This is a genomic window from Rubrobacter taiwanensis (assembly GCF_004337705.1).
GTDB lineage: Bacteria > Actinomycetota > Rubrobacteria > Rubrobacterales > Rubrobacteraceae > Rubrobacter_C > Rubrobacter_C taiwanensis.
In genome coordinates this window covers 1-106,909 of the sequence record NZ_SKBU01000031.1, presented here as the reverse complement: position 1 = coordinate 106,909, position 106,909 = coordinate 1, and the positions used below count along the sequence as shown (strand labels likewise).

The 106,909-nt window shown below is 67.8% G+C and carries 99 protein-coding genes and 1 pseudogene; 32 read left to right on the top strand and 68 right to left on the bottom strand.

What is annotated here, in order from left to right:
• The 6 genes from E0L93_RS14155 to msrB form a co-directional block, all read right to left on the bottom strand.
• Positions 1–1,281, bottom strand: a 1,281-nt coding sequence (locus E0L93_RS14155) for an MFS transporter (protein ID WP_165874388.1), incomplete at its 3' end; no start/stop codon positions are given.
• A 205-nt stretch (positions 1,282–1,486) separates the two neighbouring features.
• A complete protein-coding gene (locus E0L93_RS14150) occupies positions 1,487–2,752 on the bottom strand; it encodes an MFS transporter (RefSeq protein ID WP_165874387.1) in 1,266 nt (421 codons plus the stop codon).
• On the bottom strand, positions 2,749–3,315 hold the full coding sequence (locus tag E0L93_RS14145) for an ArsR/SmtB family transcription factor (RefSeq protein WP_132692724.1): 567 nt from the start codon (positions 3,313–3,315) through the stop codon (positions 2,749–2,751). Before E0L93_RS14145 ends, E0L93_RS14150 begins: the two co-directional genes overlap by 4 nt.
• Before the next feature lie 207 nt (positions 3,316–3,522).
• Positions 3,523–4,170 carry a DUF305 domain-containing protein gene (locus E0L93_RS14140; RefSeq protein ID WP_132692723.1) on the bottom strand — a complete coding sequence of 216 codons (648 nt, stop codon included), beginning with the start codon at positions 4,168–4,170 and terminating at the stop codon, positions 3,523–3,525.
• 7 nt (positions 4,171–4,177) lie between these two features.
• Positions 4,178–4,765 carry a DUF3105 domain-containing protein gene (locus tag E0L93_RS14135; RefSeq protein WP_207890522.1) on the bottom strand — a complete coding sequence of 196 codons (588 nt, stop codon included), beginning with the start codon at positions 4,763–4,765 and terminating at the stop codon, positions 4,178–4,180.
• A gap of 219 nt (positions 4,766–4,984) precedes the next feature.
• Positions 4,985–5,392, bottom strand: a complete 408-nt coding sequence (gene msrB, locus E0L93_RS14130) for a peptide-methionine (R)-S-oxide reductase MsrB (protein ID WP_132692722.1) — start codon at positions 5,390–5,392, stop codon at positions 4,985–4,987.
• 111 nt (positions 5,393–5,503) lie between these two features.
• Between msrB and E0L93_RS15935 the strand changes: the two genes are divergently transcribed.
• The 3 genes from E0L93_RS15935 to E0L93_RS14120 all read left to right on the top strand — a co-directional run bounded on the left by E0L93_RS15935 (position 5,504) and on the right by E0L93_RS14120 (position 7,469).
• Positions 5,504–5,659 carry a hypothetical protein gene (locus tag E0L93_RS15935; RefSeq protein ID WP_165874386.1) on the top strand — a complete coding sequence of 52 codons (156 nt, stop codon included), beginning with the start codon at positions 5,504–5,506 and terminating at the stop codon, positions 5,657–5,659.
• Between the two features lie 142 nt (positions 5,660–5,801).
• Entirely contained in the window at positions 5,802–6,911 is a 1,110-nt protein-coding gene (locus E0L93_RS14125; protein ID WP_132692721.1) for an ABC transporter permease, read from the top strand.
• A gap of 234 nt (positions 6,912–7,145) precedes the next feature.
• Positions 7,146–7,469 carry a calcium-binding protein gene (locus E0L93_RS14120; RefSeq protein ID WP_207890521.1) on the top strand — a complete coding sequence of 108 codons (324 nt, stop codon included), beginning with the start codon at positions 7,146–7,148 and terminating at the stop codon, positions 7,467–7,469.
• A gap of 18 nt (positions 7,470–7,487) precedes the next feature.
• Here the strand turns inward: E0L93_RS14120 and E0L93_RS14115 are convergent, their stop codons facing one another.
• On the bottom strand, positions 7,488–9,116 hold the full coding sequence (locus E0L93_RS14115; protein ID WP_132692719.1) for an IS1634 family transposase: 1,629 nt from the start codon (positions 9,114–9,116) through the stop codon (positions 7,488–7,490).
• 95 nt (positions 9,117–9,211) lie between these two features.
• On the opposite strand from E0L93_RS14115, the gene E0L93_RS14110 reads away from it, so the two are divergent.
• The gene (locus E0L93_RS14110) at positions 9,212–9,493 is read left to right on the top strand and encodes a hypothetical protein (RefSeq protein ID WP_132692718.1); all 282 of its coding nucleotides are present in this window, start codon (positions 9,212–9,214) and stop codon (positions 9,491–9,493) included.
• A 66-nt stretch (positions 9,494–9,559) separates the two neighbouring features.
• Entirely contained in the window at positions 9,560–9,793 is a 234-nt protein-coding gene (locus tag E0L93_RS14105; RefSeq protein WP_132692717.1) for a hypothetical protein, read from the top strand.
• Here E0L93_RS14105 and E0L93_RS14100 read toward each other — a convergent pair.
• The gene (locus E0L93_RS14100) at positions 9,790–10,728 is read right to left on the bottom strand and encodes a lipid kinase (RefSeq protein ID WP_132692716.1); all 939 of its coding nucleotides are present in this window, start codon (positions 10,726–10,728) and stop codon (positions 9,790–9,792) included. The two genes, E0L93_RS14105 and E0L93_RS14100, sit on opposite strands and share 4 nt — an antisense overlap.
• A gap of 68 nt (positions 10,729–10,796) precedes the next feature.
• On the opposite strand from E0L93_RS14100, the gene E0L93_RS14095 reads away from it, so the two are divergent.
• Positions 10,797–11,366 carry a metal-dependent hydrolase gene (locus E0L93_RS14095; protein WP_165874385.1) on the top strand — a complete coding sequence of 190 codons (570 nt, stop codon included), beginning with the start codon at positions 10,797–10,799 and terminating at the stop codon, positions 11,364–11,366.
• On the opposite strand, the gene E0L93_RS14090 is transcribed toward E0L93_RS14095, so the two are convergent.
• From E0L93_RS14090 to E0L93_RS13980, 24 genes are all read right to left on the bottom strand, one after another.
• Complete coding sequence (locus E0L93_RS14090; RefSeq protein ID WP_132692714.1) at positions 11,363–13,135, bottom strand: adenine deaminase C-terminal domain-containing protein; 1,773 nt, start codon at positions 13,133–13,135, stop codon at positions 11,363–11,365. The two genes, E0L93_RS14095 and E0L93_RS14090, sit on opposite strands and share 4 nt — an antisense overlap.
• On the bottom strand, positions 13,136–14,137 hold the full coding sequence (locus E0L93_RS14085; protein WP_132692713.1) for an MBL fold metallo-hydrolase: 1,002 nt from the start codon (positions 14,135–14,137) through the stop codon (positions 13,136–13,138).
• On the bottom strand, positions 14,130–14,756 hold the full coding sequence (locus tag E0L93_RS14080) for a TetR family transcriptional regulator (RefSeq protein ID WP_132692712.1): 627 nt from the start codon (positions 14,754–14,756) through the stop codon (positions 14,130–14,132). Before E0L93_RS14080 ends, E0L93_RS14085 begins: the two co-directional genes overlap by 8 nt.
• Positions 14,757–14,767: 11 nt before the next feature.
• Positions 14,768–15,544 (bottom strand): enoyl-CoA hydratase/isomerase family protein, encoded by a 777-nt coding sequence (locus E0L93_RS14075; protein ID WP_132692711.1) that lies wholly within the window; start codon positions 15,542–15,544, stop codon positions 14,768–14,770.
• An 18-nt stretch (positions 15,545–15,562) separates the two neighbouring features.
• On the bottom strand, positions 15,563–17,005 hold the full coding sequence (locus E0L93_RS14070; protein ID WP_132692710.1) for an aldehyde dehydrogenase family protein: 1,443 nt from the start codon (positions 17,003–17,005) through the stop codon (positions 15,563–15,565).
• Positions 17,006–17,015: 10 nt separating this feature from the next.
• Positions 17,016–17,537, bottom strand: coding sequence for a gamma carbonic anhydrase family protein (locus E0L93_RS14065; protein WP_132692709.1), 522 nt, complete (start codon positions 17,535–17,537; stop codon positions 17,016–17,018).
• Position 17,538: 1 nt separating this feature from the next.
• Positions 17,539–18,324: an enoyl-CoA hydratase/isomerase family protein gene (locus E0L93_RS14060; protein ID WP_132692708.1), complete on the bottom strand. Its 786-nt coding sequence runs from the start codon at positions 18,322–18,324 to the stop codon at positions 17,539–17,541.
• On the bottom strand, positions 18,321–18,530 hold the full coding sequence (locus E0L93_RS16665) for a PaaD-like zinc ribbon domain-containing protein (RefSeq protein WP_424511431.1): 210 nt from the start codon (positions 18,528–18,530) through the stop codon (positions 18,321–18,323). The genes E0L93_RS14060 and E0L93_RS16665 overlap by 4 nt, the downstream gene beginning before the upstream one ends.
• Positions 18,467–19,279 (bottom strand): Phenylacetic acid catabolic protein, encoded by an 813-nt coding sequence (locus E0L93_RS14055; RefSeq protein ID WP_132692707.1) that lies wholly within the window; start codon positions 19,277–19,279, stop codon positions 18,467–18,469. The genes E0L93_RS16665 and E0L93_RS14055 overlap by 64 nt, the downstream gene beginning before the upstream one ends.
• Positions 19,276–19,476, bottom strand: a complete 201-nt coding sequence (locus E0L93_RS14050; RefSeq protein WP_132692706.1) for a hypothetical protein — start codon at positions 19,474–19,476, stop codon at positions 19,276–19,278. The genes E0L93_RS14055 and E0L93_RS14050 overlap by 4 nt, the downstream gene beginning before the upstream one ends.
• A gap of 9 nt (positions 19,477–19,485) precedes the next feature.
• A complete protein-coding gene (locus tag E0L93_RS14045) occupies positions 19,486–19,698 on the bottom strand; it encodes a hypothetical protein (RefSeq protein WP_132692705.1) in 213 nt (70 codons plus the stop codon).
• Position 19,699: 1 nt separating this feature from the next.
• Positions 19,700–20,014, bottom strand: a complete 315-nt coding sequence (locus tag E0L93_RS14040) for a metal-sulfur cluster assembly factor (RefSeq protein WP_132692704.1) — start codon at positions 20,012–20,014, stop codon at positions 19,700–19,702.
• A gap of 4 nt (positions 20,015–20,018) precedes the next feature.
• Complete coding sequence (locus E0L93_RS14035) at positions 20,019–20,966, bottom strand: Phenylacetic acid catabolic protein (protein WP_132692703.1); 948 nt, start codon at positions 20,964–20,966, stop codon at positions 20,019–20,021.
• A 189-nt stretch (positions 20,967–21,155) separates the two neighbouring features.
• Positions 21,156–23,126 (bottom strand): TRAP transporter permease, encoded by a 1,971-nt coding sequence (locus tag E0L93_RS14030; protein ID WP_132692702.1) that lies wholly within the window; start codon positions 23,124–23,126, stop codon positions 21,156–21,158.
• Between the two features lies 1 nt (position 23,127).
• A complete protein-coding gene (locus E0L93_RS14025) occupies positions 23,128–23,628 on the bottom strand; it encodes a DUF1850 domain-containing protein (RefSeq protein ID WP_132692701.1) in 501 nt (166 codons plus the stop codon).
• 19 nt (positions 23,629–23,647) lie between these two features.
• On the bottom strand, positions 23,648–24,613 hold the full coding sequence (locus tag E0L93_RS14020; RefSeq protein ID WP_207890520.1) for a TAXI family TRAP transporter solute-binding subunit: 966 nt from the start codon (positions 24,611–24,613) through the stop codon (positions 23,648–23,650).
• Positions 24,614–24,697: 84 nt separating this feature from the next.
• Positions 24,698–25,789, bottom strand: coding sequence for a GGDEF domain-containing protein (locus tag E0L93_RS14015; protein ID WP_132692700.1), 1,092 nt, complete (start codon positions 25,787–25,789; stop codon positions 24,698–24,700).
• 60 nt (positions 25,790–25,849) lie between these two features.
• Positions 25,850–26,728 carry an amidohydrolase family protein gene (locus tag E0L93_RS14010; protein WP_132692699.1) on the bottom strand — a complete coding sequence of 293 codons (879 nt, stop codon included), beginning with the start codon at positions 26,726–26,728 and terminating at the stop codon, positions 25,850–25,852.
• A gap of 21 nt (positions 26,729–26,749) precedes the next feature.
• A complete protein-coding gene (locus tag E0L93_RS14005; protein WP_132692698.1) occupies positions 26,750–28,324 on the bottom strand; it encodes a benzoate-CoA ligase family protein in 1,575 nt (524 codons plus the stop codon).
• 48 nt (positions 28,325–28,372) lie between these two features.
• Positions 28,373–29,062 (bottom strand): ABC transporter ATP-binding protein, encoded by a 690-nt coding sequence (locus E0L93_RS14000; RefSeq protein ID WP_132692697.1) that lies wholly within the window; start codon positions 29,060–29,062, stop codon positions 28,373–28,375.
• Positions 29,055–29,813, bottom strand: coding sequence for an ABC transporter ATP-binding protein (locus E0L93_RS13995; protein WP_132692696.1), 759 nt, complete (start codon positions 29,811–29,813; stop codon positions 29,055–29,057). Before E0L93_RS13995 ends, E0L93_RS14000 begins: the two co-directional genes overlap by 8 nt.
• A complete protein-coding gene (locus tag E0L93_RS13990; RefSeq protein ID WP_132692695.1) occupies positions 29,794–30,786 on the bottom strand; it encodes a branched-chain amino acid ABC transporter permease in 993 nt (330 codons plus the stop codon). Before E0L93_RS13990 ends, E0L93_RS13995 begins: the two co-directional genes overlap by 20 nt.
• A 3-nt stretch (positions 30,787–30,789) precedes the next feature.
• On the bottom strand, positions 30,790–31,662 hold the full coding sequence (locus E0L93_RS13985; RefSeq protein ID WP_132692694.1) for a branched-chain amino acid ABC transporter permease: 873 nt from the start codon (positions 31,660–31,662) through the stop codon (positions 30,790–30,792).
• A 13-nt stretch (positions 31,663–31,675) separates the two neighbouring features.
• A complete protein-coding gene (locus tag E0L93_RS13980) occupies positions 31,676–32,866 on the bottom strand; it encodes an ABC transporter substrate-binding protein (RefSeq protein WP_132692693.1) in 1,191 nt (396 codons plus the stop codon).
• A 258-nt stretch (positions 32,867–33,124) separates the two neighbouring features.
• On the opposite strand from E0L93_RS13980, the gene E0L93_RS13975 reads away from it, so the two are divergent.
• The 8 genes from E0L93_RS13975 to E0L93_RS13940 all read left to right on the top strand — a co-directional run bounded on the left by E0L93_RS13975 (position 33,125) and on the right by E0L93_RS13940 (position 41,937).
• A complete protein-coding gene (locus tag E0L93_RS13975; RefSeq protein ID WP_132692692.1) occupies positions 33,125–35,413 on the top strand; it encodes a bifunctional salicylyl-CoA 5-hydroxylase/oxidoreductase in 2,289 nt (762 codons plus the stop codon).
• The gene (locus E0L93_RS13970) at positions 35,413–36,174 is read left to right on the top strand and encodes an SDR family NAD(P)-dependent oxidoreductase (RefSeq protein WP_132692691.1); all 762 of its coding nucleotides are present in this window, start codon (positions 35,413–35,415) and stop codon (positions 36,172–36,174) included. The genes E0L93_RS13975 and E0L93_RS13970 overlap by 1 nt, the downstream gene beginning before the upstream one ends.
• The gene (locus tag E0L93_RS13965) at positions 36,174–36,650 is read left to right on the top strand and encodes a MarR family winged helix-turn-helix transcriptional regulator (protein ID WP_207890519.1); all 477 of its coding nucleotides are present in this window, start codon (positions 36,174–36,176) and stop codon (positions 36,648–36,650) included. The genes E0L93_RS13970 and E0L93_RS13965 overlap by 1 nt, the downstream gene beginning before the upstream one ends.
• 11 nt (positions 36,651–36,661) lie before the next feature.
• Positions 36,662–37,465, top strand: a complete 804-nt coding sequence (locus E0L93_RS13960) for an enoyl-CoA hydratase family protein (protein ID WP_132692734.1) — start codon at positions 36,662–36,664, stop codon at positions 37,463–37,465.
• Between the two features lies 1 nt (position 37,466).
• Positions 37,467–38,660, top strand: coding sequence for an acyl-CoA dehydrogenase family protein (locus E0L93_RS13955; protein WP_132692690.1), 1,194 nt, complete (start codon positions 37,467–37,469; stop codon positions 38,658–38,660).
• 85 nt (positions 38,661–38,745) lie between these two features.
• Complete coding sequence (locus E0L93_RS13950) at positions 38,746–40,317, top strand: AMP-binding protein (RefSeq protein ID WP_132692733.1); 1,572 nt, start codon at positions 38,746–38,748, stop codon at positions 40,315–40,317.
• The gene (locus E0L93_RS13945; protein ID WP_132692689.1) at positions 40,318–40,722 is read left to right on the top strand and encodes a RidA family protein; all 405 of its coding nucleotides are present in this window, start codon (positions 40,318–40,320) and stop codon (positions 40,720–40,722) included.
• 30 nt (positions 40,723–40,752) lie between these two features.
• The gene (locus E0L93_RS13940; RefSeq protein WP_132692688.1) at positions 40,753–41,937 is read left to right on the top strand and encodes an acyl-CoA dehydrogenase family protein; all 1,185 of its coding nucleotides are present in this window, start codon (positions 40,753–40,755) and stop codon (positions 41,935–41,937) included.
• Between the two features lie 7 nt (positions 41,938–41,944).
• On the opposite strand, the gene E0L93_RS13935 is transcribed toward E0L93_RS13940, so the two are convergent.
• The 10 genes from E0L93_RS13935 to E0L93_RS13890 form a co-directional block, all read right to left on the bottom strand.
• Positions 41,945–42,712 carry an SDR family NAD(P)-dependent oxidoreductase gene (locus E0L93_RS13935; RefSeq protein WP_132692687.1) on the bottom strand — a complete coding sequence of 256 codons (768 nt, stop codon included), beginning with the start codon at positions 42,710–42,712 and terminating at the stop codon, positions 41,945–41,947.
• A 17-nt stretch (positions 42,713–42,729) separates the two neighbouring features.
• The gene (locus tag E0L93_RS13930) at positions 42,730–43,884 is read right to left on the bottom strand and encodes a thiolase family protein (RefSeq protein ID WP_132692686.1); all 1,155 of its coding nucleotides are present in this window, start codon (positions 43,882–43,884) and stop codon (positions 42,730–42,732) included.
• A gap of 21 nt (positions 43,885–43,905) precedes the next feature.
• The gene (locus E0L93_RS13925; protein WP_132692685.1) at positions 43,906–45,639 is read right to left on the bottom strand and encodes a CocE/NonD family hydrolase; all 1,734 of its coding nucleotides are present in this window, start codon (positions 45,637–45,639) and stop codon (positions 43,906–43,908) included.
• 24 nt (positions 45,640–45,663) lie between these two features.
• Positions 45,664–47,280, bottom strand: coding sequence for a long-chain fatty acid--CoA ligase (locus tag E0L93_RS13920; protein WP_132692684.1), 1,617 nt, complete (start codon positions 47,278–47,280; stop codon positions 45,664–45,666).
• 84 nt (positions 47,281–47,364) lie between these two features.
• On the bottom strand, positions 47,365–48,255 hold the full coding sequence (locus E0L93_RS13915; protein ID WP_132692683.1) for a GNAT family N-acetyltransferase: 891 nt from the start codon (positions 48,253–48,255) through the stop codon (positions 47,365–47,367).
• Positions 48,256–48,269: 14 nt separating this feature from the next.
• Positions 48,270–49,883 carry an HAL/PAL/TAL family ammonia-lyase gene (locus E0L93_RS13910; RefSeq protein ID WP_132692682.1) on the bottom strand — a complete coding sequence of 538 codons (1,614 nt, stop codon included), beginning with the start codon at positions 49,881–49,883 and terminating at the stop codon, positions 48,270–48,272.
• 57 nt (positions 49,884–49,940) lie between these two features.
• Entirely contained in the window at positions 49,941–51,377 is a 1,437-nt protein-coding gene (locus tag E0L93_RS13905) for an aldehyde dehydrogenase family protein (RefSeq protein WP_207890516.1), read from the bottom strand.
• A gap of 124 nt (positions 51,378–51,501) precedes the next feature.
• Positions 51,502–52,908, bottom strand: a complete 1,407-nt coding sequence (locus tag E0L93_RS13900) for a 3-hydroxyacyl-CoA dehydrogenase NAD-binding domain-containing protein (RefSeq protein ID WP_243638247.1) — start codon at positions 52,906–52,908, stop codon at positions 51,502–51,504.
• A gap of 39 nt (positions 52,909–52,947) precedes the next feature.
• Positions 52,948–54,441, bottom strand: a complete 1,494-nt coding sequence (locus tag E0L93_RS13895; protein ID WP_132692680.1) for a phospholipase D-like domain-containing protein — start codon at positions 54,439–54,441, stop codon at positions 52,948–52,950.
• 58 nt (positions 54,442–54,499) lie between these two features.
• Positions 54,500–55,690: an acyl-CoA dehydrogenase family protein gene (locus tag E0L93_RS13890; RefSeq protein WP_132692679.1), complete on the bottom strand. Its 1,191-nt coding sequence runs from the start codon at positions 55,688–55,690 to the stop codon at positions 54,500–54,502.
• A gap of 146 nt (positions 55,691–55,836) precedes the next feature.
• On the opposite strand from E0L93_RS13890, the gene E0L93_RS13885 reads away from it, so the two are divergent.
• Both E0L93_RS13885 and E0L93_RS13880 read left to right on the top strand, forming a co-directional pair.
• The gene (locus tag E0L93_RS13885; protein WP_132692678.1) at positions 55,837–57,642 is read left to right on the top strand and encodes an AMP-dependent synthetase/ligase; all 1,806 of its coding nucleotides are present in this window, start codon (positions 55,837–55,839) and stop codon (positions 57,640–57,642) included.
• Between the two features lie 54 nt (positions 57,643–57,696).
• The gene (locus tag E0L93_RS13880; RefSeq protein ID WP_132692677.1) at positions 57,697–59,241 is read left to right on the top strand and encodes a long-chain-fatty-acid--CoA ligase; all 1,545 of its coding nucleotides are present in this window, start codon (positions 57,697–57,699) and stop codon (positions 59,239–59,241) included.
• A gap of 101 nt (positions 59,242–59,342) precedes the next feature.
• Here E0L93_RS13880 and E0L93_RS13875 read toward each other — a convergent pair whose 3' ends face one another.
• The 7 genes from E0L93_RS13875 to E0L93_RS13845 form a co-directional block, all read right to left on the bottom strand.
• Complete coding sequence (locus E0L93_RS13875) at positions 59,343–60,068, bottom strand: sugar isomerase domain-containing protein (RefSeq protein ID WP_207890514.1); 726 nt, start codon at positions 60,066–60,068, stop codon at positions 59,343–59,345.
• Positions 60,055–60,495, bottom strand: a complete 441-nt coding sequence (locus E0L93_RS13870; protein WP_132692676.1) for a PTS sugar transporter subunit IIA — start codon at positions 60,493–60,495, stop codon at positions 60,055–60,057. The genes E0L93_RS13875 and E0L93_RS13870 overlap by 14 nt, the downstream gene beginning before the upstream one ends.
• The gene (locus E0L93_RS13865) at positions 60,486–60,785 is read right to left on the bottom strand and encodes a PTS sugar transporter subunit IIB (protein ID WP_132692675.1); all 300 of its coding nucleotides are present in this window, start codon (positions 60,783–60,785) and stop codon (positions 60,486–60,488) included. The genes E0L93_RS13870 and E0L93_RS13865 overlap by 10 nt, the downstream gene beginning before the upstream one ends.
• The gene (locus tag E0L93_RS13860) at positions 60,772–62,238 is read right to left on the bottom strand and encodes a PTS ascorbate transporter subunit IIC (protein WP_132692674.1); all 1,467 of its coding nucleotides are present in this window, start codon (positions 62,236–62,238) and stop codon (positions 60,772–60,774) included. Before E0L93_RS13860 ends, E0L93_RS13865 begins: the two co-directional genes overlap by 14 nt.
• 83 nt (positions 62,239–62,321) lie before the next feature.
• Complete coding sequence (locus E0L93_RS13855) at positions 62,322–63,065, bottom strand: metallophosphoesterase (protein WP_165874384.1); 744 nt, start codon at positions 63,063–63,065, stop codon at positions 62,322–62,324.
• A 10-nt stretch (positions 63,066–63,075) separates the two neighbouring features.
• On the bottom strand, positions 63,076–65,385 hold the full coding sequence (locus E0L93_RS13850) for a penicillin acylase family protein (protein WP_132692672.1): 2,310 nt from the start codon (positions 65,383–65,385) through the stop codon (positions 63,076–63,078).
• Positions 65,386–65,395: 10 nt separating this feature from the next.
• Entirely contained in the window at positions 65,396–66,043 is a 648-nt protein-coding gene (locus E0L93_RS13845) for an SDR family oxidoreductase (protein WP_132692671.1), read from the bottom strand.
• A 153-nt stretch (positions 66,044–66,196) separates the two neighbouring features.
• Here E0L93_RS13845 and E0L93_RS13840 point away from each other — a divergent pair, with 153 nt between their 5' ends.
• A complete protein-coding gene (locus E0L93_RS13840) occupies positions 66,197–67,450 on the top strand; it encodes a peptidase C39 family protein (protein WP_132692670.1) in 1,254 nt (417 codons plus the stop codon).
• 20 nt (positions 67,451–67,470) lie between these two features.
• Here E0L93_RS13840 and E0L93_RS13835 read toward each other — a convergent pair whose 3' ends face one another.
• The 3 genes from E0L93_RS13835 to trmB all read right to left on the bottom strand — a co-directional run bounded on the left by E0L93_RS13835 (position 67,471) and on the right by trmB (position 71,231).
• Complete coding sequence (locus E0L93_RS13835) at positions 67,471–68,796, bottom strand: SPFH domain-containing protein (RefSeq protein ID WP_132692669.1); 1,326 nt, start codon at positions 68,794–68,796, stop codon at positions 67,471–67,473.
• On the bottom strand, positions 68,793–70,400 hold the full coding sequence (locus E0L93_RS13830) for an SPFH domain-containing protein (RefSeq protein WP_132692668.1): 1,608 nt from the start codon (positions 70,398–70,400) through the stop codon (positions 68,793–68,795). The genes E0L93_RS13835 and E0L93_RS13830 overlap by 4 nt, the downstream gene beginning before the upstream one ends.
• A gap of 165 nt (positions 70,401–70,565) precedes the next feature.
• Positions 70,566–71,231 carry a tRNA (guanine(46)-N(7))-methyltransferase TrmB gene (trmB, locus tag E0L93_RS13825; RefSeq protein ID WP_132692667.1) on the bottom strand — a complete coding sequence of 222 codons (666 nt, stop codon included), beginning with the start codon at positions 71,229–71,231 and terminating at the stop codon, positions 70,566–70,568.
• A 122-nt stretch (positions 71,232–71,353) separates the two neighbouring features.
• Here trmB and E0L93_RS13820 point away from each other — a divergent pair, with 122 nt between their 5' ends.
• From E0L93_RS13820 to E0L93_RS13805, 4 genes are read left to right on the top strand one after another with little or no spacing between them, the layout of a single operon-like run.
• Positions 71,354–71,740 (top strand): PadR family transcriptional regulator, encoded by a 387-nt coding sequence (locus E0L93_RS13820; protein ID WP_165874383.1) that lies wholly within the window; start codon positions 71,354–71,356, stop codon positions 71,738–71,740.
• Entirely contained in the window at positions 71,733–72,233 is a 501-nt protein-coding gene (locus E0L93_RS13815; RefSeq protein WP_132692665.1) for a DUF4442 domain-containing protein, read from the top strand. The genes E0L93_RS13820 and E0L93_RS13815 overlap by 8 nt, the downstream gene beginning before the upstream one ends.
• A complete protein-coding gene (locus E0L93_RS13810; protein ID WP_132692664.1) occupies positions 72,230–74,614 on the top strand; it encodes a 3-hydroxyacyl-CoA dehydrogenase/enoyl-CoA hydratase family protein in 2,385 nt (794 codons plus the stop codon). The genes E0L93_RS13815 and E0L93_RS13810 overlap by 4 nt, the downstream gene beginning before the upstream one ends.
• A gap of 28 nt (positions 74,615–74,642) precedes the next feature.
• A complete protein-coding gene (locus tag E0L93_RS13805; RefSeq protein ID WP_132692663.1) occupies positions 74,643–75,830 on the top strand; it encodes a thiolase family protein in 1,188 nt (395 codons plus the stop codon).
• Between the two features lie 27 nt (positions 75,831–75,857).
• On the opposite strand, the gene speB is transcribed toward E0L93_RS13805, so the two are convergent.
• On the bottom strand, positions 75,858–76,811 hold the full coding sequence (gene speB / locus E0L93_RS13800) for an agmatinase (protein ID WP_132692662.1): 954 nt from the start codon (positions 76,809–76,811) through the stop codon (positions 75,858–75,860).
• Positions 76,812–76,942: 131 nt separating this feature from the next.
• On the opposite strand from speB, the gene msrA reads away from it, so the two are divergent.
• Complete coding sequence (msrA, locus tag E0L93_RS13795; protein ID WP_132692661.1) at positions 76,943–77,485, top strand: peptide-methionine (S)-S-oxide reductase MsrA; 543 nt, start codon at positions 76,943–76,945, stop codon at positions 77,483–77,485.
• Between the two features lie 73 nt (positions 77,486–77,558).
• Positions 77,559–79,313, top strand: a complete 1,755-nt coding sequence (locus E0L93_RS13790) for a GAF domain-containing SpoIIE family protein phosphatase (protein WP_132692660.1) — start codon at positions 77,559–77,561, stop codon at positions 79,311–79,313.
• Here E0L93_RS13790 and E0L93_RS13785 read toward each other — a convergent pair.
• From E0L93_RS13785 to E0L93_RS13745, 9 genes are all read right to left on the bottom strand, one after another.
• Complete coding sequence (locus E0L93_RS13785; RefSeq protein WP_132692659.1) at positions 79,310–80,746, bottom strand: gamma-aminobutyraldehyde dehydrogenase; 1,437 nt, start codon at positions 80,744–80,746, stop codon at positions 79,310–79,312. The genes E0L93_RS13790 and E0L93_RS13785 overlap by 4 nt on opposite strands.
• 30 nt (positions 80,747–80,776) lie before the next feature.
• The gene (locus E0L93_RS13780; protein ID WP_132692658.1) at positions 80,777–82,186 is read right to left on the bottom strand and encodes an aldehyde dehydrogenase family protein; all 1,410 of its coding nucleotides are present in this window, start codon (positions 82,184–82,186) and stop codon (positions 80,777–80,779) included.
• Positions 82,187–82,996: an ABC transporter permease gene (locus tag E0L93_RS13775; protein WP_132692657.1), complete on the bottom strand. Its 810-nt coding sequence runs from the start codon at positions 82,994–82,996 to the stop codon at positions 82,187–82,189. It lies immediately after the preceding gene.
• Position 82,997: 1 nt separating this feature from the next.
• A complete protein-coding gene (locus E0L93_RS13770) occupies positions 82,998–83,876 on the bottom strand; it encodes an ABC transporter permease (protein WP_243638246.1) in 879 nt (292 codons plus the stop codon).
• A 1-nt stretch (position 83,877) separates the two neighbouring features.
• Positions 83,878–84,981 carry an extracellular solute-binding protein gene (locus tag E0L93_RS13765; protein WP_132692729.1) on the bottom strand — a complete coding sequence of 368 codons (1,104 nt, stop codon included), beginning with the start codon at positions 84,979–84,981 and terminating at the stop codon, positions 83,878–83,880.
• Positions 84,982–84,983: 2 nt separating this feature from the next.
• Complete coding sequence (locus E0L93_RS13760; RefSeq protein WP_132692656.1) at positions 84,984–86,111, bottom strand: ABC transporter ATP-binding protein; 1,128 nt, start codon at positions 86,109–86,111, stop codon at positions 84,984–84,986.
• A gap of 19 nt (positions 86,112–86,130) precedes the next feature.
• Positions 86,131–87,468 (bottom strand): flavin monoamine oxidase family protein, encoded by a 1,338-nt coding sequence (locus E0L93_RS13755; protein ID WP_165874382.1) that lies wholly within the window; start codon positions 87,466–87,468, stop codon positions 86,131–86,133.
• 4 nt (positions 87,469–87,472) lie between these two features.
• The gene (locus E0L93_RS13750) at positions 87,473–88,837 is read right to left on the bottom strand and encodes an aspartate aminotransferase family protein (RefSeq protein ID WP_132692654.1); all 1,365 of its coding nucleotides are present in this window, start codon (positions 88,835–88,837) and stop codon (positions 87,473–87,475) included.
• 89 nt (positions 88,838–88,926) lie between these two features.
• Complete coding sequence (locus E0L93_RS13745; RefSeq protein ID WP_132692653.1) at positions 88,927–89,730, bottom strand: MerR family transcriptional regulator; 804 nt, start codon at positions 89,728–89,730, stop codon at positions 88,927–88,929.
• 187 nt (positions 89,731–89,917) lie between these two features.
• Here E0L93_RS13745 and ald point away from each other — a divergent pair, with 187 nt between their 5' ends.
• The 3 genes from ald (at position 89,918) to E0L93_RS13730 (ending at position 93,695) form a co-directional block, all read left to right on the top strand.
• Positions 89,918–91,036, top strand: coding sequence for an alanine dehydrogenase (ald, locus tag E0L93_RS13740; RefSeq protein ID WP_132692652.1), 1,119 nt, complete (start codon positions 89,918–89,920; stop codon positions 91,034–91,036).
• A 119-nt stretch (positions 91,037–91,155) separates the two neighbouring features.
• Positions 91,156–92,754 (top strand): phosphoenolpyruvate carboxykinase (ATP), encoded by a 1,599-nt coding sequence (gene pckA, locus E0L93_RS13735; RefSeq protein ID WP_132692651.1) that lies wholly within the window; start codon positions 91,156–91,158, stop codon positions 92,752–92,754.
• A gap of 41 nt (positions 92,755–92,795) precedes the next feature.
• Positions 92,796–93,695 (top strand): proline dehydrogenase family protein, encoded by a 900-nt coding sequence (locus E0L93_RS13730; RefSeq protein ID WP_132692650.1) that lies wholly within the window; start codon positions 92,796–92,798, stop codon positions 93,693–93,695.
• Positions 93,696–93,705: 10 nt separating this feature from the next.
• On the opposite strand, the gene E0L93_RS13725 is transcribed toward E0L93_RS13730, so the two are convergent.
• Positions 93,706–94,476, bottom strand: coding sequence for a DeoR/GlpR family DNA-binding transcription regulator (locus E0L93_RS13725; protein ID WP_207890513.1), 771 nt, complete (start codon positions 94,474–94,476; stop codon positions 93,706–93,708).
• 96 nt (positions 94,477–94,572) lie between these two features.
• Between E0L93_RS13725 and E0L93_RS13720 the strand changes: the two genes are divergently transcribed.
• The 3 genes from E0L93_RS13720 to E0L93_RS13710 all read left to right on the top strand — a co-directional run bounded on the left by E0L93_RS13720 (position 94,573) and on the right by E0L93_RS13710 (position 96,969).
• Positions 94,573–95,730 (top strand): alkaline phosphatase family protein, encoded by a 1,158-nt coding sequence (locus E0L93_RS13720; RefSeq protein WP_132692649.1) that lies wholly within the window; start codon positions 94,573–94,575, stop codon positions 95,728–95,730.
• Positions 95,731–95,836: 106 nt separating this feature from the next.
• A complete protein-coding gene (locus E0L93_RS13715; RefSeq protein WP_132692648.1) occupies positions 95,837–96,037 on the top strand; it encodes a hypothetical protein in 201 nt (66 codons plus the stop codon).
• On the top strand, positions 96,031–96,969 hold the full coding sequence (locus E0L93_RS13710; RefSeq protein ID WP_132692647.1) for a DNA-3-methyladenine glycosylase family protein: 939 nt from the start codon (positions 96,031–96,033) through the stop codon (positions 96,967–96,969). The genes E0L93_RS13715 and E0L93_RS13710 overlap by 7 nt, the downstream gene beginning before the upstream one ends.
• Here E0L93_RS13710 and E0L93_RS13705 read toward each other — a convergent pair.
• From E0L93_RS13705 to E0L93_RS13685, 5 genes are all read right to left on the bottom strand, one after another.
• Entirely contained in the window at positions 96,966–97,718 is a 753-nt protein-coding gene (locus E0L93_RS13705; protein WP_243638245.1) for a TVP38/TMEM64 family protein, read from the bottom strand. The genes E0L93_RS13710 and E0L93_RS13705 overlap by 4 nt on opposite strands.
• Before the next feature lie 133 nt (positions 97,719–97,851).
• Positions 97,852–98,766, bottom strand: a complete 915-nt coding sequence (locus E0L93_RS13700; protein WP_132692645.1) for an HpcH/HpaI aldolase/citrate lyase family protein — start codon at positions 98,764–98,766, stop codon at positions 97,852–97,854.
• A 30-nt stretch (positions 98,767–98,796) separates the two neighbouring features.
• Positions 98,797–100,146: a glycolate oxidase subunit GlcF gene (gene glcF, locus E0L93_RS13695; protein WP_132692728.1), complete on the bottom strand. Its 1,350-nt coding sequence runs from the start codon at positions 100,144–100,146 to the stop codon at positions 98,797–98,799.
• 158 nt (positions 100,147–100,304) lie between these two features.
• Entirely contained in the window at positions 100,305–101,576 is a 1,272-nt protein-coding gene (locus E0L93_RS13690; RefSeq protein WP_207890512.1) for an FAD-binding oxidoreductase, read from the bottom strand.
• On the bottom strand, positions 101,576–103,036 hold the full coding sequence (locus E0L93_RS13685) for an FAD-linked oxidase C-terminal domain-containing protein (RefSeq protein WP_132692644.1): 1,461 nt from the start codon (positions 103,034–103,036) through the stop codon (positions 101,576–101,578). The genes E0L93_RS13690 and E0L93_RS13685 overlap by 1 nt, the downstream gene beginning before the upstream one ends.
• 283 nt (positions 103,037–103,319) lie before the next feature.
• Between E0L93_RS13685 and E0L93_RS13680 the strand changes: the two genes are divergently transcribed.
• The 3 genes and pseudogenes from E0L93_RS13680 to E0L93_RS13670 form a co-directional block, all read left to right on the top strand.
• Positions 103,320–104,579: an allantoate amidohydrolase gene (locus E0L93_RS13680; RefSeq protein ID WP_132692643.1), complete on the top strand. Its 1,260-nt coding sequence runs from the start codon at positions 103,320–103,322 to the stop codon at positions 104,577–104,579.
• 281 nt (positions 104,580–104,860) lie between these two features.
• Positions 104,861–106,153, top strand: a complete 1,293-nt coding sequence (locus E0L93_RS13675) for a glycerate kinase type-2 family protein (protein ID WP_132692642.1) — start codon at positions 104,861–104,863, stop codon at positions 106,151–106,153.
• 106 nt (positions 106,154–106,259) lie between these two features.
• Positions 106,260–106,835: pseudogene (locus E0L93_RS13670) on the top strand (L-lactate permease); the annotation flags it as partial.
• Positions 106,836–106,909: the final 74 nt, after the last annotated feature.

The window sequence follows — 106,909 nt, the reverse complement described above, 5'->3', positions numbered from 1 at the left end:
CACACCCTCCGCGCCCCCCCCCCCCGGCGTCCCGGCCCCGCACCCCCGGCGCTCTTTTCTGGCCAGCAACGCCAACCCCAGAGCGGCCAGCGACACCGCTCCGAGCTGCAGCCACCAGATCAGGGCCGGCAGCGCCGCGTCCAGCAGCACGCCGGAGACGATGGGGCTCACCCCGTAGGCCACGCCCCAGCAGGTCCCGAAGAGCGCCATGTACGTCCCGCGCCATTTGGCCGGGGCGAGATCCGCTGCTGCAGCGGCTCCGGCCACCTCCAGCACCATCTCGGCCAGCGTGAAGAATCCGGCGAACGCCAGCAGGACCCCCCAGAAAGACTCCGTGAGGAGCAGGGTAACCGAGGACGCCGCGAACAGGGCGGCCGCCACGATCAGCGAGGCCACCTTCGACCTGTGGCGGTCCAGCGCGAGCGCTATCGGGAGCTGGAGCAGGATCACCATCACCCCGTTGCCGCTCAAGAACAGCCCGATCTGCCAGTCCGGGAGCCCGAGGAAGTTCTTGGAGTAGACCGGGAGCGCCTGCCAGTTCTGCGTAAAGACGTAGTAGAGCAGCACGCAGCAGCCTAAAAAGAGCACGAACGGCCAGTCCGCGAGCGCCGCCCGAAGCCCGGCGGCCGGCGCAGCCCTCATCGTAGCCGCATCCTCCGGCGCAGGCAGCGACTCCCGCACCAGCAGCGCGAGCGAGACCAGCACCACAGCCATCAGCCCGCCGGTCGCCAGGAAGAGCGCCCGGTAGACGCCGCCCGTGTCGTAAGCGGCCGCCACGAGCCCGGCGACCGCCGGTCCCAGAGCCCACCCGACGTTCGCCCCCACCCGGATGATCCCGTACGCCCGGGCGCGCAGGTGCGCCTCCGTCACATCGGCGACCATCGCGTTGCGCGCGGCGTCGAACATCCCGTGCCCCGCCAGCCCCGCCACGATGGAGACCAGCAGGTACCCGTAGAAGCCCTGCACGAAGGCGAACGCGCCGAAGGTGAACGCACTCCCGGAGAGAGCCACAACCATCAGCGGCTTGCGCCCGTAGCGGTCGGCGAGCGGTCCGGAGACGAACCCGGAGACCACCGCAGCGGCCGAGAGCGCGGCCAGCCCCACACCTACCAGCGAGAGCGGGATTCCCACCACATTGTGGAAGTAGATGGTGCTGAAGGGGTAGTAGAGCCCCTGCCCGAACCGGAAGGCCAGCATCGCCCCGAAGAGCAGCCACACCCGCCGGTCGAAACGCCCGAGCTCCCGCCGGAGCCGCCCCGCTCTGTCTCCCGAGCTCAGCACAACACCCCGCATGATACCCGCGGCCGGAGGCCGCAACCCGTGAGGCGTTCACAGAGCCGGGCCCGTATATATATGCCGTCCGCCGAACTTTCGGGCATCGCCGCGCTCAGGCCGCAACACTCATGAAGGGAGGGGAACGGCGCGCGCCAAAGGGGAGAAACCGGATCGTGAAGCCCGGCCGGGTCCGGGAGCACGGACCGGGAGACTAGCTCCCGATATCCCGGCCCGCGAACCTCTCCGGCTCCGCGGCGGCGCGGGCGTCGGCTATGGCCCGATTGCCGATGAAAAAGAAGATGGCCCCCGCAACCAGCGCCAGAACCCCGGCAGAGGCCCAGAACGGAGCGGTCAGCCCGAGCTCGCGCGCCAGGAAGCCGCCCAGCAGCGCGCCGAGCGGGATCCCGCCCCAGCCGAGCAGCCGGTAGACGCTGTTCACCCGCCCGAAGAGCCGCCCGGGGATTATGGCCTGCCGCAAGGAGACCGTGATGACGTTCCAGGTCACGACGGTGATACCCTCCAGAGCGAGCATCGCCCCGACGACGTACGGGCTGGCGGATGTCGCGATCACGGCCGAGCTCGCGGCGGAGAGCAGCGCGCATCCGAAGAGCGCCCGGCCGGACCCGAGGATGCCGACGACCTTGTCCGCCGTGAAGCTCCCGATCAGGCCCCCGACCGCTCCGGCGGTCATCAGAACGCCGAAACCGAAGCTGCCCAAGCCCAGGATGTCCTGCGCGAAGAGGACGAAGATGGCGGCCCCGGCCGAGAACATCATGTTGAAGACCCCGAGCATCACCGCCAGCAGCCGCAGCAGCCGGTGGCCGTAGAGCCACCGCAGCCCCTCCCCGATCTCAGAGAGGATGGTCGTCGGCGGCGCACCCTCCTCCTTCTCCGGACGGAAGCTGCCCTTGAGCGAGAAGATCGCGGCGATGGCGAACGCGTACGCCCCGGCCCCCAGTAGGAACGGCAGGGCCGCAGCCATCCCGAAGAGGAAGCCTCCCAACGGCGGCCCGGCGAGCTGGTTGTTGACCAGCTCGGCGGCGAAGAGCCGGCCGTTGGCCTTCTCCAGCTGCTCCCGCCGCACGACGGCCGGGATTATCGCCTGGGCCGCGTTGTCGTAGAAGGTCTCGTTCGCACCCAGCAGGAAGAAGATGGCATACATCAGGGGCAGGCTCACCCACCCGAGTAAGACCGAGACCCCCAGCACCCCGACCAGCGCCGCCCGGACGAGGTTGCACACCCCCATCGCCGTCCGGCGGTCGAACCGGTCCACTAGCGCGCCGGAGACGAGCGGGAAGAGCATCCAGGGCAAACCGAAAGCAACGCTCACCCCGGCCACCAGCGCCGGGTCGCGGGTCAGGGTCGCAGCCAGCAGCGGAGCCGCTACCAGATACACCCCGTCGCTCAGGTTGGAACACGCGCTGGCAGCCCAGACCCGCCAATACCGGGGCGGCAACCCGCCGAAGAGCGCCCTCACTCCTCTTCCTCTGGCAGCTCCGGCAGATCCGTCAGATACACGGCCGCCAGAAAACCGTAGACCCTCTCGCCCGGTACGCTCTCGTAGCTCGAGAACTCGTCGGCCAGCTCCAGTACCTTCCGGTTGAACTCCTCGGCCTTCGAGGCCGGTATCCGAGCGTGGCGCAGGGTGGAAGCGAGATCCGGACGCGGCTCCCCCGGCTCCGGACGATCCCACTCCCCCATCACCTCCCGAAAGATCCTGAAATCGTCCTCCGGATATACATCGTGCATGTCGCGGAAGTTGAAGAGCCGCGCCGTCCTCCCGTAGTACTTCTCCGTGATCGCGCGCACCTGCCGCGTCCTGACCACCCGCACCAGACCGGCCCGCTCCAGTACCTTCAGATGATGCCCGATGTTCCCCTTCGGCTGCCCCAGCGCCTCCGCAAGCTGGCTGGTCGTCGCCGCCCGCTCGGAGAGGAGGCTGATGATCCTGTGCCGGATCGGATCCCCGGCCGCCTTGAACTGCGCCGGATCCCGCACCTCTAGCACATCGTCCAGCTCATAGTCCGGCTTCCCGGCCATGACACCACCTCCCACGCCGCAAGAGATCCCGCCGCATCTCTGCCACCAACCTCCCCCCGCCGCCTCCGATCTACCAGGTCTGCATTTATCTATTAGTCTGTTTATGTTATATTGTCTGTAATTTCAGACCATGTGTCAAGGGCTTCGGGTGTGGGTGGCTCCGCAATCATCCCACATAACTCCTCTGGCCGGCTGAAATTCTAAGAGCTAGTGCCCGTGGTCTGAGCGGCCGGGGTGGTGTTCGTGCGGGGCGGGTTCATCTTCCAAGCGGTCCTCGCCCCGCTCTTCGAGCATCTGCTGCATGACCTCTATCTCGGCTGCCTGGGAGGCGGCGATACTCTCGGCGAGCCGGATCACCTCCGGGCGGCCGGTCCGCTCGATTATCGCTTCGGACATCGGGAGGGCGGCTTCGTGGTGCGGGATCATGAGCCGGAGGAAGAGGACGTCCGCTTCTTCCGGCGGCAGGGTGTGGAGGCGGTTGACCTCTTCCTGCGGGGCCATGCCGGGCATCCGGCCCTCTTCTACCGGGTGTCCCATCCAGGCCATCGGGGGCTCCGGCCCGGTGGCCGGGAGGCCCCACACGTCCAGCCAGCCCTGCATCTGGCCGATCTGGCCCTGCTGGGTGAGCAGGATGTCGGTGGCGAGGGCGCGGATGTGCTCGTCGTTGGTGCGGTCGCGGATGATGCCGGCCATCTCCACCGCCTGGTCGTGGTGGACCATCATGTCGCGGGCAAAGCTGGCCTCCGGCGAGTCGGTGGCGGGCGGCCGGGAGGTGTAGAGCAGGATCACGGACGCCACCGCCACGACCGTCGCGACAGCGGCTACCAGTGAAGCGAGCCGCGTGCCGGAGATCACCGCGGGCCTACGCCTCCGGCTCTCCGATACCGTTGGTGCAGGGTGCGCCGGGCTCCGGGGTCTGGGGTCCGAGCCGGAAGGCCTCGATGAACTCCTGCAGGCGCGGGTCGTCGGCCGAGTCGAGCTGTATCTGGTGATTCCACGCCGAGGCCACTACCGGCGAGGGCAGCCCTTCGTACGGGCTCACCAGGATGTAGGTCTGGCCGGTGGCTATGTTACGCAGCGTATCCACCTGCTCCTGAGGCAGGTCCGGGCTGTAGGTGATCCAGACCGCACCGTGCTCCAGGGAGTGCACCGCGTGCTCGTCTACCACCGGCTCGGAGTAGAAGCCGCAGTTCTGCCAGACGGGGTGGTGGGGCCCGCCGGCCGGGGGGGTCTGCTCGTAGTCCACCTCTCCCTGGGTGTGGGTGCGGTCCGTTATGTCGAAGGTCTCGGTGCCTTCGGGGGCCCCGGCGGCTGCCTGCTGGCCCTGCGTCGCCACTACCACCGCAATGAAGGCTCCGAGGATCGCGACCAGTATCACACCGACCACGATGTACGCCGGCCGGATGCCCCGGCCGCCCCGGATCGTCCTGCCCGTCCCACCACGGCTCAAGCCTCTCTACCTCCCTCTCTAAAGCTCGCTCGTGCCTCTGCTTGTACGTACGGCGGAATCCCGGATCCGTCTCACGCCTGAGTACACAGGGCTGCAGCCCGGAACATTAGAACACGCCCCCTATGGGACCACCAGCAGAGAGCCGGCAGGTCCGCGAGCGGCAGCGCGAACGCTCCGGGACGGCGAGCGCAGCCCTCTCCCGGAGCCCGGGCCGGGCTCTCAATCGGCCGAGTCGAAGTCCAGCGCGGCGGAGTTGATGCAGTACCGCTTGCCCGTGGGCTCCGGCCCGTCGTCGAAGACGTGCCCCAGGTGCGCCTCGCACGCCGCGCAGTGTACCTCCGTGCGGCGCATGAAGAAGCTGTAGTCGGTCTCCGTCTCGACGTTACTCTCGCTCACCGGAGCGTAGAAGCTGGGCCAGCCGGTCCCGGACTCATACTTGGCCTCCGAGGAGAACAGGGGCGTGCCGCAACAGACGCAGCGGTAGACTCCCTCCTCCTTGTGATCCCAGTACTCGCCGGTGAAGGCCATCTCCGTGCCCTTCTTGCGGGTCACCCGGTACTGTTCGGGAGTGAGCTGCTCCCGCCACTCCGCGTCAGTCTTGTTTATCTTCTGTGGTGTATCGGACATGGGATGATTCTATCACGGGCGAAACGCCGGCCCGGAGGTTTAGGGCCGGCGGACCGCGGGTATAGTGGTAGATAGATGAAGTAGATGGCTTTGCCAGAAGGAGGCAGGGATATGTGCCACCATCTACACAGAGACGACAGGATCGAGGAAGAGGCCCGCAGGCTGCGCGAGCGGGAGGAGCGTCGGCGGCGCCAGAAGGAGGAGCTGAGCAAGTCCCAGAAGACCAAGCCCGTAACTGAGAAGGTGCGCGAGCTGGTCAAGAGCTAGCCGTCCCGCAGAGGATCGCCAGAGCGCCCCGCCGTCCTGGCGGGGCGCTCTGGCGACGCGAGGTCGCAGGAAAGCCGGTAAACCCTTCGCCGCCCGGTCCGGTCGGGTAGAATACATCCGGTTTACCGGATAGGATAGAGAAGTGCGCCTGCGTGTAGAACTGCTGTACTTTGAGGGGTGTCCGGGCTACGGGCCGGCCGGCAAAGCGCTCGAAGAGGCGCTCTCCCGGGAGCGGCTGGAGGCCGAGGTCCGGCTGACATCGGTGAGCACGGAAGAGGAGGCCCGGAGGTTGAGGTTCCCGGGCAGTCCCACAATCCGGGTTGGCGGCCGGGATCTGTTCCCCATTGGGGACCGGGAATCGTGGCATCTGGGGTGCCGGGTATACCGGACACCCGAGGGGATGCGGGGATATCCCACGCCGCAGATGATCCGGGAGGCGCTGAGCAGCAGCCGGGTCGGCAAGAGCACCGGGCCGTCAGAGAGGTACCGGCTCTCGGTTCTGCCATTCTGGGCGCTCTTGCGCCGGGAGGTTCGGCGGTTCTTGCGGGTTTGGACGCAGACCCTGCTCTCTCCCCTGCTCACCTCGCTGCTGTTCATCGTGGTCTTCGGGTACGGGTTGGGGAGCCGCATCCGGGAGGTGGAAGGGACACCGTATCTGGAGTTTATCCTGCCCGGGCTGATCTTGATGAGCATCATCTCCGCCGCCTACGGCAATACCTCTTCAAGCCTCTTCGACGCCAAGCGCGACCGGTATATAGACGACGTGCTCATGAGCCCAATGTCCCCCTTGCAGATGGCCCTGGCCTACGTCCTCGGCGGCGTCACGCGGGGGGTGCTCCTCGGGTTGGGTACGTTCGCGCTGGCGGCACCGCTGGCCGACCTCTCGGTCGAGCACCCGCTGCTGCTGGCGGTGGCGGGACTGGCGGTAAGCGTGACCTTCGCTGCCCTCGGCGTGGTGGCCGGGGTAATGGCGACCCGCATAGACCACATCTTCTTCCTCAACAACATCGTCATTCAGCCGCTGGCGTTCCTGGGCGGTATCTTCTACTCGGTGCAGATGCTCCCGACGCCCCTGCAGGTAGCCACTTACCTCAACCCCGTCTTCTACGCCGTGGACGCGTTCCGTTTCGCGGCGCTGGGCGTCTCCGATACCCCGGCGTATCCCGTGCTCGCGGGGCTGGTAGTCCTGGCTCTGCTCACCTTCCTGGGCACGGTGGAGCTGCTGCGCCGGGGATACAGGCTGCGGTATTAGGGACGCTAAAGCCCGCAGTCCCCGCTGCCGAAAATATGCCGAAGGCGAGAGGGTGGATAAGGCGGGCGGCATGAACCTGTTCAATGCGGGCGAGATATTGTGTAGCCCACATTTCGCACGTTGTCGGCATGAGCTGAAGAATTTATGCTCTGTAGGACGAAGACGCGCTAGCAAACGGGGTGATCCGCCGTGTCTAGAGTCGAAACAGACGAAGCCAGAGAGCACCGAATCCACATGGAGATCATCGTCGATTGCTATGGCGAAGAAGAACGGGCTATGGGTTGGTACTGCTATCTCCAAGACAAGCTCACCTTCCCCTTCTTGGCTCGGTGTATCGCCAGAAGGGCGACCTCTCCTCTGAAGGTGGGAGATGAAGTCGATGTACTGGGGATGGCTCCGGATGAAGAATGCGAGCGCGAGATGTTCGTGGTGATGCGCTGGGAGGGGGAAGGCTTGGCGGTTCCTCTCTCTCAGCTGGAGGTCATCCACGCCAGCGATGAAGCCGAAGAAGCCGTCAATGATTGGCTCTACTGGAGCGTAAGAGGCTACCGATTCTGAAGCCTACACAGAGAAAGATTAGTTGAGCAAATAATATCGTTGGCAGCTGGGCACAAGAAAGCCCAAGATGCGTTTTCGCTCCTCGGTGAGGTTGGCGATCCGCTTCGTGCCATCCACGCTCAACAAGTGCAAAGCCTGAAAAAGCTGGAATACCCACCGTAGCGTCGGCCGATCGGTGGGCTTGCCCGTCTGGTGGCGGATTGAAGCTCCCGCCTCCTCTAAGGCCTGACGCAACGCCCTTTCTCCTAAAGCGTAGACCAAAAGGGAAAGCCCCATGATCATTGCGATGGCCGCTACCCGCCTTGGGCTCTTCACGAATACACTGGAGGTGAAAAACAAAGGATCCTTGAGGAAGCGAAACCCTCGCTCAACGGAATGCTGATCCTTGTACTCAGCGAGCAGTTTGTCAGCCGAGATCTCTTCATGGTCCAAAACGTTTGTGGCCAGAATGAATCTTCCCGCGCGCCTCTTCGCCTCATCGATAGCCGCCTCGTCCCGCTCCAGAGCAGCCTCGATGCGGTACAAGCGCCGAGGCTGGCTCCTCTTGGCGGGTCGACCAACTTTGCCATACTTGTTCAAGGCGACAACCTTAGGCTCGGTGAGCCGGTGATGCTTGAACCCCTTAACGAAATCCTCTGCTGCCTTGCGGGCGTCCGCCTCGCAGTTGAAGCTCTGTCGTTTGAGCCGGGTTAACTCCTTGGCGGCCTCCCGATCCGCTCGCTCTAATCGCTTCTCCAGTTGCCCCTTCTCCGCCTCTGTGCGCGCCTCGCTCTCCACCACCAGCCAGCGTTGGGACATTCCTCCGTAGTGGCTTTTAGCCTCAGCAATGCGGTATCCTTCAAAAAGTGCGCTTTCGAAGAAGGCTTCCTCCCGGGTCTCAACCAGCAGGCGCCTAGCCTCCTTGAGGGTGGCCGGCACCCGGCACAGCCAACGCAAGTGGCTCAATGCGGGAAGATGTTTGGCATCGTAGAGAGCACTGTCGGCCACAAAGAGCGCTTCCAGATCCAGCCGGGCTTTGAAGGTCTGGATCAGCTCGGCGAAGGTTGCCTGATCCGCCTCGTTGCCATCGGCTACCCGCAAAAACAACGGAACACCACCATCGCCACTGCTCATCAAATCCACCACGAACTGCTTTAGGTCGGGACGGTGGTCGCGGGAGTAGCCATGGGTGATGCGGATGGCCTTAGTACGCTCCTGCTCTTGCTCAACACCGGTGTACTGCCCATGGACGTGCAGGGAGGTAGCGTCCAGGTGGACGCTTTTCGAGGAGACCCCGAAGCGGCGGGCGGCCTCCATCGCCACGCCGACAAAGACCTCGCTCAATCCGGCCTCAAAGAGCTTGTCCAAAATCCTCCCCAGCCGGTCATCGTTTAGGTGCTCGGCTTCGATGCCTTCTCCGATCAGGTGCTCGGTGGCCTTGCCAACGAAGAATTCTTCAAAAAGATAAAGTGGGGCAGACACGAAGCCCAGCCCATTCAGGATCATGGCCTTCACCGTCTGGCCGGCACTTATGTGCTCCTGGGGGTGCGTACCCAGTAGATGGTCGATTTCCTCGACCAGGCCCACATCATCGATTATGCCGGCCACGATCCCCAGGTGGTCGATGTCTTGAACCTCGATTCGCGGTTGCTGAGCATGTTCGTCCATGCTCTAAAAATATCTCAACCGCAAGGCTAACCTGCGGAATGTGAGTGTAGGGGAAGCTCTCTCCGGAGCAGCCTCCCTCCCACCTCTGCGAGGCGGTGACCTCCGGCGGCGAGATCTGCGGCCGGCCGGCCACGAGGCGTGAGAGATGCCTGGCGCTCTGCGAGCAGCACGCCCTCCTCTACGAGAAGGCCTGGCTGGTCCACGACGCGGAGACCGCCGTTCACTACCTGCGGCAGTGGCTCTGGATAGCCCGCGAAAGCCACAACGAGTTTCTGGAAGGCCGGCTCCTGGCCGACCTCACGGCGGCCGAAGCCCGGCGCAGCCGCGCCTACGAGGAGATGGAGCAGGCCCGGGCCGCGGCCGGGAACTCCGGCTGAGCGGCGGTTTGCCGCTCAAGCCCGGCGGGTAAACAACTTCGAAAGTCCCGGGAAGGAGTGACACGCATGGCACGCTGCGAGGTATGCGGAAACGACTACGACCTTGCGTTCGAGGTCATTACGGCGGGCGAGTCGCACACATTCGACAGCTTCGAGTGCGCGATACACGCCCTGGCTCCCGTCTGCGAGCACTGCGGTTGCAGGATCATCGGGCACGGCGTGCAGGTGGGAGGCTCGCTCTTCTGCTGCGCTCACTGCGCCAGGGCCGCCGGCAAAGGCGAGGTGCGGGACCGCGCCTAAACGTTCAGGTCGCGCCGGGCGGCCGTGGAGTCGGGGGGGACGAGAACCCGCAGGGCGTTCGGGACCACGGAGAACTCCACCGGGGTCTCGGCGACCAGCTCGCCGTCTATGTTCACCGGCAGGTGCGGTTCCGTCTCCAGCCGGACCCGGCGGGTCTCGTAGTGGCTGACGCAGTCTCTCCGGACGAACTCCCCGGTGCGCAGGTAGCGCAGCACGCCGGCGAGCTCCCGGCGGCCGTCGGGCCGGATCGCATACACATCCAGTCGCCCGTCGTCTATACCGGCCGCGGGCGCCACGACCAGTCCCCCGCCGTAGAACCGTCCGTTGCCGACGGCGACCTGCAGCAGCCGGTCGAAGGCTGCGGGTTCGTGATCCCCCTCCGGGAAGGTGAGCGTCGCGGAGAACGGCTCGTGCGCCAGGAAAGCGCGCACCGCAGCTATCGGGTAGGCCAGCGCCCCGGCCCGGCGCTTGAGCGCAGGAGAGAGCGCTCGTGTCACACCGGCGCTCAGCCCCACCGAGGCAACATTGACGTAGTAGTTGTCGTCCGCCAGCCCGAGGTCCACATCCACGACCTTGCCCCGCGCGACGGTCTCGCAGGCCCGCCGCAGGTCGGTGGGTATCCCCAGAGTCCGGGCGAAGTCGTTGGCGGTCCCGAGCGGCAGCAGGCCGAAGGTCGCCTCTCCGCGGGCCATGAAGTCCACCACGGAGCTCACCGTACCGTCGCCGCCGCCGAGCACGATCAGGTCGTGACCGTCGTCTATGGTGGCCTTGACCGCCTCCGGTAGCCGGACGGGATCCTTGAGGGCGAAGGACTCTTCGAGCGGTACCCCCAGGGATTCCAGGCGCCTCCGGGCCTCCCGGTAGGCCTCCCGGCCGCTCCGGGAGCGGGTGTTGACGATCAGGGCCGCCCGGCGGAATCGCGCACCGTTCTGCATGGTGCCGGATAGTTTACACCCGGAGTCCGAGAATCCGAACCTCCGGAGGTTCGGATAGAATCTTCGGCGTGAACACCTACTCGCACGCTTTCTTTACGTGGGCGCTGGCCCGCTACGGTTTCAGGGCCTCCCGGAAAGCGGCGCTGTGCGGAGCCGCGGGGGCGGCGCTGCCGGACGTTCCGGCCTTCGCCGGCACGGCCTACTACGTCGGGCTGCCCTTCCTGCGCGACGGGTGGGCCTCGATGAGTTCGCCGGAGGTGCTGGAGGCGATCTACTTCACCGGCCCCTTCGGCACCGCCGGCACGCTGCTGCACTCGGCGGTCCCGGTCGGGATGCTCCTCGCCCTCTACGGGTTGCTGCAGCTGCGGAGGCGCGACCGGCAGAAGATGCTCCTGTGGTTCCTCATAGGGTGGGCCGGGCACGCCGTCACCGACTTCCTCACCCACGTGGAAGACTCGCGGCCCTTATTCTGGCCGCTCTCGGGCTGGGAGTGGTCGAGCCCCGTCTCCTACTGGAATCCGGCGTACTACGGCCGGGAGTTCTTTCTTATCGAGCACGGCCTGATGCTCCTGATCCTGGCCTGGATCGCCTTCCGCTGGACCTGGAGCCGCGCGAAGCCGCGGGAGAAAGCCCGCTAGCGGCCGGGAGCCCTGGCCGGGGACAGGATCTCCCCGGTCTTCACGAACAGGAGCCCGCGCCGGCTGAAGCGGAGCGCGGGCAGGTGCGTGGCGGCGAAGAAGAGGAGGGAGTAGATGGGGTCCTCGTGCCGGTAGCCGCGCTCCCGCAGCAGCCCGTACAGCTCGCCGGTGCTCCGCATGAGGGAGTCCATCCGCTCCCGGCTCATAGCCCCGAAGAGCGGCAGCGGCAGCTCGAAGATCGGGCGCCCGCCTTCGTAGAGGCAGATGCCGCCGCCCAGCGCCATCACGCGGTTTACGGCCTGCGCCATCTGCTCCACATCCCGCCCGAGCGCCAGTACCTCGCGGGAGATGTTGTACGTGCTGGCGAGTGCCTCCAACCGGCCGAACCCCTTGACGACGCCGGTCGTGATCCACTCCCCGCCGCAGTCCAGGAGCGCGGCGTGGAGGTAGTCCCCGCCGAGGGCCTCCAGATCGTACGCGCCGTTCTTCGCCGGGAGCTCCTCGTCGCTGCGGAGCAGGATCACGGCGTTCGCCAGCTCCCCGACCGGGAACGGCCCGTCTCTTGCTGCGACCCGGAACCAATCCGGACGCGCCCGCCACTCCGGACGCGGCAGCGGGCGCACGCCGAGATCCTCCCAGTCCGGCTGCGGGAACTCCACGAGCGGGCGCCCCTCCTCCGCGCAGAACGCCCCGTTCGCCATGACCCGCGCGGGAGCAGGGTTCTCAAGCCCCTCCAGGAAGAGGATGTCCGCAACCCGGCCCGGAGCTATCCCTCCGAGCTCGCCGTCCAGCCCGTAGTAGGTGGCCGGGTTCAGGGTGACCATCCGGTAGGCCTCTACCGGCTCCAGGCCGCTCTTCAGCGCCAGCTTAACCAGGTAGTCCTGGTGCCCGCGCTCGTAGTAGAAGGGGGCGGAGCCGTCCGTGGTCATCATCACCCGGCTCCAGGAGGAGTGTCCGGCCTCTCTTAGCCCCTCCAGCAGCTCCGGCAGGTCGGGCCGGATGGAGGAGTGCCGCAGAGTGGCCCACATCCCGGCCTTAAGACGCCGGAGCACCTCCCCGGCGGTGATGCTCTCGTGGCAGGCGGTGGCTCCGGCGGCGGCCATAGCGGAGAGGGTCTCGTAGGTGGCCCCGGGGTTGTGGGCCTCGATCCGCTTCCCCGACTCGCGCGCGGTGTGCATCTTCTCCACCATCGCGGGGTCGCCGTCCAGCAGCTCCTTCCAGGCTGTGATCTCGCCCGCCTGCATCACCAGCGGGTGCTCCAGCATCCGGCCGATCCGCTCCGGCGTGAACGGGATCTTCAGCTCGGGGTCGGTCTTCTGCGGGTCCAGCCGCGCCCACCAGAAGTTCTTCGCCGGCAGCCCCGCGACCTTCTCCATCAGGCACTCAAGCTGCGCCTGCTCCAGCATGAGGAAGAAGAAGATGTCGTCCTGAAAGAGGGTCGTCGTCCCGCGGGTGAGAGCGAACTCCGAGAGCGTCACCGGGTTGTAGATGTGCGAGGGGTGCGAGTGCGGCTCGATGTAGCCCGGCACCAGGGTGTAGCCGCCCGCGTCCACGATCTCGGTACCGCCGTCCGCCGGCGGCTCCCGCTCCCCGACGTAGGCGATGCGGTCTCCGGAGAGCGCGACGTTCGCAGGCTCCACCTTCCCGGTATAGACGTTCAGGACGCGGCCGCCCCGGATCCAGGCCGTAGCGGGCCGCCGGAAGCGGGCGACGTCTATGAGGCGCGCCAGGTCCTCCTTCGAGACCGGTCTTACAGGGAGTGCTCGCACCTACTTCGCCCGGTAGGTCACCGGCTCGCCCTCGATCCTCTCGGCCCGGCCCTGCAAGACCAGGTGCTCCAGGTGGGCCAGCGTCTCGGCCAGCGCGAAGCGCAGCTCGTGGTCGGTAAGGCCGTCGCGGAAGACCCGCCGGGCGATGGCGTAGGGCGTCTCGGGACGGCCGTTGAAGGCCTCGTATGTGACGTCCAGCCGCTCGGCGTGGTGTTGCAGCAACTCCTCTATCCGGCCGTCCAGGTCGTGGAAGAGCGGACCGTGCGCCGGGAGCACCAGCTCCGTCTTCAGCCCCCGCAGCCGCTTCAGGGACTCCAGGTAGCGGGCGAGCGGGTGCGGCTCGGTGTAGGTCCACAGCCCAATATTCGGCGTTATCTCCAGCAGGATGTGGTCGGCGGCGAACAGGAGCCGCCGCTCCGGGTCGTGCAGCATGAACTGGTAGTCGCTGTGGCCGGGGACGTGGAGGATTCGGGCGCGCACGCTCCCCAGGTCCAGCTCCTCGCCGGGGCGGAGCGTCCGGATCTCTCCCGGCAGCCGGATGCTGAACCGGGTCCTGCCGGCCGTCGGGTCCGCCATCTCCCGGTCCATCCCGTAGCGCACCAGGAACCGTACGAAATCCTCCACCGTCCTGCGGCCCTCCCACAGGCGGCGGGCGTTCCGGATCTCGCCGTCCAGCATGTAGACCGGAGCACCGCTCCGCTCGTGCAGCCAGCCGGCCAGCCCGATGTGGTCCGGGTGCAGGTGCGTGACGATGACCCGCTCCAGGTCGCGGCTCAGGTCGCACCCGACCTCCGCCGCCCCCCGTTCCCACGCCTCGCGCGCGGGCGGGTAGTCGAAGCCCGCATCTATGGCGGTCCAGCCGCCCTCGCCCCGTACCAGGTAGGGCGCGACGAACCGGAGCGGGAAGGGTACCGGCAGCTTAAGCCGGTAGACCCCTTCGGCGACCCCGGCGATCTCGCCGACCGGCTGGCTCCCGAGCCCGGAGGGAGCGACCCTAGACATCTCCGGCTCCGTTCCGCAGGTAGGTCAGGACCGAGCGCTTGCAGACCTCCCGGTAGCGCGGGTGCAGCTTCCTCCAGTCCCGCTCCTGCACCCACTGGATGAAGAGCCCATCGATTATGGCGCGCATGGTGGCGGCGGCCTCCTCCACCTCCCCCACGCGGAAGACCCCCTCCTTCTCCCCCTGCCGGATTATGTCTGCGTACAGGTCGTTGATGATGTCCCGGAAGGCGACGCCCACGTCCCCGAAGCTGTCCACCCGCGCGGCGTAGCCCAGCAGGTCCAGGTACGTCAGGTAGAACTCCCGGTTCGCCTCCGGCCCGACGAAGATGGCATCCAGAGCGGCCGAGACCTTCCCCTCGGCCGTCGTGGCTCCGGCGATGGCCGCCCGGATGCGTTCCTCCACCCGGGTCAGGACCCAGCGCATGGTGAGCAGGATCAGGTTCTCTTTGGAGCCGAAGTAGTAAGGCAGGATCGCCTTGCTCACCCCGGCCCGGTCGGCCACATCCTGCAGGGAGAAGTTGCCCGTGCCCTTCTCCCCCATCACCCGGTAGGCGCTGCGGATCAGGTGCACCTGCTTCGGGGAGAGTGCTTCTATGTTGTCCGGGATCCCCTGCTGCAAACGCCCCTCTTCTAGCTGCTCCGGTTGAACCGCGGCTTGCGCTTCTCCGCAAACGCCCGGACTCCCTCCTGCGCGTCCGGGCTCTGGAAGAGAGATTCTATCAGCTCGCGCTCCAGGCGCAGGGCGTCGTCCAGCGGCCGGTCCAGCCCCTCGTGCACGGCGACCTTGATCTGCCCTATCGCCTGGCCCGCGCCCCCGGCCAGCGCGCGGGCGTACTCCAGCGTCCTCTCCTCCAGCTCTCCGGCCGGGTACAGGTAGTCCAGGATGCCGAGCTCGTGCGCTTCGGCGGGCGAGAGCCGCCTCCCCGTGACCATGAGGTCCAGGGCCCTGCTCCACCCGATCAGGCGCGGCAGCCGCTGGGTGCCGCCGTTGCCCGGCAGCAGCCCGAGCGTGACCTCCGGCAGGCCCAGGTAGTACTCCCCCTCGGCCCCGAAGCGCAGGTCGCAGGCCAGCGCTATCTCCAGCCCGCCGCCTAAAGCGTTGCCCGCGATCTGGGCGATGAATACCTTGGGGACGCGGGCCATCCAGGCCAGGTTCTCGTGTGCGAGCCGGATCATCTCCATGTTCTGCTCGGTCGTGTTGGCGTTGAACGCCTTGACGTCCGCCCCGGCGGAGAAGAACTTCTCCGAGGCGCTCCGGACCACCACGACCCGGCACTCACCATCGGCGGCCGCCGCCCGGACGGACTCGCCGAGCTCGCGCATGAATTCGTAGTCGTAGCTGTTGGCGGGCGGGCGGTCCAGGGTGACGAAACCCACGTCGCCCTCGCGCGTATACCCTACGGCCATAGCGATCACCCCTCCCTGCTAGTCCAGGCCGCCGACGACGACGGCCTTGCTCTCCACATAGTACTCGATGGCCTCCTGCCCGTGCTCGCGCCCTATGCCGGACTGCTTGACGCCGCCGAACGGCAGCTCGTCGTAGCCGTAGTGGAGCTGGTTGACCCAGGTCATACCGGCCTCTATCTCCTGCGCGGCACGGTGCACCCACTTCACGTTCTGGGTCCAGATGCTGGACCCGAGCCCGTAGGGCGAGTCGTTGGCGAGCCGGATGGCCTCGTCCATGCCGCTCACCCTCCACACCGGCAGCACCGGCCCGAAGACCTCTTCGGTGGCCAAGCGGCTGCCGTGCGGGGCGTCTTCGACCACGGTCGGCTCGAAGAAGTACCCCCTGCCGTCCGGGAAGCCGCCGCCGCAAGCGACCTTCGCCCCCTTATCCACCGCGTCCTGGAGCTGGTCTGAGATCTGCTGCCGGTAGCGGTCGGTGTGCATGGGGCCCATCCTCACCTTCGGCTTCTCCGCCTTCTCGAGCCCGTCCCCGAGCTCGTAGCGGGCGACCCGCTTCAGAAGGCTCTCCATAAATTGGTCGTAGACCTCCTCGAACACGTAGACCCGCTTGGCCGCCAGGCACGCCTGCCCGGCGTTGAAGAACCGCCCGATGGTCACGCCCCTGACCGCGCTCTCCACGTCGGCGTCCGGGCAGATGATGACCGGGTCGGAGCCGCCGAGCTCGACCGTCACCCGCTTGAACTGCGGGCCGGCGAGCTCCATGATCCTGCGCCCCACGCCGGTGGAGCCGGTGAAGGCCACGCGGCGCACGCCGGGGTGCCCGGCGAGCGCCTCGCCCGCCTCGGCCCCGCCGGTTACGACGTTCAGCACCCCGGCGGGCAGCCCGGCCTCCTGCATGAGCTGCGCGACCCTCAGGGTGGCCAGCGGCGTGGTCTCGGCCGGCTTGGCGACCACGGTGTTCCCGGCCGCCAGCGCGGGGCCGATCTTGGTCCCCAGCAGCGTGAGGGGGAAGTTGAACGGGGTTATGGCGGCGCAGACTCCCACCGGGCGCTTGATGACCATGCCGTAGCTCCTGCCCAGAGCAGAGGGCAGCTCGGTGTAGGAGCCCTGGATCTTGCTCGCCAGGTCCGCGTAGTAGCTCATGCCGTGCAGGAAGTGGGAGATCTCGCCCATCGCCTCGGCGAACGGCTTGCCGTTCTCCTGCACCAGCAGCCGCGCCAGCTCCTTCTGCTCCCCCTTTATGCGCGCGATCCCCTCGCGCATGAGGGAGGCGCGCTCGTCGGCGTCGGTGCGGGACCACTCCTCGAATGCCGCCTTCGCCGCGGCGACCGCGGCGTCCACGTCCTCCGGGCCGGCTTTCGGGACGCTCTCCAGCGTCTCCTCGTTCGCCGGGTTGACGACCGGTATCTCCTCGCCGGACTTCGCCGCCGTCCGCTCGCCGCCTATCAGAAGCTCTGCCATATCGTGCCTCCTATCTCATCGCTTGCTGCATGTACCTGAGGCGGAGGTCCTGGTACTCCAGCGCCGCCCGCTCCACCCAGTCGAGGGCGCTGCCCTCCAGCTCCTTCTTGACCCGCGCAGGAACCCCGGCGGCCAGCACCCCGGGCGGGATCTCCTGCTCCTCGCGCACCACCGAACCGGCCGCCAGCATCGCCCGGCTCCCCACCCGCGCCCGGTGCAGCACGATGCTGCCCATCCCGATTAGCGCCCCGTCCTCGATGGTGCAGCCCTCGGCCATCGAGAGGTGCCCGATGGTGACGTTCTTCCCGATCAGGGTCGGCCGGTCCGCAGCCGAATGTATCACGCTGTTGTCCTGCACCGTGGTCCCGGACCCGATCACGATCCGGTTGAAGTCCCCCCGCAGCACCGCGCCGAACCACACGCTGGCCCCGGACTCCACGACCACATCCCCGATGAGCGCGGCGGTCGGCGCGACGAACGCGTCCGGCGCGACCCGCGGCTCCTTGCCGTCGAACTCGTACAGATGAGCCAAGCTACTCCCCCCTGAAGACGGGCCGGCGGCGCTCCCGCGCCGCCCGGACGCCCTCCCGGTGATCCTGCGTCGTGACCAGCAGGCTCTGGGCCAGGCTCTCGGCGAACATGCCGCTCTCCATGTCCGCGCTGGCGGAGAGGTGCAGCAGCCGCTTGGCCAGCCCGTAGGCCTGCGGCGCACGCCGGAATATATGATGCAGCCGGACGCGGGCCTCGTCCAGCAGCTCTCCGGGCGGCACCACCTTCGTGACCAGCCCGTGCCGGAAGGCCTCTTTTGCGCTTAGATCCTCGCCGCCGAGCAGGATGTCCCGCGCCCGCGCCAGCCCGACGAGCTTCACCAGCCGCACACAGCCGCCGTGGCTGGGGATGAGCCCGATCATGCCCTCCCGGAAGAGGAAGCTTGCGTTCTCCGAGGCGATCCTCAGGTCGCAGGCAAGCGCGAGCTGCGTCCCGGCCCCGGTCGCGAGCCCGTTGATGGCCGCGATCACGGGCTTCTCCAGCCGCTCGACCGAGGTAACAAGCCGCGTCAGCTCGTGACTCTGAGCCCGGAACTCGGCCGGGCTCCACTCCCGCTCGAAGCGGGAGAGGTCGCCCCCGGCAGAGAAGGCCCCGCCGCTGCCGGTCAGGATGACGCCGCGCACCTCCCGGTCCCGCTCCGCCCTCAGCAGCAGCTCCAGCAGCTCGCCCTGCAGCGCCTCGTCGAGGGCGTTGCGCCGCTCGGGACGGTTCAGCCGGACGAGCAGGATGCCCTCCTCAAGGGACGTAATCAGCCCGCCGTCCCCGGTCATCGCTTGATGACTTCGAAGGGGCTGTTGCACCCGCGGCAGATGTACTGGCAGACCATCAGATGCGGCCCGTAGTCGGAGACCTTCTCTGCCTCCGGCGAGCCGCACCAGGGGCAGGCCGGCTCCCGCCCCTCCTTTCCGGCCCCTACCTCTTCAGCCTTCTCTGGAGCTGGTTCCACTCGTTCCACGGCAGCTCTCCGTACTCCCATCTCCCCTCGCTCTCGTTGCGCCCGACCGGGACCTCTATGCCGCACTCCTGCAGCAGCGGGACGACGCGGCTCAAGTACCTCTGGCGCATCTCCTCGTTGCCCATACTGACGAGGCCCTCCTCCCTGAGAGCTTCTATACCCTCCTCGCCCTCCGGACCGAACCACAGAAGCATCTCGGTGAAGAGCTCGTCCACCCGCTCCTGGAAGAGCCTGTGCCCGCGCTCCTCGTGGCAGATCTGGCGCACCAGCCCCTCCGCGTAGGCCGAAGTGAGCTTCTCTTCGTCCAGGATGCGCTGCGCTCTTCTGGCGAGCGCCTCGTAGCGGGAGTCCTTGACCGCCTCCAGCACGACGTTCACAGCGGGCCCGACGAGCGCGAGCGCCGCCACGACGTGCGACCAGCTCGGGAACGGCTCGTCCAGGAAGCTCACCGAGTAACGCCGCGCCCGGTCCACCTCACCCTGCAGACCCGTGGGAGCCTTCGGCCACGGAAGCTCCTCCAGAAGGGGGTAGATCGCCCGCGAGTGACCGAGCTTGTCCTGCGTTATGGCGGCGCAGGCGGTGGCGGACTCGAGCAGGGGCGCGGCGTCGGCCCACTCGGAGACGCGGCGGCCGAGGAAGTACTCGTTGTCTCCTATGACCGCGATCAGGTTCACGAGCGCGGCCAGAGCCTCGTCGTTGTCCACCAGGAACTCGGCCTGCGCCCCGCGTCCGGGCGCCACCTCCTCGTTCCCCTCCAGCCGTTCGGTCACGCCTCCACCTCCACTTCTTCCTCGCGCCCGGCCCAGTAGATCTTGCCCACCGGCACGAGCGAGAGCTCTAGCCAGTCCTTCCCGTAGCGCTCCAGCGCCGCCTTCGCCGCCGCCTCCTCGTCCGGGGCCTCAACCTCGCCCCGGTGCTCCAGCGGCTCATCGTAACGGTCGCGCGCGAAGACCAGGTACCGCTCCATCGCTCCTCCCTACTCCGGCCTTATAACCCGGACGATGGCCTTACTCGGCACGACGAACATCTCGCGCCAGTGCCACTCGTCGTACATCAGGTGCGCATAGACCGCTGCCTCCCGGGGCTCTGCAGCCCGGACGTTGCCGTTGTGCCGGAGGGGAAACTCCTTGCCGGCAGAACCCTTCTTAGACCGGGCCGCGAAGACCTCGTAGTTCTCGACCGGACGCATCCTAGATCACCCCCACCTGCCGGAGCTGCTTCCGGCCCAGAGGCGTGATGTCCTTCTTCGACCAGGTGGGCCAGACGACCTCGATGTCCACCTCTTCGATCCCGTCCATCTGAAGCAGCCGCTCGCGCACGTCGTCCTGGATCATGTCCATCGCCGGACATCCCATGCAGGTGTACGTGAGCTTTATCCTGGCGACCGCCCCGTCCACCCGTATGCCCCGGATGAGCCCGAGATCCACCAGACTGACGGGGTACTCGGGGTCGAGCACCTCCCGCAGCGCGTCGCGCACCTCTTCCTCGGTTCTCGTCTTCCGCATCTCTCTATCCCCTGCCACCGGCGTAGAGCTCCTTGTAGCCGCGCTGGATGTGCGCCACGTACTCCTCGTTCTTGGGCCCCCGCTTCTTCCAGCGCTCCAGAACGTCGTCCCAGGAGATCTGCCCCTCCTCGAAGAGCCACCGCTTCTCTTCCTCGTCGAACTGCGCCGGGAACGGACAGTCTATGACGTACTCGCCCAGCTCCTCGTCGTAGTGAGCCGGCACCTTAAGCCCCAGAGACTCGCACAGCGGAACGGTGTGGCTCATCCAGGTCTGCCTTAGCTGATCGTTGGTCGAACCCTTGTAGCCGTACTCTATCTGCTCGTTGTGCCGCTTCAGGCTGTCCGGCAGCCCGAACCACTCCAGCGTAAGCACGAACATCCAGTCCACCGCCCGCTGCAGCTCCTCCTTCTTCTCCGGGTCGCGGGCGAAGACCTTCATCCACTTCTCCCCGTGCCGGAGGTGGAAGTTCTCCTCCCGGTCCACCTTCACGAGCGCCCGCTTCCACGGCCCGTAGGAACAGTTGCGGTGGATGTCGCTGAGCAACACGAAACCGGCCCGGTCGTAGAACCCGTTGGCGACCACCAGCTCCGTGAAACTCTCCAGCGGTACGTCAAAAGCATAGGGGTACTTGAACTTCCGCGGCTCGCGCTCGTAGACGAGCTCCTCGGTGTCCACCCCGAGATCCCGCAACATCCGGTAGGCGATGTGCGCGTGCCCGAGCTCATCCTGCACGATACCCATCACCGTGATGTAGTTGTTGACGCTCGGAAGCGTCGAGAAGTCTTTAGTCGCGTTCATGTAGGCCGGCGCACTGATCAGCTCCGTGTCCGCAGAGACGATCAGGGTCCGCTTCAACCCCTCGATGTACCGCTCCGTCGCCTGCTCCGGAGACTCTATAAGCCTCCCGCTCCGGATCCTCTCCAAGAGAATCTCTTCGGTCACCGCCGTCATAACCACCTCACCTCGCTCGCCCGACGGATCGTTGACATGATTATAAACTGAACGGACAGTCAAGATCAAGCCGATCCGCCGCTGGCGGATCTCGTCCCGGGCTCGACCGGGTTCAACGGCGCCGGCCGGAGAGGGTGCGGGTGGTCTGACCGTCCGGCGGGGTTCGGATCGGCCCCCGCCGGACCGGAGCTACCGGGCGGGCTCTTTCGCTGGGGCGCTCTCCTCCTGTTCCCGCCGGCCTTTGCGCCACTGCCAGAGCAGGACTGCGAAGGCCACCGTGATACCGGCGGCATCCGTGAGGAAGTTCGGGTTGAGCATGAGGATGGCTGCGGCGGCGAGCAGGGCGCGCAGCGGCCAGGCCACGGTAGAGAAGAGGTATCCTTCGACGGCCACGGCCAGCATCAGCACTCCCACGATGGCGGTCGCGGCCACCGGGAGGGCTTCGAGCCCTTCGGCGTTGGAGAGGAGCAGCGCGTCGGAGTAGACGAACATGTAGGGCACGATGAAGCCTGCTATCGCCAGCTTCAGGGCTATGAAGCCGGTACGCATCGGGGAGCCGCCCGAGAGCCCCGAGGCGGCGAAGGCGGCCAGGGCGACCGGCGGGGTGAGGTTGGCGAAGATGCCGAAGTAGAAGACGAAGAAGTGAGCGGTGAGGGGCTCGACGCCCAGCTCCACGAGCGCCGGGGCGGCGACCGTGACGGTGATGATGTAGGCGGGGATCGAGGGGAGGCCGACGCCGAGCATGATCGCGGCCAGCATCGTGAAGATAAGGCTGAAGAAGAGGACCTCGCCGCCGACCGCTACGATGGCGTTCGCCAGCTTCAGGCCGAAGCCGGTGAGGGCGGCTATGCCGACGATGAGCCCTACGGCTGCGCACGCCAGGGCGACGCTTATGGTCAGGCGTGCTCCGGACTCCAGCGCGTCCAGCAGCTCCCGCACCCCCAGGCGCGTGCTCGCGCGCAGCTGGGCGACCACGAGGCTGACGATGATGGTCCAGAAGGCCGCGTAGGCGAGCGAGACGCCCGCGAAGAAGAGCATGTAGATGAAGAAGAGCAGCGGGAAGAGCAGGTGCCCGCGTTCTTTCATGATCTCCTTTATCCGGGGCACCTCTGCGGCGGGCAGGCCGACCAGGCCCATGCGGTCGGCCCGCAGGTGCACCTGGGTTATCACCGCCAGGTAGTAGAGCAGGGCGGGCAGGACGCCGGCCAGGACTACCGTGGCGTAGCTGATGCCCAGAGTCTCCGCCATGATAAACGCCGCGGCGCCCATAATCGGGGGCAGAACCTGCCCTCCGACCGAGGCGCTGGCCTCCACGGCCCCGGCGAAGTTGGGCCGGTAGCCGATCCTCTTCATCAGGGGGATGGTGAACGCCCCGGTGGAGACCACGTTGGCGAGCGCCGAGCCGTTGATCGAGCCCATAAACCCGCTGGAGATCACGGCCACCTTCGCCGGACCGCCCTTGGCGCGCCCGGCGAGGGCCAGGGCGAGGTCGTTGAAGAAGGCGCCGAGGCCGGTCTTCATCATGATGGCCCCGAAGATGATAAACAGGATTATGAAGTTGGCGGAGACGCCCAGAGGGGTGCCGTAGATACCTTCCAGGCCCATATACATATAGGCGGCCATGTCGTCCAGGGCGTAGCCGCGGTGGCGGAAGATCTCGCTCGGGATGATGCGCCCCAGGTAGCCGTAGAGCAGGAAGAGGATGCAGAGCGCCGGCAACCCCCAGCCCATGAGCCTCCGCGCAGCCTCCAGCACCAGTACTATCGTTACGGCGGCGAAGACGAGGTCGGTGGTGTTGTAGTTGCTCGTGCCCCGCGCCACGATGCCCGCGTAACCGAGCACGATGTACAGGTTCACGGCCACGCCGAGCGCGGCCAGCGCCAGGTCGTAGAGCGGCAGGCGCGTGCGCGAGGCACCCGAGGTGGCCGGGTAGAGCAGGAAGGCGAGGGCGAGGATGCCCGCCAGGTGCAGCGCCCGGTGCTGGTGGGCGGAGAAGACCGGGAAGGCCGCCGCGTAGAGGTGGTAGAGGGAGAGCGCGACCGCGATAACGTACACCGCGAGCGTCGCAAGTAGGCTGTCGAACCGCCGGTAGCGGAGCTCCTTGTCGTACTTCTCGGCCCGCTCTACGTTAACCGCCGGCTCTTCCCGCCTCTGATCCACCCTACTCCCCTCCCATCAGGCCGTCCGGCAGGGATACGATCCACGAACCGCTTCTGATCTCCACCGACACCGGCGCGTACTGCGGCACCTCGCCCAGGTCCAGCACCCGGCCGTCCAGCGCGAGCTCCCGGTCTACCCCGCGGGAGTGGAAGAACCGCAGCTCGGGGAAAGAGCGTCCGGTGCCGCTCAGGATCACCCACCCGTCCGCGTTGCGCACCTCGGGCGCTATCTGGTCCACCCCCGCCCCGAAGGACTTTACGCGCGCCTCCCGCAGCAGAAACCTCCCGCCCGAGACCTCGTAGACCTCCACCCAGGGAGTCTTCTCGATCGAGTGTGTCCAGGAGAGCCGGACGGTGCTGCCCTCCCGGACCTCCACCCGGTGGTAGATCTCTCCGGTCCGGCTGTTGCTTACCGTCAGATGCGCCTCCGGCCTCAAGAGCCACCCCACCGTCAGGGCGAGCAGCAGGGGCGCTGCAACCAGAGCTCCGAGCCGGACGGCCATCCATTCCCTCCTCCGGCGGCTACCGCATCCCCTGCTCGGAGTAGTACCGCTCGGCGCCGGGGTGGAGCTCTATCGGGATCCCATCCTGCGCCGTCTCCAGCGTTATCTCCCGCGCGGCGGCGTTGGTCTGCTGGATGCGCTCGATGTTCTCCCACATGGTGCGGGTGAGCTCATAGACGGTGTCCTCGTCCAGTTCGTTGCTCACCACCAGCAGGTTCGCGAAGGTGACCGTAGGCACGTCTTCCTCCTGATCCTCGTAAGTTCCGGCGGGGATGATCGCCTCCGAGTAGTAGTCGTAGTCGTTCAGGAGGTTTTGCACCCCCTCGCCCTCCAGCGGCACCACCCGGACCTCGTCGGTCGTGGAGAGGTCCGTGACCGAGGGGTTCGGGATGCCGGAGGTAAAGAAGCCCGCGTCTATGTTGCCGTTGCGCATGCCGTCTATGGTCTCGCTGTAGGAGAGGTACTGGGGCGAGAAGTCCTCGTAGGAGAGCCCGAAGGCTCCGGTCACCGCGCGGGCGTTCAGCTCGACCCCGCTGTTCGGAGCGCCCACCGAAACCCGCTTGCCGGCCAGATCCTCCATCGTCTCTACCCCGGACCCCGCGATGGTTATGACCTGCACGTACTGCGGGTAGAGCGAGGCTACGGCCGAGAAGGAGTCCACCGGCTCCTCGAACGGGCCCTCTCCGGCGTAGGCCTGAGAGGCCGCGTCGGCCTGAACGAGAGCCATCTCCGCCCGGCCCTCGTCCAGGAGATTGATGTTGTCCACCGAAGCGCCGGTCGCCTCCACGGTCGTCGTGGCCCCGAGCTCGTCCTCGTAGAGACTGGCCAGGGAGCCGCCTATGGGATAGTAGTTTCCGGACTGCCCGCCCGTGGCGATGGTCACGAACAGCTCTTCCCCCTCGCCTCCCCCGCCCGGCGGCTGGCAGGCGAGAAGCATCATGGCGAGCGCCGGCAAAAGGGCGAATGTGATGCTTCGACGCAGCACGAGCCTCCTTTCTTAGAACTCCGTCGCCTGGGTCCCACCCAAACAAATCTGGCGTTCAGTATATCTGAGACCGGAATCCGGTGCTCAGGCAGCTCCGGGGTGTGCCTCGACCCGGTTCTTGCCCCGGGTCTTGGCCCGGTAGACGGCCACGTCGGCCCGCTTGACGAGTGTGGTAGGGCTGTCTCCGGGTTGCAGCTCGGCCACGCCGAAGCTGGCCGAGAGGGTTCCTATCGGGTCGAAGTCCTGATCCTGAAGCACGGTGCGGACGCGGTCCGCGAGCCCCCGGGCCATCTCCAGCGACATCCCCGGGGCCAGGATCACGAACTCCTCGCCGCCCCAGCGCCCGAAGTGATCCCCGGCCCGCAGGTGGGACTCCACCGTCCGGGCGACCTGAGCCAGCACCGAGTCCCCGGCATCGTGCCCGAAGAGGTCGTTGATCTGCTTGAAGTCGTCTATGTCGAAGGTGATGAGCGAGAGCCGGCGACCCTCTGCGCCGGCCTTCTCCACCTCAGCCTCCAGCAGCTGCTCAATCCGGCGGCGGTTGGCCACGCCTGTGAGCGGGTCCGTCCGGGCGAGACGCTCCATCCGCTCGGCGTTCAGCTGAACCTCCCGCAGCCGCTCCTTGAGGCGGGCGAAGAAGAAGAGTAGCGCGATGATCACGGCGTTGGAGAAGTACAGCTGCTCGAAAGAGGTGTAGACCGGCCCTTCCGGGGGCATCCGGGAGGTTATGTAGCTCAAGGCGTGCGGCAGGGAGACGGCCACGAGGAGGATGTAGAACAGAGCGGAGCGGAACAGGGCCGGGCGGCTCTCGTGGACCAGGAAGGCGAGCACGTAGACCATGGGCAGCCAGAGGTACAGGCCGAGCAGAGAGTTCTTCGCCTGAAAGTGGTGCTCCGCCGCGTAGAGCGCGAAGAAGAAGACGCTCAGGAATATGGCTCCGGTGCCGGCGTAGAGCAGCTCTTCAACCCACCGCAGGGGGGCCTCCGTGCGGAGGAGGAGCAGCAGGAGCGCGCAGAAGCCGGCCGCGGCCAGCAGGACACCCCTCACGAAGGACGGCGATTGGCCGGACAGCTCGTTGATAATCAGGGCGAAGACAGAGGCCGCTATACCCAGCGCGGCGACGACGGTGTAGATCCGCCGCTTCAGTGGTCGCAGCCACTCCTCCCGCGCTCCCATGTTCTAAATATATGCCGCCGAAGGGCCGGGGTCTATACGGCGGGGGACTCGGCGGGGGACTCAGTCTGGGCCGCGGGGCAGAGCGGTGCCCTCCAGCCGGTAGACCTCCAGGGCGTTCCCGTACAGGATCCGCTCCAGCGTCTTGCGATCCAGCCCGAGCTCGAAGAGCGCCGTGGCGTTGGCCCGGATGCCGGGAACGCCGGGCCAGTCGGTGCCGAAGATCATCCTCCGGCCCAGGCGCCCGAAGTCATACCGCTCGTAGTAGTGAGGCAGCCGCCGCGGCGGCAGCCCGGAGATCTCGATCCACACGTTCTCCCGCATGAGCGCCATGAACGCCGCCGCTTCGTACCACCAGCCCCGGCCCCCGTGGGCGAGCACGATCTTGAGCTCCGGGAAGTCCCGCGCCACGTCTTCTACCAGCGCCGGGTCGGCGTAGCGGTTGGTGGAGCCGGGGAAGACGCTGGTCCCGCAGTGGAAGACGACCGGGTAACCTTCCCGCTCGCAGAACGAGTACACCGGGTAGAGCATCCGGTCGTTGGGTGCGAACCCCCCGTGTACCGGGTGCAGCTTCAGGCCCACGGCCCCGAGCCCGACTTGCCGCTCCAGCTCCTCCACCGGCGGGAAGTGGTAGTGCGGGTTGAGGTTGGCCAGGATGCGGAACCGCTCCGGATTGTGCTCCACCAGCGGGAGCAGATCCTCGATGGGCTGGATGCCCGTCGCCTTCGGGCTGTACTCGCAGAGGAGTATCGCCAGATCCACGCCCTCCCCGGCCATGTACGCGTCGAAGCGCTCCGGGACGAGCGACCCCTCGTCGTCGTAGAGCTCATCCAGCAGCACCCCCTTCCCGAAGCCCATCGCCCACTCCTTCCAGGCCAGCTTCAGGGTCGGGATGCGGGCGGCGTGAATGTGAGCGTCTATAAGCGGTATCCCGTCCAGCAATGCCCTAGCCCTCCTCCGGCCTCAGACCACCTCTCCCTCCGCCCGCCGGACGACCTCCTCCTCCGAGCGCCGCCTGAGCTTGAAGCGCTGGATCTTGCCGGTGACCGTCCTCGGCAGGTCCTCCACGAACTCCACGATGTGCGGGTACTGGTAGCGCTTCAGGCGCTCCTTGCACCAGTCCTGCAGCTCCCCTACCAGCTCCCCGGACCCCTCGTAGCCCTCGCGCAGGATGACGTAGGCCTTAATGCGGGTCAGTTCGTCTACCTGTACCCCCACCGCGGCGGCCTCGACCACGGCGGGGTGCTCCCCCAGCGTGCTCTCTATCTCCACCGGCGAGACCCACAGCCCGCCGACCTTGATCATGTCGTCCGAGCGGCCCTCGTACCAGAAGAAGCCGTCCTCGTCCTGCCGGTACCAGTCCCCGGCCGCCAGCCACTCGCCCTGCATGGTCTTCTTGGTCTTCTCGTGGTTACGCCAGTAGTAGGCGGCGGCAGAGTCGCCCTTGACGTACAGGTACCCAGCCTCGCCGGGCTCTACCGGGTAGCCGTGCTCGTCCCTTATCTCGAGCTCGTAGCCCGGCACCGGGACACCGCTGGAGCCGGGCTTGAGCGCATCCTCCGCGTTGGAGCAGAAGATGTGCAGCATCTCCGTGGAGCCGATGCCGTCCAGGATGGTCAGCCCGAAGGTCTCCTTCCACCGCCGCCAGATGCCGGCCGGCAGCGCTTCAGCCGCCGAGACGCAGAGCCGGACGGAGGAGAGGTCGCGCTCCGCAGCCCCCGGGTGGTTCAGAATCGCGTTGTAGAGCGTCGGGACGGAGTAGAAGAGCGTCGGGCGGTACCTCTCTATGGTCTCCAGCACCGCCTGCGGCGCGGGCTTGCCGGGGTAGAGCACGGTCGAGGCCCCGGCCCAGTAGGGGAACGTCATGTTGTTGCCCAGCCCGTAGGCGTGGAAGAGCTTCGAAGCCGAGAAGCACCTGTCGTCCCCGGTTATCTTCAGCACGTGCCTCGCGTACGTCTCGCAGGTATAGAGGATGTCGTGCTGGAGATGCACCGCCCCCTTCGGCCGACCCGTGCTGCCCGAGCTGTAGAGCCAGAACGCCGCGTCGTCCCGGTGCGTGCGGGCCGGGGAGAGCTCCTCCCCGCCGGACGAGATGAGCTCGCCGAAGGCGTGCGCGCCCTCCGCCCCGCCGGTGGAGATGAGCCGCACCTCCTCCGGATGGCCGTTCAGCGCCGCCCGCACCTTCTCCTCGTGCACCGGGTCGAAGACGACCGCGACGGCCTCGCTGTCGTGCAGGAAGAAGCGGTAGTCGTCGCTCTTGAGCAGGGTATTGGTCGGGATGGGGACGGCCCCGATCCGGATAGCGGCGAAGAACGTGACCGGGAACGCCGGGGTATCGTTTAGCACCATCAGCACCCGCTGCTCCCTGCGGACGCCCAGCTCCCGCAGAGCGTTCCCCAGGCTGTTTATGCGGCGGGCGAGCTCGCCGTAGGTCACCTCCTCCTCGCAGCAGTAGACGGCGACTCTACCCTCGCGGCCGGCCTCCAGGTTCCGGTCCACGAGCAGGCTCGCGTTGTACCACTGCGGTACGGCAATCATAGTTCACTCCTCCCGGATAAGCTCTGAACTACCAAACACGAGTCTCCCCTAAACTCCCAGGAGCCGGTGCTGCGTCTCCTCATCCTGGGCCAGCTCGGCGGCCGGACACTCGTGCACGATGACGCCCTTGTTCATGATGTACACCCGGTCGGCGACGGAGAGCGCGAGGCTGAGGTTCTGCTCCACGAGCAGGATGGAGAGCTCCTGCCGCTTGATGTCCTGAAGCACCTCGCCGACCCGCTTGACCATCATGGGCGCAAGCCCTTCGGAGGGCTCGTCGAGCAGCAGCAGCTCCGGGTTGCTCCTGAGCGCCCGGGCTATGGCGAGCATCTGCTGCTCGCCGCCGCTGAGCTGGTCGCCGGCGTGGCGCCGGCGCTCCCTGAGGATGGGAAAGAGGGCGTAGATCTCCTGCAGGCTCCACCGCCCGTTGCGGTCCGGCGGCAGCAAGAGCTGCTCCCTGACGCTGAGGTTGGGGTAGATCCCCCGCCCCTGCGGCACCAGCCCCATCCCCATCCGCGCCCGCCGGTAGGGCGGCTCGTCCTGGATGGGGGTGTCCTTGAAGAGGATCTCGCCCCGGCTGACGGAAATGAGCCCCGTGATGGCGCGGATGGTCGTGGTCTTGCCCACGCCGTTGCGCCCGAGCAGCGCCACCACCTCCCCCGCCCCTACCCGCAGCGAGACCCCTTGCAGGATGTGGCTACTGCCGTAGTGGGCGTGGACGTCGCGCAGCTCAAGCATCCCGCACCTCCTCACCGACCCCCAGGTAGGCGGCGAGCACCTCCTCGTTCCTGCGCACCTCCTCCAGCGGCCCGTCGGCGATGAGCCTGCCGAAGTTGAGCACCAGAATGCGCCGGGCCAGCGCCCCCACCACGTCCATGTCGTGCTCGACGATGAGGAGCGTTATCTCCCCGGGCAGCTCCTTCAGCATCGCCACCATCTCGCCGGTCTCCTGAGCCGACATCCCGGCCGTCGGTTCGTCCAGCAGGAGCACCCTCGGCCCGGTAGCCAGCGCTATCCCCAGCTCCAGCTGGCGCTGCTCGCCGTAGGAGAGCTCGGACGCCCGCACCCCGGCCCGCCCGGAGAGCCGGACGAGCTCCAGAACCCTCTCCGTCTCCTCTCCGAGCCGCGAGTAGGCCGTAATGGGTCGCAGCATCTGGAAGCTGACGCCGGCTCTGGCCTGCACGGCCAGCCGGACGTTCTCGTAGACGGTGCTCTCCATAAAGAGCGAGTTGCGCTGGAAGGTCCTCCCCAGCCCCTCCCGGGCCATCTTCTCCGGCGTGTGGCGCGTCACGTCCCTCCCGCCGAGCCTGACGGTCCCCGAGTCCGGGGGGAGCTCCCCGCTGATGAGGTTAAACAGCGTGGTCTTACCGGCCCCGTTGGGCCCCACCAGCGCCACCCGCTCGCCGGGCTCCACGGCGAAGCTCACGCCGTCTATGGCGCTCAGGGCTCCGAAGCGCTTGCATACCGACTCAAGTTCCAGTGCGGGCATAGAACCTCTCCCAGAGACTGCGAGCTATACCGGCGATCCCTCCGCGGGCGAAGAAGACGAAGAGGATGAAGACCGCCCCCATGATCATGGTCGAGCGCTCGGTGTACGAGCTGAGCCCGGTGTCTAGAAACCAGACCACCGCCGCGCCCAGCATCGGGCCGACGAGCGTCCCGGCTCCGCCCACGATGACCATGATCAGCGCCGTGGCCGAGAGCGGCCAGTTGACGTCCACCGGGGCGACGATACCGTTGTAGTGGGCCCAGAGCGCGCCGGCCACCCCGGCGACCGCCCCGGAGAGCACGAAGGCCGCCAGCTTGTAGACCCGGGTGCCATAGCCGATGGCGCGCATCCGCCGCTCGTTGGAGCCGATGCCGAGCAGTACGTGCCCGAACGGCGAACGGGTCACCAGGCGCAGCAGGAAGTACGCCCCGCCCGCCAGCAGCAGCACGAGGTAGTAGAAGCTGAAGCGGTCGAAGCTGAAGAACCCGAACAGCTCCGGATAGGGAATGCCGACGAGTCCGTCGGTGCCGCCCGTCAGCCAGGTCCACTGCTCCGCGACCACGTAGACCAGCTGCGCCAGCGCGAGCGTGATCATCAGGAAATATATGCCGGTGTTCCTGAGCGAGAGCACCCCGATGAGCACCGCGAGCAGCGTGGCGAAGACCAGCGCGCAGACCAGCGTCAAAAACAGGTTCGCCGCCTCCAGGCGCACCGCCACGATGCCGGCGGCGTACGCCCCGCCGCCGAAGAAGGCCGCGTGCCCGAGCGATATGAGCTTCGGGTAGCCCATGAGGAACCCCAGGCTGAGCGCGAAGATGGCCAGGATCATTATCTCGGTGAGCACCCCGATCATGTAGGTGGTCCCGAAGAAGGGATAGACGGCGAGCGCTCCGAGAGCCCCCAGCACCGCCAGCGTTCCGGCGCGCACCGGAAACCGCCCCGCCTTCTCCCCGGGTTTGGTCGCCTCCACCATTCTCTAGGCGTACCTCCTCTTGAAGAGTCCCTCAGGCCTGAGCAGCAACACCGCGGCCATGATGAGGTAGAGGATGAAGGCCGCCGCAGCGGGGAAGTACGCCTGCCCGAACGACTGCGTGACCCCGATGAGCAGGCTCACCCAGAAGGCCCCCGTCAGGCTGCCGAGCCCCCCGATCACCACGATGATCAGGGCCAGTATCAAGACCTGGAAGTCCAGCCCGGGATAGACGCCGAGGATGGGGGCGGCCATGAACCCCGCGAAGGCGGCGAGCGCCACCCCAAAGACGAAGACCCCGGCGAAGATGACGGGGATGTTGAACCCCAGCGCCGCGGTCATCTCCCTGTCGGCAACCCCGGCCCGGATGATAGACCCGAGCCGGGTCCGCTCCAGCACGTACCACAGAGCCGCCCCGAGCAGAACCCCGGCGGCGAGAACCGCCAGCCGGTAGACCGGGACCACCGCGCCGAAGATCTCCACCGAGCCCGTTAGAGCCTCCGGCACCCGCAGAGACTGGATCCTGGTGCCCCAGATCCACTCCGCCCCGTCCTCGAGGATGAGCGCGAGGCCGAAGGTGAGCAGGATCTGGTCCAGATGGCTCCGGTAGTACAGGGGCCGCAACAGCGCGACCTCTACCACAAGCCCCAGAAGCGCCACGATGAGCACCGTTGCCAGCAGGGCGAGCCAGAAGCTCTCCAGCACGCCGACCAGCCCGATCCCGATGAAGCCCCCGATCATGAAGAACGAACCGTGCGAGAGGTTGATGACGTCCATCATCCCGAAGATCAGGGACAAACCGGCCGCCAGCAGGAACAGTAACAGCCCGTAGGCCAGCCCGTTGAGCAGATGCGTCAGCAGCGCCTCGAAGGAGATCATCCCCTAACCCCGATCATTCTCCCGGATCCTGCACACGCTCTATTGTATCAATCATAACGTTGTCTATCGTCCCGTCGTCCAGCTGTCGCACCTCCCGGACGTAGATGTTCTGGATGGGGTTGTGGTTCTCATCCAGCTCCATCGGCCCGCGCGGGCTCCGGAATTCGACGTTCTCCATGGCCTCGATGAGGGCGTCCCGGTCCTCGGTGTTCCCGTCGGTAGCCTTGATCGCCTCCCCGATGAGCCAGGCCGCATCCCAGCCCTGCACCGCGTACACGGTCGGGTCGCGGTCGTAAGCCTCCTCGTAAGCCGCTTTGAACTCCTGGTTCTCGGGGTTGTCGAGGTCCGGCGAGTAGTGCAAGATCGTCCGAACTCCGATGGCCGCCTCCCCCTGCGCCGGCAGGGTGTCCTCGTCCACGATGTAGCCGGGACCGTAGAGCTGCGCCTCGATGCCAAACTCCCTGTACTGCTGCACGAACCGCACGGCATCGCTCCCGGCGTAGAAGCTGAAGACGCCCGGCGGATCTGCCTGCCGGATGCGGGTCAGGTACGAGCTGTAATCACTGGTCTCCAGCGGCGGGTGCACCTCCCCCACTATGGTGCCGCCGGCCTCAAGGAAGCCCTCCCTGAAGCCCGAGGACATCTCCTGCCCGGCCGCGTAGTCGGCGGAAGAGAGGAAGATCTCATCCACCCCCTGCTCGACCAGATACTCGCCCATCGGATAGCTGACCTGCCAGCTGCTGGCCGAAACCCGAAAGACGTTCCTCGCTCCCTGCCGGGTGGCGTCGTTGCCCGTGGCGTTGGCGATGACAAACGGGATGTTGTCCCGCCGCGTTATGTCTATGACGCCGTAAGCCACCGCCGTACTCACGGCCCCGGCCAGAACGTCCACCTGCTCCCGCTCTATGAGCGTGCGGGCCGCCTGCACACCGACCTGCGGATCAGCCTCGGTGTCCTCGGTGATCAACTCCACCGGACGCCCCGCAATCTCGTTCCCCTCCCGCTCGAAGTAAAGCTCCATCGCATCAGTGATGTCCTCCCCGAGCTGGGCATACACGCCGGAGTACGGCAAAATCACACCAATCCTGACCGGCTCCCCCTCCCCAGACTCACCGGCCCCAGCACACCCGGCAACCAGCAAACCCAACACCCCAACTAACAACACCCGCAGGAAGAACCCCCGCCCAATACCCTCAACTCCCAATCAAACTCCTTTCCCGTAAAAACCTCTCACAACCCTCCCCCCGAAACCTCAAGGCCCCGCTCCCCAAAAAACCAAACCCCAGCGCCTTGCAAAAAGGCGCACAAGGCCCGGATTTCGAAGCAATTTAACCCACCGTTCAGCTCTTGTCAACTGATCGTTCAGTCAAATTCCGGAAAATTTTCGGCCTTGAAAGACAAATATTTTAAGTTTAAAATATTGTGTGTTCCGGGAGCAGGAGGAGAGGGTGGGTATGGAGCGATGAGGATCTACTGCATCGGCGGCGGCCCTGCGGGGTTTTACTTCGCGATCTCGATGAAGCTGCGGGATCCTGCGCACGAGGTGACGGTCATCGAGCGCAATCCGGCCGGGGTGACCTTCGGCTGGGGTGTAGTGTTCTCCGATGCGACGCTGGACAATCTGCGGGGGAACGATCCGGTGAGTGCGGCTGAGATCCTGGAGAGCTTCGCCCACTGGGACGATATAGAGATCTTCGTCCGGGGGAAGAGCATCGCCCGTTCGGGCGGGCACGGGTTCGTGGGTATAGCGCGCAGGAAGCTGCTGGGCATCCTGGTCCGGCGGGCGCGGGATCTGGGTGTGGAGGTGTGGTTCGAGCGGGAGGTCGGGGATCTCTCGGCGTTCCGGGACGCGGACCTGATCGTGGCCTGCGACGGGGTGAACAGCCGGGTGCGCCAGATGTACGAGGACAAGTTCAGGCCCGATGTGGACGTGCGCAAAAACAAGTACATCTGGCTCGGGACGCATAAAGTATTCGACGCCTTCACGTTCGCGTTCGAGAAGACGGAGGCGGGGTGGGTCTGGATCCATGCCTACCGCTTCGACCGCGACACCAGCACGTGCATCGTGGAGTGCTCGGAGGAGACCTGGAGGGGTTTGGGCTTCGACCGCATGGGACCGGACGAGAGCGTGGCGGTCTGCGAGGAGATCTTCGCCCCCTACCTGGACGGGCGCGGGCTTATCAACAACATGCGCCACCTCGGCAAGACCCCGTGGCTGAACTTCCGGCGCATCAGCAACGAGCGGTGGTTCCACGACAACATCGTGCTGATGGGCGATGCCGCCCACACCGCGCACTTCTCGGTCGGTTCCGGGACCAAGCTGGCGCTCGAAGACGCCATCGCGCTCGCCGGGAAGCTGCACCAGGCAGAAGACCTTGCGTCTGCGCTGCAGGCGTACGAGGAGGAGCGGAAGCTGGAGGTGGTAAAGCTCCAGAGCGCCGCCCGCAACTCGACCGAGTGGTTCGAGAACATCCCCCGCTACATCAAACAGCCCCCCATGCAGTTCGCCTACGGGCTCCTGACCCGCAGCCAGCGCGTCAGCCACGAAAATCTGCGCCTGCGCGACCGGGAGTGGCTCGAAGGCATGGAGAAGTGGTTCGCGGAGCGGGCGATCGGCACCCCGGTCGAGAAGCCTATCCCCCCGATGTTCACCCCCTTCAGGCTGCGCGGGATGGAGCTGCACAACCGCGTCGTGGTCTCGCCGATGGCGATGTACAGTGCGGAGGACGGCACCCCGAACGACTTCCACCTCGTGCATTGGGGGAGCCGGGCCATGGGCGGGGCCGCGCTCGTCTTCACCGAGATGACCTGCGTGACCCCGCAGGGCCGCATCTCGCCCGGCTGCTGCGGCATGTATAAGCCCGAGCACGAGGCGGCCTTCAAGCGCATCGTGGACTTCGTACACACGCACACCGAGGCGAAGATAGCGCTCCAGCTCGGCCACTCCGGTCCTAAGGGTTCAACCAGGGTCGGGTGGGAGGGCGACAACCTGCCGCTCGAGAAGGGGAACTGGGAGGTGATCTCACCTTCGCCCGTGCCGTGGAGCCCGGTAAACCAGATCCCGCGCGAGATGTCCCGAGAGGACATGGACGAGGTTCGGGACGCTTTCGTACGCGCCGCCGGGATGGGCCTGAGGGCCGGCTTCGACATGCTGGAGCTGCACTGCGCCCACGGGTACCTGCTCTCGGCGTTCATAACGCCGCTTCTGAACAAACGCACCGACGCGTACGGGGGACCTCTGGAGAACCGGCTGCGCTTCCCGCTGGAGGTCTTCCGGGCCATGCGCGAGGTCTGGCCCGAGGAGAAGCCGATGAGCGTCCGGATCTCGGCCCACGACTGGGTGGACGGCGGAATTACCGCCGATGACGCAGTGGAGATAGCGCAGGCTTTCTATGAAGCAGGGGCCGATCTCATAGACGTCTCCGCCGGGCAGACCAGCCCGGACGCTAAGCCCGTCTACGGCCGCATGTTCCAGACGCCCTTCAGCGACCGCATCCGCAACGAGCTGGAGATAGCGACGATGGCCGTCGGCAACATCTACGAGGCCGACCACGTGAACAGCATTATCTGCGCCGGGCGCGCGGACCTGTGCGCCCTGGCCCGGCCGCATCTCTGGGAGCCCTACTGGACGCTGCGGCGGGCGGCCGAGCTGCGCTACGACGGCGCGCCCTGGCCCAGGCAGTACCTCTCCGGAAAGCAGCAACTCGAGCGCCTCATCGAGCGGGCCGACCAGATGGTGCAGCAGATCTGATGCAACCGGAGGGAGCACACGCGCTCATCACCGGCGGGGGAGGCGGCATCGGAGCGGCCATCGCCCGCCGCCTCGCGCGCTCCGGGGCCAGGGTCACGCTCTGCGGCCGCCGGCCGGAGCCGCTGGAAGCGGTGGCCGGCGGGCTGAAGAACGTCCGGGCCGTGCCGTTCGACGTGACGGATGAGCGATCGGTCGAGCGGGGAGTCGCAGCAGCGGCCGAGCACTTCGGGCCGGTGGACATCCTCGTCAACGGCGCCGGGGCGGCGGAGTCGGCTCCGTTCGTCAAAACGACCGCCGGACTCTGGGACCGGATGCTCGCGGTAAACCTGACCGGCGCGTTCCTGGTGAGCCGGGCCGTGCTGCCGGGGATGCTGGAGCGGAGGTGGGGGCGCATCGTCACCATCGCCAGCACCGCCGGGCTGCGGGGGTACGCCTACGTGGCGGCTTACGCGGCTGCCAAGCACGGCGTAATCGGGATGACCCGCGCGCTCGCGCTGGAGGTAGCGCGGCGGGGGATCACGGTCAACGCCGTCTGCCCGGGCTATACCGAGACGGAGCTGCTGGAACGCAGCATCGGCAACATCGTGGAGAAGACGGGCATGAGCCCGGACGAAGCGCGGCAGCAACTGGTCAAGAACAACCCGCAGGGCCGCTTCGTCCTGCCCGAGGAGGTGGCGGAAACGGTTGCCTGGCTGGTGGGACCGAACTCCGGAGCGGTGACCGGCCAGGCGATAGCGGTGGCGGGAGGGGAGGTAACGTAGTGCCGAAAGAGACGGCAGGCGTCTCGACCAAGGACACTCTGAGGCTCTGGCTGCGGGTACTGACGCTGCACAACATGATCGAGGCCCGCGTGCGCCGGAAGCTGCGGGAGGGCTACGACGTCACCCTCCCCCGCTTCGACGTGATGGCCGCGCTGTACAACGCCCCGGAGGGCATGAGCATGGGCGGGGTCTCCCGGCGGCTGATGGTATCCAACGGCAACGTCACCGGCATCGTCGAGCGGCTGGAGAGGGAGGGGCTGGTGCACCGGAGGCCGCAGCCGGAGGACCGCCGCCGCCACCTGGTCCGCCTCACGGATGCGGGCAGGGAGGCGTTCGAGGAGATGGCCGCCGAGCACGAGCGCTGGATCGCGAACATGCTCTCCGCACTCAGCGAGGATGAGGCCCGGCGGCTCTACGAGCTTCTGGGCAAGGCCAAGCGCTCGGTACTGGAGAGCTATGGGGAGGAGGAATCTTGAAGACCGTAGAGATGGCGAACTACGCGCCGGAGCACTTCCGGTGGGAGGCGAAAGACGGTGTCGCCACGATCACGCTCACCGGCGTCGCGCGCAAGAACCCCCTCACCTTCGAGTCCTACGCCGAGCTGCGCGACACCTTCCGCGAGCTGGCCCACGCGAGCGATATAAAGGCCGTCGTCCTCACCGGTTCGGAGGGGAACTTTTGCTCCGGCGGCGACGTGCGGGACATCATCGGACCGCTCACGGAGATGGACACGGGCGGGCTCCTGCGCTTCACCCGCATGACCGGGGAGCTGGTGAAGGCCATGCGAGGGTGCCCGCAGCCCGTGATCGCGGCCATAGACGGCGTGTGCGTCGGGGCGGGCGCGGCGATAGCGGTGGCCTCGGACATCCGGCTCGGCACGCCGCGTGCGAAGGTCGCCTTCCTCTTCACCCGCGTCGGGCTCGCCGGCTGCGACATGGGCTGCTGCGCCATGCTCCCGCGCATTATCGGGCAGGGGCGGGCGTCGGAGCTGCTCTTCACCGGCCGCACGCTGGAAGCGCAGGAGGCCGAGCGCTGGGGCTTCTTCAACCGCCTGGTAGAGCCGGAGGGGCTGCTGGACGAGGCGAGGGAGCTCGCCGCCGGTCTTGCCGCCGGGCCCAACTTCGCCCACGGCATGACCAAGACGATGCTGGGCCAGGAGTGGAACATGAGTTTGGAGGTGGCCATAGAGGCGGAGGCGCAGGCGCAGGCGCTGTGCATGCAGACGAAGGACTTCGAGCGCGCCTACCGCGCCTTCCTGGAGAAGCGCCGGCCGGAGTTCGAGGGGGACTAGGATGCCCGACCGGACGCACCTCAAGTGGCCTTTCTTCGAAGATGAGCACCGCGAGCTGGCCGCGGAGCTGGACGCCTGGGCGCAGGAGCACGTCCGCCCGCTCCCGGAGGCGACCCAAGACACCGTGGAGGAGGCGTGCCGGGAGCTGGTGGGGCTGCTGGCCGCCGGCGGCTGGCTGGCGTACGCGGTGCCGGGGGAGTACGGCGGGCGCAATGCGTCGCTCGACGTGCGCTCGCTGTGCCTGGCGCGCGAGACGCTCGGCTACCACAACGCGCTCGCGGACTTCGCGTTTGCGATGCAGGGGCTGGGGAGCGGCGCGATCTCGCTCTTCGGCTCCGAAGAACTCAAGGAACAGTACCTTCCCGCCGTGCGCGCGGGGAGGAAGATCGCCGCCTTCGCCCTCTCCGAGCCGGAGTCCGGCTCCGACGTAGCCGCGATGAGCATGACCGCCACAGAAGACGGCGACCACTACGTGCTGGACGGGACGAAGACCTGGATCTCCAACGGCGGCATCGCCGACTTCTACACCGTCTTCGCCCGCACCGGCGAGGCTCCCGGGGCGAAGGGCATCAGCGCGTTCGTGGTAGACGCGGACACTCCGGGGCTCGAAGTCGTGGAGCGCATCCCGGTGATCGCGCCGCACCCGCTGGCGAAGCTGAGATTCGAGGGCTGCCGGGTACCGAGAAGCCGGGTGCTCGGCGAACCCGGGCGGGGGTTCAAGATAGCGATGGCCACCCTGGACGTGTTCCGCTCCACCGTGGGGGCTGCGGCTTTAGGATTTGCGCGCCGGGCGCTGGATGCGGCGCTGGAGCGGGCCTCAAGCCGCAAGCTCTTCGGCGCGCCGCTGGCAGAACTCCAGCTCATCCAGGGCAAGCTCGCGGAGATGGCGCTTGGCGTGGACGCGAGCGCCCTGCTCGTCTACCGCGCGGCGTGGACCCGAGACCGCATCGCCGAGCGGGTCACCCGCGAGGCGGCGATGGCCAAGCTCTACGCCACCGAGACCGCGCAGAGGGTAATAGACGAGGCGGTTCAGATCTTCGGCGGCCTCGGGGTCACCTCCGGCCATCCGGTAGAGCGGCTCTACCGCGAGGTCCGGGCCTTAAGGATCTACGAGGGCGCCTCGGAGGTGCAGAAGGTGATCATCGCGCGCCAGACGCTCTCAGGCTTCAGGAAAAAACCAAAACCTGACGCCTGAAACCTACCAGGGAAAGGAGGAGTCAGTGGAGTCATACACCGCACACGTGGACACGTTCGCCCGGGAGCACCTACCGCCGCGGGAGATGTGGCCGGAGTTCATCTTCACCCTGCCGGAACTGGAGTACCCCGGGCGGCTGAACGCCGCGAGGGTCCTGCTGGACGACATGGCGCAGAGGGCCGGAGATAACCCCTGCGTCTACACCGGCGAGGGGGTATGGACGTACCGGGATCTCCTGGAGCGGGCGAACCGCATCGCGCGCGTGCTCGTGGAGGAGATGGGGCTCGTGCCGGGCAACCGGGTGCTGCTGCGCGCGCCCAACACACCGGAGCTGATCGCCGCCTGGTTCGCCGTTCTCAAGGCCGGGGGCGTGGTGGTCGCGACCATGCCGCTCCTGCGCAAGGCCGAGCTGGTAAAGATCCTCGGCAAGGCGCAGGTAAGCCACGCCCTCACCGACGCCCGCCTCACCGAAGAGTTGGAGGCCGCCCGCGCCGAGCAGCCCGTGCTCCGGAACGTCCTGACCTTCGGGCCGGGCGGCGAGCTGGAAGGGATGCTGCAGAACAAGTCCCCGGAGTTCGAGACGATCGAGACCGCAGCGGAGGACGTGGCGATCATTGCCTTCACCTCCGGCACTACCGGCAACCCGAAAGGGTGCGTGCACTTCCACCGCGACCTCCTTGCGGTGTGCGACACGTTCGGGAAGCACATCCTGAATACCCGGCCGGACGAGATATTCACCGGCACCCCCCCGCTCGCCTTCACCTACGGGCTCGGCGGTTACGTGCTCTTCCCGATGCGGGCCGGGGCCGCCGTCTTCCCCATCGAGAAGCCATCTCCGGACGCGCTGCTGGACGCCATCGAGCGGCGCAGGGTCACCACCATCTTCACCGCGCCGACCGCGTACCGCGGGCTGCTGGAGCGGATCGGGGAGGCGGACCACTCCTCGCTCAGGAAGTGCGTCTCCGCCGGTGAGAGCCTCCCGAAGGCGACCTCCGACGCCTGGTTCGAGAAGACCGGGATCCGCATCATAGACGGTATCGGCTCGACGGAGATGCTGCACATCTTCATCTCGGCCGCCGGGGAGGAGATCCGGCCCGGTTCTACCGGGAAGCCGGTGCCGGGGTACGAGGCCCGGGTGGTAGACGACCGGATGAGCCCGCTGCCGCCGGGCGAGATCGGGCGGCTGGCCGTGCGCGGGCCGACCGGCTGCCGCTACCTGGACGACCCCCGGCAGGCCGAGTACGTCGTGGGCGGCTGGAACATCACCGGCGACGCCTACCTGATAGACGAGGACGGCTACTTCTGGTTCCAGGCGCGCACGGACGACATGATCGTCTCCGCCGGCTACAACATCTCCGGGCTGGAGGTGGAGTCGGCGCTGCTGGAGCACGAGAGCGTGGCAGAATGCGCCGTGATCGGCGCGCCGGACGAGCTGCGCGGGCAGGTGGTAAAAGCTTACGTCGTCCCGCGCGCGGGCGTGGAGGGGACGCCGGAGCTGGCCGGGGAGCTGCAGGAGTTCGTGAAGGGGAGGCTGGCCCCGTACAAGTACCCGCGCGAGATCGAGTTCACAGGCGAGCTGCCCAAAACCCCCACCGGCAAGATCCAGCGCTTCAAGCTGCGCGAGAAGGAGCGGACCGAAGCCGGGAGCGCATCCTAGATGCGGCGGCTGCAGCCGCCGGGCTGGGCGAAGCCGAAGGGGTACGCCAACGGCATCGTCGCGGAGGGCCGGCTGGTCTTCGTCGCCGGGCAGGTCGGCTGGGACGCGGACGGGAAGTTCCGCGCCCGCGACTTCGTCGGGCAGGTGCGCCGGTGCCTGGAGAACACTTTAGCGGTGCTGGCCGAGGCCGGGGCCGGCCCGGAGCACGTCGCGCGCATGACCTGGTATATCACCGACCGGGAGGAGTACCTGGCGAACCTGGAGGGCATGGGCGAGGTCTACCGGGAGCTGATGGGCAGGCACTACCCGGCGATGGCGATGGTCGAGGTGTCCTCCCTCATCGAGGAGGAGGCGAAGGTGGAGGTGGAGACTACCGCCGTGATCCCCTCCGAACCTCTATCATAGAGAGGTGGGCTAGAAGCGAGGAGGCAGGCCTTGGAGAGCAGAACCGCTGCGAAGAACCCGGACCCCATAGATTTCCTGAATCTGGACTCCCTCTTCTCCGAAGCGGAGCTCGAGACCCGCAACCGGGTGCGGGCTTTCGTGGAGGAGGAGATCAAACCCCACATCCGGGAGTGGTACGAGAGAGCCGTCTTCCCCAAAGAGCTGGTGCCGAAGCTGGGCGGGCTCGGGGTGCTGGGGATGCACCTCGAAGGCTACGGCTGCGCCGGCAAGAGCGCCGTGGAGTACGGCCTGGCCTGCATGGAGCTCGAAGCGGGAGACTCGGGGATCCGCACCTTCGTCTCCGTGCAAGGCTCTCTGGCCATGAGCGCCATCCACAAGTTCGGCTCCGAGGAGCAGAAACGGGAGTGGCTGCCCCGGATGGCCCGCGGCGAGGCGATAGGCTGCTTCGGGCTCACAGAACCTGAGGCCGGCTCTGACCCCGCTTCCATGAAGACCTATGCCCGCAAAGACGGCTCCGGGTGGGTGCTGAACGGCAGGAAGCGTTGGATCGGGCTCGGCACCCTCTCCGAGGTCGCGGTGGTGTGGGCTAAGACCGATGAGGGCGTCCGGGGCTTCCTCGTCCCCACGGACGCCCCCGGCTTCACCGCGGTAGACATAGAGAAGAAGCTCTCGATGCGCGCCTCGATCCAGTGCGAGCTGCACCTGGAGGACGTGAGGCTGCCCGGGGACGCGGTGCTGCCGGAGGTCCGGGGCCTGAGGGGCCCGTTCGCGTGTCTCAACGAGGCGCGCTACGGCATCATCTGGGGGTCTATGGGGGCGGCCCGGGACGCCTACGAGTGCGCGCTAGAGTACGCCAAGAGCCGCGTGCAGTTCGAGAGACCCGTGGCGAGCTTCCAGCTCACCCAGAAGAAGCTGGTGGAGATGATGGTGGAGATAGAGAAGGGGGTGCTGCTCGCGCTGCATATCGGGCGGATGAAGGACGCGGGCACCCTGCACCACGCCCAGATCTCGGCCGGCAAGCTCAACAACGTACGGGCAGCGATAGAGATAGCGCGGGAGGCGCGCACGATCCTGGGCGGCAACGGGGTTACGCTGGACTACTCACCCCTGCGGCACGCCAACAACCTGGAGAGCGTCAGGACGTACGAGGGCACCGACGAGGTGCACACCCTCATCCTGGGCCAGGCCATAACCGGCATCCCCGCCTTCCGGTAGCATCCCGCTACCTGGGGGCCATCCGGATCGCGCCGTCCAGCCGGATGACCTCGCCGTTGAGCATCTGGTTCTCGATGATGTGCCCGACCAGCGCGGCATACTCCTCCGGTCTCCCCAAGCGCGGCGGGAACGGGATCTGTTTGGCCAGCGACTCGCGGGCGGCTTCGGGGAGGGAGGCCATCATCGGGGTGGCGAAGATGCCCGGGGCTACGGTCACAACCCGGATGCCGAACCGGGCCAGCTCGCGCGCAACCGGGAGCGTCATGCTCACGACACCGCCCTTGGAAGCCGCGTAGGCGGCCTGCCCGATCTGGCCGTCGAAAGCGGCCACCGAAGCGGTGTTGACGATCACGCCGCGCTCGCCGCCCGCCCCCGGCTCGGCCTCGGCGATCTTCTCGGCCGCGAGCCGGATCACGTTAAACGTCCCCACCAGGTTCACCTGCACCGCCTTCGCGAACGAGCCCAGGTCGTGCGGCCCGCCCTTGCCGAGCACCCGCTCGGCTACGGCCACCCCGGCGCAGTTGACCGCGCCGTTGAGAACGCCGAAGGAGCGGACGGCCACGTCCACCGCGTTTCGGACGCTCTCCTCGTCGGTCACGTCGGTCCTTACGAAACGTACCCGGCCGCCGAGCTTGGCGGCCAGGTTCTGCCCGGCCTCCTCGTTGACGTCCGCGATGATCACGCCCGCGCCCGAGTCGGCCAGCAGGCGGGCCGTGGCCGCGCCGAGCCCCGACCCGCCGCCGGAAACCAGGAATACCCTGCCCTGTATCTCCAAAGCTCTCCCCTCCTGTTCTAGATCCGCTCCACGACCGTGGCGGTGGCCATGCCGTGCCCGATGCACATGACCTGCAGCCCGAGCTGCCCGCCGGTGGCCTCCAGCCCGGCGAGCATCTTGCTCATCAGGCCGCCGCCGGTCGCCCCGAGCGGGTGGCCGTGGGCTATCGCGCCGCCCCACGGGTTCACCCTGTCCATGTCCGGCTTCAGCTCCCGCGCCCAGGCGAGCACCACCGAGGCGAACGCCTCGTTTATCTCGATCCAATCCAAATCGTCTATCGTGAGGCCGGCGCGCTCCAGCGCCTTCCTGGTAGCCGGTATGACACCGGTGAGCTGCATGGTGGGGTCGTCGCCGACGGCGACCCGCGCCCGGAAGCGGAACTTCGGGCGGAATCCCTCGGCCTCGGCGACCTCGCGGTCGGCCACCAGCACGGCGGAAGCGCCGTCGGAGATCTGGGACGAGTTGCCGGCGGTGATCACCCCGTCCTCCCGGAAGACGGGCTTGAGAGATGCCATCTTGGCGAGGTCTACGCTCTCCCGGATGCCCTCGTCCCGCACCCACCGCACGCGCTCGCCCTCCGCATCCAGCCCCCACGTCGGGAGTATCTCAGCGTGCCGGCCCTCGGCGGCGGCCCGGGCGGCCCGGCGGTGGCTCTCGGCGGAGTACGCGTCCAGCTCCTCGCGCGAGATGCCCCACTTCTCGGCGATCCGCTCAGCGCTCTCGCCCTGGTGGATGAGCTCGTGCTTCTTCAGAAGCTCGGGGTCCAGATTCTCAAAACCCCGCTCGCCGATGTCACTGAACATCGGGGCGCGGGTCATGTTCTCCACCCCGCAGCCGATGGCGTACTTCACGTCCCCGGCCGCCACCGCCTGCGCCGCGAAGTGCGCCGCCTGCTGGCTGGAGCCGCACATGCGGTTGATGGAGACGGCGGGCACCTCGACCGGGAAGCCCGCCATCAGCACGCCGAGCCGCCCGATGTTGGCGCCCTGCTCTCCGGCCTGCGTTACGCAGCCGGTGACCACGTCCTCTATCTTGCCGGCCTCTATCCCGGCGCGCTCGATGAGCCCGTCCAGCGCGCGGGCCAGGAGAGCGTCCGGGTGCACCTCGCGGAACGCGCCCCCGCGCCGCCCGAACGGCGTCCGGACCGCATCTATTATCACGGGTTCGGCCATGTTTCCTCCTGTTCTCCGGTCTCAGCCGTCCACGACCGTCAGTGTAACCCGGCTCGGATGCTCCGGGCCGTGGAAGATGCGCTGGCGGGCCACCGCCGTCCGGCCCGAGCGCCCGGCGCTCTCGCCGGTGTTCGGGTTCCGCTCCCAGCGCGGGTGCGAGCTGGACGTTACATCTACCCGCACGCGGTGCCCCCTCTTGAAGGTGTTCCCGGTCGCCCACAGATCCACGCAGTACTCGTAGACGCGCCCCGGCTCTATGGGTTCCGGTCTCGACGCCCGGATTACGCCGGGCGCGGGGTAGCTCTCGCGCGCGCTCGCCCGGATGATGCCGTCGGCGAGGACTATCGCCTTGCCGTCGGGGTGCACGTCCACGAGCCGGACGACGAAGTCGGTGTCCGGCGCGGAGGAGGCGGTGTACAGCGTGGCCCACACCCTGCCGAGCACGGTGTAGTCCGACTCCAGCGGCTCGCTCGTGTAGGTGAGGACGTCGTCCCGGGCCTCTATCCCGCGCTGGTCCAGCGCGCCGGAGCCGTGTATCGGCGGCAGCAGCGTCGCCCCGCCGAGGGTCGGGACGGGGTCTTCGGGGTCGTAGTAGTACTCGCCGGGCTCGCCCTTCTGCGGAGCGCGGCGGGAGAGGCCGCCGCCCGGCTGCAGATGCCAGCTCTCCTCCCTCGCACCGGGGACGGGCCACTCCCCGTAGCCGCGCCAGCGATTCTCGCCCATCACGAAGACCTCGACGGGGGGCGTCCCTTCGAGAGCCCGCTCCTCCCCCTTGAGCGTCGCGTCGAACCAGCGGAGCTGGCGGTCGGTGAGGTCGCCGCGGGCGTCTATGAAGAGGCCGGAGCTGGCGAACCCGAAGTCCAGGTCCCCCTGGGTGCTGCCGAAGTCCGCATGGGTCCACGGCCCGACGAGGAGGCGCGGCGGGCGCATCCCGGATTCGGCGGAGCGCTCCTTCATCGCCTCGTACTGCCGCAGCGTCTCCCCGATGAAGCAGTCGTACCAGCCGCCGATGTGGTAAGCGGGGACCTGGATGCGGCCGTACTTGCCGTCTATGTTCACGGCCTCCCAGACCCCATCCTCCACGCCGCGTCCCAGGCCGAGGGCCGGGAGGAGGCCTTCGGGGTCCGGGAGCTTCGAGAGCGGGAGCGCCTCGTAGCCGCCTCCGGCGAGGAGCTCGTCTATGGTCCGGATGAGCTCCGGGAGCCTCTTGCCGATCTGCTCCTCATCCCCGGCGTACCGGCGGAAGAGTGTGTGCGGGGCGATGGCCCCCTGTGCCCAGTACTGGATGAGCCCGAGCTCCTGCACCCCGCCGCGCAGGCTCGCGCCGTTCAAGTGGTTGCCCCAGGTCTGCCCCGGCGCCAGGCTCACGAGGGAGGGCGGCCGGGCGGTTGCCGCGTGCCACTGCGTCTTCCCGAAGTACGAGAGCCCCCACATCCCCACCCGTCCGTCGGAGCCGGGGAGCTTCGCCGCCCACTCCACGGTGTCGTACCCGTCCTCCGTCTCCTGCGGGAAGGAGCCGAACTCGCCCCCGGAGGCGAAGCGGCCGCGCACGTCCTGGACCACCACGATGTAGCCGCGCGAGGCGGCCCGGAGGGGGTCAAAGTACGTGGTATCGCGCGGGAGATCCTTGCCGTAGGGCAGGCGCGTCAGGAGCACCGGGTACGGACCGCCCGAAGCCGGGCGAAAGACGTTGGACATGAGGGTTACGCCGTCGCGCATCCTCGCCGGGACGTTGTACTGGACCGTGACCTCCATCCCCCTCCTTCCGGTCGTGGGTTTTCAGGCGAGCTGGTAGTCCTTGAACCGTTCGCGCAGCGCCCGCTTGAGGAACTTGCCGGCCGGGGTGCGCGGGATCTCGTCCACGAACTCTATCGCGTCCGGCAGCCACCACTTGGGGAACTCCGGCCGGATGAAGTCTATAAGCTCCTCGGGCGTGGCGCTCTGGCCTTCCTTGAGCACCACGATCCCTAAGGGGCGCTCCTGCCACTTGGGGTGCGGGACGGCTATCACGGCGGCCTCGGCCACGGCCGGGTGGCCCATCAGGGCGTTCTCCAGCGCGACCGAGGAGATCCACTCCCCCCCGCTCTTAACGAGATCCTTGGTGCGGTCCTGCAGCTCTAGGCATCCCCGCTCGTCTATGGTCATCACGTCCCCGGTGCGGAACCAGCCGTCCTCGGTGAAGCGGTCGGCGGCCTCCGGGTTCTCGTAGTAGGCGCTCGCCACCCAGGGGCCGCGCAGCTCCAGTTCGCCCATCGTCTCGCCGTCCCACGGCGCGAACCCCTCCGCACCGCGCAGGCGCATCTCGATGAACGGGATGGGGTAGCCCTGCCTGGACAGCAGAGCGTACTTCTCGTCGGCGGGCGCATCCTGCATGTCGGCCGGGACGGCGGCGACGGTGGCGAGCGGCGCGGTCTCGGTGAGGCCCCACATATGGATGACCTCGACGCCGTAGTCCTCTTTGAGGCGCTTGATCATGCCCTTCGGCGCTGCGGCCCCGGCCACGATCACGCCCCGCAGGCCGGAGAGGTCGTACTGCCCGGGATTGCGCTCCAGCTCCTGCAGGATGCTCAGCCAGACGGTCGGCACGCCGCCGGAGAGCGTAACCTTCTCCTCCTCTATAGTCTTAAGCAGCCTCGCCGCGTCGAAATGCGGCTTGGCGAAGAGGAAGCGCGCCCCCACCATCGCGGCCACGAACGGCTGGCACCAGTTGTTGATGTGGAACATGGGGACTATGGGGTAGATCACATCGGACTGCCGGATCCCCGCCGTGTCCGCCATCGTCCAGGTCATCGCCTGCAGCACGAGCGAGCGGTGCGAATACAGCACGCCCTTGGGCCGGCCCGTCGTCCCGGAGGTGTAGCAGAGCGCCGCCGCCTGCCCCTCGTCGAAGTCCGGGTACTCGAACCTCTCCTCGTCCGCGCTCTCCAGCAGCTCCTCGTAGTCCAGCATCCCCTCCGGCACGCTACCGTCTCTGGAGATGACGATGACCCGCTCCACGTCCACGCGCTCGCGCACCCGATCGAGGAGCGGCAGGAAGTCCTCATCCACGATGACGATCTTGTCCTGCGCATGCTCCACGATGTAGGCCAGGTCGTCCGGCCGGAGCCGCATGTTGAGCGCGTGCAGCACCCCTCCTGAGGCCGGGATGCCGAAGAAGGCCTCGAAGTGCCGGTGGTGGTTCCAGGCCAGGGTGGCCACCCGGTCGCCGGACTCCACCCCCAGCTCCCCGAGGGCCACCGCCAGCTTCTTGGCCCGCCGCGCGAAGTCCGCGTAGGTGTAGCGGTGGTAGGTGAAGTCCGGTAGCTGGGTCGTTACCTCCCGCCACCAGAAGTACGTCTCCGCCCGGCGCAGGATGGCGGGCAGGGTGAGCTGGTAGTCCATCATCAGGCCGTTCATATTCTGACTCCTCCTTCGCTTGTGATCCCCTGCACGGTACGGTCTCCTCCCCCCATCACGTCCCCGGCAGCCGCATCACCCCCTCTACAGCCTCTTCCTCCACGCGTGGTTGCGGTCCAGCACCCGGAACCCAGCGGCCGCGTAGAGCCGCCTGGCCGGCCCGTTCGCGCCCTCGCTGTTCAGGTACGCCGCCCGGGCCCCGAGGTCCCGGAGCCGCCGCAGCCCCTCCGCCACGACCGCCCGCCCCAGCCCCCTGCGCCGGTACCCCGGGTGAACCCCGACCGGCTCGAAGACCCCGATCCGGTTCGCCGCATCTAGCCACGCGATGCAGAAGGCGACGAACGCCCCGTCGGGCGCGCAGACGACGAGATCCAGGTCGGAGCGGTAGGCAGGGGACCGCATGACCGCCCGGTACTTCTCGACCGTCACCTGCGACGGCGCGAACGCGCTCCGGTGCACCGCCGCGCGCTCCTCCACCTCCTCTCCCCGCACGGACCGGAGCGCGTACCCCGGCGGCAGCTCCGGCTCCGGCAGCGCGCCGTCCAGCTCCCGCTTCCAGAAGAGGAGCCACCGCCCCGTCCTCCCGTAGCCGCGCCGCTCCAGCAGCCCGTTCCGCCGGCCGTCCCGCGCGTAGCTCCAGACGCTCAGGGCGCTGAACCCTTCGTAACGTCCCCGGCGTTCGGCCCAGGCCAGCATCTCCTCTTCGAGACGCCGGTAGCGGGGGTGAGCCACGATATCCACCTCGTCCCCGCTCGGCCAGGCGAAGCCGACAACCCGCCCGGCCTCTCGCCACAGCCGGGCGGCCTCGACGCCTCCGCCGTTGTCGGCAAAGCGCCACCAGTCTATCTCCCCGGCGGTAGCGTACACGAGGCCGCCGGGATCGAATGCCTCGACCAGCAGCTCCCGCATCCGGGCGTAGTCCTCTTCGCCGGAGTACGGGCGGGAAGCCGTGTCCACGGGAAGCCGCTTCAGCATGTACCTCCGCCGCTCTACGCCGAGAGCACGGCTTCCCGGATCCGGCCAGATCTGATGAGCTCCACGACCTCCTTTATATCCCGCTCCATGCGCCGGTCGCCGCTCAGGAACGGGACGCGCTCCCGGATCTTCCCGTAGGCGGCGCGGGTCTTCGGGCTCATGCCCTCCGGACCGCGCAGATCCAGAGCCTGGCAAGCGGCGATGAGGTGTATGGCCGCCACGTTCTGCGCCAGCTCCACGATGGTGCGGGCGTCGCGGGCCGCGATGGAGCCCATGCTGACCTTGTCCTGGTTGTGCGCCTCGGTCGAGCGCGAGTGGACGCTCACCGGGCCTGAGAGCCTGCACGCCTCGGCGACCATGGACGAACAGGCGAGCTGCATCCCCTTGAACCCGTGGTGCAGCCCGGCCCGGGGATCGTCCGGGGTAAGGCGCGGGATGAGGTTCGGTGTGAGGCCGTTGTTGAACTTCTCGTCTACGAGGAGCTCCAGCTGCCGGTCCAGCAGGTCCGCCACGTTTGCGAGCGCGATCTTGAGCGAGTCCATGGCCTGCACGACGTGCCCGCCGTAGAAGTTGCCGCCGCTGTGCACGGTCCGGCCGGTGGCGTCGAAGAGGGGGTTGTCGTCGGAGGAGTTGATCTCGGTCTCGACCCACTTTTTTACCCACGTGAGCGTGTCGCGCAGCACGCCCGTGACGTGTGGCGCGCACCGGATCGAGTACTTGTCCTGGATATTCCGCTCCAGCTCCCGGTACCCCCGGTCGCCGAGGCCGTTGCCGGAGAGGATCTGGTCTATCTCCTTTGAGAGCTCGGAACCGGCGAGCAGCTCGCGGATGAGGCCGGCGCTCTTGACCTGCCCGGGGTGGGGCTTGTTCTCGTGGATGAAGGCGTCGAAGTGCGCCCGGTTGCCGAGCAGCGCCTCGGAGGCCATCGCCGTGCCCACATCCGCGACGAACGCCAGTTCCATCGAGTCCCAGACCGCTAAAGCGGCGTATGCGCTCATGAACGAGGTGCCGTTGGTGATCGCCAGCCCCTCCTTGGCCTCCAGCTCCAGCGGCTCCAGTCCCAGCTCCTCCAGCACCTCCTTCACGTCCCGGACCTCGCCCCCGTAGAGCACCTCGCCGTGACCGGTGAGGGCGGAGCCCACATAAGAGAGCGGGACGAGATCTCCACTCGCCCCGCATGAGCCGCGCTCCGGTATGAGCGGCACTATGTCGTGTCGTAGGAAGGCCAGCATCAGCTCCACCAGCTCCCGCCGGACCCCGGAGTTCCCCCGGGCCAGGCAGTTGACCCGCAGCAGGATCGTGGCCCGGGCCACCTCCGGCGGCGAGATCCGGCCGGTCCCGCAGCCCATGAAGCGCAGGATGTTGCGCTGCAGCTCGGCCGTCTTCCGGGAGGAGATCTGGCGGTGCGCGCTGTCCCCGAAGCCGGTGGTCACACCGTAGATGGGCAGTTCCTCGGAGATGAGCTCCTGCTTGAGCGCCCGGGAGGCCTCGATCCTCTCCAGCGCCTCCCCGGATAGTACGCATTCAACATTCTTGAGCCGCCGCGCAATGTTCACCACGTCCTCGACGGTCAGCGTGCGACCGTCCAGCTCGAACTTGGCCCTGGTGGCCGCGGAAGAATCGGTCATGCCCGTCACCCCTTCGGACTTTTTACATTATATATAACATTTTAGCGCGGCGGTGCCTCAGCCGCCGCGCCGGACGACGACCGACTTGCTCTCCGTGTAGTAGTCGAGGGCCTCCATGCCGTGCTCCTTGCCGTAGCCGGACTGCTTCCAGCCCCCGAACGGCAGCTCGTCGTAGACGACCTGCGGGGAGTTGATCCAGGTGTAGCCGGCCTCTATCTTCTCCGCCGCATCCGAGGCCCGGTCGAGATCCCGCGTCCATATAGAAGACCCCAGCCCGTAGATGGAGCCGTTGGCCAGCTCCAGCGCTTCGTCCATGTCCCGCACCCGCCAGATGGGCAGCGCCGGACCGAAGACCTCCTCCCTCGCCACCCGGGAGCCGTGCGAGGGCTCGAGCAGAAGCGTGGGCTCGTAGAAGTTGCCCCGCTCGTACTTCTCGCCCCCAGGCCGCTTAGCACCGTGCAGCACCTCCGCGCCGGAGTCCACGGCGTCCTCTACCTGACGCTCCAGCAGCTCGCGTCCCTCCGGCGTGTGCAGGGGGCCGAGGATCGCCCCCTCCTCCGTCCCCGGCCCCACGCGAAGCTTTCGCACCTTACCGAGCAGCTTCTCTAAAAACTCGTCCGCCACGCTCTCGAAGACGTAGAGACGCTTTATCGCCAGGCACGCCTGCCCGCAGTTGAAGAAGCGCCCGACGCTGGCCGCGCTCGCGGCCCGGTCTAGATCCGCATCCTCGCAGACGATCATGGGGTCCGAGCCGCCGAGCTCCAGCGTGGTGCGCTTGAGGTCGCCCGCCGCCAGCGCCATGAGCTTCTTGCCGACCGGCGTGGACCCGGTGAACGCTACCTTGCGTACCCGCGGATGCCCGGCCAGCGCCTGCCCGGCCTCCGGCCCGGTCCCGGTGACCACGTTGAACACCCCGGCGGGCAGCCCGGCCTCGTGCATGATCCCGGCCAGCCGCAGCGTGACGAGCGGGGTGGTCTCCGCCGGCTTGGCAACGACCACATTCCCGGTTACGAGCGCCGGACCGAGCTTGTTGGCGAGCAGCGTGGTCGGGAAGTTCCAGGGCACGATGGCCCCCACCACACCCAGCGGCCGCTTGATGATGAGACCGTAGGTATCCCGGTCCAGATCCGGCACGTACCCGCCGCGCAGGTTCTTGGCGAGCCCCGCGTAATGCTCTAGCGTGTGGAAGCAGCGCCGGATCTCCAGCCGCGCCTCCCGCAGCGGTTTGCCCTGCTCGGCGGTCAACACCGGCGCGAGCTCGTCAACCCTCTCAAGCACCGCCCGCGCACACTCCAGCAGAATCTCACCCCGCCGGGAGGCCGGAAGGTCGCGCCAGCCCGCGAACGCCTCGTACGCGCTGCCGACCGCCGCATCTACCTCCTCCGCCCCGGCCGCCGGAACGGTGTCCACCTCTTCCCCGGTCGCAGGGTTCACAACGGAGATCCGCTCCACCCCAGCCTCGATATACCTGCCGCCGATGAACATCTCAGCCATCGAATGCTCCTTTCGCCCGGCCAGGAGCGAGGCACCGGCCGCCTCCTCTCCCTCTAACGCCCGCAGAACGCCTCCCGGCCCCCGGGCCGGATACATCTTAACTGACCGGTCAGTTTTTTTCCAGTTACCGGGAGAGGGGTTTTCCGCCTGCCGCCCGGTTGCGGAGCAGCGGGGCGGCGGCGTAGGCGTCTCCGTGCAGGGCGCGCAAGGCGTCGAGGACGCGCAGTATGCGTTCCGCTCCCAGCTCGTCGGCCCAGGCGAGCGGTCCCTTCGGGTAGTTGACGCCGAGCTGCATGGCGCGGTCTATGTCCTCTGCGGAGGCGACGCCTTCGGCGAGTGCGAAGGCGGCTTCGTTGGCGAGCGCGGCGACCGTGCGGAGTGCGGCCCCGGCGGGCAGGTCCGGGACCCAGGCGGGGGTGAGGCCTGCGGCGCGGACGAGCGCCCGGATCTCGCGGCGGGTGGCGCGATCGGCATTGCCTGCAAGCTCCACGGCGGTGGAGGCGTTGGAGAAGCGCCGGATACCGACCGGTGCTCCGGTGGCGGCCAGCGTCTCTTCGTCTCTGAGGGCCCGGATCTCGACCTCTCCCCGGCCGGTCTTCACGCCGAGGGCTGCGGCCAGCTCGTCGTCTCCGGTGAGGAAGAACCGGCCGGGGTCGAAGGTCCCGGGCTCCTCGGCGGTCTCTTCCCCGCCTTCGTACTCGTAGAATCCGCGGCCGGTCTTGCGGCCCAGCAGCCCGGCTTCGACCATGCTGCGCTGCAGGTGGGAGGGGCGGTAGCGCGGCAGGCCGTAGGAGCGTTCGTACATGGACTCCGAGGTGGCGAGATTGATATCCACCCCGATCAGGTCCATGAGCCGGAAAGGTCCCATGCGGAAGCCTGCTCCCTCGAGGGCGGCGTCTATCTGTGCGGGCTCGCCGCCGGCCTCCAGCAGCCGCAGCCCCTCCAGGTAGAACGGCCGGGCGACCCGGTTCACGATGAACCCCGGTGTGTCGGCGGTCACGACGGGGACCTTGCCCAGCCTCTCCGCGAGGGAGGAGGTCTTGCGTACGACCTCCGGGGCGGTGAGCGGTCCGGCGACGACCTCTACCAGCTTCAGGGCCGGGACCGGGTTGAAGAAGTGCATCCCGACCACGCGCTCCGGCCGTTCGGTGGCGGCGGCTATGCGGGCTACTGAGAGCGAGGATGTGTTCGTGGCGAGCACCACGTCGCGCGGGGCCTCCCGGTCCAGCTGCGAGAACACCTCCCGTTTCACGTCCAGATCCTCGAAGACGGCCTCGATCACGAACGGCGCGTCGGCGCAGAGGTCGAGGTCGGTGCCGGATCTCACGCGCTCCAGTGCGGCGTCCCGGTCGGATTCGGAGATGCGTCCCTTCTCCACCCGGCGGTTCAGGTCTCTCTCGATGCGGGCGCGGCCCCGTTCGAGCACCGCCTCCTCCCGGTCCACCATCACGACCGAGAGGCCCGCCAGCGCGGCGGCCTCTGCTATCCCCGCGCCCATCGTACCGGCGCCCACCACGGCGAGATCCGGCATCAAAACCCTCCTCAACCTCCGCGTCAGGTTACGGGGAGATCATACATCCTCTGCCGGCTTCCCGCGGGGCCGGTAAGAGCGCGCGCTCATCCCCGGTTCGCCGCCGGCCCGGGCGGCGCGCAGCAGGAGAGAGGCGCCGGCGAGGGAACCCGCGGCGGCCAGGGGCCAGGAGAGGAGCCTCGGGAAGCGAACTCCGAGGACGGAGATCCCCAGCAGGGCGCCGCCGACGGCCGCGTTTATGGTCCGTTCGTGTGTGTTCACGGGGGTCGTGCTCGTCTGGAGCGCAACACCGCCGACCCTCCTGAGCGTGGCGGTCGCCTGGGACCCGCTCCCGGGCCCGCCGCGCTGGACCCGGCGTTCGGAGCGGCTGATGGGGCGCTCCGGCTCGGGCTTCGGGCGGCGGGCGGTCCGGACGAGCTGTATCTCGCGGGCGTTGGCCAGATCTTCCTCGAACATCCGCTCCATCCGCGCGCCGAAGTCCCGGTCCTCGGCCACCAGATCCAGCTCCCAGTTGGCCACCAGGCTGCCGACGTTCAGGTTCGTAGATCCGATCCGGGACCACCAGCCGTCGGCGACGGTGGTCTTGGCATGCATCATCGGGCCGCCGTACTCCCAGATGCTCACCCCGGCCTCAAGCAGTTGCCGGTAGCCGGTGCGGGAGAGGAGCCCGATCCAGGGCAGGTCGTTGGTGGCCGGCAGCAGCAGCCGCACGTCCACTCCGTCCCGCGCGGCCGACATCAGCGCCAGGTTGAGCACCGGCACGGAGACGAAGTAGGCGTCGGAGATCCAGAGCCGCTCCTCGACCCCTGCGCACAGGAACTCCAGCGCCCGCAGGATGCGCATCTTGCCCGGCTCCTGGATGACGACGCGCACGGCCTCCCTCCCGGCCGCCGGGATGCTCCCGGCGGCGGGCCGCTCGTCACCGGGGAGGGGATCTCCGGTCCGGTCCCACAAGCTCGCGAAGGCCCGCTCCAGGTCGGCCACCGCCGGGCCCCGCACGCTCACCGCCGTGTCCCGGTAGGTCAGGCCGGTCTCCGGCGAAGTCTGCAGCCAGTCGTCGCCGATGCAGACGCCCCCGGTGGAGGCGTAGACACCGTCCACCGCCAGCAGCTTGCGGTGGTCTCTGCGGACCGCGCCCGCCAGCCGCCCCGGAGCCGGCGGGTTTACCATGCGCACCTCGGCCCCCGCATCCCGGAGCCGCTGCCAGAACGCGCGCGGCACGCCCAGACAGCCGAACCAGTCCACGAGCACCCGCACGCGCACGCCTTCCGAGGCTTTCTGGCAGAGGGCCTCGGCGAAGCGCCGGCCCGTGTTGTCCGCGCGGAAGATGTAGTTCTCCAGGTGCACCCAGCGTTCGGCGCGCCCGATGGCCTTAAGCCAGTCGTCGAAGGTGACGGGCCCGTCGCGCAGCAGCGTAAGCCGGTTGCCCCCGCGCAGCGGCGAGTCGGTGATCCGGGCCAGGATCCGGTCCAGCCGCTCGTCCGGCCGGTCGGAGCTCGCAGCTTCAGCCAGGGTGCGCCCGCGCAGTCTCATTCCCTGAGAGTCTACCCGCTCCGGCCGGAGGCATGCCACTCTCCCGGCCGGGCCGCGCCTACCTCTGGGAGAAGGCCTGCACGCCCGTGATCTCGCGCCCCACGATGAGCGACTGCACGGTGTCGGTCCCCTCGTAGGTGTAGACGGCCTCCATGTCGGCGAAGTGCCGGGCCACGTGGTAATCCAGCAGGATGCCGTTGCCGCCGAGCATGTCCCGGGCCTCGGCGACCACCTTGCGGGCCTTGCGGGCGTTGTTCATCTTCGCCAGCGAGGCCATCCCCGGCGTCATCTTGCCCTCGGCGGCGAGCTGGGAGAGCCGGTAGCAAAGAAGCTGCATGGAGGTGATCTCGGCCAGCATCCCGGCCAGCTTGCTCTGGATGAGCTGGTAGTTCACCAGCGGCTTGAAGAACTGCGACCGCTGCTGGGCGTAGGCGAGCGCCGCCTCGTAGGCCGCTATGGCGTGCCCGATCGCCTCCCAGGCCACGCCGTAGCGCGTGGCGGTGAGCACCTTAGCCGTGTCCTTGAACGAGTTGGCCTTCGCCAGCCGGTTCTCGGCGGGCACGCGCACGTTCTCCAGCTTGATCTCGGCCTGCCAGACGGCGCGCTTGGAGATCTTGCCCTTCATCACCTCGGCGGTGTAGCCGGGCGCGCCCTTCTCGACCAGAAAGCCGCCGACCTCGCCCTCCTCGTCCCGGGCCCAGATTATGACCACGTCCGCAAACGAGGCGTTCCCGATCCAGCGCTTCTCCCCGTTGAGGACGTACTCATCTCCGTCCCTGCGGGCGCTGGTCTCCAGCATGACCACGTCGGAGCCGTGGTTAGGCTCGGTGAGACCGAAGGCTCCGATCTTCTCCATCCTCGCCATGACCGGCAGCCACTTCTCCTTCTGCTCCTCGCTCCCCAGAAGAGCGATGGACTGCATCGCGAGCCCCGAGTGCACCCCGAAGAAGGTGTTGAAGCTGCCGTCGCCCCGGGCCATCTCCATCCCGATCAGGCCCTCCGCCACCGGCGAGAGCCCCGGACACCCGTAACCCCTTATGGTGCCGCCCGCGATGCCCAGCCCGGCGACCTTCGGTACCAGATCGAACGGAAACTCCCCCCTCTCCCAGTACTCGTTCGCGACCGGAATGAGCTCCTCGTCGCAGAAGCGCCGGACCTTGTCCCGTACCGCCCGCTCCTCGTCGGTGAGCAGCTCGTCCATAAGGTAGAAGTCAGTGCCCTGAGACCGCCTGAGCTCCTCGGTGATCATGCCTCTCCCTCTCTTCGCTCTCCCGGAAATACGGCCCCCGAGACCGGTCCCGCAAGCACGGATTCTTCCTGCCCGGCCGGAGGCCGTGCTATTATAGGTTTAGAATATCAAAATTGACAACATCGCGAAGGGAAAGGACTGTCATCATGCAGCAAGAAGCCGGCATCCGTCTCAGCGATAGCGTCAAGGATATCCCCAATCTCGTGCAGGCGCTCTTCCGCAACGTCGAGCGGCGACCGGAGAAGACCGCTCTTGCATACAAGGCCGGCGGTGGCTGGCGGGAGATCTCCTACCGCGAGCTTGGGGAGCGGGTAGAGCGGTTCGCCGCCGGGATGGCGGCTCTGGGGGTGGAGCGCGGGGACCGGATGGCGCTCATGTCCGCCAACCGTCCGGAGTGGGCCATCTCGGACTACGCCATTCAGAGCCTGGGAGCGGCGACGGTTCCCATCTACCCCACTCTGGAGCCGCATCAGATAGAGCACATTCTTGAGGACTCCGAGGCCCGGGCGGTCATCGTGGAGAATGAGGAGCTGCTGCGCCGGGTCCGGGAGGTCCAGGAGGACTTCCCCGTCGTCGTGATGGACGACGCGTTCACCGGCGAGAACGAGAAGACGCTGCGCTTCGAGAGCGTCTACCGCTCCGGAGAGGAGCGCCCGAAGGAGGACTGGCGCGAGGTCTGGGGGGGCATCGGCCGGGACGAGGTGGCCACCATCCTCTACACCAGCGGGACCACCGGGGCTCCGAAGGGCGTCATCCTGACGCACGACAACATCCTCTCGAACATCGAGGGCATAGTGGAGGCCGTTCCGCTGCGGCCCGAAGACGTCTTCCTCTCCCTGCTGCCGCTCTCGCACATCTTCGAGCGGACGGCGGGTCAGTTCGTGGCGCTCACGCTGGGATGCTCCATCTACTACGCCGAGTCGATCGAGAAGGTTCCGGAGAACCTGCGCGAGGTGAGGCCGACCGTGGTCCCGAGCGTGCCGCGCCTGTACGAGAAGATGTACGACCGGGTGCAGCAGCGGCTCTCGCAGGGGCCTGCGCTGCGCCGGAAGCTGGCCGCCGCCGCCATCGCGGCCGGGCGCGAGAAGTACCGGCTGCGACTGCGGGGGCGGGAGCCCGGCGCGTGGCTCAGGTTCAAGCTCGGGCTCTTCGAGAGGCTGGTCTTCAACAAGATCCGGGAAGCCACGGGAGGGAGGCTGCGGTTCTTCGTCTCCGGCGGCGCCAAGCTGGAGGCTGAGATCGGAGAGTTCTTCTACGCCGCCGGGGTGCCTATCCTGGAGGGCTACGGGCTCACCGAGACCTCGCCCGTGATCTCCTGCAACCGGCTCGGGCGGGAGAAGTTCGGCACGGTCGGGCTGCCGCTCTTCAACGTGGAGGTCAGGATCGGGGAGCACGGGGAGATCCAGACCCGCGGCCCGCACGTCATGCGGGGCTACTTCAACCTCCCGGAGGAGACCGAGGCAGCCTTCACCGAGGACGGCTGGTTTAAGACCGGGGACATCGGCGAGATAGACGATGAGGGCTACCTCAAGATCACGGACCGGTTGAAGAACCTTATCGTGCTCAGTACCGGCAAGAACGTCGCCCCCCAGCCGATCGAGACGAAGCTCGTCACCATGCCGCACATCTCGCAGGCCGTGTTGCTCGGCGACGGGCGCAAGTACGTCTCGGCGCTTATCGTGCCGGACTACGAGGCCGTCCGAAACAGGCTGGCAACGGACGCCGCGCCCGCAGAACTGGCGGAGGATGAGCGGGTCCGCGAGCTCATCCAGAAAGACATAGACACCGCCTGCGCCGAGTTCGCCGACTACGAGCGGCCCAAGAAGTTCGCACTGCTCGCGCGCGAGTTCTCCCAGGAGGAGGGCGAGCTCACCCCGACGCTCAAGGTCAAGATGCGCGTCGTGCAGGAGCGCTACGCGGGCCAGATAGAGCGCCTCTACGCCGGCAGCTAGCATACATGGTACATTAGGCCCGTATAGCGGGCTCCGAAGGGGAAGGAGAAGGGCATGACGCTGAACCTCGCCGTGCTGCTGGAGGAGAGCGCCAAGGCTCACGCGGACAAGCCGGCGCTGCTCCTGGGCGAGCACAGGATGGCCTACGCCGAGCTGCGCGGAGCGGCTAAGAAGTTCGCCGGGGCTCTAGAGGCTCTGGGCGTGGAGCCCGGCGAGAAGGTGGCGATGATGGTGCCCAACGTCCCGCAGTTCGCCGTGGCCTACTACGGCATCCTCAACCGGGGCGCGGTGGTGGTCCCGCTGAACGTGCTGCTCAAAGAGGACGAGATCGCCTACCACCTCGAAGATTCCGACGCCAGGGCGCTCGTAGTATGGGAGGGCTTCCTGGAGGAGGCCCACAAGGGCTTCGAGAAAGCGGCCGGCTGCCGGGAGCTCATAGTAGTCGAGGCTCCGGGCGGAAACGGGGCTCGGGACGGGATGCGCGGGTTTGCCGCACTGCTATCCGAGCACCCGCCGGAGTACGAGCTGTACCAGCCCATGCCGGACGACACGGCCGTCATCCTCTACACCAGCGGCACCACGGGCCGTCCGAAAGGCGCGGAGCTCACGCACTTCAACCTGTTCTACAACGCCTCCTACTCGGCCGACCGGCTGATGGACGTAACCGAGGACGACGTGGTGATCGGGGCCCTGCCGCTCTTCCACGTCTTCGGCCAGACGTGCGTTATGAACACCATGCTCTACAAGGGCGGCACGATAGCTCTCATCCCCCGCTTCGAGCCTGACGCGGCGCTCAAGACCATCCAGGACGCCCGGGTGACCATCTTCATGGGCGTGCCGACGATGTACCAGTACCTCATGCGCCACCCCGAGCTGGAGAGCTTCGACACCTCCAGCCTCAGGCTCGGGATCTCCGGCGGCTCGGCGATGCCGGTGGAGGTGCTGCGGGCGTTCGAGGAGAAGTTCGGGGTCACGATCCTGGAGGGCTACGGCCTCTCGGAGACCTCGCCCGTGGCCAGCTTCAACCGGTCGGCGGAGGTCCGCAAGGCCGGCTCCATCGGGCTGCCGATCTGGGGCACCGAGGTGAGGGTCGTGGACGGTAACGACCGGGAAGTCCCGCGCGGCGAGCGGGGCGAGCTGGTCATCCGCGGCCACAACGTGATGAAGGGCTACTACAAACGGCCTGAGGCGACCGCCGAGGCGATGAGAAACGGCTGGTTCCACACCGGAGACGTGGCCACGCAGGACGAGGACGGCTTCCTGTACATCGTAGACCGGGTGAAGGACATGATCCTGCGCGGCGGCTACAACATCTACCCGCGCGAGGTCGAGGAAGTCCTCTACCAGCACCCGGCCGTCGCCGAATGTGCCGTGATCGGGGTGCCGCACGAAGAGCTCGGCGAGGAGGTGCGGGCCGTCGTCGCGCTCAAGCCGGGAGAGAGCGCGACCGAGGAGGAGATCATCTCCTTCGTGAAAGACAGGGTAGCCGCCTACAAGTACCCGCGTTCGGTCGTCTTCATGGACGAGCTGCCCAAGACCGCGACCGGCAAGATTCTCAAGCGCGAGCTGGTCCCGAACCGCGAGGAGACGAAGGCGTAGCACCAAACCCGCTGCTCTTCGGGAAGCTCATCCGGAGCCTCCTCTAACGTGCGAGCGAACGGCAGCCGGACCCGCCGGCATGCTCTTGAGAGAGCGTGCGTTTACAGCACCGGGATGCGGGAGCGGTAGCGGGCGAAGAGGTCTGCGTTGCGCCGCTCGCCGCCCTCCACGTTCGCGCTCGTCCAGAGCGGCAGTTCGATCCCGGACTCCTTCGCGCGGTCGGCGAGCCGGGCGAGCAACAGGTTCCAGGCGTAGACCGAAGCTAGCGAGGAGAGCGCGCCGGTGTCCGACCCTCCGGCCGGGTATGCAGCGTCCCCGTAGGGGACCCGGGTGTCTATCACGTGGTCGGCGAGCTCGCCGAGCCTGACTCCCGCCCGCGCGGGAGCCTGCCGCATGTGGGGGACGGAGACGACCGCCACGACCGGCGTCCCGGCGCGGCGGAAGCCCTTGGCCAGCTCCACGGGGAACGGGTTGACCCCGGAGTTGGAGAAGATGAAGGCCGCGTCGCCCTCACCCGGCGACGCCTGCGCGAGCAGTGTATCCGCCAGCCCCCCGGCGCGCTCCAGCAGCGTGCTGGCCTGCCCGCCGGCGAGCGGGAGCAACGCCGGGTGGAAGACCGGGTAGACGCACGCCAGTCCCCCGGCCCGGTAGAAGGTCTCCAGTACGAGCGCGAGCGAGTGCCCGGAGCCCGCCGCATACACCAGCCCGTCGCGCTCCAGAACCCGGTGCACGAGATCCGCTGCGGCGTCGAGCTCAGCGGCGTTGTGCCCTTCCAGCTCCTGCAGTTGCCCGCGCATCCGGGCCCCGAACCCGTTACTCGACGCCACGCGCGACCTCCTCCAGCAGCTCTTCCGCCCGCTCCTCGCTCTCCGCGGCGCGCAGCTCGTCGTCCAGGCCCTCGGTGAGCCGGTCGGCCAGGGCGGCGAGCAGGCCCACGTGCTGTTCCTTGTCCGGCGATCCGAAAGCGAAGACGAGATCCACCGGGTCGTTCTCCGGGTGGCCGAATTCGACCGGCTCGGCGAGCGTGGCGGCGGAGAGCCCGACCTCCAGCACGCCGTCTTCGGGTCGGGCGTGGGCCAGGGCGAGCCCCGGAGCGAGCACCATGTACGGGCCGTTCTCCTCGACCACCTCCACACAGCGCTCCGGGTAGCGGGGCTCGACCGCGCCGCCCTCCACCAGCGGCTCGCAGGCGGCGCGCACGGCAGCCCGCCAGTCCTCCGCCGCAACCCGGACGCGGGCTCCGGTCACAGCCATCCCTGCTCCTTCAGGGCCGCAGCAAGCTGGCTCTTGAGCGCTTCCTTGTCCATGAAGTTGGAGACGGTCAGCACCACGGGGGCGGCTCCCTCGAACATCTCGGTGTGCATGCCCTGGCCGATGATCACGTCCGCCTGCATGCTGCGGGCCGAGGACGCATCGGTGGCCTCCACCTTCGCGCTCACGCCGAGGTCCTGCAGCGCGGACTCGGCGGTCATGCGTAGCATGAGGCTGCTCCCCATCCCGACGCCGCAGACGGTCAATACCCTGAGTGGCTCACTTCCTGCCATCGTCTTCCTCGCTTTCTCCGGTCGTGTCCGGCCGCTCGAACGGAGCCTCGCCCCGAATCTCGGCCTCGGGCTCCGGATGGCGCCGCTTGATGAAGTATAACCACCCGGCGAAGATCGCCAGCACGACCGCCGGGACGCCCCAGATCGCGGCCTCCCCCAGCGCCCCGAGCGGCGCAGCTATGAGCATGATGGCCCAGATCAAGATATACCAGTCGGGATCGGCGAGCGTCGCCAGCTCGGGAGCCGTGTCGGAGAGCATCCCCCAGGTGACGGCCTGCCCAACGGCCAGGAAGGTGCCGTTGATCACCCCCCCTATAACCGCCCCGCGCCAGCCGCCGAAGGCGTTGCCGAAGACGGCCGCGGCCGCCCCGGGGAAGAAGAGCATGATCATGGGCGGCACGAGCACGAAGAGCCCGAGGGCGGCGAAGAGCCCCATGAACGCCAGAAAGACCGCCGTCCCGGCCACGAACCCGATCATCACGGCGGTAGGAGCGAACGGGAAGACGGTGGGAGCGTCCAGCGCGGGCCGGGAACCGGGGATGAGCTTCTCGCTCACGCCCTTGAAGGCCGGCACGATCTCCGCCAGGAACATCCTGACGCCGAAGAGCAGGATCGCGATTCCCGCAGCAAACCGCAGCGCCGCGATGATCCCCCAGACCCAAGGGTTGATCTCCTCGTCGTAGGCGGCGGCCTGCTCCGCGATCACGCCCCGGTCGGCGAAGATCATGGCCCCGATCAGGATCACCCCGATCACCAACGCCGTCGAGACGTTCACGTCCTTGAAGAAGGAGAGTTGCTTGGGGAGCCTGAGCCGCTCGGTGTCGTGCCGCTCTCTGGAGCCCACGAGCGGCCCGATCTTACCCGCCATCCAGCAAGCCGCCGAGCTGGTGTGCCCGTAGCCCCACTCGTCACCGCCCGTAACCCGGCGCATGAGCGGCGCAATGTAGAGCGGCTGGATGGTCCAGTAGGCGGCCACCACGACAGATCCCACCAGAACCAGCGTGAGCTGATCTACATCCCCGAAGACCTGTACGAGCGCCGCCGTGGTGATGACCGAGATCCAGAACATCAGATGCCCGGTCAGATACACGTACCGGGTGTCCAACAGCCGCACCGCCAGAAGGTGCAGGAAGAACCCCACCGTGATGATGAGCGCTACCGTACCCCCATGCGTGCCGAGAAAGTCCCCGAGCGTGTTCGTGGCCTCCGGCGGCTCCAGCCCGACCGCGCTGGCCACTATCGTCTGGAAGGCGACCAGCCCCTGCACGAAGACATCCACCCCAATGAACAGAATGATGACCCCGATCGTCGCCCGCAGAGCCCCGGCTACAACATCCTCTACCGGCTTGCGCTGCAGAAGCAGCCCGATGAGCGTGATGATCCCGATCAGAATCGCAACCTCGTTGAAGATGTTGGTCGCGATGAACCGCAGTACGTCCGCGAAAACCTCCACCTCCGGCCACACTCCTCTCCGTACCCGATACGCCTGTCTTACTCATTATATTGTCTATACCAGAGAACGCAACATGAGTTCTCTCATCGGGCGGGGGAGTGGAGGGTGAGGGCAGTGATCTCGGGTGGGCAGTTGAGCCGGATGCGGGGTCTTACCGCGCCGAGGCCGCGGTTGGTGTAAAGGAGCATTCCCTTCACTTGGTAGAGGCCGGCGGGGTATTTCTCGCCGTAGGGCGGCAGGATGAGGGGGGTTGGGAGCCGGATCTGGCCGCCGTGCGAGTGGCCGGAGAGCTGGAGGTCGAAGCGTCCGGCGGGGGCGCTGATGTCCGCGAAGTCCGGTTCGTGGGCGAGCAGGATGGCGGAGCCGGAGTCGGGCAGGCGCTCCAGGACCACGTCCAGGCGGTCGTAGAACTCCATGTGGTCGTCTACTCCGGCGAGGTGCAGCGCTGCGCCCTCTCTCCGCAGGGTGTGGTGGGTATTAGGCAGCTCTATGATGCCGCTCGCGCGGAGCACCCGCCGGACTCTATGGGAGCCGATCCGGTGGTCGTGGTTGCCCAGTACGGCGAAGACGCCGTCGCGCGCCCGCAGCGAGCGCAGGGCGCGGACGAGACCGGGTGCTACCCGGTCGAAGTTCGCGTGCCGGTCGGCGAGGTCTCCGGTGATGGCGATGAGATCCGGACGCTGCTCGTTCACCGGCCGCAGCAGGCCCGCGAGGCGCTCCGGGACCGTCCGGCCGCGAGCGTGGAGGTCGCTGATCTGGACCACCCGGTAGCCGTCGAACTCCGGCGCCAGCCGCGGCAGCTCCAGCTCCAGGCGGGTCGTCTCCACCGGCCCTCCCCTACCCACCGGGCACCAGTACGAGCTCTGAGTCTACCTCGTAGCCGGAGCGCCGCATCGGCAGGTACTCTCCCGATCGCCACATCTCCAGCAGGTCGGCGTAGTTGCCGGAGAGCAGGTTCCCGGACTGTCCCGGCGCGTGGATGTAGAGCGAGGCGTCCAGGTCGGCGAGGTCCACCACCTGCCGGTAGCCGGGGCCGTTGCCCATCGAGAAGTCCTCGAAGTCGTAGGGCCCGACGTTGGGGGTGGAACGGTCTCCGCCGAAGGCGGCCTCCCGGTCGGAGAGCCGGGCCAGCGGCGTGTTCGTGAGAACTGAGTGCGGGAAGGTCGCCCGGTGTACCTCGCCCCACTCCGGCACATCTCCCCCGAAACGCTCCAGAGCGCGGTCCAGAGCCCTGGAGGCGAACCGGAGGCAGCCCGCAGCCGTCGCAGGTTCGCAGTTCGGGTCGCCCTCCTCTAGGGCGTTCAGCAGGTAGCGCGGTTCGTCCCAGTACTCCTCACCCACCTCCGCGGCGGGGAGGCGGGCCAGCTCGGCGTAGAAGGCGGCGAACGCAGCCGCCTCCCGCGAGTCCGGCGCGGCGACCCCGTCCCACGCCAGGAGCTCCTCGCGCCAGCGGGCGGCCTCCTCCGAGCCCGGTTCGAGGCGCTCCAGGACGGGCCGGAAGTCCCGGAAGAGGAGGGAGGTCTGGTCCTGCTGGATCTCCACCATGTCCTCGACGGTCAGCCCGTCGCGGGCCTCGATCATCTCCGTTATCCGGTCGGCGCGGTACGGCTCGGCCCACTCGAAGGAGATGTCGTAGGGGTAGCCCTCCGGCGTGACCTTGTTGTTGGCGGTGACTATGTAGCCCGCCTCGGGGTTGAAGGCGCGGGGCCGCTCGTCCTCCGGGATGTACCCCTCCCAGTCGAACTCGCCGGTGCCCGGGACCGGGACGAGCCCGGTGTGCCCTTCGGCCCGGATAGGGAGCAGCCCGGAGGCCACGTACCCGATGTTCCCCGCCCGGTCGGCGTAGACGAAGTTCTGGCTCGGGGCCACGTAGTTCTCCAGCGCCCGGTTGAACTCCTCCCAGTTCTGTGCCCGGTTGATGCCGAGGAAGGCTTCCAGCGTGCGGTCCTCGGGCTCCAGGCTCGTCCAGCGCAGCGCCAGCGGCCGCGCCCCCGGAACGTCCTCCTCAATATCTGAGATCACGGGCCCGTACACCGTCTCGCGCACCTCCAGCCTCACGGGCTCGCCGCCGGCGACCTCGATGACCTCCTCGCGCACCCCGTACGGCCGCACCTCACCGTCGTGACGATAGCCCTCCCCCCTCTCCTCCAGAACGTAGAGGTCCTGCACGTCCGCTCCGACGTTGGTAACGCCCCAGGCTATCTCCCGGTTGTGCCCGATCACTACCGCCGGCAGGCCCGGTAGCGTCGCCCCGACGGCCTCCAGCGTCGGGGACTCCAGGTGTGCCAGGTACCAGAGCGAGGGCGCGCCGAGCCCCAGGTGCGGGTCGTTTGCGAGCAGCGGCTCCCCGCTCGCGGTGCGCCCGCCGGAGACGACCCAGTTGTTGGAGGCCTCGATCCCGGAGGGGAAGGAGTCCCCGGCGGCGAGCAGCGCCCCGGCCAGCTCCCCGTCTGATGCCGCTACCTCCTGAAGCTCCTCGTCTCCAAGGACGGTCGTCGCGTCCTCGGGGTAGGGTGGGATCAGCTCCGCGATGCGCTCCTCGCTTAAGCCTTCGGCCAGCAGCCGGTAGCGTTGCAGCTCGGAGTCCCAGTTGGTCGAGAGGTCGAAGCTCATCATCTTGGCCCAGACCAGCACGTCCGCCGGCCGCCACGGCTCGGGCTCGTAGCCGAGCAGGGTGAACTCCACCGGCAGCGGCGGGTCCGAGTCCAGGTAGGCGTTCACCCCCGCCACGTAGGAGTCCACCGCCAGCTTCCCGTCCGGGCCCAGGCTCTCGTAGGCGCTTTCGGCGGCCCGGTAGAAGCCCCAGGTGCGCAAGAACCGGTCTTCTTCCACCGTAGCCTCGCCCAGCACCTCGGAGAGCCGGCCCGCCCCCGCCCGGCGCTGGAACTCCATCTGCCAGAGCCGGTCCTGGGCGTGGACCGCGCCGAGGGCGAAGAAGAGGTCGCGCTCGCTCGCTGCCCGGATGTGCGCCACCCCGGATGGCTCCCGTTCTACCTCGACCGCACTCTCCAGCCCGGGAAGCCGCAACTCGCCTTCGTGCTGCGGCAGGGTGGCTCCCCGCAGGTAGAGGTAGCCGCCGCAAGCCGCCAGGGAGCCCAGCAGCAGGAGCGCGAGCAGGGCCAGACCCGTCCAGCGCAGAACTCGCATCCCGCTATTGCTAGACGCCCTCCAGGGCTTCCCGGATCGGGGTGCTGCCGGCCAGGATCTCGAACGTCCGGCGGCGGGTGTTCTCCACCTCCAGGCACTCGACGAGGGTTTCGGCCACGTCCTCGCGGGAGATCTCACCCCGCCGCGCCAGCTCCGGTGCTGCGGAGATCCTGCCGGTCCCCGCACCGTCGGTGAGCCGTCCGGGCCGGACGATGGTGTAGGAGAGACCGCTGGCCTGCAGCTGCACGTCGGCTTTGGCCTTGGCGATCAGGTACGGCTGCATCTCCTCGACCGCGCCACCGGGGTCCACGACCCCCATCGAGCTCAGCAGCACGTAGCGCCCGGCGCCTTCGGCTCCGGCGGCCTGCATGAGCTTGACCGCTCCGCCGTAGTCCATCGTCTCCTTGCGGGCGGGACCGCTCCCCGGCCCGGCTCCGGCGGCGAAGATGGTCGCCTCACAGCCCCGCACGGCTCCGGCGATCCTGGCGTCCTCGTCCCGCTCCAGGTCCACGCGGCACCCCTCGGCCCCCAGGTCCTCCAGCTCCGGGAGCTGCTCTGCCTTGCGCGCCAGGGCCCGTACCTCGTGGCCGCGCTCCAGCAGCCTCCGGACGATCCGCTTACCCGTGTTCCCCGCCGCTCCCGCTACGAGCACCCTCATGCAATCTCCCTTCTCTGACTGCTGCAAGCGGGATAGAGTCTATCCGCTCGCCGGCCCGGAGGCCACGGAGGATTAAAGCCGGCGGGCCCGGCGTCCGATAACCGGACACCGGGGATCGCACCGGGATAATATACAGCTCATGGAGGAGGGGGAGTGATCTCACAGCGAACGGCCGGCATCCTGGGGACGGCGCTCGTGCTGGCGCTCGGCGCGTTCCTGACCGCGCCGGCCGCGGCCCAGACAACGACGCCCTACGTGCACCTGGACCGGCACGAGACCTACAAGAGGTTCTCGGAAGCGCGCGTAAAGGATGGGGTCGCCGTGCAGCAGGCGCAAGACGGCGGCGGGCTGGTGCGCCTGGGCACCAACCCGCGTGCGGCCACCGACTCCAGCAACACCTACAACGGCGGCCGCTACTACTACGGCACCCTGGTCTCCAGGGTCTACGAGCCCCGGCGCGCCTTCGACGTGCTCGTCCCTTCCTGGAACGCCCGTACGCCGAAGGGAACCTGGCTCAAGCTGGATGTGCGGGTGCGCTCCGGCGGCAAGTGGAGCGCCTGGTTTACGGTGGGCATCTGGGCGAGTGGCACCCCGGATATCAAGCGGCGGAGCGTGAGCAAGCAGAATCCCCGCTGGGAGGTCGACGTGGACACGCTGCGCGGCCGGAACGGAGCGCAGGCCGGAGCCTACCAGTACCGGCTCCGGCTGATGAGCGCTACCAGAGACAGGAGCCCCGTAGTCCGCAAGCTGGCCTTCGCAACCTCGCAGTCCTGGAAGCACGGGCGGCCGATCGGGGTGCCGGCGCTCGAGCGCGCCTGGGGCAAGAACCTCAACGTCCCCGCCCGCTCGCAGATGGTCTACCCGGACGGCGGCGAGGTCTGGTGCAGCCCCACCTCGCTCGCGATGGTGATGCAGTACTGGGCGGCGAGAACGGGCCAGAAGAACCTCGACCAGAGCGTGCCCGCGGTGGCGAGGGGCGTGAGAGACTTCAGCTACGGCTGGGGCAACTGGCCCTTCAACACGGCCTACGCCTCCGCGTACGGGCTCGAGGGCACGGTGAGCCGTTTCGCCCAAATAGAGCAGGTAGAGCGGTGGATAGACGCCGGCATACCCGTCATCGCCAGCGTAGCCTGGAACAACAACCACAGCGGCCAGCGGCTCTCGGGGGCACCCCTCAGGGTGAGCTACGGCCACCTGCTCGTGATCCGGGGCTTCACCAGGAGCGGGGACGTGATCGTCAACGATCCGGCCGGCGCGGACGACTCTAAGGTAAGGCGCGTCTACGACCGCGCGGAGTTCGAGAGAGCCTGGCTGCGCAACCCCTACTCCTCGGGCGGGGCCGTCTACCTGATCCACCCGAGAGGTTGGGCCACGCCGGGTTCCTACGCCGCCCGGGGCAGCTGGTAGACCGGCAGAGGCAACAAGAGCTAACCCTCTTCCTTTAGGCCGGGGAGGTCCTGGCCCCGCTCCAGCAGGCCGCGCACCTCGCGGGCCGCCTCCCGGGCGGCCGGACCCGCCTCATGCTCGTCCGCGGCGGCGAGCTGCGGCAGGAGCCGGGCCAGCACCAGCGTGGAGAGGGCGGACTGCTCGCCGGCGCCGCCCTGAACCAGCAGCGGCCGCGGGGCGCGCTGCATCAGCTTCTCACCCACCTCGACCCGGCGGCGGGCCAGCTCGTACTGCAGCACGGCCCGGTTGTCCCGGTAGGTCTGCCCGAGGTGCCGGAGGGCTTTGGCCTCGTTCTCGGCTTCGATGAGGGTGGAGCGGCCGCGGGTCTCGATCTCCATGCGCACCCGCTGGGCCTCGGTCTCCCTTTCTTCCAGCATCCTCGCCACGTCCTGGCGGGCCTTGTTGCGGGCGGCGTTGACCTCCACGAGGCGCGCGTCCCGCTCCTTCTTGGCCTTCTCTATCTCCATGAGCAGCGCGTCTATGCGCCGCTTGCGGATCAGCTCCCACTCCCGCTCGTAGGCCACCAGCTCCTTGGAGACCCGCTCGCGGGTGGCGAGGTGCTGCTGGTACTGGTCCGGGAGCTGCACGTCCGGGATGTTCGCGCCCAGGATGCGCACTCCGTAGCGTTCGAGCTGGCGGTTGAGGTTCTCGCGCATGTCCTCCACGTCGCTGCCGCGCAGGTCATAGGCCTGCTCGGTGCGCACCCGGCGGCTGCGCTGCCGGATGGCGTCCTGGACCGCGCTGGAGAGCACCAGGTCGAAGTTCGAGGCCCCAAGCGTGCGCACGAAGGCTATGGGGTCGTCTATCTTGAACTTGAGGAAGAACTCTATCGACTTGAGGGGGACGTTCTCCCGGGTGGGGCTCGCCATCACGGGGGCGAGGTACGGGATCTCGGTCGTCGTGTCCACGACCGCCTCCACCTTCTCCCACGGCCGCCAGAGGTAGTGGCGGCCGGGCGAGAGGGTGCCCGTGATCTTGCCGTAGCGGGAGAGGATGCCGGTCGTACCCTGCTCGATCTCCACGATGGAGCCGCGCCACAGCCAGAGCCCGGCGAGCGCCACGATAATCAGCACGACCGGGAACGAGAGGGTGAGAAGCTCGGCGCTGCCGGAGAAGACGCCGAAGAACAGGACGTAGAAAGCTACTCCGAGGAGGAAGATCCAACCGTACCGCCGCCGGTCCTTCGGGATGACGACCGGGACCAACTGCCCCTCGTCGCCGCCGCGCAGGTACTGGCGGATACCGGACCAGCCGGAGACGACCTCCTTTATCTTCGAGAACTGGCGGGCCTGCGGCGCTACCGTCATCGCTCTTCATCCTCCCCGGTCGCCTCGATGCGCTCCTGGATGCTCTCGTCGGTGACGGACTGCCGGATCTCCTCCACCCGGTCCTCGGTGGCCGCCTCGGCCTTGCCCTCGGGTTTCACGTCGTCCGGCAGCTCCTTCTCCGGGGTCTTGAGCTCCTCTATCTGCCGCGAGCGCTCCTCTATGCGGGCCTGTATCTCCTGCATCCGCTCCCGGATCTTCTGCATGTCCTCCGGGGTGAAGAGCGGCTCTTCGCCGGTGCCGACCATGCGCCGGGCGATGGCCAGGAAGTCCACCGGCCGGCCGTCTCCGTCGCCGCCGAGCTGCACGACCTGCGGCAGCCGGCCCGAAACCTCCTCCAGCCGGTCGAGCACCTCGCGCTGGAAACGGTACTCCAGGATCTCCGGGGCCGCCGCGCTGTTGACCGCCCGGATGTCCAGAGCCTGGGCTTCCAGCAGCGCCGCGTTAGCCTTCGCCGTGCTCTCCGCCTCCACCATCCGCTGGCGGGCGTAGGCGTTGGCCCGGTTGGTCTCCCGCTCGCGCGCGGTGTCCATCTGCGCCTGGTAGGTCGCGATCTCGGCCCGGATGGCCGAGAGCGTCTCTTTGAGCGAGGCGAGCTCCTTGTTCAGCTCGCCCTCGTCCTGCTCCTTCCTGAGCTGGAGCTCGTACTGGTAGGTGTATGCCTCCTTAGCCACCCGCACCATCTCCGGCGCGGCCAGGTCCATCCGGTACTCCTGGCTGGAGGGCTCAGCATGCGTGATGTTCGCGCTCATGAAGCGCACCGCGGGCAGAAACTGGCGGTTGAGCGCTTCGAGGAAGACCTGCGTGCTCTCGCCTACCAGGTCATATATAGCCTCGGCCCGCTGCTCGTAGATCATGGTCCGCGTGACCTCGCTGACGGCGTTCTGCAGCTTGTCCTCGAAGCCCTTGACCCCGCCGAGCGCGAAGATGAACTCGGCCGGATCCTCTATCCTGAACTGCAGGAAGAGGTCCACCGAGGCGTTGACCCGCCCCGATGTGGGAGCCTCCCGGATCGGGGCGTTGTACGGGTACTCGCGGGCGGTGTTGACGATGTAGCTCACGCGCCGCCAGGGGTTGAAGAGCAGCTTGCGCCCCGGACCGGCGATCTCCTCCAGCTTCCCGAACTTGGTGACGAGCGCCCGGCAGCCGTCCGGGACCATCACCACGCTGCGCCGCACCCACCCGAAGGCGGCGAACGCCAAAAGCAGCAGCCAGAAGTGCGGCCCGAGCAGCGCCAGCGCCGGGTTGAACCCGCCGCCCAGGAGCGCTACCAAACTCCCGAGCAGCCCCAGGACCGCAACGAACCCGACGATAAACGGCCAGAGCGTGAAGCGGTGGGTCGGGATCACGACCGGCGAGATGACGTTGGTGTAGCGGCCCGAGGAGTCCTGCTCGGGAAAGCTGCGGTTGAGGACCTCCGCCGCCTCGCCCAGCGGGGCCTCGGTCTGCTCGATGCGGGTGCTGACCGCCTCTCCCAGCTCCCGCGCCGAGAGGAAGTCCCGGGCGTCTACCTGGAACTCTCCCAGCTCCCCGCCCTCGACCGCATCCCGCACCCGGTTCTGAACCTGCCGCCGAATCTCATCCATCGGCCTCTGCCCCCGCTGATTGGAAGACGATTCCTCACGCAGCCCGATTGTACTACCCCGGCACCTCCCGTACCGGGGTTCTCGGCCCGGATCTAAACTCGACCGCAGCTATACCTCCGTCCCCCGAACCCCGCGCAGAGCGGGAGCCCGGCCGCCGGAGGCCGGCTAAATCTTCACCAGCTCGAAGCGGTGGGTGGTGCGGCCGTACTCGTCCTCCCAGAGCCGGTGGAAGCGGGACTTGACGCCGGGATCTACCGAGAGCTCGCCGAAGCACTTCTCCCAGCGCTCGTCGCCGGAGAGCAGGGAGAGCATCTGCTCGTAGTAGCCGTCGTGGTCGGTCATGACGCTGATGCGGCCGCCCGGAACGAGCGCCCGGTGCAACTCGTCCAGAAACCTCCGGCGGAAGATCCGGTTCTTCTCCTGCCGGGGCTTCATCCCGGGGTCCGGGAAGTGCAGGTAGACCGCGCGCAAAGAGACGTCCTCCAGCAGCGGGTAGATGATGTTGAAGTCTGCGCTTATGTACAGCACGTTCTCAAGCTCCCTCTCGGCCGCCCGGTTCACCGCTCTGTAGAGAGACTTCATGTGCAGATCCACCCCAACGAAGTTCGCCCCCGGGTCGCGCTCCGCCAGCGCGTTCAGGAAATCTCCCGTCCCGCACCCGGCCTCCAGCTCCAGCGGCTTCCCATCCCCGAACAGCTCCTCCGAAGTGATGCGCGGCAGCGACTCCGGCTCATAGTAGAGACGCCGCCCAGGAAAGACGCGCAGGTACCTCGCGGCCACACCCGCCCCCGGCCGGCGCACCTTCATCCTGCCGAGTTTTCTGCGGGCCATACACCTCCTCCGACCAGAGAGAACCAACCGCCGAGAGTCTAACCCGACCGCGGACAGACTTGTACAAAATCCTCAATACTGATAAAGTCATTACTGCAAAGCCGGCTTTCAAAGAGGGGGAAGTGTTGGATCTGGACCGGGAGACGAGGGCGACGCCGAAGGAGATCTTCCTCGGTGAGGTGAAGTCCAAGAGCGTATTTCCGCTCCTGATACTGCATCTGATCCGCAAGCGTCCGGAGTACGGCAACAGCATCATACACCAGATCCGGGAGATGACCGCCGGGGTGATGAGCGTCTCGCCGAACACGATCTATCCCATCCTGCGGCGTCTGGAGGAGAAGGGGTATGTGAAGGGGGAGTGGGAGAAGCCCGACACCCGCAGCCGCCGGTTCTACGAGCTGACGCCGGCCGGGGAGGAGAAGTACCGGGAGATGAAGGAGCGTTTCGGGGAGCATCTGCTGCGGGTAAAGGAGGCCATCGAGGCTCTGCAGAAGGAGCTCTATGGGTGAGGCGCCGGGTGTCGGGGAGTCCCTCCGGACGCGTCTGTTCCGGGCGGCGATGAACCTGTATCCGGCCTACCGCGGCACTGGTGGACGGGTGGTGCGCATCTCCGCCGACTGGCGTGAGGTGCTGGTGAAGCTACCGCTCGGGTGGCGGACCCGCAACTACATGGGCACCATCTTCGGGGGGAGCATCTACGCTGCGGTGGACCCTTTCTACGCCCTCATGCTCATGAAGAACCTCGGGGAGGAAGAGTACGTGGTGTGGGACAAGGCCGCGAGCATCCGCTTCCGGCGGCCGGGGAGGGAGACGCTTTATGCCCGGTTCGCGCTCGGGGAAGAGGAGATAGAGGAGATACGTGCGGCCACGGCCGGCGGCGGTCCCTCCGACCGCCGCTACACGGTGAACCTGAGGACCGCGGCGGGCGAGGTGTGCGCCGTGGTTGAGAAGGTTGTCTACGTCAGGCGCAAGGCGCCGCAGAGAGAACGGGAGGTGGGATGAGCGAGAAGATACGCAAGGTCGCCGTTCTGGGAGCGGGCACGATGGGAGCCGCCATCGCGGCCCACTGCGCAAACGCCGGGCTGGAGGTGGAGCTGCTAGACATAGCCGGGGAGGGCGAGGACAAGGACGAGATCGTCCGGGCCGGCTTCCAGCGGATGCTCAAGGCCCGGCCCGCCGCACTGATGAAGAAGGAGCTGGCCGGGAAGATAAGGCTCGGCAACTTCGAGGAAGACTTCGAGCGCGTATCCGGCGCCGACTGGGTGGTGGAGGCCATAATCGAGAAGCTGGAGCCTAAAAGAGAGCTGATGGAGCGTGTGGAGCAGGTGGCTAAAGAGGATGCCATCATCTCCTCCAACACCTCCGGCATACCGCTCTCCAGCATCGCCGAGGGCCGTAGCGAGAGCTTCCGGCGGCGCTTTCTGGGCACCCACTTCTTCAACCCGCCGCGGTATCTGAAGCTGCTGGAGCTCATCCCGACCGCCGACACCGACCCGGAAGTTCTGGAGCGCATGCGCCGCTTCGGGGAGCGGACGCTCGGCAAGGGGACCGTGCTCGCCAAGGACACTCCGAACTTCATCGGCAACCGGCTCGGGAGCTTCGCCGGGATGCAGGCGGTCCGCTATGCTTTCGACAACGGGTACTCCATAGAAGAGGTAGATGCCATCACCGGGCCCTTGATCGGCCACCCCAAGACCGCCACCTTCCGCCTCAACGATACCGTGGGGCTGGACATAGCCGTCGGCGTGGCGGAGAACCTCTATGAGCTGGTACCCGAGGACGAATCGCGCGAGGAGCTCAAGCCCCACCCCATCCTCAAGCGGATGATCGAGAAGAACCTGCTCGGCAACAAGACGGGTGCGGGCTTCTACAAGCGGACCCGGCGCGACGGCAAGACCGTCTTCGACGTGCTGGACCTCAAGACCTTCGAGCACCGGCCCGCCGAGAAGCCGGAGATCCCGCTCGTCAAGGAGGCGAACAGGCGCAAGGATCTAGGCGAGCGGCTCCGCTTCATAATAGATAAGGCCGGGGAGGACCGGCACGCCCGTTACATAAGGGACACGCTGCTGCCCTACATCGCGTACGCCGCCCGGCGGGTGCCGGAGATCTCCGACTCCTTCGCCGACGTGGACCACGCCATGGAGTGGGGTTTCGCGCACCAGGCCGGGCCGTTCCGCACCTGGGACATGATCGGCTTCGAGTACGGCATCGAGCAGATGCAGAAGCTCGATCTGGAGCTGCCGGACTGGGTGAGCGAGATGCGGCAGAAGGGAATAGATTCCTTCTATAAGCGGGACGAGGAGGGCCGGGAGCTGGTCTACGACCTTAAGGCCGCAGACTACGTGCCCGTGCGGGTAGACCCCGAGATCGTCTCGCTGGAGCGCATCAAGGCCGCAGATAAGGACAGCGTCGTGGCGAGCAACGACTCCGCGAGCCTGGTGGATCTCGGCGACGGGGTGCTGGCGTTCGAGATCCACTCGCGCGCCAGTGCCATAGATTCCGGCGTGGTGGAGATGGGCTTCCGGGCGCTGGAGGAGCTGCGGAACGACCGCTGGGCCGGGCTCGTGATCGCCAACGAGGCCGACAACTTCTGCGTCGGGGCCAACCTCTTTGAGGTCATGATGGGCGTCCAGATGGGGGCCTTCGACCAGATCCGGGAGCGCGTGGCGCAGCTCCAGGAGCTGCTCATGGGCTTCCGGTTCGCCGACAAGCCGGTCGTCGCCGCACCGCACGGCCAGACGCTCGGCGGCGGGGTCGAGATCTGCCTGCACGCCGACAGGATCGTGGCCGCAGGCGAGACTTACATGGGCCTGGTCGAGGTCGGAGTCGGCGTGATCCCCGCGGGCGGCGGCACCAAGGAGATGGCCCGGCGTCTCGTCTCCCCGCCGCTGGCCGAATCGCCGCTGGCGCCGCCGCTGCCGTTCGTGCAGAAGGCGTTCGAGAACATCGCGCTCGCCAGGGTGGGCACCAGTGCGCTGGAGTCCCGCGACCTCGGATATTTGGACGAAGACGACCGGGTGGTGATGAGCGTAGACCATCAGCTCGCCGTCGCCAAGCGGGAGGTCATCGATCTCGCCGACGGCTACCGGCCGCCGGACCGGAGCGAGAAGAGCGTGTACGCCGCCGGGGCCGCCATCAAGGCCGCCATGATCATCGGGGTGCGCCAGATGCAGTGGGGCCACTTCGCCACCGAGTACGACGGCGTGATCGCCGAGCGCCTGGCGCACGTCCTGTGCGGCGGGGATCTCTCCGCAGGCCAGTGGGTCACAGAGGACTACATCCTGGGGCTGGAACGCGAGGCGTTCGTGGAGCTCTTGCAGAACGAGAAGACCCAGGAGCGGATAAGAGCGATGCTGGAGACGGGCAAGCCGCTGAGGAATTAGGCTTCAGGCATCTCTGAAAGGAGCGACAGTGAAAGAAGCAGTCATCGTGTCCGGAGCCCGTACCGCAGTCGGGCGCGCCCCGAAGGGGACGCTCCGCACCACCCGTCCGGACGACATGGCCGCCGCAGCCATCCGAGAGGCCGTCAACCGGGCCGGGGGGCTGGACCCGGCCGAGATCGAGGACGTCATCATCGGGTGCGCCTTTCCGGAGGGCACGCAGGGCATGAACGTGGCCCGCGTCGCCGCTCTGCGCGCCGGGCTGCCGGAGACCGTCCCGGGCCAGACCGTCAACCGGTTCTGTTCCTCGGGCCTGCAGACGATAGCCACGGCGGCCGAGAGGATCATGACCGGCTCGGCGAGCTGCATCGTCGCCGGGGGCACCGAGTCCATGTCCACCGCGGACGGGATGAACTCCCCGACCTTCTCCCCGAACCCCGAGCTGGTGAAGACCAACCCGGCCGTCTATATGGGCATGGGTCTGACCGCCGAGCAGGTGGCCAGGGAGTTCAAGATCTCGCGCGACGAGCAGGACGAGTTCGCCCTGCGCAGCCACCGGCGCGCCGCCGAGGCGGTGGACTCCGGCCGGTTCGACGCGGAGATCGTGCCGCTGGAGGTAGACATCGAGTACGTGGACGAGGAAGGCGAGGTCCGGCACCGGCGGACCACCTTCCGGCGCGACGAGGGCCCGCGCCGCGACACCTCCCCCGAGGCGCTGGCGAAGCTGAAGCCGGTCTTCCAACAGGACGGAACCGTGACGGCCGGGAACTCCTCGCAGCGCAGCGATGGGGCGGCGGCGGTCGTGGTGATGGAGCGCGAGCGGGCCGAGCAGCTGGGCCTCGAGCCGCTCCTGCGGTTTGTGGGCTTCACCATCGGCGGGGTGCGGCCGGAGGTGATGGGCATCGGGCCGCTGGTCTCCATCCCGAAGGCGCTGGAGATGACCGGGCTTAGCCTCGATGATATAGACCTGATCGAGCTCAACGAAGCGTTCGCCGCGCAGACGCTCGCCATAGTCCGGGAGCTCGGCATAGATATCGAGAGGCTGAACGTGAACGGCGGTGCCATAGCGCTCGGCCACCCGATGGGCGCTACGGGCACCAAGCTCACCGTGCAGATCATGCACGAGCTGAAGCGCCGTGAGGCCCGCTACGGCATGGTCACCATGTGCATCGGCGGCGGCATGGGCGCGACCGGCATCTTCGAGAACCTGCAGAACTAACCAGGCATCCGCGGAAGCGCGGGGGTGTCAGCTTCCCCCGCGCTTCCGGTTCAGCGCGAGCACGCTCAGCAGCTCGTACGCTACGTTGGCCGCCACGAACGCCGTGACCTGCGCCGGATCGTAAGCCGGGTAAACCTCGACCACATCACAGCCGACGATGTCGAGTCCCGCGAGCCCCCGCACGAACTCCTGCGCCTCCCGGCCGGTGAACCCGCCGATCTCCGGCGTACCCGTACCGGGAGCGAACGCCGGGTCCACGAAGTCTATGTCGAAGGAGACGTAGACCTTCGCGTCCCCCACCCGCTCGCGGATGCGGGAGACCGTCTCCGGTATCCCGATCTCGCGCACATCGTCGGTAGTGAGCAGCGCGTAGCCCAGATCCCTCGAGTCCTGCAGGTCTTCCGGACCGTAGAGGGAGCCCCGCATCCCGACCTGGATGGAGCGCTCGGGGCGTACCAGCCCCTCCTCGACCGCCCGGCGGAAGGACGTACCGTGGGTGAGGCGCTCGCCGAAGTAGTTGTCCCAGGTGTCGGCGTGGGCGTCGAACTGAACGATGGCTACAGGGCCGTGCACCGCGGCGGCCGCCCGCAGCTCGGGCTGGGCGATGGAGTGGTCGCCGCCGAGCACCACCGGCACGACCCCGGCCCGGTGGATGGGCTCCAGTCCGGCCGCGATGCGCTCGTAGCTCGACTCTATATAGCCCGGCACCACCGGCACGTCGCCGTAGTCTACGATCGAGAGGTGGTCGAAGATGTTCACATCCAGCGAGGGGTTGTACGGCCGCAGCAGGTGCGAGGCGCTGCGGATGCCCTCCGGCCCGAACCGGGCTCCGGCGCGGAAGGTCGCCCCCGTGTCGAACGGCGCGCCCACGATGGCCACGTCGCTGTTCTCCAAATCCCGGGTGTGCGGCAGGCGCATGAACGTGCGCACCCCCGAGAAACGCGGGGTCTCGAACGAGTCGGCCGGCGCGTAGCGGGTCATACCACTCCCTTCTGTAAGCTCGGGTCTCGCCGCGACATATTACACCCTGTGCTTCTCTGCCGGGCGTGCGGTGCCCGGCGCAATGCGGTATATAAGTGCGAGGAACTATCGCTGAGGTCAAGGGGTCCGGCATGACAGAGAGCAGAGAAGTGGCGACGCTCGGAGGCGGTTGCTTCTGGTGTATCGAGGCCGTGTTCGATGAGTTGCGGGGGGTGGAGAAGGTGGAGAGCGGCTACTCCGGCGGGCGCATCGAGAACCCGACCTACGAGCAGGTCTGCACCGGCATGACAGGCCATGCGGAGGTCGTGCAGGTGACCTTCGACCCGGAGGAGGTCTCCTATCGGGAGATCCTGGAGGTCTTCTTCTCGGTGCACGACCCCACGACCAAGGACCGCCAGGGACCGGACGTCGGGCCGCAGTACCGGTCCGTGATCTTCCACCACGATGAGGAGCAAAAGCGGGTCGCCGAAGAGGTGATCTCCGACCTGGAAGCGCGGGGCATCTGGGAAGATCCCATCGTGACCGAGCTGGCACCGTTCGAGGCGTTCTACCGGGCCGAAGCCTACCACCAGGACTACTTCAGGAACAACCCCGACCAGCCGTACTGCCGGCTCGTCGTCGCACCCAAGGTCGCCAAGTTCCGCCGTCAGCACCTCGACCGGCTGAAGGCCTGAGGACGCGAACCGCCGGAGCTTCGGCAAGAGCTGGCCGTCCCGCAAGCCGGAGCGCCCCTGTAGAATACCTGCCATGACGCGTTTTCGGGAGGACCGGACGGGCGCCGGACGGCTGGAGGACCGGGACGCCGGAGTGCTGCGCCACCTGCTGGAACGGGCGGTTGCGGCTAGCGCGAGCGGGATCGTCATCACGGACCCCGCTCTGCCGGACAACCCCATAATCTACGCCAACCCGGCCTTCGAACGCATCACCGGATACGCGGTGGACGAGGTTCTCGGGCGCAACTGCCGCTTCCTGCAGGGAGAAGACCGGGACCAGCCCCGGCTCGCCGAGGTGCAGGCGGCCGTCGAGGAGGGCCGGGAATGCCGGGTGGTTCTGCGCAACTATCGCAAGAGCGGCGAGCGGTTCTGGAACGAGCTCTACATCTCCCCCGTCTACGACGACGCCGGCCGCCTGATCAACTTCATCGGGGTGCAGAACGACATAACCGGGCGCAAGGAGGCCGAGGAGGAGCGAGACACGCTGCTGGCGCGGGAGCAGCTGGCGCGCATGGAGGCCGGACAGGCCCGCCGGCGCCTCGCCCTGCTGGCCGAGGCCGGCTCCCGGTTTTCGGCCTCTCTCGACTACTCGGACACGCTGGAGCAGATAGCGCGTCTCGTCGTCCCCGAGCTGGCCGACTGGTGCCTGGTCGACACGCTGGAGCAGGACGGCTCCGTACATCAAGCCGCCGCGGCCCACGCAGACCCGGCGGGCGAGCGGCTGCTGGAGCGGCTTGCCAAGCACCGCCGGTTCGGCCGGAGTTCTCCGGGCACGGTGGCCAAGGTGCTGCGCACCGGCCGGCCGGCGCTGGTCTCCGAGACGCACGATCCGCCGCTGGAGGAGCGGGCCACCGGGCCTGAGCACCTTCGCCTGCTCCGGGAGCTCGACGTCAGCTCTTACATCAGCGTGCCGCTGCGGGCGCGCGGCCGGACGCTCGGAGCCCTGACGGTGGGAAGCTCCGATCCGGGGCACCGTTACGGTCAGGAGGACCTCTCGATCCTGCAGGGCGTGGCCTACCGGTGCGCGCTCGCGCTGGACAACGCCCGGCTCTACTCTGAGCGGAGCGAGATCGCCCGCACCCTGCAGCGCAGCCTGCTGCCGAACATCCCCGAACCCGCCGGGGTGGAGGTCGGCGTCCAGTACCTGCCGCTCGGCGAGGAGAACGAGGTCGGCGGGGACTTCTACGACCTGATAGACACCGGGAGTAGCTGGCTGGCCGTGATCGGGGACGTGGTCGGCAAGGGGGCCGCCGCCGCAGCGGTGACGGCCCTTGCCCGCTACACCATCCGGGCCGTGGCCCTGTACGAGCGCTCACCCTCCAGGATACTCGCGGCCCTCAACGAGGCCATGCTCGGCCAGCTCGCCGACCACCGGTTCTGCACCGTGGCCTGCGCGAGCCTGAAGCTCACCCGGTCCGGAGCCGAACTGGCCGTGGCGCGCGGCGGACACCCCGCACCGCTCCTGCTGCGCTCCGGCGGGGCGGTCGAGAGCCTCTCGCCTCCGGGGAAGCTCCTCGGGGTGATGCCGCGGGTCGCGCTGGAGGAGGAGACCGTCCGCCTGCTCCCCGGAGACGCGGCGGTCTTCTACACCGACGGCCTCGCCGAAGCCCGCACCACGGACGGAAGCGTGTTCGGGGAGGAACGGCTGCTCAAGCTCGTGCGCTCCTGCCGGGGGCTTCCGGCCCGCGAGATCGCGGGCCGCCTCAGAGAGGCCGCCCTGAAGCACAGCGGGGGCAACCCCCGGGACGACCTGGCAGTGCTCGTACTGCGCATACCGGAGCGGTCCTAGTCCAGGCTGCTCATCACGTGCTTTATGCGGGTGTAGTCCTCCAGGCCGTACATCGAGAGATCCTTGCCGTAGCCCGAGTGCTTGAAGCCGCCGTGCGGCATCTCGGCCACCAGCGGGATGTGGGTGTTGATCCAGACGCACCCGAAGTCCAGCCGCCGGCTCACCCTCATCGCCCGGCCGTGGTCGCGGGTAAAGACGCTCGATGCCAGCCCGTACTTCACCCCGTTGGCCCAGCGGACGGCCTCGTCCTCGTCGGAGAAGGGCTGTACGGTGATGACGGGGCCGAAGATCTCGGTCTGCGAAGCCTCGTCCTCCTGCCTCAGACCCGAGACCACGGTGGGGGCGAAGAAGAACCCCCGCTCTCCGACCCGCTCCCCGCCGGTCATTATCTCCGCGTGGTCAGGGAGGCGTTCCACTATGCCGCTGACGCGCGCCAGCTGGTTCTCGTTGTTCAGGGGCCCGTAGTAGGCCTCCTCGTCGTCCGGCGGTCCCGTGCGGGTGTTTTTAGCCCGCTCGGTGAGGGCGGCGACGAACTCGTCGTGGATGGCAGGGGAGGCCAGAACCCGGGTGGCCGCGGTGCAGTCCTGCCCGGCATTGAAGTACCCGGCCCCGGCTATGGCTTCGGCGGCGGCCTCAGGGTCGGCGTCGTCGAAGACGATCACCGGCGCCTTGCCGCCCAGCTCCAGGTGCACCCGCTTCAGGTCCCTTGCGGCCGCCTCCGCCACCTCCATCCCGGCGCGCACCGAGCCGGTAATCGCGACCATCTGCGGCGTCGGGTGATCCACGAGCAGCCTCCCGGTGTCCCGGTCGCCGCAGACCACGTTGAAGACGCCCTCGGGGAGGAACTCCGCGGCCATCTCCGCGAGCAGCAGGGTGGTTACCGGCGTCGTCTCGCTGGGCTTGAGCACCACCGTATTGCCGGCGGCTATGGCCGGAGCGAACTTCCAGACGGCCATCAGCATCGGGTAGTTCCAGGGCGTGATCTGGGCGCAGACCCCGATCGGCTCCCGCCGGATGTAGGAGGTCATCCCCCGCAGATACTCCCCGGCGGACTTGCCTTCGAGGCACCGGGCCGCTCCGGCGAAGAACCGGATCTGATCGGCCATCGCCGGAACTTCCTCCTCCATCGTGAGCGCATAGGGCTTGCCGGTGTTCTCTGACTCGGCCCGCACCAGCTCGCCGGCGCGCTCCTCGACCGCATCAGCTATGCGCAGCAGCGCCCGCTGCCGCTCCGAAGGTGTGGAGTCCCGCCACGTCTCGAACGCCCGCTCAGCCGCCTCAAAGGCCCGCTCCACGTCCTCCCGACCCGATAGCGGAGCCCGGGCGAAGACCTCGCCGGTGGCCGGATTAACCACGTCGTAGAGGCGGCCGGCAGCGGCCTCCACGAACCGCCCCCCGATGAAGTTCCTCAGGTGCCTAACTTCTGTCTGCATATCCTTCTCCTCCTCATATCTCCGGGCCGTTCACTCCCCGTACGGGTACCACCACTCCTTAACCTCTATGCGGGAATCTATGTGCACGTGTTTGGTCTCCTGGAAGGCCTGAAGCCCGTCGCGGCCCAGCTCGCGGCCGATGCCGCTCCCCTTCTGCCCGCCGAACGGGGCCGCGTCGTTGTCCGTGAGGGGGTCGTTGATCCAGACCGTCCCGGCCCTTATCTCGCGCATGCATTTGAGCATCTTCTCGAAGTCCAGCGTGTATACGTTCGCCCCGAGCCCGTACGGTGTGGAGTTAGCGAGCTCTATGGCCTCGTCCAGATCGCGCACCTCCGTAACCGGCAGGACCGGTCCGAAGGTCTCGTCACGCATCACCGGCATGTCGGGCGTGACCCCGGTGAGTATGGTGGGCCGGTAGAAGTATCCCCGCTCGCCCCACCGCCCGCCGCCGGTGACGAGCTGCGCGCCCGAGCGTACCGCGCTCTCCACGTGCCGCTCCACCTTCTCCCGCCCCGGCTCGTTGATGAGCGGCCCGAGGTCGGTTCTGCGGTCCATCGGGTCGCCGATGACGAGCGACTCGGCGTGCGCCTTCGCCGCCTCGATGAAGTCGCCGGCTATCTGCGGCAGCACGTAGAAGCGCTCGGCCGAAGTGCACACCTGCCCGGCGTTCAGGCAGGCAGCCCACACGGCCCCGCGGGCGGCAACCTCCACATCTACGTCGTCGCAGATGATGAACGGGTCCTTGCCGCCCAGCTCCAGGTTGGAGCGCATCAGGCGCTCGGCGGCGATCGCGCCCACCCTCCGGCCCGTCTCCTGGCTCCCGGTGAAGGCGACCATGTCCACGCCGGGGTGGCGCACCATCGCCTCCCCCACCTCCCCGGCCCCGAACACTATCTCCACCGCTCCCTCCGGCAGGCCCTCCATCAGCTCCACCATCCGGCGGGTGGCGAGCGGCGTCTCCTCGGAGGGCTTCAGGAGAGCGGCGTTGCCCGCGGCGAGCGCCGGGGCCAGCTTCCAGGCCGCCAGCAGCAGCGGGTAGTTCCAGGGCACGATGCAGGCGACGACGCCCAGCGGCTCCCGGATCACGAGCGCGAGCTGCTGCGCCTCGATCGGAGCGGGCAAGTATCCGACGTTGTCGCGGGCGATCTCGGCGTAGTAGTCGAAGCAGGCCGCCGTCCAGTCCACCTCGTCCCGGTTCTCGATGAACGGCTTGCCGCCCTCGCGCGTCATGATCTCCGCCAGCTCGTCGCCGTGCTCCCGGAAGCGGCGGGAGATCTCATGAAAGAGCTCCGCCCGCTCCAGGCCCGGTACCCGCCGCCACTCCCGGAAGCCGGAGCGGGCCCGGGCCACGGCCGCGTCCAGCTCCTCCCGGGTGGTGACCGGGACCTCCTCCATAACCTCGCCGGTCGCGGGGTTGATAACCTTCAGGGTCTCCGTCATTCACTCCTCCTTGCGCGAGAAGAACCTGCTGCCGCCCAGGATGCAGACGAGCGTGGCGACCAGGAGCACGGTCGAGAGCGCGTTGATGACCGGGCTGACGCCGAACTTGATCATGGAGTAGATCTTCAGCGGCAGCGTGCTCGCCCCCGCACCGGCCACGAAGAACGTGATCACGAAGTCGTCGAACGAGAGCGTAAACGCCAGAAGTGCTCCGGCCATCACGCCGGGCAGGATCAGGGGCAGCGTTATCTTCATGAACGTGGTGGGCGGGTCGGCACCGAGGTCCATCGCCGCCTCCTCCAGCGAGCGGTCCATGCCCGAGAGACGCGCCCGCACCACGATGGTCACGAACGAGATGCAGAACGCCACGTGCGCGATGATGATCGTGGTTATGCCGAGCTGGAACTGCACGGCCACGAAGAACGCCAGCAGGCTCACCCCGACCACGATCTCCGGCATCACGGTCGCAGCGTAGATCGTGGAGTCCGCCAGCGTCTTGCCCCGGAAGCTGTGGCGCGCCAGCGCCAGCGCCGCGAGCGTCCCGATGACGGTGGAGATCGCGGTAGCCGTAACGCCTACCACCATCGAGGTGTAGAAAGCGTCCAGCACCGACTGATCGCGGAACAGCTCGGCGTACCACCGCAGCGAGAATCCCTCCCAGACCTGCGTGCTGCGCGCCGAGTTGAACGAGAAGAACATCAGCACGAAGATCGGGGCGTAGAGGAAGAGGTAGACCAGGCCCGCAAACAAGAGCAGAGCCCAGTCCGGCAGGCTGCCCACCCGCTTCAGGATCGGGGCACCCCGCACCATCTCACACCCCCTCCAGCCTGTCGGTGCCTATCCGGCGGACGTAGATCAGGATCGCTCCCAGCATCAGCACCGCGAGCATGACCGCCAAGGCGCTGCCGAACGCCCAGTCGCGGGCGTTGAGGAACTGCTGCTGGATGAGGTTGCCGGTCATCACCGTCTGCGAGCCGCCCAGAAGATCCGGGATCACGAACTCCCCGGCCGACGGGATGAAGACCAGGATGCTCCCGGCTATGACCCCCGGCAGGCTCAAGGGGAACGTCACCCGCCAGAAGGTCTGCCAGCGGCTCGCCCCGAGATCCTGCGCCGCCTCCTTGAGCCGCGCGTCGAACTTCTCCAGCGAGGCGTAGAGCGGCAGCACCATGAACGGCAGGTAGGAGTAGACCAGCCCCATCATCACCGCCTGCGGGGTGAAGATGAGGGTTATGGGGCCGTCGGTTATCCCGAGGAACTGGAGCGTGCGGTTGGCGAGGCCGTTGCCGCCCAGGATGACGACCCAGGCGTAAGCCCGCACCAAGAGACTGGTCCAGAACGGGATCATGACCAGCAGGATGAGCGCCGTCTTCCAGGAGCCGCCCCTGAACGCGATGAAGTATGCCAGCGGGTACCCGATGGCCAGGCAGATCAAGGTGTTCAGCAGCGCGATGACCGTGGAGCGGACTATGATCTGCAGATAGAGCGGGTCGAAGACCTTCAGGTAGTTCTCGGGGTTGAAGCCGAGCGTTATGCCGCCGTAGACGCCGCTGGTCCCGAAGGAGTAGGCCAGGATGAGGAGCAGCGGCACCAGAAAGAAGACCCCGAGCCAGAACGCCGCCGGCGCCAGCAGCCCGGCCAGCCCCAGGCTCCAGCCACGCCCTTTATCCACTCCTTTCTGCGCCGCCATCTCACGCGCTCTTTACTTCGGTGAAGATGCGCTCGTAGTCGCGGGTCGCCTCGCCCACGTCCTCTATGACCTGCAGCCGGTCGAAGACCTCATCCGGAGGGTTCCACTCCGGGATACTGGTCAGCTCCTCGTCTATCAGCGGCAGCGCGGCCTCGTTCGGCGTCCCGTAGTAGGTGTAGTTGGTCAGATCGGCCCCCACCTGCGCATCCAGGATGTAGTTTATGAACTCGTGGGCCAAATCCGGGTTCGGAGCGCCCGCCGGGATGCACATGTTGTCGGTCCAGCGGGTGGCCGCCGGCTTCGGAATGGCGTAGGCCAGGTTCTCGTTCTCCACCGTCGCGAGTATGCCCTCGCCGGAGAACACGTGCCCGAGCAAGACGTCCCCGCTCTCCACGAGCGGCACGATCTCGGTCGAGGCGAAGTACCCGCGCAACAGCGGCTTCTGCTCCAGCAAGAGCTCCCGGGCCTCCCCGAGCTCTCCCTCGTCGGTGGAGTTTATGGAGTAACCCAGGCGCATCAGCGCCGCCCCGATGGTCTCCCGCACATCGTCTATCATGGCGATCCGGCCGGCGTACCGCTCGTCCCACATAGCGTCCCAGCTCTCAACCTCCCCGACCTCCTCCCGGTCGTAGAGTATGCCGGTGGTGCCCCACTGGTAGGGCACGCTGTAGCGGTTCTCCGGATCGTAGGGGAGCCCCCGGAAGTTCTCCCCGACGTTCTCGAAGTTCGGGATCTTCGCCATGTCCAGCTCCTGGATGACCCCGCTCTTGGCCATGATCTCGACCATGTAGTCGCTCGGCACGATCACGTCGTACCCGGTTCCCCCCGCCTGCAGCTTGGCCAGAAGCTCCTCGTTGGAGGCGTAGAAGTCCTGCACGACCCGTACCCCGAACTCCTCCTCGAAACCGGGGATGGTAGTCTCCGCCACGTAGTCCGACCAGTTGTAGAGGTTGAGCGTGCCGCCGCCCTCGCTCCCACCGTCTCCGCCCTGCCGGGGCGCGGTGTCGACCGTGCAGGCGGAGAGCACCGTGAGCGTCGAGCCCGCCACGGCCCCCGCGCCCAGCCGCTTGAGGAAATCCCGCCGGCTTATCCTTCTTCCCTTCATAGCTACTCTCCCAGCACCAGACAGTTTGCAGCGTCCCACGCGACCCACACCTCGTCGCCCGCGCCGGAGTCGGCGGCCTCGCGGGCGTTCTGCCGGTAGACCACGAGCCGCTCGCCGCCCTTGAGCTCCACGACGTACTGGGTGCTCGACCCCAGGTAGACCACGTCGCGCACCTCCCCGGCGAAGGCGTTGTCCCCCGCCTCCCCGAACCGAACCTTCTCGGGCCGGACGGCCACGTGCGCCTCCGAGCCCTTGACCACCTCGCGCCCCGCGGGCGCGAACGCCTCCAGCTCCAGCCCGCCGGCAGTCCTCAGGGTCACCCGCTCCCCCCGGACCGACTCCACCTCGCCGGAGAAGGTGTTGGTCTGCCCGATGAACCCGGCCACGAAGCGGTTGGCCGGAAGCTCGTAGAGGTTCGCAGGCGTGTCGAGCTGCTGCACCTTTCCGTCCTTCATCACCGCTATGCGGTCGCTCATGGTGAGCGCCTCTTCCTGATCGTGGGTAACGTAGACGAAGGTGATGCCGAGCTCGTGCTGGAGGTTCTTGAGCTCTATCTGCATCTCCTTGCGCAGCTTGAGATCCAGAGCGCCCAGCGGCTCGTCCAGCAGCAGGACCTTCGGGCGGTTGACGAGGGCGCGCGCGAGCGCCACCCGCTGCTGCTGCCCGCCGGAGAGCCTGGCGGGCTTCCGCCTCTCGAACCCGGTGAGCTGCACCAGCGCACACGCCTCGGATACCCGGCGCCGGATCTCGTCCTTCGGCACCTTGGCCCTCCGGAGCCCGAACGCGATGTTCTCAAAGACGTCCAGATGCGGGAAGAGCGCGTAGCTCTGGAACACGGTGTTGACGGGCCTCCTGTAGGGCGGCACGCCCCGCATCGGGCGCCCGGCCACCCGCAGCTCACCCTCGGTGGGATCCTCGAACCCGGCTATCATGCGCAGGGTCGTGGTCTTGCCGCACCCCGACGGCCCGAGCAGCGAGAAGAACTCCCCCTCGTAGATGCTCAGCGTCAGGTCGTCTACGGCCACGAAGTCCTCAAAGCGCTTCGTGACCCCTGCCAGCTCCACGGCCGCCGGCCGGGCGGCCCCGCGCGCCGCCTCCGGCGGCCGCTCCTGCGTCTGTCTCTCTCTCACCCCCGGACTCCTCCCGTTCTCACACCTCGCCGGTCCCCGTCCCGGCCCGGGACCGCCGCGGCACGCTTATCTCCTCTAATATCTTACCGGCGGCCCGCAGTCCGCTCCTCACCGCACTGTTCATGAAGCTGGGAGCCGCGGCGATCCCCTCCGCACCGGCCAGGTACACGCACCCGAAGCGGCCGCCCATCGCCTCCCCGAAGCCCCGCAGATCCCCGGGAGCCAGGATCATGTAGCTCCCCCGGGTCCAATAGTCGTGGGGCCAGACCTTCTCCACCACCACCTCGGGCTCCGGCACGTCGTAGAGGCGCCGCAGCTGCCGCACGGCCCGCCGCTCGCGCTCCGCCGCAGGCAGACCTAGCTCGGGCAGGAGCACCTCCCCCCCGGCGAACGCGACGATGCCGCCCGCCCCGCCGCTCGCCTGCGAGGGGCAGCAGTACCCCAGAGGCGTGTCCGTGATGGTGAAGGGCGCCCCGCCCACCGGCCGGCCGAAGATGAAGTGGACCTTGCGCACCACGCCATAGGTGGCCCGCGCGAACATGCGCCGGAAGACGGGGGGCGGCGGGGGATGGAAGCTTACACCCCGGTAGCAGGTGAACGGCAGCGCCAGAACAGCCCTCCGCGCCCGCACCTCGCCGGGACCGTCCGGAGAGACGTAGCGCAGCGCCACCCCCCCTCCGTCCTGCCGGACCTCCACCACCGGCGAGCGGTAGCGCACGCGCTCCCCGAGCTCGCCGGCCAGCGCGCGGGCCACGCCCCCGGCCCCGCCCCGCACCCGGTACTCGTTCCCCCGGCCCGGACCGCCCCGGCCCGCGACCTTGACCGCGTAGGCGTAGAAGGACATGCGCCGCAGCGGGACGGTGGAGCCGCAGGTGGAGACTATGGTCTCGACCGCGTGTATCCCGCGCTCGCTCATCCCCTCGCGCCGCAACCACTGCTCGACGCTGAGGTCTTCGCCGGGCGCAAACCTCCAGCAGGCCTCCGGGTCCACACCCTCCGCCGCATCTGCCAGCGCCTCCTGCATCCGGTCGTATGCGGCCGCGTCCCCACCGTCCAGCGGCATCTCCGGGCTGAACTCGCCGCCGACGTGCCAGCGGGCCCGCCCCTTCCCGTCCCCGGCCGGAACGAGCTTCAGGCCGAGTTCGGAGATGAGACCCCGCAGCTCCGAGTGCGCCGCGTCCACCCACTCGCCCCCTATATCTACCGTGACGCCGCCGACCTCCATAACCCCGGTGCGGCCGCCGGGCCGGTCGCGGGCTTCGAGGACGAGGACATCCAGCCCCTCCCGCACAAGCTCCCGGGCGGCAGCAAGTCCGGAGAGTCCCGCCCCGACAACGGCCACGTCGGGGGCGGTCATCGCTCTAGCTCCGGTACCCGAGCTGGCGCTCCAGCTCGGTGAGGGCCCCATCGGTTATCTCGGCGATCTTCGAGAGGACCTCCCGGTCCGCAATAAGCGCCGGCGAGTACTGGATGACGGGCTCGTCCTTGTCGTCGAAGCGGCAGATGAGACCGCCCTCCAGCAGCTTCCTGGAGAGCACCCCCTTGAAGTACTTCTGGTACTCCTCCTCCTGAAGCGGCGTACCGTCGGCCCGCTCGGGCCGGACCTCGACGGCCCAGAAGAAGCCCATCCCCCGCACCTCCTCGACAATGGGGTGGCCTTCGGCCATCCGCTTCAGCTCGCTCTCGAAGTGCCCCTCCAGCTCACGCACGTTCTCAAGGAGCTTCTCGCGCTCGATAATCTCGATGTTCTTCAAGGCCACCGCCGCGGAGACCGGATGGCCGCCGAAGGTGGAGCCGTGGGCGAACATCGGGGCGCCAGCCCTCAAGGTGTCCCGGACCCTCTCGCTCACCACCACCCCGCCCATCGGCAGGTACCCGCTGGTCACGCCCTTGGCGAAGCTGGTCATGTCCGGCACCACGCCGAAGCGCTCGATGCCGAACCACTCGCCCAGCCGCCCGAACGCGCAGATCACGGCGTCCGAGACCAGAAGCACCCCGTGCCGGTCGCAGATCTCACGCACCCGCCGCCAGTAGCCCTCGGGCGGCACCAGACACCCCCCGGCGTTCTGTACCGGCTCCAGGATGACCGCCGCAACCCTCTCCGGCGGCCCGAACTCTATCGCCTCCTCGATTGCGTCCGCCGCGCCATCCGGGTCCTGCTGGGTGTTGGGCACGTGCATAAACCCCTGCAGCAGCGGCTCGAACGGCGCCTTGAAGGTGGGCAGCCCCGTGACCGAGAGCGCCCCCAGCGTGGTGCCGTGGTAGGCGATCTTGCGCGAAATGATCTTGTAGCGCTCCGGCTCCCCATTGGCCGCGTGGTACTGCCGCGCGAGCTTGATGACCGTCTCCACCGCCTCAGACCCAGAGGAGACGAAGAAGGTCGTTGAGAGATCGCCCGGAGCCAGCCCCGCCAGCCGTGCCGCCAGCTCCAGACTCCTCGGATGCTGGAAACTCCAGTTGGGGAAGAACCCCAGCTCCCTCATCTGCGCGGCCGCCGCCTCGGCCAGCTCACTCCTCCCGTGACCGACCTGCGTCGTAAAGAGGCCGGCAAGACCGTCCACATACTCCCGGCCCTCAGCATCCCTCACGTAACAGCCCTCGCCGCCGACGATCACCGGCAGCTTCGACCAGTCCTCCGAGAAAGGCGTGAAGTGCAACAGAAGGTTCTCGACCCCCGGCAGCCCCGTACCCTCCCCCCGCTCCCCAAGACCCCGCATAACGTCCATAACCGCCGACCTCCCGGAGCTAATCCGTTCCCCGCTTTCTCCCCACCCGCTTTCCAAGAAATTTACAACTTTACTGTAACGCAGTCAAGTTAGAAGGTGGGTGGGGTATTGACGTAGATGGCTTCGGCGGTTTCGTCTTCGGTCCACCAGCGGTGGGGGGTGGTAGAGGGGAAGTGGAGGGTATCGCCGGGTTTGAGCTGGTAAGTACCGCGTTCTTTGAGTTCCACGTAGAGGGTACCGGAGAGGAGGTAGATAAACTCTTCGCCGTGGTGGGAGTAGAAGCCTTCGCTACCGGAGCGGGGGGGGACGTGGAGGAAGGAGGGGTCCATCACGCTTTCGCCCACGATCATCTCTTCGAAGCGGACGCCGTTCTCCCACTGCATGACCGGCCGTTCGTGCGGGCGCACGAGGGGGACGTTACGTTTGAGGTCGGCGCCGAAGATCTCGCGCAGGGTGACGTTGTAGACGCCGGCCAGCCGCCGCAGGGAGGCCACGGAGGCTCCGCTCTCGCCCCGCTCCAGCGCTGAGATGAAGGAGATGGAGAGGCCCGTGGCCTCGGAGACTTCCCGGAGGGTCTTACGGGACTTGACGCGCATTCTGCGGAGTTGATCCCCGAGGGCGTTGGGCCGCTTATCTCCGGGTCCGGCGCCGTTCGGCTCGGCCGGGCCGAGCCGCTGCCGGATGGCGGCGAAGTTCAGTCCTTCCACGACGCGCAGGCGTTTTATCTGTCTGAGCCGCTCGATATCCCGTTCGGTGTAGACCCGGTATCCGCGGCCGGTGCGCTGGGGGGAGATCAGGCGCTCCCGTTCCCACAGGCGCAGGGTCTGTGCGGCGACCCCGATCGCCTCCGCTACCTCCCCGATCGAGAACCCTGCCGGGCAGCTCTCCGCCAAACTCTCCACCTCACCAGGCGCGCTATCATCACAGTAGGCTTGTCTCGTTATTGTAAAGTGATTCTACCAGTCCGCCGGATGTGGCGCGAAAGGGCGGTGCGGGTCCCGGCGCGGGGCAATGGGGTATATTTACGGGGTCGGGGCGAGCTTCTCCGGCGCTTTCAGGACGAGAGAGGGAGAGGGTGATATGGCTACGGTGGTCGGAGTACCCAGAGAGATCAAGGACCAGGAGGGCCGCGTGGCCCTGCAGCCCGACGGTGTGGAGGAGCTCATCCATCACGGTCACGAGGTGGTCGTGCAGCGGGGTGCCGGTGCGGGGTCCGGATTCTCCGATGAGGAGTATGCGCGGGCCGGGGCCCGGGTGGCGAAGGCGGCGGAGGAGGTCTTTGAGCGGGCCGACCTGATCGTGAAGGTCAAGGAGCCCATTGAAGAAGAGTACGGGCTCTTCAGGGAGGGGCAGCGGCTCTTCACCTACCTGCACCTTGCCGCCGACAGGAGGCTCACCGAGTTTCTGATCGAGCGCAAGATAGACGCGGTGGCCTATGAGACGGTGGAGCTTGAGGACGGCACCCTGCCGCTCTTGACGCCCATGAGCGAGGTTGCGGGCAGGATGAGCGTGCAGGCCGCGGCCCACTGCTTGGAGAGCCCTCAGGGAGGGGCGGGACTTCTGCTGGGAGGCGTTCCGGGAACGCCTGCCGCGAAGGTGACCATCATCGGGGGCGGGGTGGTCGGCACCGAGGCGGCAAAGATAGCGGTTGGGATGCGGGCCATCGTGAGGGTTTTAGACATAAACCCCAAGCGGCTTGCCTACCTCTCGGACATCTTCGGGGGGCGGGTGGACCTGGTGATCCCGAACCGGGCCCGGCTGGCCTCATACGTAAAAGAGTCCGATGTGGTCATAGGGGCGGTTCTGGTACCGGGAGCCAGAGCCCCCAAGCTCGTCACCAGAGAGATGGTGAAGAGCATGCGGGACGGCTCGGTGATCGTGGACGTGGCCATAGATCAAGGAGGATGTGTGGAGACCGCAAGGCCTACCACCCACTCCGATCCCACCTACGTGGAGGAGGGGGTCATCCACTACTGCGTGGCCAACATCCCCGGTGCGGTGGCCCGCACCTCCACGCTGGCGCTCACCAGTGCCACGCTGCCCTACCTGATAAAACTGGCGGACAAAGGCATAGAGGGCGCGGCAAGAGAGGACGAGGCGCTGGCCAAAGGTATCGCCACCCTGCATGGAAACCTGACCTCAGAACCGGTCGCCGAAGCCCACAAACTGCCCCACACGCCGCTCCATCAAGTCTTGTAACACAACCTACCATCCTCGGGCGTGCTAGACTGGAGGCCGCCTCGTCTGCGGTGTTGAGTTTTCCCTGCGTTGCGGGCGGGGTATAGATTGTCCTTCGGATCGGCACAGGAGAGGTGAGAATGGACACGCTGACCCGAAAACGATCGCTGGAGACGCTGGGGATTCTGTCTCCGGGCCGGGTGCATGAGAACTTGCCCGCCGCCCGGCTGGTAGAGGAGGCTATCCGGCGCCGCGAGGGCATTCTGGCTGCGAACGGCGCGCTGGTATCCGAGACCGGTGAGCGGACCGGCCGCTCGCCGGACGACAAGTTCATCGTGGAGAACGGGGCCACGCGGGATCGGGTGGACTGGGGCAGCGTCAACCGGCCCGTAGCCCAGGAGGTCTTCAACGGCCTTCTGCGGAAGGCGGCGGCCTATCTGGAGAGCCGGGACGAGATCTTCGTGCTGGACGCTCACGCCGGGGCCGATCCCGCCTACACCCTGAACGTGCAGATAGTCGCCGAGCGGGCCTGGCACGCGCTCTTCGCCCGCCAGCTCTTCCGCAGGCCCACCCCGGAGGAGCTGGAGAGCTTCGAGCCGGACTGGACGGTCGTCTCGGCCCCGGGCTTCCGCACCGACCCGGATAGGGACGGCACCAACTCCGACGTCTTCGTGGGGGTGGACTTCGAGAAGCGGGTGGTCTTGATCTGCGGTACGGAGTACGCCGGGGAGATAAAGAAGAGCATCTTCACCGTGCTGAACTTCGTCTTGCCCGTCGAGCACGGCGTCTTCCCGATGCACTGCTCGGCCAACGTGGGCCGGGAGGGTGATGTGGCGCTCTTCTTCGGGCTCTCCGGGACCGGCAAGACCTCTCTCTCGGCCGATCCCGAGCGCCGGCTCATCGGAGACGACGAGCACGGCTGGACGGACCGTGGCATCTTCAATTTCGAGGGCGGCTGCTACGCCAAGTGCATAGACCTCTCCCCCGAGAAAGAGCCTCAGATATACAACGCCATCCGCTTCGGGGCCGTGGTCGAGAACGTCGTCGTGGACGAGCGTACGCGCGAGGTAGACTTCACGGACGCCTCCAGGACCGAGAACACGCGCGCGGCCTACCCGCTGGAGTTTATCGAGGGCGCGGTGCTCGAGGGCATGGCCGGGCACCCGAAGGCGATCCTGTTCCTCACCGCCGACGCCTTCGGGGTGCTGCCGCCCATAAGCCGCCTCTCCCCCGAGCAGGCCGCCTACTACTTCCTCTCCGGCTACACGGCCAAGCTGGCCGGGACGGAGGCGGGGCTCGGGGACGAGCCGCAGGCCACCTTCTCCACCTGTTTCGGCGCGCCGTTCCTGCCGCTGCCGCCGACCACCTACTCCGGCATGCTGCAGCGGAAGATGCGTGAGCACAACGTCCGGTGCTATCTGGTGAACACCGGCTGGTCGGGCGGTCCGTACGGCGTGGGGGAGCGCATAGACATAGCCCATACGCGAGCGATGGTGCGGGCGGCCATCTCCGGCGAGCTGGCGGAGGCCGAGACGCGCACCGACCCGCACTTCGGGCTCAAGGTCCCGCTGCGGGTACCCGGGGTGCCGGAAGAGGTTCTGAACCCGCGGGAGACCTGGCCGGACAGGGAGGCCTACGACGAGCAGGCGAAGCGGCTGGCCGCCCGCTTCCGGGAGAACTTCCGGAGGTTTGAGGAAGAGGTGAGCGAAGAGGTGAGGAAGGCCGGTCCGAAGGACTGAGCCCCGGTGGGCGTGGTCCCCTCCGGTGGTAGAATCCAGCCGTGGGCATCATAGACAGAGCGCTGGCCGAGTCTGTCAGGGTGATCCCGCGCCCCATCGTGCGGAAGATCTCCAGCCGCTACATCGCCGGGTCCACTCTGGAGGACGCCCTGGCCACAATCCGGGAGCTGAACGAGCGGGGATGCAAGGCCACGGTGGACGTACTCGGTGAGGGGATCCGGCACAAGAGCCAGGCCATCGAGACCCTGAACGAGTACAAGCGGGTGCTCGAAGCGCTGGACGAGCACGGCCTTGAGTCCGGCATCTCGGTCAAGCTCACGGCGCTGGGGCTGGCGCTGGACGAGGAGCTGTGCCGGGCGAACCTGGAGGAGATCCTCATCTCCGCCGCAGCCCACGGCCGCTTCGTGCGCGTGGACATGGAGGACTCCCCCTACACCTCCGCAACCCTGGACCTGGTGCTGGAGATGCACCGGCGCTACGGGAACGTGGGGGCGGTCATCCAGGCGTACCTCAGGCGGAGCCTCGAAGACGTCGAACGGCTGGCGGAGCACAAGGTCTCGGTCAGGCTCTGCAAGGGCATCTACGACGAGCCGCGCCGCCTAGCGTACAAAGACTTCGACGTCGTGCGGCAGAACTACATCCTGCTGCTGGAGCGCCTGATGGAAGAGGGCTGCTACGTCGGCATAGCGACCCACGACGAGTACCTGGTGTGGCACGCGCTGAGGATCATCCACCGCCTGGGGCTGTCCCCGGATGAGTACGAGTTCCAGATGCTGCTCGGGGTGGACGAGGAGCTGCGCACCATCCTGGTCGAGTCCGGCCAGCGGATGCGGGTCTACGTCCCCTACGGCCGGCAGTGGTACGAGTACTCCACCCGCCGCCTGCAGGAGAACCCGAAGATAGCCACCTACGTCGCCAAGGGGGTTCTGGGGCTCGGGTAGGCCAGAGCACCTACAGCCGGGCCACGATCACCTCCACCCCGGCATCCCCTATCTTCCGCAGCATGTCCCGGGGCGCCCGCTCGTCTGTTATGAGCGCGTCCACCTCGCTGAGAGAGGCTATCTTCGCCAGCGCCACCACCCCGAGCTTTGAGTGGTCCCCCACCACGACCACCCGGCGCGAGGCTTCCACCATCGTCCGGTCCGTCTCGGCCTCGGCTATGTTCGGTGTGGTGAGCCCGGCCTCGGGATGTATGCCGTGCACCCCTAGGAAGAGGATGTCAGCGTTCAGCGACCGGAGCGTGCGGTCGGCGTAAGCCCCCACGAGCGCGTCCGACGGCGTGCGGAAGATGCCGCCGGAGAGCACGATCTGGTCCCACCCGTTCTCCTGCAGCGTCAGCGCGATGTTGGTGGAGTTGGTGATGAAGGTGAGGTCCCGGCCGGCCCGCTTGAGCGCCGCGGCTATGTGCCAGGTCGTCGTCCCGGCCGAAAAGGCCACCGTATCTCCGTCCTCTATGAGCTTGAGCGCCTCGCGGGCGATGGCCTGCTTCTCGGCCTGCTTTAGGCGGCGCTTGTGGGTGAAGTGCGGCTCGGTGGCGGCCTTGCGCACCGGCACGGCCCCGCCGTGTACCTTCTGCAAGAGCCGCCGGGCGGCGAGCGCCTCAAGGTCCCGCCGGATCGTCATGTCCGAGACACCCAGCCTCCCGGCCAGGTCCATCACCGCAACGCTCCCGTTGCGCTCCAACTCCTCCAGAATCCTCTGTCTGCGCTCCTCGGCCAGCAACCTCTCAGAGACCTCCGCACTCGCCGCCGGATTTAAAATAGCATAACCGGCGGCCGTGCTATCCTGACCCCCGGACCGAAGACGGGAGAGGTTCCGGTGGAGAGAGTACGCCCGCACTACGGCGGTGGCAGCATCCTGAACGTGGTCTCGGAGATCTCGGAGCACTTCGGGGTTCCGACCGGACACCCGCCCGCCCGCAACCTGCCGCTGGACGGCGCGGCCTCGGTCGTGCTGTTCATCGTGGACGGCCTGGGCTACCGCCAGCTCATGTGGCACCTGGAGGCCGGAGACATGCCGGAGCTCGGCCGGATGCTGGAACGGGGCGAGATGCGGCTTGCTGAGGCCACCTCCGTCTTCCCCTCCACGACGGCGGCGGCGCTCACCACCCTGCACACCGCCGCCCCGCCCTCCGAGACCGGGATGCTGGGGTACAACCTGTGGCTGCCGGAGGCCGGCGCGGTCTCGGACATGATCTCCTTCCGCAACCTGGAGCGCGGCGAACCGCTCCCGCTCACCGGGTGCCTGATGCGCGTCCCGTCCCTCTACGGCCGCCTCTCGGAGGCCGGAATCCGGTGCCGGGCGGTCAACGCCGCCGGGTTCCGGAACACCGCCCTGACCCGCTGGCACTTCGCCGGGGCGGAGTACATCCCCTACGGGAGCTTGAGGGAGATCCCGCCCCTGACCGCGCGGTGCGCGGCGGAGCCCGGCTATACCGTAGCCTACTGGCCGGAGTACGACAGGACCTGCCACCTCCACGGCCCCCGCGGCAGCCGGGCGAGGGATGAGATCCGGGCCGTGGACCGGGCCATCGGAGAGCTCTTCAGGAGCCTCCCCCAGAACACGGCGCTCGTGATCACCGCCGACCACGGCCAGCGGGAGCTCTCTCCCCGGAAGGCCGTGCTGCTCAACGGCGACCCGTACTTCACGCGCCAGATCACCGCCCCGCCCGCCGGCGAGCGCACCGCCCGTTACCTGTACGTCCTCGACGGTGCGGAAGCCGGGATCGCCCGCCATCTGCAGAAAGCGGCGGAGATAATGCCCGCCGCGGAAGCCTGGAGTTCGGGGCTCTTCGGCGGTCCGCCGGCCCGGGAGGACTTCTACCGGCGCACCGGAGACCTCCTCGCCGTAACCCGTCCCGGCTGGCAGCTCAACTGGGCCTTCTACCCCGGGCAGCGCAAGGACGTCCACCGCGGCGGGCACGGGGGGTGGACGGCGGAGGAGATGCTCGTTCCGGTGCTCGCGGCCCGGCCGTAGAGGAGGGGTGCAAAATCCCCGCAAATCTTGCAAAAACACCGTTTAGAAATCCGCCCGGTCCCGTATCATCGAAGCATCTGCGGAAGCGTCGGAAGAGGAGGAAGCGGTGCAGGACCATCGGGGGGAGTTCGAGATCTGGCAGCAGCGGCAGCGCGACCTCCTGCGGGAAGCGGAGAACCGGCGCCTCGCCCGCCAGGTGCGCAGCGGCTGGCGCATAAGCTTCGGAGGCTGGATACTGAGCCTGCAGCGGGCTCCCCGGTGCGCGGGGGCCGTAAGCCGCCGGCAGCAGAGTGCCAGCCTTTGGTAGAGATATCCGACACCGCAGAGTTCCCGCTCGCCGGGCCGGGCGGGGAGCCGGTAGACCTGAGGAGGACGTTCATCTCCAACGGCATTACGCTGCTCCCACCGATGAGCGTGGACGAGGAGTCCTGGACGTTCGAGGTCACGGTCCCGGTGACCGGCGGCCGCGCGCGCACGGTGCGCCTCTCCGAGGGGAGGCCCGGCTACGGTGTCGCCGGCATCGCCGGAGATCCGCCCGGCCCCGGGGAGCGGGCGGAGGTCCTGGGGACCGTCCGGCACGTGCTGCGGCTGGACGAGGACCTCTCGGAGTTCTATGGGTTCATCGCCGGAGATCCGGAGCTATCGTGGGCAGCAACGGGCGCGGGGCGCATTGTCCGGAGCCCCACCGTCTTCGAGGAGGTCGTCAAGACCGTCTGCACCACCAACTGCGCCTGGTCGGCGACGGAGAGGATGGTCGGCGCGCTGGTCGAGCACCTGGGAGCGCGGGCCCCCGGAGCGCCGGAGAGCGGTCCCGCGGGCCGGGCGTTCCCGACGCCCGCGGCGATGGCGGAGGCCGGGGAGGGCTTCTACCGGGACGTAGCGCGCGCCGGGTACCGGGGCCGCTACCTGATGAGCCTGGCGCGCTCGGTCGCCGCGGGTGGGCTGGACCTGGAGGCGCTCGGCCGGGCGGGCCCGGAGGAGCTGCCCGATGAGGAGGTCGCGCGGCGGCTGCTCGCCCTGCCGGGGGTCGGCCCGTACGCCGCGGCGCACATAATGATGCAGCTCGGGCGCTACTCCCGGCTCATCCTGGACTCCTGGACCCGCCCCACCTACGCCCGGCTGGCGGGGGTGGAGGCCGCAGAAGACCAGGAGATCGAGGAGAAGTTCCGCCGCTACGGCAGGTACGCGGGGCTGGCCTTCTGGCTGTATCTGACGCGGGACTGGCTCCGGGAGCCCTAGAGCAGGTCGTACCTGGGCTTCCGGCGCCGTTTCCGGCGCCGGTAGACCGCCGTCCCCACGACCCCGGCCACCACGACCACCGAGAAGACCATAAACAGCCCCACGTACTCCGGGGCCTGGCGCCCCAGGAAGGAGTAGAAGAGCGTCTGGGGCGCGATCCCGAGCGCCGTGGCGAGGAGGAAGCTGGAGAAGCGCATGCGGGTGAGGCCCGCCGCGTAGGAGATGACATCAAACGAGATACCGGGGATGAGCCGCCCGGCGAACACGGCGTAGGTGCCCCACCGGGCGAACCAGCGGTCGGCGGACTGAAGTCCGGCCTTGCCGACCAGGATCTCCACCGGCACCCGGCCCAGGGCGCGCGAGATCCAGAAGCAGACCGCGGCGGCCAGCGTGTGGCCGAAGAGGCTCAGCATCCAGCCCCAGAACGTCCCGAACGCCAGCCCGTTGGCGAAGGTTATGATAAACGACGGCACCGGAGCCGCGATGGCCTGCAGCACCATCAGGAAGCTGGAGGCCACCGGGGCCCAGAGGCCGTAGGAGAGGATGTAGTCCCGCAGGCCGTCTATGTCGCCCCGGCCCAGGATCACGAGCGCCCGGTTGAACTCCTCCCGGAAACCGTCGGAGATGAGGTAGACGAGCCCGAAGAACGCGGCGACCGCCACCAGCAGCGCGAACCGGATCCAGCGCACCGTGCGCGCCGGGAGCTTCACCGGACCAGGCGGGGTCAGGGAGTTCTTACTGCGGGCCAACTGCGCTCGCTTCCATCCTGCGTGAAAGATTATCCCATTCGGCGAAGGGGATGAGAGCTCCGCGGGGCCGTCCCCGCATCCCCTTTTCCGCATCCGGGAGTGTATCAGGGAGGCGCGTCGAGGGTAAGGTGGCCTACAGCATCCCGGCCGCGCGGGCCAAATCCAGGGCGTTCTGCGCCATGCGGATGTTAGCGGCGTCCACCATCCGGCCGTCCACGCTCACCGCCCCGCTCCCGGCGGCCTTCGCCTCCTCGTAGGCGGCGACCACCTTCCGGGCCCACTCCAGCTCCCGCCGCGTGGGTGAGAAGACCTCGTTGACGACCCCGATCTGGGCCGGGTGAATGCACCACTTGCCGTCGAAGCCTAAAGAGCGCGCGATCTGGCAGGATCTCCTGAGCCCGTCGGGGTCCCGGTAGTCCGCGTAGGGACCGTCCACCGCTTTGACGCCCGCGGCGCGGGCGGCGACCACGATGCGGTGCATCGCGTAGTGGAAGCGGTGTCCGGGGTAGAGCTCGTCCCACTCGCCGGCCATTCCGATGTTCTCTAGCGGCATGCGCACGCTGGCTGCGTAGTCCCCGGGACCGAAGATGAGCGTCTCCAGCCGGGATGTGGCGCGGGCTATCGCATCCGCGTTCGCCAGACCCCGCGCGGTCTCTATCTGGGCCTCCAGCCTTATCTTCCCCACCTCCAGCCCCAGGCGGCGCTCCACGCCGGCGAGCAGCACGTCCACGGCGTACAGGTCTTCCGGCCGGTCCACCTTGGGGATGAGGATCAGCCCCAGCCTCTCACCCGCCCCCTCGGCGACCTCTATGAGGTCCCGGTAGAAGAACGGCGTGTCGAGCGCGTTGATGCGGTAGGCGGCGGGCCGCCCGCCCCAGTCCAGCTCCCGCATCGCCCGGATCACGTTCGCGCGGGCCTCCTCCTTCTCGTCCGGCGCGACCGAGTCCTCCAGATCCAGGAAGACCACGTCCGCTCCGGTGGCGAGGGCCTTTCCGATCATGTCCGGCCTGGAGGCCGGGACCGAGAGTTCGGATCTCTCCACCCTCACGCTCTCCCCTCCCATCCCGTCATCTGCGCCTCAGCCGAGCAGGGCCGTTACCGGCTCGCCCCGGATGGAGGCGTCCAGCACCTGCATCGGGTGCGCCATCGGCATCTTCTCACCCATGCGCTGCAGGCTGGCCCGGATCTGCAACAGGCAGCCGGGGTTGGCGGTGACCAGCATCTGCGCCCCCGTCTCGAGCACGTGCTCCGCCTTGCGCCGGCCCAGCTCCTCGGCGGCCGCCGGTTCGACCATGTTGTAGATGCCGGCCGAACCGCAGCAGATCTCGGCCTCCCGGATCTCCCGGATCTTCAGGCCCGGTATCCGCCTCAGCTCCTCGCGCGGCTGCCGCCGGATGCCCTGCGCGTGCGCAAGATGACACGCGTCGTGGTAGGCCGCGACCACCGGCAGCGGGTGCCGCTCGGCGGCCGGTCCGAGCTCGTTCAGGAACTCCGAGGCGTCCCGCACCCGCGCGGAGAATTCTTTTGCCCGCTCCGCGTACTCGGGGTCGTCGCGCAGCAGGTAGCCGTACTCCTTCATCGTGGAGCCGCACCCGGCCGCGTTTACGACCACGTTCTCCACCCCGGCGGCCTCGAAGGCGTCTATGGTCCTGCGGGCGAACCGCCGGGCCTCTTCCTCCCGGCCCGCGTGCATGCTGAGAGCGCCGCAGCAGCCCTGCTCGGGCGCAAGCACCTCGCACCCGTCGGCGGCGAGCACCCGCACGGTAGCGGCGTTGACGTGCGGGAAGAAGACCCGCTGCACGCAGCCGGTGAGCACCCCGACCCGGCGCCGGATTTGCCCGCGCGCCGGGGTGAACCCCGGAACCTCCTCCCCGCCGTCCGGCAGCTCGGGCATCAGTGCCTCCATCGCCCGCAGGCGCCGCGGCAGCAGGTTCAGCGCGCCGCTCTTCCTGAGCACCTCCCCGATATTGAACCTCTGGTAGAGCTTGAGCGGGGCGGTCGCCACGCGCAGGCGCTCGGGATACGGGAAGAGGGCGAAGATCATCTCCCGGAACCACCTGTCCTCGGGCGAGCGCTCGTAGCGGCGCTCGACCTGCTGGCGGGTGGACTCGATGAGCTTGTCGTACTGCACCCCTGAGGGGCAGGCGGTGACGCACGCCATGCAGCCCAGGCACAGGTCGAAGTGTCGCACCATGCTGTCGCTCAGCGGCTCGCCCTGCCGCCCCTGCTCCATGAGGTAGATGCGCCCGCGCGGGGAGTCCATCTCCTCCCCGAAGAGCACGTAGGTCGGGCAGGTGGGCAGGCAGAAGCCGCAGTGCACGCAGTCGTCTATGAGCTCCTGCTCCGGCGGGTTGTGGTCGTCGAAGGCGGGGAAGACCTGCTTGCCCGCCCGGCGCTTCCCGGCCTCGACCGCCGCCTTCTCCGCCACCCGGCTCGCGGGCACCACTTTGTGCCCGATGTCCTCGGGCCGCTTTGCTCCCACGGCGTGTGCCGCGGCTTCTTCCTGGGCCGGGGTATCCACCCGGCCGGCTTCGTTCTCCTGGGCGTACCCGGCCCGGTCCGGCGAGCCGTCGGGTCTCTCTGCCACTAGATACCTCCCACAAATCTGCCGGGGTTGAGGATGTACCCCGGATCGAAACGTTCCTTCACCCGGCGCATGAGCTGCAGGGCATCCCCGGTAGAGCCCCACACCTCGACCCGCCGCTTGAGCTCGGCCGGAGCCTGCACGAGGACGAGGCTCCCGCCCCGCTCCTCCACGCCGCGGCGCAACTCGCCGATGGCGGCGGCCCGGGAATCTTCATCTCCGCCGGAGAGCCCGACGAAGGTGACCCCGGTCCCGGCGTGGCCCGAGATCTCCGGTTCGAATCCGTATCTGCCGGTGATACGCTCCACGGACTCCAGCACGTCCGGCAGCCCGGCGGGAACGCCCGCTATCTTGAGCCCGATCCCGCCGCTCTCCCACGGCATGGGCAGCAGCTCGCTCCAGAGCTCGTCTTCCTCGCTCTCGTCCAGGATGCGGGCCTCTCCGTGCTCCCCCAGCAGCTCGCGGGCCGCTCTGGACTGCGCCTCCACGCCGGGCTTTACGCCCTCGATCAGGACCGCGAGGCGGCCGCGGCCGCCCCGCCACCTCAGCTCCAGCGCGCCGGGTACCAGGGAAGAGTGCAGGATGCTCTGCACCGCGGCTCCGGCAGAGGCCGCGTCCTCCAGCTCGGCCGCGACCGTGCCGCTCGCGAACGGCACCGGGTGCAGCCGCCAGATCGTCTCCACGATGACGCCCAGAGTCCCCAGGGAGCGGGTGAAGAGCTTGCTCAAATCGTAGCCGGCCACGTTCTTGACGACCTTGCCGCCCGCGCGCGCCACCGTCCCGTCGGCCAGCACGACGGTTATCCCGATCAGGAGGTCCCGCGCCGTCCCGTAGCGCAGCCGCCGCGGGCCGGAGGCGTCGGCCGCCACGATGCCGCCGACCGTGCCCTCCGCCTCCGGCGGATCCAGAGCGAGCATCTGGTTCGCCCCGGAAAGCTCCTCCTGCAGATCCTCCAGCCGCACCCCGGCCTGCACGCCGGCGACCAGATCCCCCGCAGCGTGCTCTATGATCCGGTTCAAGCGCCGGGTGCTGAGGATGACGTCGAGCCCGGCGGGCGGATTCCCGAGCTCCATCTTGGTCCCGCTCCCGCGCGGCGCCACCTTCAGCCCGGCCCCGCTCGCCAGCTTTAGGACCTCACTAACCTCCTCGACCGAACCCGGCTCGACCACGATGCTGGGGACAACGCCGTCCACCGCGTCGTCCGGGACGGCCTCGCGGACGTGCTCCCCTCCGACCACCTGCCGGAAGTCCTCCGGCGAGAGCGTGCGCTGCATCAGAATATCTCCGCGAGTCCGGCCTTCTGGACGGGGTGCAGCTCCCGGCGCGGCCCCGGGACCTCGCCGCAGAGGCGCGGGGTCGGGAAGACCTTGCCGGGGTTGCAGAGGTAGTGCGGGTCGAAGGCGCAGCGCAACAGCTGCATCACGTTCAGGTCGTCCTCGGTGAACATCTTGGGCATGTGCTTCTTCTTGTCCTCGCCGACGCCGTGCTCGCCGGTTATGGAGCCCCCGTGCTCCAGGCAGAGGGTCAGGATCTCGCCGGCCAGCTCCTCGGCCCGCTCGGCCTCGCCCTCCTTCTCCTCGTCGTAGAGGACGAGCGGGTGCAGGTTGCCGTCCCCGGCGTGGAAGACGTTGGCTACGCGCAGGCCGTACTCGGCGGAGAGCTCGGCCATGCGCCGGAGCACCTCCGGCAGCGCGGTGCGCGGGATGACGGAGTCCTGCACGTAGTAGTCCGGGCTCATGTGCCCCATCGCCGCGAACGCCGCCTTGCGCCCCTTCCACATCAGCGCCCGCTCCTCGTCGTTCTGGGCTATCCGGATCTCGAACGAGTCGTTCTCCCGGCAGATGCGCTCGACCTGCTCGAACTGGTGCTCAACCTCGGCCTCCGGCCCGTCCAGCTCCACGATGAGGATCGCCCCCGCTCCCTTGGGGTAGCCGGGCCTCACCCCGCGCTCGACCGCCTCGATGGAGAGCGAATCCATCATCTCCACCGCCGCCGGGACTATCCCGGCGGCGATGATTCCGGAGACCGCTCCGCCGGCCTCGTCCGGGCTGTTGAACGCCGCCAGCAGGGTCCGTACCGCCTCGGGCTTGCGCACGATCCTGAGCGTTATCTTGGTCGCGATCCCGAGCGTCCCCTCGGAGCCCACGAACGCCCCTACCAGATCGTAGCCGGGAGTGTCCGGAGCCTTGCCGCCGAGATGCACCATCTGCCCGTCCGGCAGCACGACCTCCAGCCCGGTCACGTGGTTGGTGGTGAACCCGTATTTCAGGCAGTGCGCACCGCCGGAGTTCTCGGCCACGTTCCCGCCGATCGAGCACACCAGCTGGCTGGAGGGGTCCGGCGCATAGTAGTAGCCGGCATCCGCCACCTCCTCCGTTACCCAGAGATTGATGACGCCCGGCTCCACCACGACCCGCTGGTTGGGGATGTCCACCTCCAGAATCCGGCGCATCCGGCTCATCACGATGAGCACACCCTCCTCCACCGGCAGCGCCCCGCCGGAGAGCCCGGTCCCGGACCCGCGCGCCACGAAGGGCACCCCCTCCTCGTTGCAGATCCGGACCACCCGCTGTACCTGCTCGGCCGTCTCCGGCAGCACGACGAGGCTCGGGATCACGCGGTAGCTCGCCAGCCCGTCGCACTCGTAGGTGCGGAGCTTCTCCCGCTCAGAGATAACACCCTCCGGCCCAAGCACCGCCTCCATCCGCCGGATTACCCGCTCTCTGTCTAACATGCCGCCTCCCAGCGCCGCCCGACTACTCCCCCGATACAGCCCCATTGTATCCGAGGTGCCGGAAGGCGCTACGAGATTTCTCCCCTCGCCCCCCGGCAGCTCCCGGTAACGCAGCCAATCTCCCCTGCGCTCCGTTTAATGAAATTATTTGTTCATTTTACGGAATATAGGCAATATGGCAAGGAAGCGGCCGGGATTTCGGGATCCTCTCGTCCGGAAGCGGCTCGACCGGAGCTATCCTTAGAGGGAAGGTCTGATACGCGGGTTTAGGGGAGGAGCCCTGATGCTAGAAGACGCTGCAATCACCGTCATGGAGCGCTGCGAGCTGCTGGGCAGCATCAGCGAGGAGTCCGGGAGGCTCACCCGGCCCTACGGCTCGCGGTCTCTGCGGGAGGCCGGCGACCGTGTCGCCGGCTGGATGAGGGCTACCGGGATGAGCACTCGCCGGGACGCGGCCGGCAACCTCATCGGCCGCTACGAGGGCGCGGGGGACCGGACCCTCGTTCTTGGCTCCCACCTGGACACCGTGCGCGACGCCGGAAAGTATGACGGCCAGCTGGGCGTGCTCGCCGCCCTCGCCTGCGTCCAGCGGCTGCACGAATGCGGGGAGCGCCTGCCGTTCGCCATCGAGGTCGTCGCCTTCGCCGACGAGGAGGGGCTGAGGTTCGGCACCACCTACCTGGGCAGCTCCGTGTACGCCGGAGCCTTCAACCCCGAGCTTCTAGACTACCGGGATGCGGAGGGCGTCTCGATCTCGGAAGCGGTGCGCCGCTTCGGCGGGGATCCCGACGCCCTCGCCGGAGACGGCCGGCCGGGAGGGGATCTGATCGGCTACCTGGAGCTGCACATCGAGCAGGGACCGGTGCTGGAGAGGCTGGGCGCGCCGGTAGGTATCGTCTCCGGCATCACGGGTCTCAGCCGCATCGGGGTAGGGTTTACCGGCAAAGCCGGACACGCCGGCACCGTCCCGATGCAGGACCGCAGAGACGCGCTGTGCGCCGCAGCCGAGTTCGTGCTGGAGGCGGAGAGCGCGGCGAAGTCGGAGCCGGGGGCGGTAGCGACGGTCGGGGAGATCTCGGCCCTGCCCGGCGCGGGCAACGTCATCCCCGGCGAGGCCCGGCTCTCCCTGGACCTCCGGCACCAGGACGACGCAACGCGCGAGCGCCTGCGGGAGCGCCTGAAGCGGCGGGCGCGGGAGATAGCCGATCTCCGCGGCTGCGCGGGTAGCTGGCAGGTGCGGCAGGAGAGCGGCACGGTCCCCTGCGACCCGGAGCTGAGCGGGCTGCTGGAGCGGGCCGTCCAGAGCGCGGGCATCTCGGCCCACCGGCTGCCCAGCGGCGCAGGCCACGACGCAGCCCAGGTCGCAGAGCTGGCCCCCGTGGCGATGCTGTTCGTCCGCTGCAAGGAGGGCATCAGCCACAACCCCGCCGAGTCCGTCTCCAAAGAAGATGTAGCCGCCGCACTGGACGTCCTCGAACGCTTCCTGCAGCTCCTCGCGGAGGGAGAAGGTCCGCACCGCGGAGGCAGCCGCACCATGTGCTAGAATCACGGTGTTCCGTCATGCGGAAGAAAAGTTTTGTAGGTCGGATTCAGGGCGTGAGGGAAGCGAGAGCGAACGGCCCCTGTCGAGCGGGCTCTCGGCATTCTGGAGCTCTTGAGCCGGCGTCATCCCCCACATCCGGCGCATAGCGGAGAGCTTTCCCGAAAGCCTGCGCGCTGCCGCTCCCTGAGCCGCGGAGCATCCCGCCTCCGGACCCGCTGTCCGGCACATCCGGCCCCGGTATCATGGGGGGAAGAGCGGCCTCTTCCGGAAGGGACTGACGGATGAAGCGAGATCTCAAAGAGATCCTGAACGCAGGGCTGGCGGCGGCCGACCCCGGAGCCGCCGTTCTTCGCTGCCTCAAGGTGGACGGAGACCGCCTGAGCGCCGGGGGTGAGACTTTCGAGCCGGAGCGCGTCTTCGTCGTTGCAGCGGGCAAGGCCGCCTGCGCCATGGCGAAAGCCGCCGAAGAGCTGCTGGGCGACCGGATCTCCGGCGGGCTCGCCGTGACTAAGGAGGGGCATGAGGGGCCGCTGGAGTATCTGGAGGTTCTGGCCGCCTCCCATCCGGAGCCGGATGAGCGGGGCGTGGAGGCCGCCCGGCGGGTCGCCGGGCTCGCAGAGGAACTGGAGGAAGGCGACCTGCTCCTGGCGCTCATCAGCGGCGGAGCGTCCGCGCTGCTCGCCGACCCCGCAGAAGGCATAGAGCTCTCCGAGCTGAAACGGCTCACCTCATCTCTCCTGCGCAGCGGAGCCTCCATAGATGAGATCAACTGCGTAAGAAAGCATGTCTCCACCCTCAAGGGCGGCGGCCTCGCCAGGCTCGCCCACCCGGCACAGACGCTCGCCCTCCTGCTCTCCGACGTGGTCGGCGACGACGTGTCCTCCATCGCCAGCGGGCTCACCGCCCCCGACCCGACCACGCTAGAGGAGGCCCGGCGCGTGCTGGAGCGGTACGGCATCGAACCGCCACAAAGCGTCGCCGGGCACCTGAAACGGGCAGAAGAGACCCCCAAGCCCGGCGACCCGCTCTTCGAGCAGGTAAAGAACCTCGTCTGCGGCGGCGGGCGGCACGCGGTGGAAGCCGCCGCGACCCGGGCGGAAGAACTCGGATATCCGCCGCTTATCCTCTCCACACGCATAACCGGTGAAGGGCGCGAGGTGGCCGGCGTGCACGCGGCGATAGTCCTGGAGGCGCTCGAGAGCGGCAACCCCGCCGCCCCGCCGTGCGCCATCCTCTCCGGCGGAGAGCTGACCATCACGGTGCGCGGCAAGGGACGGGGAGGCCCCAACCAGGAGTTCGCCCTGGCGCTGGCCGTGGAGCTGGAAGGGGTCGAGGGATGGGCCGCGCTCGCCGTTGACACCGACGGCAACGACGGCCCCACCGGCGCGGCGGGCGGGCTGGTGGACGGGGAGACGGCCGGAGCCATCCGCTCCAGAGGTGCGGACCCCCGGGCGGCCCTCGAAGCGAACGACTCCCACACGGCGCTCGATGCCGCCGGAGTCCTGCTCGAAACCGGCCCCACCGGGACCAACGTCAACGACCTGCGCGTAATTCTGCTCCGCAGAGCGGAATAAATGTTGCGCTTCGGCATGCAGAGCCGCTAGCATGTAGCAGGCTTGGTGGAAGCGAACCTGAAGGGTTGGGGAGGATGCCTTCGGGCGGAGGAGGGAAGGAGCCACTTTGTTAGACAATCTGGCGGTACTGAGTCTTCTGGCGCTTGCGCCGCTCTTGACGGTGGGGGTTCTGCTGGTGGGGTTCCGCTGGCCGGCCAAGTATGCGATGCCGGTCGGGTATGTGATCGTGGTGGTCATTGCCACGTTCGTGTGGGGGATGGACCTCATAAACGTAGCGGCCGCTTCGGTGGAGGGTCTCATCATAGCTCTGGGGCTGCTCTACATAGTCTTCGGGGCGCTTCTACTTTTGGCGACGCTCACCGAGAGCGGGGCTATCCAGACCATCCGCTCGGCCTTCACCGACATAAGCCCTGACCGGCGCATACAGGCCATCATAATCGGGTGGCTCTTCGGGAGCTTCATTGAGGGGGCCTCGGGCTTTGGCACTCCGGCGGCGGTGGCCGCTCCCTTGCTGCTGGCTCTAGGATTTCCGGCGATGGCCGCCGTCATGGTGGGGCTCATCATCCAGAGCACCCCGGTGAGCTTCGGAGCGGTCGGGACCCCGATCATAGTCGGGGTTTCCGGCGGGCTCACGGGGGTTCCGGCCGTGGAAGAGCGCGTAGCGGCCTTAGTACTACAGTTGTAGATAGTGGTATGCTCTGGCATCATGCTCACTCCTGCTAAAGGAGGACGGACATGGTGCGACACCCGGTGGAT

Excerpts from the sequence above, each read along its gene's own strand:
- E0L93_RS13885 (WP_132692678.1), top strand. The coding sequence starts at position 55,837 with ATGCAGCAAGAAGCCGGCATCCGTCTCAGCGATAGCGTCAAGGATATC.
- E0L93_RS14045 (WP_132692705.1), bottom strand. The coding sequence starts at position 19,698 with ATGCGTCCGGTCGAGAACTACGAGGTCTTCGCGGCCCGGTCTAAGAAG.
- E0L93_RS13790 (WP_132692660.1), top strand. The coding sequence starts at position 77,559 with ATGACGCGTTTTCGGGAGGACCGGACGGGCGCCGGACGGCTGGAGGAC.
- E0L93_RS15935 (WP_165874386.1), top strand. The coding sequence starts at position 5,504 with ATGTGCCACCATCTACACAGAGACGACAGGATCGAGGAAGAGGCCCGC.
- E0L93_RS13810 (WP_132692664.1), top strand. The coding sequence starts at position 72,230 with ATGAGCGAGAAGATACGCAAGGTCGCCGTTCTGGGAGCGGGCACGATG.
- E0L93_RS13990 (WP_132692695.1), bottom strand. The coding sequence starts at position 30,786 with ATGGTGGAGGCGACCAAACCCGGGGAGAAGGCGGGGCGGTTTCCGGTG.
- E0L93_RS13780 (WP_132692658.1), bottom strand. The coding sequence starts at position 82,186 with ATGACGGAGACCCTGAAGGTTATCAACCCCGCGACCGGCGAGGTTATG.
- E0L93_RS14015 (WP_132692700.1), bottom strand. The coding sequence starts at position 25,789 with ATGGGAGCGCGGGAGGAGTGGCTGCGACCACTGAAGCGGCGGATCTAC.
- E0L93_RS14115 (WP_132692719.1), bottom strand. The coding sequence starts at position 9,116 with ATGGACGAACATGCTCAGCAACCGCGAATCGAGGTTCAAGACATCGAC.
- trmB (WP_132692667.1), bottom strand. The coding sequence starts at position 71,231 with ATGGCCCGCAGAAAACTCGGCAGGATGAAGGTGCGCCGGCCGGGGGCG.
- E0L93_RS13775 (WP_132692657.1), bottom strand. The coding sequence starts at position 82,996 with ATGGTGCGGGGTGCCCCGATCCTGAAGCGGGTGGGCAGCCTGCCGGAC.
- E0L93_RS13815 (WP_132692665.1), top strand. The coding sequence starts at position 71,733 with ATGGGTGAGGCGCCGGGTGTCGGGGAGTCCCTCCGGACGCGTCTGTTC.
- E0L93_RS14005 (WP_132692698.1), bottom strand. The coding sequence starts at position 28,324 with ATGATTGCCGTACCGCAGTGGTACAACGCGAGCCTGCTCGTGGACCGG.
- E0L93_RS13950 (WP_132692733.1), top strand. The coding sequence starts at position 38,746 with ATGTGGCCGGAGTTCATCTTCACCCTGCCGGAACTGGAGTACCCCGGG.
- E0L93_RS13995 (WP_132692696.1), bottom strand. The coding sequence starts at position 29,813 with ATGCCCGCACTGGAACTTGAGTCGGTATGCAAGCGCTTCGGAGCCCTG.
- E0L93_RS13830 (WP_132692668.1), bottom strand. The coding sequence starts at position 70,400 with ATGGATGAGATTCGGCGGCAGGTTCAGAACCGGGTGCGGGATGCGGTC.
- E0L93_RS13690 (WP_207890512.1), bottom strand. The coding sequence starts at position 101,576 with ATGCAGCGCACGCTCTCGCCGGAGGACTTCCGGCAGGTGGTCGGAGGG.
- speB (WP_132692662.1), bottom strand. The coding sequence starts at position 76,811 with ATGACCCGCTACGCGCCGGCCGACTCGTTCGAGACCCCGCGTTTCTCG.
- E0L93_RS13835 (WP_132692669.1), bottom strand. The coding sequence starts at position 68,796 with ATGACGGTAGCGCCGCAGGCCCGCCAGTTCTCGAAGATAAAGGAGGTC.
- E0L93_RS13975 (WP_132692692.1), top strand. The coding sequence starts at position 33,125 with ATGAGGATCTACTGCATCGGCGGCGGCCCTGCGGGGTTTTACTTCGCG.
- E0L93_RS13880 (WP_132692677.1), top strand. The coding sequence starts at position 57,697 with ATGACGCTGAACCTCGCCGTGCTGCTGGAGGAGAGCGCCAAGGCTCAC.
- E0L93_RS16665 (WP_424511431.1), bottom strand. The coding sequence starts at position 18,530 with ATGGGAGTACGGAGAGCTGCCGTGGAACGAGTGGAACCAGCTCCAGAG.
- E0L93_RS13865 (WP_132692675.1), bottom strand. The coding sequence starts at position 60,785 with ATGGCAGGAAGTGAGCCACTCAGGGTATTGACCGTCTGCGGCGTCGGG.
- E0L93_RS13945 (WP_132692689.1), top strand. The coding sequence starts at position 40,318 with ATGCGGCGGCTGCAGCCGCCGGGCTGGGCGAAGCCGAAGGGGTACGCC.
- E0L93_RS13845 (WP_132692671.1), bottom strand. The coding sequence starts at position 66,043 with ATGAGGGTGCTCGTAGCGGGAGCGGCGGGGAACACGGGTAAGCGGATC.
- E0L93_RS13910 (WP_132692682.1), bottom strand. The coding sequence starts at position 49,883 with ATGACCGATTCTTCCGCGGCCACCAGGGCCAAGTTCGAGCTGGACGGT.
- E0L93_RS13925 (WP_132692685.1), bottom strand. The coding sequence starts at position 45,639 with ATGGAGGTCACGGTCCAGTACAACGTCCCGGCGAGGATGCGCGACGGC.
- E0L93_RS14025 (WP_132692701.1), bottom strand. The coding sequence starts at position 23,628 with ATGGCCGTCCGGCTCGGAGCTCTGGTTGCAGCGCCCCTGCTGCTCGCC.
- E0L93_RS14105 (WP_132692717.1), top strand. The coding sequence starts at position 9,560 with ATGGCACGCTGCGAGGTATGCGGAAACGACTACGACCTTGCGTTCGAG.
- E0L93_RS13675 (WP_132692642.1), top strand. The coding sequence starts at position 104,861 with ATGAAGCGAGATCTCAAAGAGATCCTGAACGCAGGGCTGGCGGCGGCC.
- E0L93_RS14145 (WP_132692724.1), bottom strand. The coding sequence starts at position 3,315 with ATGGCCGGGAAGCCGGACTATGAGCTGGACGATGTGCTAGAGGTGCGG.
- E0L93_RS13930 (WP_132692686.1), bottom strand. The coding sequence starts at position 43,884 with ATGGCCGAACCCGTGATAATAGATGCGGTCCGGACGCCGTTCGGGCGG.
- E0L93_RS13680 (WP_132692643.1), top strand. The coding sequence starts at position 103,320 with ATGCTAGAAGACGCTGCAATCACCGTCATGGAGCGCTGCGAGCTGCTG.
- E0L93_RS14000 (WP_132692697.1), bottom strand. The coding sequence starts at position 29,062 with ATGCTTGAGCTGCGCGACGTCCACGCCCACTACGGCAGTAGCCACATC.
- E0L93_RS13895 (WP_132692680.1), bottom strand. The coding sequence starts at position 54,441 with ATGAGACTGCGCGGGCGCACCCTGGCTGAAGCTGCGAGCTCCGACCGG.
- msrA (WP_132692661.1), top strand. The coding sequence starts at position 76,943 with ATGACAGAGAGCAGAGAAGTGGCGACGCTCGGAGGCGGTTGCTTCTGG.
- E0L93_RS13960 (WP_132692734.1), top strand. The coding sequence starts at position 36,662 with ATGGCGAACTACGCGCCGGAGCACTTCCGGTGGGAGGCGAAAGACGGT.
- E0L93_RS14070 (WP_132692710.1), bottom strand. The coding sequence starts at position 17,005 with ATGGCAGAGCTTCTGATAGGCGGCGAGCGGACGGCGGCGAAGTCCGGC.
- E0L93_RS13765 (WP_132692729.1), bottom strand. The coding sequence starts at position 84,981 with ATGAAGGGAAGAAGGATAAGCCGGCGGGATTTCCTCAAGCGGCTGGGC.
- pckA (WP_132692651.1), top strand. The coding sequence starts at position 91,156 with ATGGACACGCTGACCCGAAAACGATCGCTGGAGACGCTGGGGATTCTG.
- E0L93_RS14085 (WP_132692713.1), bottom strand. The coding sequence starts at position 14,137 with ATGTCTAGGGTCGCTCCCTCCGGGCTCGGGAGCCAGCCGGTCGGCGAG.
- E0L93_RS13755 (WP_165874382.1), bottom strand. The coding sequence starts at position 87,468 with ATGACCGCCCCCGACGTGGCCGTTGTCGGGGCGGGACTCTCCGGACTT.
- E0L93_RS13870 (WP_132692676.1), bottom strand. The coding sequence starts at position 60,495 with ATGGCTGTGACCGGAGCCCGCGTCCGGGTTGCGGCGGAGGACTGGCGG.
- E0L93_RS13920 (WP_132692684.1), bottom strand. The coding sequence starts at position 47,280 with ATGAACGGCCTGATGATGGACTACCAGCTCACCCTGCCCGCCATCCTG.
- E0L93_RS13770 (WP_243638246.1), bottom strand. The coding sequence starts at position 83,876 with ATGGCGGCGCAGAAAGGAGTGGATAAAGGGCGTGGCTGGAGCCTGGGG.
- E0L93_RS14060 (WP_132692708.1), bottom strand. The coding sequence starts at position 18,324 with ATGACCGGGGACGGCGGGCTGATTACGTCCCTTGAGGAGGGCATCCTG.
- E0L93_RS13900 (WP_243638247.1), bottom strand. The coding sequence starts at position 52,908 with ATGCCGGATCTCGCCGTGGTGGGCGCCGGTACGATGGGCGCGGGGATA.
- E0L93_RS13905 (WP_207890516.1), bottom strand. The coding sequence starts at position 51,377 with ATGGCTGAGATGTTCATCGGCGGCAGGTATATCGAGGCTGGGGTGGAG.
- E0L93_RS14040 (WP_132692704.1), bottom strand. The coding sequence starts at position 20,014 with ATGCGGAAGACGAGAACCGAGGAAGAGGTGCGCGACGCGCTGCGGGAG.
- E0L93_RS14035 (WP_132692703.1), bottom strand. The coding sequence starts at position 20,966 with ATGACGGCGGTGACCGAAGAGATTCTCTTGGAGAGGATCCGGAGCGGG.
- E0L93_RS13955 (WP_132692690.1), top strand. The coding sequence starts at position 37,467 with ATGCCCGACCGGACGCACCTCAAGTGGCCTTTCTTCGAAGATGAGCAC.
- E0L93_RS14100 (WP_132692716.1), bottom strand. The coding sequence starts at position 10,728 with ATGCAGAACGGTGCGCGATTCCGCCGGGCGGCCCTGATCGTCAACACC.
- E0L93_RS13785 (WP_132692659.1), bottom strand. The coding sequence starts at position 80,746 with ATGCAGACAGAAGTTAGGCACCTGAGGAACTTCATCGGGGGGCGGTTC.
- E0L93_RS13850 (WP_132692672.1), bottom strand. The coding sequence starts at position 65,385 with ATGCGAGTTCTGCGCTGGACGGGTCTGGCCCTGCTCGCGCTCCTGCTG.
- E0L93_RS14075 (WP_132692711.1), bottom strand. The coding sequence starts at position 15,544 with ATGGCCGTAGGGTATACGCGCGAGGGCGACGTGGGTTTCGTCACCCTG.
- E0L93_RS13750 (WP_132692654.1), bottom strand. The coding sequence starts at position 88,837 with ATGGACGTTATGCGGGGTCTTGGGGAGCGGGGGGAGGGTACGGGGCTG.
- E0L93_RS14120 (WP_207890521.1), top strand. The coding sequence starts at position 7,146 with ATGGAGATCATCGTCGATTGCTATGGCGAAGAAGAACGGGCTATGGGT.
- ald (WP_132692652.1), top strand. The coding sequence starts at position 89,918 with ATGGCTACGGTGGTCGGAGTACCCAGAGAGATCAAGGACCAGGAGGGC.
- E0L93_RS13970 (WP_132692691.1), top strand. The coding sequence starts at position 35,413 with ATGCAACCGGAGGGAGCACACGCGCTCATCACCGGCGGGGGAGGCGGC.
- E0L93_RS14050 (WP_132692706.1), bottom strand. The coding sequence starts at position 19,476 with ATGGAGCGGTACCTGGTCTTCGCGCGCGACCGTTACGATGAGCCGCTG.
- E0L93_RS13985 (WP_132692694.1), bottom strand. The coding sequence starts at position 31,662 with ATGATCTCCTTCGAGGCGCTGCTGACGCATCTGCTCAACGGGCTGGCC.
- E0L93_RS13890 (WP_132692679.1), bottom strand. The coding sequence starts at position 55,690 with ATGATCACCGAGGAGCTCAGGCGGTCTCAGGGCACTGACTTCTACCTT.
- msrB (WP_132692722.1), bottom strand. The coding sequence starts at position 5,392 with ATGTCCGATACACCACAGAAGATAAACAAGACTGACGCGGAGTGGCGG.
- E0L93_RS13685 (WP_132692644.1), bottom strand. The coding sequence starts at position 103,036 with ATGTTAGACAGAGAGCGGGTAATCCGGCGGATGGAGGCGGTGCTTGGG.
- E0L93_RS13915 (WP_132692683.1), bottom strand. The coding sequence starts at position 48,255 with ATGCTGAAGCGGCTTCCCGTGGACACGGCTTCCCGCCCGTACTCCGGC.